The following is a 111,286-nucleotide window of genomic DNA, read 5'->3' as shown; positions in this document are numbered from 1 at the left end:
GCGAGCGACATGGAGCCGTCCACGCTGACGACCGCCGCCTGTCCGATGACGGGCTGGCCGATCTCGACCCGGCCGACGTCGATATGCGAGATGGTCACGCCGACCGGCAGCGTCGGCAGGCTGAAGCCGGTGCCCGCCTCGGGCGTCGGCGTGTCATCGCCTGCCGGCAGGCGCGGCAGCAGGATGGTCTCGGCCGAGAGCTCCGCGATCTCGACCCGCCGCGCGAACAGGGCCGAGCGGTTCCACTGGATCGCGCCGTTCTCGATCTCCAGCCAGACGCCCTCGTCGTCGGCGATGGTGAGGCGGGTGAAGGTCGCCCGGGAACTCAGCGCGCCGCGGAACCCCTCGATGCGGACCTCGCGCCCGGCACCGGAGAGGTTTTCCTGCAGCAGCCGGGTCAGGAAGCCGGGGTCGTCCGGCTCGGCGGCCGAGATCTCGGCGGCGGTGGCGCGCTCCTCCTGCGCCGCGGCGACGCCGGGGAGGAGAAGCGCGAGCGCAAGCCAGAGCGCGGCGAGCAGGCGGCCCATCAGAAGGCCTGCCCGATGCCGAGATAGACCTGCACGCCGTCGCCGGTATCCGGCTCGCCGCCAACGGGTCCCGCCACATCGAGGCGGATCGGCCCGATCGGCGTCAGATAGCGCACGCCCAGGCCCGCGCCCGCATGCCAGCCGCTGCCGCCGCCGAAGCCGCCCTCTTCCCAGACCTTCCCGTAATCGGCGAAGCCCACCACGCCGATCTTCTCGCGCACCTGGAAGCGCGCCTCGGCGTTGACGACGGCGAGCGACATGCCCCCGGTGCGGATCGGGCCGTTCGGGCCGGGGATGACCTCGACGCCGAGCGATTCGAACGGCTGGCCGCGCACGGTGCCGCCGCCGCCCGAATAGAACAGGTAGTCGCGCGGCGTCTCGATGATCTCGGGACCGGTAACGGTGCCGAGGCGCGCGCGGCCCGCGAAGGTCAGCCGCTCCTCCGCGCCGAAGCTGCGATAGGCGCGCCCCTCGAGAACGCCGCGGACGCCGGAACCGGTGGTGGTGTCGAGGCCGGCGAAGGGGGCCAGTTCGGCCGACATCCAGAAGCCCTGCTTCGGGTCGGTCTCGGAATCGCGGCGGTCCCAGATTCCGGTGAGGGGCAGGGAAACGGTCTGGAACTCCGTCGTGCCGGTGTCGTCGGTGACTTCCTGGTAGCGGTATTCGACGCCGACGCCGCCGCTCAGCGTGTCGCTGCGGTAGTAATCGACCCCGGCGCGCACGAAGGCCACGTTGCTGTCGTAATCCTCCTCGCGCAGCCGCTCCACCCCGGCGGCGAGATAGGCGGTGAGGTCGCGGTGGAAGGTCGCCGGGCGGTCGAGGCGGAAGCTCAGCGACTGGTCGCTGTCGCTGGTGCCCGAGCCGATGTCGCTGACGCGCGCATCGATGCGGAACCGCTCGGCCCCGCCCCAGAGGTTGCGGTGCAGCCAGTAGCCCGAGAGGGCGACGCCGTCGGTGTTCGACGCCTCGATCCCGGCGCCGATCCGCCGCGGCCGGTTCTCGACCACCGTCAGCGCCACGTCCATGCTGTTGCCGGGGCCGAGCGCGTCGGCCTCCTCGAGCGTGACGGCCGAGAACACGCCCGAGCGCCGCAGCCGGTCGCGCACCGCCTCGAGGAAGTCTGGGTCGAACTGATGCCTCTCGGGGAAGCCCGCGATCTCGCGCAGCCGCTTTTCGCGCAGCCGATCGAGGCCGGTGACGTGCATCCTGCCGAAGGTCACGACCGGGCCGGGGGCCATCGCAATGCGCGAATCGACGCTGTAGCGCAGGTGGTCCGCGACGATGTCGGTGTCCCCGGTCTCGGCCTTCGCGTGGCCCTGCTGCCGCCAGCCGGTCACGGCCGAGCGCGCCGCGTCGCGGATCACGCCCGTGCCCGCGATCTCGCCCGCGCGGTAGCCCTCGGGCAGGTCGGTGCCGGGCGCCACCGGCGCGATCCCGGCGCGTGAGAAGGTGAAGCGGGTGCCGGGCCGGACCGAGACGATCACCTGCGAGATCGTGTCCGGGGCGTCGAGCGGGGCCACCTGCGCCGCCTCGCCCCCATCCAGCGTGATGTCGATGACGGCGTCGTAATAGCCCTCGTCATAGAGGTTGCCGAGAAGGCGGGCGTAATCGGCGCGGGCGGCGGCGAGCAGGTCCTGCCCGGTGAACCGCCGGTCCCGCAGTGCCGCGGTCAGCAGCGAGGCATTGCGGAGCCGGGTCTCCAGCTCGCCGTCGTCACCATGGATGCGGAAATCGAGGCGCACCGGCGTGCCCTCGGCCGGATCGCTGTTGCCGAAAAGGCCCGAAAGCCCGGCGAAGGGCGATGTCGATTGCGCGATACCCAGCGATGCGGAGCCCAAGGCCAGCACTGCGGCCAGCCCCGCATTCGTCCACCTGCCCATCCCCGCCCCGTTTGCTTGTTGTCTTGGCGTGTCCCGTTCTTGTCGCAAAGATCCGGCGCGAGATAAAGGTTCCCGGCTTTCGGGACCGAGAGATGCGTGGCCATTGCGCCATGGTTTGCTGGCCACCCCGCATCGCCACGCCTGCCGGGATCACCGCGAGCGGAATTTCCTCGCGCGGTCCTCGGCGCGGCCCGCAGTGATGCGCCGCTGCACGCCTGCGCGCCATGCGCCCGCAAGCCCGTCATTAACGCTTGACATTTCCGCAATCAGGAACCCGCCACGCCTCGCTGACGTTTCGCCTTCATGAATCAGCCGGGCAGAAGACCCGGCCCCGCCAGGAACAACACGAGGCACAGCCATGACCGCCGCCCGTCCCGCCGCCTTCGCCGCGCTTGCCGCGCTGGCATTCGTCGCCCTTCCGACCGAGCAGGCCGAATCCTCCATCAGCGTCGCCGACAGCCCGACGCCCGTTGTGCGCGGCTGGTCCGCCCTCGAAGGCACCGATACCGCCACGCTGATCGCGAATGTGGACCGCTTCGGCACCGGCATCGAGGCCGCGGTGGACGCGCCCTATTGCGACGCCCATTCGAACATCACAGCGTCGCTGATCCATGATTTCGGCGAGTCCTTCGTGGATCACGCCCGTATCGGCGGCAATGTCACGCAACTCTGGGGCTCGGACGTGATGGGCACCTGGACGCTCGTCACGGCGCGCGCGGACGCGCAGACCAGCTGCGTCGTCGCCTCGGGCATCGGTTTCAAAAGCGGCGCGAACCCGGACGTGTTCTACGTCAAGGCCGGCCTCGCCAGCTGAGATTGAGGCCCCGCGCCCGGCCTGCTATGCGCCCTCGTGACACTCACGGGGGCGCCGTCCAATGACCGATCATATCATCCGCGACATCTCTCTGGCCGAATACGGGCGCAAGGAGCTCGACATCGCCGAGACTGAGATGCCGGGGCTGATCGCGCTGCGCGAGGAATATGCGGCCAGCCAGCCGCTCAAGGGCGCGCGGATCGCGGGCAGCCTGCACATGACGATCCAGACCGGCGTGCTGATCGAGACGCTGACCGCGCTGGGGGCCGAGGTCCGCTGGGCGTCCTGCAACATCTACTCGACCCAGGACCACGCCGCCGCGGCCATCGCCGCATCGGGCGTCCCGGTCTTCGCGATCAAGGGCGAGACGCTGGAGGATTACTGGGCCTATACCGACCGCATCTTCCAGTTCGCCGACGGGCCGGCGAACATGATCCTCGACGATGGCGGTGATGCGACCATGTATGTCCTGCTCGGCGCGCGCGTCGAGGAGGGCGACACCGCGCTGATCGAGACCCCGGGTTCGGACGAGGAGGAGGCGCTCTTCGCGCAAATCCGCCGCCGCCTCGCGGACAGCCCCGGCTGGTTCGCCCGGCAGCGCGACGCCATCCGCGGCGTCTCGGAGGAGACCACCACCGGCGTCCACCGCCTCTACGAACTGCACAAGCAGGGCCGCCTGCCGTTCCCGGCGATCAACGTCAACGACAGCGTCACGAAGTCGAAATTCGACAACAAGTACGGCTGCAAGGAGAGCCTCGTGGACGGCATCCGCCGCGCCACCGACGTGATGATGGCCGGCAAGGTCGCGGTCGTCTGCGGCTATGGCGATGTGGGCAAGGGCTGCGCCGCCTCGTTGCAGGGGGCGGGGGCGCGGGTGAAGGTGACCGAGGTCGATCCGATCTGCGCGCTGCAGGCGGCGATGGACGGGTTCGAGGTCGTGCGGCTGGAGGACGTGGCCGCCAGTGCCGACATCTTCATCACCGCCACCGGCAACAAGGACGTGATCCGGCTCGAGCACATGCGCGCCATGAAGGACATGGCGATCGTCGGCAACATCGGCCATTTCGACAACGAGATCCAGGTCGCTGCGCTGCGCAACAGCCGCTGGACCAACATCAAGGACCAGGTGGACATGATCGCGATGCCCTCGGGCAACCGCATCATCCTGCTCTCGCAGGGGCGCCTGCTGAACCTCGGCAACGCCACCGGCCACCCCAGCTTCGTGATGAGCGCCTCCTTCACCAACCAGGTGCTGGCGCAGATCGAGCTCTGGACCAAGGCCGAGGCCTATCCACCGGGCGTCTACATCCTGCCCAAGCACCTCGACGAGAAGGTGGCGCGGCTGCATCTCGAGAAGATCGGCGTGCGCCTGACCGAACTCGCCCCCGATCAGGCCGCCTATATCGGCGTGCCGCCGGACGGCCCGTTCAAGTCGGACCACTACCGCTACTGACTTCGCCTTGATCCAAATATCCCGGGGGTGCGGGGGCAGCGCCCCCGCGCTCAGCAGAGCGCCTTGATCCCCGCGACATGCTCGGGGCTGGCCGCGAGCGCGCCCTCGGCCAGCCTCTCCGCTTCCGCCATCAGCACCTCGGGCGCCACGATCCGGTCCAACAGCCCCCAGTCGAGGGCCTGATCCGCCGGCACCTTCTGCCCCGCCATGAGGATTATCTTCGCCCGCGACGGCCCGATCAGCGCCGTCAGGCGGCGCGGGTCGGAGGGTTGCGGCAGGAAGCCGAGCCTCATCACCGGGTAGAAGAACGACGCCTGCGGCACCGCGATCCGCAGGTCGCAGGCCAGCACCATGCCGAAGGCCCCGCCCGCGAGCGTTCCGTTCAGCGCCGCGATCGTGAGGCACGGCATCGCCGCCATCCGGGCCGAGAGCCGCTCCCACAGCGGCGAGACAGCCAGCCCCGCCCGCGCCTCGTCGAGATCGGCCCCGGCGGAGAACACCTTTCCCGCGCCGGTCAGGATCACCGCCCGATCGCTCCCCGCCGCCACCTCGTCCAGATGCGCCGTCAGCGCCTCCAGCATCCCGGCCGTCAGCGCGTTTGCCTTGTCGGAACGCTCGAGGGTGAGGATCGTTAGTCCTTTCTGCGATATCCGTCCGATCACGGTTCCGCTGTACTCCTGTTCATGGCAGAACCCGGACCAAGTCCGGTCCCACCGCTGCCCCGCAAAGGTATTTCCCATGCTCGTGCGACTCTCAACCTCCTCCCTGGCGCTCGCCGTCGCGATGGCCGCCCCCGGCCTCGCCCTCACCCCCGAAGAACTGTGGAGCAGCTGGACCACCAGCTACGAGGCGATGGGCTACACCGTCACCGAGGGGTCTCGCGAGCTCGCCGGCGACACGCTGACGCTCGGTGATGTGAGCTTCAGGGTGGAGGAGGCTGGCACCGCGGAAGGCCTGACGGTCAGCCTGTCGCAGATCGTCATGCAGGGCGCGGCCGATGGCAGCGTGCGCACCACCTTCCCCGAAACGATGCCGCTCAAAATCGACACCGTCGATGAGGAGGGGCGGCCGGTGGTGATCGAGATGACCCTCGCCGCGCCGAATCTCGACCTGCAGTCCACCGGCGACGCCGCGCAGCACACCGACACCTATTCCGGTCCCAGCATCACCGTCACCGTGGACCGCGTCGATCTGGCCGAGGAGCCCGACCTGGCGGATGTGGCGACCATCACCGTGAACGAGGTCTCGGGCCAGTCGGTCACGAGTGACGGCGGTCGAAGCATCAGCCAGACCAACCGCAGCGGCAGGATCGACTACCGCATCGGGGTCGAGACGGCGGATGGCAGCCTTGCTGCCAACGGCTCGATCGAGGGCAGCGAGAGCAGCGGGGAGGTCGCCGGCGCGCCCGAAGGCTCGCCGGGGTTGCAGGAGGCGCTCGACGAGGCGCTCAAGGCCGGGGCGGTGATCGCCGGCCGCTTCAGCCTCGGCGCGGGCACCCATCAGGTGGAGTTCGCAGGCACCGACAGCGAGGGCGAGCCGTCGAGCGGCAACCTCGCGCTCAAGATCGGCCCGGCCGAGATGACCATCCGCCTGGCCGAGGAGGGCATTGCCTACCAGGGCGCAGCCACCGGCATCGACACCCGAATCGAGGGCGGCGACATGCCGTTCCCGGTCGCCTACCAGCTCGGCGAAGTCACCTTCGACGTGCAGTTCCCGGTCACGGCCTCGGAGGCGCCGCAGCCCTTCAAGATCGCCTATTCGCTGGCCGGTCTCGCCGTGGACGAGGCGATCTGGGCGACGTTCGATCCCGGCGAGCAGCTTCCCCGCGACCCGGCAAGCCTCGACATCGACGTCACCGGGCAGGTGCGGGTGACACAGGATCTGTTCGACCCGGCGCTGGCTCAGGCCGCCGGCGATGCGGCGGGCGAAGCCGCGGGCGGGATGGACGAGACCGATGCGACCGGTACCGAGCCCTCGGAGGGCACCGCCGATGCCGCCGATGATACCGCGGACATGCCGTCCCCGGTGGAGCCGGTGGAGCTGACCATCAACCAGCTTGCCCTCGCGGCGCTCGGCGCCCGGATTGCGGCCGAGGGGCAGCTTGCCGTGCCGGAGAGCGGCGATCTCAGCCAGCCGGTCGGGACCATCTCGGCACAGATGGACGGGGCCAACGGGCTGATCGAGCGGCTCACGGCGATGGGCCTGCTGCCGCCGGAGCAGGTGCAGGTGGTGCGCATGATGCTGGCGATGTTCACCCGTCCGGGCGTGGGCCCCGATAATCTCGTGTCCGAGTTCGAGTTCCGTGAGGGCGGCCAGATCTTCGCCAACGGCCAGCAGATCCGCTGACCGCCAGGCCCTGCGCCGGGGCCGGGGGCTTCCCTCCGGCCCCTTTGCGTGCCACCAATCCCGGATGATCGACACCGCCCCCCTGCGCGCGCTGACCGAGGCGCTGCTTGCCGCCGCCGCCCGCGCGGGCGCGAAGGAGGCCGACGCGATCGCCGTCCGCGCCGCCGCGACCACGATCGAAGTCCGCAATGGCGCGCTCGAGCATGCCGAGCGGGCGGACGGCGTGGAGATCGGGCTGCGGGTGCTGATCGACGGGCGGCAGGCCTGCGTGTCCGCCTCCGAGACCGGCTCGCGCATCATCGAGGAAATGGCCGAGCGCGCCGTGGCGATGGCCCGAGAGGCGCCGGTGGACGACAGCCTCGGCCTCGCCCCGCGCGAGGCGCTTGCCACCGGCGAGGGCGTCGAGGCGCTCGAACTCGAGGAGCGCAGCGGCCGGGATCCCGCGCCGGCGCGGCTTCAGGAACTCGCCTTGCAGGCCGAGGCGGCGGCGCTTGCCGTGCCGGGCGTCACCATGGCCGAGGCCGCGAACGCCTCCTTCATCCGCCGCGCCTCCTGGATCATGGGCTCGAACGGCTTTTCCGGCGGCTACCGGCGCACCGCGCATGCGATCTCGGCCGTGGCGATTGCGGGCGAAGGCGCCGGGATGGAGCGCGACTGGGCCGCCGAACAGCGCGTCTGGGACAGTGACATGCCGAGCGCCGAGGAAATCGGCCGCCGCGCGGGCGAGCGCGCCGCCGAGCGGATGGGCGCCCGCAAGCCGCCGACCGGCGCCGTGCCGATCCTCTACGACCAGCGGGTCGCGGCATCGCTGATCGGGCATCTGCTCTCCGCCATCAACGGTAGCGCCATCGTCCGCGGCGCGAGCTGGCTCAGGGACGCGATGGGCGAGGCGGTGCTGCCGCCGGGCCTGACCCTCACCGACGACCCGCACCGCCCCCGCTTCGCCGCCTCGCGGCCCTTCGACGCCGAGGGCCTGCCGACCGCGCCGCGGCATCTGGTCGAGGACGGCGTCCTGCGCTCGTGGCTGCTCGACCTCTCCACCGCCCGCAAGCTCGGCCTGCAAAGCACGGCGAGCGCGGCGCGCGGCACCTCATCGCCGCCCTCGCCCGCCAGCTCCAACGTGACCCTGACCCCCGGAGCCGACAGCCCCGAGGCGCTGATCGAGCGCATGGGGCGCGGGTTCGTCGTGACCTCGATGCTCGGCGCCTCGGTCAACCCGACCACCGGCGACTATTCCCGCGGCGCGGCGGGGTTCTGGGTCGAGAACGGGCGCATCGCCTTTCCGGTCAATGAATGCACCATCGCCGGCAACCTGCGCGAGATGCTGATGCGCCTCACCCCGGCCAGCGACGTGCCGGAATGGCGCAGCCAGTCGGTGCCGAGCCTGCTGGTCGAAGGCATGACGGTGGCGGGCGCGTGACGCCGCTGCCCGCACCGGCGGAGGACCTCGCGTTGCTGGCCGGGGCCGCGCGCGAGGCCGGGAAGATCGCCACGCGCTTCTGGCGCAAGCAGCCGAAGGCCTGGGACAAGGACGCGGGCGCCGGGCCGGTAACGGAGGCCGACATCGCCGTGGATGCGCATCTGCGCGAGCGGCTGCTGGCGGCGCGCCCCGCCTATGGCTGGCTCAGCGAGGAGAGCGAGGACGAGCCCTCGCGCCTCGACGCTCGCCGGACCTTCATCCTCGACCCGATCGACGGCACCCGCGCCTTCATCGAGGGACATCAGGGATTCTCGCATGCGATCGCCGTGGCCGAGGGTGACCGGATCATTGCCGGCGTGGTCTACCTGCCGGTCCCGGACCTGCTCTACGCCGCCGCCGCCGATGGCCCGGCCACGCTGAACGGCGGGCCGCTGGTCCCCTCCGTTCCCGCGCTCGACGGGGCGCGGGTGCTGACGGCGAAGTCGAACCTCGATCCCGGCTTCTGGCGCGGCCGCACGGTGCCCCCGATCAAGCGCGAGTTTCGCCCCTCGCTGGCCTGGCGGCTTTGCCTCGTGGCCGAGGGGCGCTTCGACGCGGTGCTGTCGCTGCGCAGCGCCTGGGAGTGGGACATCGCCGCCGGCGCGCTGATCGCCGAGCGCGCGGGCTGCACCGTGACAGACATGCACGGGCGCAGGATGCGGTTCAACCGGCCGCTGCCTGCGGTGGACGGCCTCCTGATCGCCCCGCCCGCGCTGCACGAAGCGTTGAGCGCGCGTCTGGCGCCACCCGCCGCGGCGTGAGAGCCTTGCACCTGGAGGGCGCGCCATGACCGACAGCGAGGAAAGCCGCCACCGGCTGGCCGAGGCGATCAGCTTCCACCCCGCGACCGAGGAAGGCCGCCGCTTCCGCGAGGCCCTCGGCCGCTTCGCCACCGGCGTCACGGTGGTGACGGTGGCAGGGCCGGGCGGCCCGGTCGGCATGACCGTCAACAGCTTCACCAGCGTCTCGCTGGAGCCGCCCTTGCTCCTCTGGTGCCCCGCCCGCGCCTCCTCGCGCCACGCCGCATTCCTCGCGGCCTCGCACTGGGCGGTCCACGTCCTCGGCTCCGACCAGATCGACCTCTGCCTCCGCTTCACCAAGGGCGGCGCGGGATTCGAGGGCCTGCCTCCGCTCGTCAACGACGACGGCGTCCCGATCCTCCCCGCCGCCGCCGCTCGGTTCGACTGCCGCCTGCACGCGATGCACGCGGGCGGCGACCACTCGATCCTCGTGGGCGAGGTCCGCAACGTGACCATCGCAGGGCCCGCCGATCTGCCGCTGGTCTTCGCCGCCGGGCGGTTCGGCGAGCTGGCGCCGGGCTAGCGGCCCGTCCGGCCGCGCCAGATCAGCCCCCGATTGAAGCTTTGCGCGGCGGGCATGGTGCAGGCGACCGACAAGGCGAAGAAGACAGCCGCAGGGCCGGGGCGGATTCTGGCGAGAAGCTGCACGAGCGCCCGGCGCCGGTCTGACTCGCCCGTCATCCGCATGGCGCGAGGAGCGAGATTGTAGAGGCGCGCCCGCGCCCTTGTGCGCGCCCGACCGGCTGCTAGCATCGTCCGATGGAACGGGTTGTCATCATCGTGGGCGCCGGGACCGCCGGCTGCGTGCTGGCCGCGCGGCTGTCCGAGGACCCCTCGACCCGCGTCACGCTGCTCGAAGCTGGCGGCCGCGACAACTACCCGTGGATCCACGTCCCCATCGGCTATCTCTACTGCATCGACAACCCGCGCACCGACTGGCGCTATCGCACCGAACCCGAGGCGGGCCTCGGCGGGCGCAGCCTCCTTTATCCTCGGGGGCGGGTGCTGGGCGGCTGCTCCTCGATCAACGGGATGCTCTACCTGCGCGGGCAGGCGGCCGATTATGACGGCTGGCGGCAGATGGGCTGCACGGGCTGGGGCTGGGACGACGTGCTGCCGCTGTTCAAGGCATCCGAGGACCATGTCGACGGCGGGTCCGAGTTCCACGGCGCCGGTGGCGAATGGCGCGTGGACCGCCAGCGGCTTCGCTGGGAGGTGCTGGACGACTGGGCCAAGGCCGCGCAGGCGGTCGGCATCCCGGCCTCCGACGACTTCAACACCGGCGACAACGAGGGCGTCGGCTACTTCAAGGTGAACCAGAAGAACGGCTGGCGGCAGTCGGCCGCGCGGGCGTTCCTGAAGCCCGCCATGGGCCGGCCGAACCTCGAGGTCCGCACCGACGTGCAGGTCCGCCGCCTGCGCTTCGACGGCCGTCGCGCGACCGGCGTGGAGGTCGTCTCCGACGGTCGCCCCGAGGTGCTCGCGGCGCGCGAGATCGTCCTCGCCGCCGGCGCCATCGGCAGCCCGAAGATCTTGCAGCTTTCGGGCATCGGCCCCGGCGCGCTGCTGCAGGAGATGGGCATCGAGGTGCTGCGCGACGCGCCCGTGGGTGAGAACCTGCAGGACCACCTGCAGATCCGCTGCGCCTACCGCGTGACCGGCGCGCAGACGCTGAACCGGCTGGCGCGATGGCCCTGGGGCCGGGCGCTGATCGGCGCCGAATATGCCTGGCGCCGCACCGGCCCGATGAGCATGGCGCCGAGCCAGCTCGGCGCCTTCGCCCGCAGCTCGCCCGACGTGGCGACGCCCGACCTCGAATACCACGTCCAGCCGCTGTCTCTCGGCGCCTTCGGCGAGCCGCTGCACCGCTTCCCGGCGATCACCGCCAGCGTCTGCCAACTGCGCCCCGAGAGCCGCGGCACCGTGCGGATCGCCTCGCCCGAGCCGATGGCGGCCCCGAAGATCGCGCCGAACTACCTCTCGGCGCCCTCCGACCGCGCCGTGGCCGCCCGCGCCATCCGCCTGACGCGCCGCATCATGGCCGCCGAGCCGCTGGCCCGCTATCGCCCAGAGGAGTTCGCCCCCGGTCCCGGCCCGGATGACGACGCGGCCCTCGCCGAAGCCGCCGGCCGCATCGGCTCGACAATCTTTCATCCCGTGGGCACCGCCCGCATGGGGGCCGACGAGGGCTCCGTGGTTGACCCACGCCTGCGCGTGCGCGGCGTCGAGGGGCTGCGCGTCATCGACGCCTCGATCATGCCGACCATCACGTCCGGCAACACCAACGCGCCGACGGTGATGATCGCCGAGAAGGGCGCCCGGATGCTGGCCGAGGACATGCGCGGCATTTGAGGCGTTAACTGGTATGACGGCAGCGGCACGGGCAGGGTCGCGGGACCTCAGCCCGGACCGCCAATGCCGAAGCCCAAGACGACCACCCCGATCATCCGCCGCGTGACCGTGGCCGCCGCCGGCCATCATGGCGGCGCCTGGAAGGTCGCCTATGCCGATTTCGTCACGGCGATGATGGCGTTCTTCCTCCTGATGTGGCTGCTCAACGCCACGACCGAGAAGCAGCGCGCGGGCCTCGCCGACTATTTCAACCCGACCGTGGTGCAGGAGCGATCGGGCGGCGCGGCCGCCTTCGACGGGGTCGAGACGCCGGGCACGCCGACGCCCGCCGACACCTCTCGCGGGTTCGACGAGCTCGCCCGCGACATCACCACGAAGCTCTCGGGCGAGGGCGCCGAATCGATGCAGCAGCGCAACCTGCTCCGCCACGTCGTGACCCGCCTGACCGACGAGGGCCTGGTGATCGAACTCGGCGATCTCGCAGACGCGCCGCTGTTCGCGGAGGAAACCGCCACCCCCACGCCCGCGCTGCGCGAGCTTTCGGTGATCGTGGCGCGCGTGCTGGCGCATGTCCGCAACGAGATCGCCTTCACCGGCCACGTCCGCGCCTACCCCGAGGCGCTGATCCGCTCGCCCGCCTGGGAGTTGTCGGATGCCCGTGCCCATGCGGTGCGCCGGCTGGTGGAGGAGGGGGGTCTTGGCCACCGCCGCACCCAGCGCGTCACCGCCTTCGGCGACCGCAAGGCGCGCGCGGGCAATCCGATGGACCCGGTGAACAACCGCATCGAGCTGATCGTGCTGCGTTAGGCGGCGCCGTTAGCCGGATCTTAAGCCCTGCCGGTGCAGGATCGTCACCGACCCGCGACTCGCAGCAAGGAACCCGGCCCCATGTCGATCTCCTCGTCCCTCAACGCCGGCGTGGCGGCCCTCGCCGCCAACGCCACCCGGCTCGCCTCGATCTCGGACAACATCGCGAACTCCGGCACCCACGGCTACAAGCGCGTGGCGACCGACTTCGACAGCATGGTCATCAGCCAGTCTCGCGGCGCCGGGGTCTATTCGGCCGGCGGGGTGCGCGCCAGCACCAGCCGCGTCATCGACCAGCGGGGGACGTTGCTCTCGACCAGCCAGGCCCTCGACATCGCGGTCGCGGGGCGGGGCATGCTGCCGGTGACGTCCTCGGTCTCGGTCGACGCCCGCAGCGGCGACCTGCCGCTGATGATGACCACCACCGGTGCCTTCCGCCCGGACGCCGAGGGGGTGCTCAGGACCGCCTCCGGCCTCGTGCTGCTCGGCTGGCCAGCGAATGCCGACGGCTCGATCTCGCCCATGCCGCGCGACACGATGGGCGGTCTTCAGCCTGTCGTTATCAACGCCAACCAGACCTCCGCCGACCCCACGACCCAGATGACCCTGGGGGTGAAGCTGCCGGCGACCGACACGCAACTGGGCAGCGACGGCGAGCCTTGGCCGCTCGAGGTCGAGTATTTCGGCAACCTCGGGACCTCCGAGGCGCTGTCGGTGTCCTTCATCCCGACGGTGGCCACCGCAGAGGGTCCGGGAACCAACATCTGGACGGTTGAGATCCGCGATTCCGCGACGCCCGGCGCCCTGATCGGCAGCTACAGGGTCGAATTCAACGACGAGCAGCCCAATGCCGGCACGATCCGGGAGATCACCCCGATCGGGACCTCCCCGGAATACATCGAAGCCACCGGAAGTGTCCGGCTTCCGGTGGAGCAGGGTCGGGGCGAAATCAATCTCACGCTCGGGAAGCGGTTCGATCTGAACGGCCTGACGCAGCTCTCGAACAAGTTCGCGCCGACCAACATCACCAAGGACGGCTCGCCAGTCGGCAACCTGACCGCCGTGGAGGTCGACGAGAATGGCTATATCCGCGCCACCTACGACACCGGCTTCATCCGCACCATCTACCAGATCCCGCTGGTCGACGTGCCGAACATCAACGGCCTCACCGCGCTCAACAGCCAGACCTACCAGGTCTCGCCCGATTCGGGCTCGTTCTTCCTCTGGGATGCCGGTGACGGGCCGACCGGGGCGGTGCGCGGCTACGCCCGCGAGGGCTCGACCACCGATGTCGCGGCCGAGCTCACCGACCTCATCCAGACGCAGCGCGCCTATTCGTCGAATGCGAAGGTCATTCAGACGGTAGACGAGATGCTGCAGGAAACCACCAACATCAAGCGCTGAGGACCTGACGAATGAGCCTCGCCGCCGCCCTTTCCAACGCCGCCTCCGGCCTTGCGGCGGTCAGCCGCTCGACCGACATCGTGTCGGCCAACGTGGCCAACGCGACCACCCCCGGATACGGGCGCCGGGTGGCGGTGCAGGCCGCAACGCCCGATGGCGGCGTCCGCATCGCCTCGGTCGAAAGGATCGTGTCGGCCTCGATCCTCGCCGATCACCGCAACGCCGCGGCCGCCGTCGGCGCGGCCGGCACGATCGCCGCCTTTCACACCGGCATGGAGAAGGCTCTCGGCCTCGATATCGAGGGCGGTGCCCTGACCGACCGGGTCGCCACCCTCGAAGCGGCGCTGACCGCGGCCACGTCCCGGCCCGACAACCCGCTGCGGCTCGAAGCCGCTGTCCGGGCAGCGGGCGACCTGGTGGCGGGCATCACCACCGCCGCCGCCTCGGTCGCCGAGGCCCGCACCGAGGCCGACCGGGCCATCGCCGGTGACGTCCGTGCCCTGACCCAGGCGCTCGGGGATGTGGCGCGCCTGAACCGCTCGATCATCATCGAAGAGGCGAACGGCCGCAGCGCCGCCGCCTTGCTGGACGAACGTCAGCGGGTGATCGACGGCGTGGCCTCCATCGTCCCGATCCGCGAGGTGCCGCGACCGAACGGCCGCATCGCCCTCTTCACCGAAGGCGGCGCCATGCTGCTCGACGGCGACAGCCCGGTCGATCTCGGCTTCCAGCCGGCCGGTCAGGTCACGCCGCAGATGGCCGGCGCGCCGCCGCTTTCCCGCCTCAGCGTCGGCGGCGAGCAGATCGGCGGCCGCCTGATGGCGCTGTTCTCCGGCGGCAGCCTGGAGGCGCATTTCCGCGTCCGCGACGAGCTCGGCCCCGCGGCCCAGGCGGGCCTCGACGCGCTCGCGCTCGATCTCTCGCAGCGTTTCGCGGACCCGGCTCTGGACCCGACACTGGTGCCGGGCGAGCCTGGCCTTTTCACCGATGGGGGCGCCCTTGCCTCGCCCGCCGCCGCCCTTGGCCTGGCGGGCCGCCTGGCCCTCGCGCCCTCCTTGGAGGTTCCGGGCAGTGCATGGCGGCTGCGCGACGGCATTGGCGCCGCGGTCCCCGGTCCGGAGGGCGCCTCGGCGCTCGTCTCGCGCCTGGCAGAGCGCCTTGGCGAAGCAAGAACCTCCGCCTCCACCGCGATGCCGCCCGGTCAGCGCAGCGTGGCCGGCTTCGTCGCCGAACTCTCGGCGAAGGTATCGACCGAGCGCGTGGCGGCACAGGTGGCAGCGGCCGCGACCGGTGTCCGGGCCGATTCACTTCAGTCGGCGCTGCTGGCGGCCGGGGTCGATACCGACCATGAGATGCAGCGCCTGTTGGAGCTGCAGCAGGCGTATTCGGCAAATGCGAAGGTCATCATGGCGGTCGATGCCATGCTCTCGCGGATACTGGAGATCTGAGATGCCCATCGTCACCGGCGACCTCGCCCGCAGCTTTTCGATGAACCAGGCCTACGGCAAGACAAAGCAGCGGCTGGAGATCCTGACGCGGGAGGTCGCGTCCCGGCAGCACGCCGACGTCGCCCGCACCCTGAACGGCGACACGCGCGGCCTCTCTGCCCTGCGCCATCGGATGACGCTGCTCGACACTTTCCGCACCAACCTGGCCGAGACCGGCGCCCGCTTCAACGTGATGCAGGCGGCGCTCGCGAACATGCACGATGCCGTGGCCAAGGCAGCGCCGGCGCTGCTCGCCCCCCCGGGGCAGGGGGCGCTGGCTGCCGACGCAGTCCTCGCCGATGCCGAGGGCAACCTGCAGCGTATCATGACCGCGCTGAACGCTAGCCAAGCGGGAGAATATGTGTTCTCGGGCGCGTCCCCGGCAACGCCCGCGGTCCGCCCGGCCAGCGCCGTCATCGATGCGATAGCCCCTCGGCTGCAAGGCCTCTCGACGGCGGAGGCGGTGGCTCAGGCCGTCGATCAGTTCTTCTCGGCAAGCGGGGGCGGCGGCTATCTCGACAGCGGCCTCAGCGGCGCCCTGCAACCCGCGGGGCCGGTGCATGTTTCGCCCGGTGAGACGGTGGCCTCACCCGTGACCGCAGCGAGCGGCCCCTTGCGGGAGGCAGTAAAGGGCGCCCTCCTCGCCGTGCTGGCCGGCCGCCGCATTCCCCCGCTGCCTCCGGATGAAAAATCCCGTCTGGTGACCGCCGCCGGAACCAGGTTGCTTTCTGCCGGCGACGGCCTGACGCAACTTCGCGCCGGCCAGGGGGTGCTTGAAGCGCAGGTGGAACGCGCGCGCCTCCGCAACGATTACGAGCGATCGGCGGTGGAGATGGCCTATGCAAATATCGTGACGCCCGACCCCTACCGCGCCGCAGCGGCGCTGAGCGAGGCCCAGTCGGGCCTCGAGACCCTTTACGCCATCACGGCGAGGTTGTCGCGGATGTCACTGGCGGAGCGGCTCTGATGCTCCGGCTGGTCTTCGCTGCGATGTTCCTGCTGGCAGCCACGCTCTCCCGCGCTTCGGCAGAGGATGTGCGGATCAAGGACCTTGCCAGTTTCGACGGCATGCGCGGCAACGACCTGGTCGGCTACGGCATCGTGGTCGGCCTGAACGGGACCGGCGACAGCCTGCGCAATGCCCCCTATACCGAGGACATGCTGGTCGGCCTGCTCGAGCGTCTGGGCGCCAATGTCGCGGACGAGCAGATCCGTCCGAAGAACGTTGCCGCCGTTTTCGTCACCGCGGCGCTGCCGCCCTTCGCGCGCTCGGGATCGCAGATCGACGTCACCGTGTCGGCCATCGGCGATGCCAAGAGCCTGCTTGGAGGCACGCTGGTCATGACCCCGCTGAACGCCGCCGATGGCCAGATCTACGCGGTCGCCCAGGGCTCGGTGATCGCGGGCGGCGTCGTTGCGGGCGATCAGGCCGGCAATGTCGTCCAGGGCGTTCCCACCGCCGGATCAATCCCGTCCGGCGCCCGCGTCGAACGCGAGGTGGCCTTCGACTTCTCGCAGATGGAGGAGTTCCGCATCGCCCTTCGGACACCCGATTTCACCACCGCAGCCCGGGTCGAGGCGGTGATCAACAACGAGCTGGGCGCGGCTGTGGCACGGATGCGGGATGCCGGTACGATCGACATCTCGGCCGCGGCTGTCGGCAATCCCAGCGCGGCGCATCTGGTCAGCCGCATCGAAAACCTTCGCGTGCGCGCGGAGACCCGCGCGCGGGTCGTCATCGATCACAAGTCGGGAACCGTGGTGATGGGTGAGGACGTCCGGATCTCACGGGTGGCGGTTTCTCAGGGCAGCCTCACCCTCCGCGTACGCGACGACTCTGTCGTCGTGCAGCCGAGTCCCTTTGGAAACGGCGAGACGGTGGTCGTGCCTCGGACCACGGCCGCGATCGAGGAGATGCCCGGGATCGGCCTGGCCGAGGTCAGGGGCTCGTCGCTCTCGGATGTCGTGACGGGACTGAATGCCCTTGGCGTCCGTCCGCGCGACCTGATCGAGATCCTGAGAAGCATTCACGCCGCCGGCGCGTTGCATGCGGATATCGTGGTCAACTGAATGATGGGCTGCAATCCCGGGAGGCGCGGATGTTTGTGGATGCGGGTCATTGCGCTGCGCCTCCCGATGGTCCTCGCGATCCTCCGGTCGCTGTCAGTCCTGTGGCCAGGGGCCCCCTGCTCACCCGCCGCGGGGGAACAAGTCCTTCGACGGGGTCAGCGAGGGGCTTCCCGGAGCAGTTCCTTCAACGAGAGCGCCGGATCGGGGCCGGGGCCCCCGCCGGGTCGCCTGAGCGACCATTTCGGGCAAGGCGACGTCGAGGCGGCTCAGGCCGCCAGGCCGCCAGCCGAGGGAATGCAGGGCCCTGCATTCGAGGACGTTCAGTCCTGTCGGATCGGCCGCATCCGGCAGCGCCAGATCGGGACGGCCAGCGATCTTGGCCACCCGCGCCAGCAGGTCGCGGCGGTCGAGGATCAGGTCCGAGACATGCGCCACGCCGGGCATGCGCGACGCCCCGAGAAGCCGCAGGACGGCATCCGCGAGGTCGGCGCCATGCACTTCGGACGCCACTCTCGGCGTCACCGGGCGGCCGGCGAGAAAATCGCGGAACAGGTCGGTCCACTTGTGCGCCTGCCCCGCCCGCGCGGGACCGTAGACGCCCGTGGCCCGGAGGGCGCATCCGCCTTCGGGCAGCGCCGCCTCGGCTTCGGCCTTCACCTCGCCATAGAGAGAGGCGGGGCGCACCGCCAGGTCCTCGGTCAGGCGCGTTCCCGGCGGCCAGCCGTCGAAGACGGCACGGGACGACAGAAGCACCACGCGGCTGACGGCGTCCCGCTGCGCGGCCTCGAAGAGGCGCAGGGTGCCCTCGATATTGGCACGGCGAAAGCCGTCGGGATCCTCGCCCTCACCGCCTCGGAAACGGCCCGGCGCGTGCAGGAAGGCGCAATGGACGAGCGCGTCATGCCCGGTGAGATCGGGCGAGTCGCCCAGCCGCCACCCGGTGCCGGGGGAGAGCGGCGTCATTTCATGTCCCGCCGCCCCGGCCGCATCGGCGATGAAGCGGCCGACGAAGCCCGAGGCTCCCGTGAGGGCGATTCTCATGCGGGGTTCGGCAGCGTGGCCGGGTCGGGCACCGGGCCGCCGCCTGCGACGGCCCGCCAGAGGTCGATTGGGACCCGCAGGCGGTCGGCCTTGGCATGGTCCTGCCACGGCTTCTCGTACTGGAAATGCAGGATGCGGATGGAGGGCCAGTGCCAGAGTTGAGGCAGATTGAACCAGACATATTGCAGCATGTTGTCGAAGACCGGCAGGCCGTGCCAGTCGGGGAAGAACGCCTGCAGGAAGGTCTGGTCCGTGCGGGGCCAGAAGGCGCCGGGCGTGTCGAGGCGCGCGAGCATTGCCGCGAAGGTCGCGGGCGAGGGGCGGGCCGTGAAGATGCCGGAGTTCAGGCGACGAAAGTCCCCGAGGCTCTCGTAGACGTTCGGGGCGGCCGAGAATTCCGGGTAGTCGAAGAGGCGGTCCACGTTCTGCAGGACGATCGCGTCGGCGTCGATGAAGACCACGCGGGCGTAGTCGAGTTGCCACAGGCGCAGCTTGGCAAAGTTGTCCAGCGGCGTGTGGAAGGGCGGCTTCGCGCCCTTGGTGAACGGCGCCGCACCGTGGAGGCGAGCCTTCGCATGGGCCTCATTGAAGGCGTCCGAAGTCGGCAGCAGTTCGACCCGGACCAGCCGCGCGCCCTGTGCGGCCAGCGGCGCAAGGTCGGCCGACGCCACATCGGTGTGCATCACCACCACATCCGCGCCGGTCCCACTCAGCCGCAGCGAGCGCAGAAGCGCCTTGGCCCCGAGCGCATAATCCGCGTTCGTGACCAGCGTCACATAGGCGCGCTCGCTGGCGGCAGGACGGTCGGCCGCCAGGCCCTCCGGCAGGCTCATGAGACCGACTTCAGCCGCTTGCCCTCGGGGTCGTGGTCCACGCGGCGGGCGATGTCCCTGGTCCAGGCGCTGACCGCGGGCACGCGTTTGCGGTCGATGCGATGGGCGAATTTCTTCGCGACGTCCACCACTTCGGAGAGCAGGCCCTCCTGCAGCCGGATCGGGTCGAGGCCGAGGGCGAGGAACTGGTCGTTCTTCACCAGCAGGTCGTTCTCGTCGGCCTCCTTGCGCGGATTCGGCAGATACGCGACCGTGGCGCCGGTGATCTTCGCGACCAGCTCGGCGAGGTCGCGGACGCGGTGGGTCTCGGTCATCTGGTTGAAGATCTTCACCCGCTCGCCCGCCTCGGGGGCGTCGGAGAGCGCGAGTTCGATGCAGCGCACGCTGTCCTGGACGTGGATGAAGGCGCGGGTCTGGCCGCCGGTGCCGTGGACCGTCAGCGGATAGCCGATGGCCGCCTGGATCAGGAAGCGGTTCAGCACCGTGCCGTAGTCGCCGTCATAGTCGAAGCGGTTGATGAGCTGCGGATGGCGGCGGGTCTGGTCGGTGTGGGTGCCCCAGACGATGCCCTGGTGCAGGTCGGTGATGCGGAGGCCGTCGTTCTGGGCGTAGAACTGGAACAGGATCTGATCGAGGCTCTTGGTCATGTGATAGATCGAGCCGGGCTTCGTCGGGTAGAGGATCTGCTGGCCGCGCGGGCCTGCGGGCGTGGCGATCTCGACATCAAGATAGCCCTCGGGGATCGGCGCGCCGACCGAGGAATAGCCGTAGACGCCCATCGTGCCCAAATGGACCAGATGCGCGTCGATGCCGGTCTCGACGAGGGCCGCGAGCAGGTTGTGGGTCGCGTTGACGTTGTTGCCGACGGTGTAGACCTTGTGGCGATCGGTCTTCATCGAATAGGGCGCGGCGCGCTGCTCGGCGAAGTGGATGACGACGTCAGGCCGCTCCTCGGCCAGCCACTGCTTCACGCGCTCGTATTCCTTGGCGAGGTCGAGCAGGTGGAAGCGGATCTCGCGCCCGGTCTCCTGGCGCCAGATGCGGCAGCGCTCCTGGATCGAGTCCATCGGCGTCAGCGACTGCACGCCAAGCTCGGTGTCGATCCAGCGGCGGCTGAGGTTGTCGACGATATGGACCTCGTGACCGAGGTTCGAGAGGTGCAGCGAGGTGGGCCAGCCGACGAAGCCGTCGCCGCCGAGAACCGCGATCTTCATGGGGTGATCCTTCCAAAAACCCGCGTTCCTGATGGTTTAGGCGGGGCGGGCGTGACAGTCGAATGAAGATTTGATGGCAGGCAGGGAGGCGCCGGGCGTCCGGCGCGCGCTGTTGCGCCTCGCCGATGGGACCCTGGCCCATTGGCGTGCACCGTCAGCCACGAGCCGACCGATCCGCCCCGCGGATCGGTCAGCGTCCGCCTTGCCTGCGGCGGATGCCTCGCGTGCACCAGGGCGGACGCCGACCTCCGTTGCCACGCGCGCGCCTCGCGGCCGGTGTCCTCACCCCACTCGTCGCCCGTCCGTGTCGAACCGATGCTCGTCCGCCGGGTCGTGCCCCAGCACCAGCCGCTCGCCCGCGCGCGGGCGCAACTGCCCCGGCAGCAGCGCCGTGAGCCGCTCACCCGTGACCGTGGTGCCGTGGACCAGCGTCTCGGCCCCGAGGTTCTCGGCCGCCTCGACCCGGACCGTCAGCCCGCGTTCCACCAGCCGCAGGTGCTGCGGCCGCACACCCAGCGTCACCGCGCCGCCCGGTCCTGGCACCGGCAGGGTCAAAAAGTTCATCGAGGGCGCCCCGATGAAGCCGGCGACGAAGCGATTGGCGGGGCGGTTGAAGAGGTCGAGCGGCGCGTCCACCTGCTCGACCCGGCCGTCACGCAGGACCACGATGCGGTCGGCCAGCGTCATCGCCTCGATCTGGTCATGGGTGACATGGATCATCGTCCGCCCAAGGCGGCGATGCAGGGCCGCGATTTCGGCCCGCATGGCGCCGCGCAATTCCGCGTCGAGGTTCGAGAGCGGCTCGTCCAGCAGGAAGGCCACCGGCTCGCGCACGATGGCCCGGCCGATCGCCACCCGCTGCCGCTGCCCGCCCGAGAGCTGGCCGGGGCGGCGCTCGAGCAGCCCGTCGATCTCCAACATCCGCGCCGCCTCGTCGATGCGCCGGGCGATCTCGGCCCGCGCCATGCGGCTGTTCTCCAGCCCGAAGGCGAGGTTCTGGCGCACTGTCATGTGCGGGTAGAGGGCGTAGCTCTGGAACACCATCGCCAGCCCGCGGTCGGCGGCCGGGCGCGCGGTCACGTCTGCGCCGTCGATCAGCACCCGGCCCCGCGTCGGCCGGTCGAGCCCGGCGATCAGGCGCAGCAGCGTGGACTTGCCGCTGCCGGACGGGCCGACGACGACGCAGAGCTCGCCCTCGGGGATCTCCAGCGTCACGTCGCGGATCACCTCGACCGGGCCGAAGCTCTTGGAAATTGCTTCCAGCGTGATCGCGCCCATCAGACCCTCACTTCAGCCCGGCACTGGCGATGCCGCTGGTGATGAAGCGCTGCAGGAACACGAAGACCAGCACCACGGGCACGATCGCCGCCACCGTCATCGCGAGGATGTAGTGCCACTGCACGTTCAGCTCGCCCGCGTAAGAGTTCAGCCCGATCTGCAGCGTGTAGTTCCGCGTCGAGGTCAGCACCACGAGCGGCCAGAGGAAGTCGTTCCAGCGCCAGACGACGCTGAAGATCGCCAGCACCGCGAGCGCCGGGGCGGCGAGGGGCAGGACGATCCGCCAGTAGATCTGCCACTCGGAGGCGTGATCCATCCGCGCGGCCTCCAGCAGCTCGTCGGGGATCGTCAGCATGTATTGCCTGAGCAGGAAGACCCCGGTGGGCGTGGCGATGGTGGGCAGGATCACGCCCCAGAGGGTGTCGAGGAGGCCTACCGCCGAGACGACCGAGTAGAGCGGCACGAGGATCACCGACAGCGGCACCATCAGCGTGGCGATGATGAGCAGCATCACGGCATTCCGCCCCCGGAAGTCGTATTTCGACAGCGCGAAGGCCGCCATCGAGTTCGTCAGCAGCGTCAGGGCGGTGGCCACGACGGTCACGAAGACCGAATTGCGGAAGAAGCGCCAGAAGTCGAAGCGCAGGAACGGCTCTGTGTAGTTGGAGGTGGCGAAGGCGATCTCGCGCAGGGGCTCGCGTTCGGCGATGTTGACGCGGAGCGGCTCGGCCTCGGGCGCGGCGGGGTCCACCATCTGCGCGACGATGCCGACGCGGCGCAGTTCGGCCATCGTCTGCGTGGTCCCGTCCGGCGTGGTGACAGTGAAGAGGGGGCGCTCGCGGCCGTCGATCTCCATTGTCTGCTGGGCGTAGGGCAGGATCGTCGGCGGGAACTCGGCCAGCGCCGCGGGGGTCTTGAACGACGACAGCACCAGCCAGACCGCGGGTCCGAACATCAGGACCGTCCCGCCGACCAGCCAGACCCAGGTGGCGATGTCGGTCCAGTGCCAGCCGCGGCCGCTGCCGGCGACGCCGCGCCGGCGGGTCAGGAACCTGGCGCCCCTCACCGCTGCGCCGCCCTTCGCTGCCGGCTGAGTCGAAGAAGCGTCAGCACCACCAGCACCCCCGCCATCAGGATCGACGCGGCCGCCGCGAGGCCGGGATTGCGGACCGGCGAGGCGAAGCCGGTCTCGTAGATGTATTGGGTCAGGAACATGGTCGCCGTGCCGGGTCCGCCGCCGGTCAGGACATAGGCCTCGTCGAAGATCTGCACCGCCCGGATCAGCGCCAGCACCACGACGACGGCAAGGTTCGGCGTCAGCAGCGGCAGGGTGATGCGGCGGAACACGCGCCACGGCCGCGTGCCGTCCATCTCGGCCGCCTCGTAGAGGTCCTTCGGGATCGCCTGAAGCCCGGCCAGCAGGATCAGCGCGTAGAAGCCCAGATGCGCCCAGACGCTGACGCCCACTGCGGCGGCGAAGGCCCAGAAGCGGTCGACCAGCCAGTTGACCGGCTCCAGCCCCCCCTCGACCATGACGAGGTTCGCCAGCCCCTGCCGCTGCAAAATCCAGCGCCAGATGAGGCCCACAACCACCGGAGAGAGCAGGACCGGGAAGAAGAACACTGCCCGCCAGAAGCCCTTGGCGGGCAGGCTGCGGTTGAGGATCAGCGCGGTGACCAGCGCCGCGCCGGTCATCAGCCCGACCTGCAGGACGACGAAGCGCGCCGTGTTCCAGACCGCGGTCCAGAAGGTGTCGTCGCGGCAGGTCCGGGGGCGCAGGTGGTTCTCGCATTCCAGCAGCCGCGCATATTGCTCGCCGCCGACGAAGGGCCGGTCGGCGAGGAACACCTGCGCGCCGCCGGTCATCGAGTAGGCGACGTTCAGCCCGATCGGAACAAGCACGAAGATCGTGAAGATCGCCAGGTTGGGCAGCAGGAACAGCCCGATCATGCCGCCGCGCCCGGCCAGCCGCTGCCAGCCGCGCATCGCCGGGTCGAGCGCCGCGGCGAGGGCGCGCAAGGGGGCGGTCGCCGCCGCCCCGACGCGCGCCCCGAGGCTCATTGCGCGGCCGCAGTCATCGCTTCGGCGATGTCGCTGTCGATCCGCGCCAGCGCGTCCTCGGTCGAGAGCTCGCCCGCCATGGCCTCGCCGAGGCGCTTGGCCAGCGCCGCATAGACGTCCGAGGCCGGGGTCCAGGCAGGGATGCGCTGCGCCTCCTCGGTCAGTTGCCCGGTCGCCGCGACGAAGGCGTTGAGCGCGGCGCGCGCGTTCTCGTCGTCGGTCTGGAAGTCGAGGCCGCCCTTTTCAACCACCGCCTTGTGGGCCGGCAGGAACAGGGTCCGCTCGGAGAACTCGCGCACGATGTCCTCCTGCGCGAACCACTCCATGACGGTCGCGACCTCCTCCGGGTTCGGGGTCGACCTGATCGCCACCAGCGCCGCGCCGCCGGGGATGCCCGTGCAGCCCGCGACGCCGCAGGGCGAACCGGTCGCCACCCAGTCGAAGGCGTCGCCGACCGTGGCGCTGAGGTTCGCCACCTGCCAGCTTCCGGCGTAGTAGTAGGGAACCGTCGCGTTGATGAACTCGTCGGCCGCCGGGCGGTAGGTCGCGCCCGCCGCGCTGACCCAGACGTCGCGCAGATTCCGGCCGTCCTCGGTCCAGCCGATCAGCTTCGTCAGGAACCCCCTGGCGGCATCGTCCAGCGGCGCCGGCATCCCGTCCTCGCCGATCAGCTTCGCGCCCTCGGAGATCATCGGCCCGGTGATCCGGTGCCCCGAGCGGTCGATGGCGATCGCCGCCTCAAGCTGCTGGCTCTCGGCCACCCGCGCCGCCGCCTCCACCCACTCGTCCCAGGTCGCCTCCGGCCCGGGCAGCGGCACCCCGGCCTGCTCGAACAGCGTGGCGTTGGCGAAGCCGCCGGTCAGCGTCAGCTGGGTCATGAAGCCGGGGATGATGTCGGTGCGGTCCGGCCGCATCCAGTCGAGCTGCGCGCCGAAGTTCTCGCGCCAGTAGTCCGGATCTCTGAGGTAGGGCGTCAGGTCCAGGAAATGCGGCGCCTCCTTCTTGAGGTCGGTGATCCGGGCGATGTCCGGCCCCTCGCCGGCGGCGAGCTGGATCGGCAGTTGTTCCTTGATGACCTGGTAGGCGACGTTCTCCAGCGTCAGGTTGATCTCCGGGTGATCGGCCCGGAAGCGCGCGACGAGGTCTTCCATGACCTCGCCCTCGTTGCCGTCCGAATACCACATGATCCGCACATCGCCCGCGAGCGCGGCAGAGCCCAGCGCGGTGCCCATCGTCACCGCCGCGATCGCCGTCCAGATCCTCGTCAAGTCAGGTCCTCCCCTTCGTTCTGTCGCCGGGCGCGGTTTGGCTGCGCCGCCTGGTGAATGTCCAGTGCGCGCCCCTCGCGAGCGCAACCCGGCCTCCGCCCCGAGGCTACCGATTCACGCTTCCCGGCGCAAAGCGTCCTTCTCCCGCCTCACCCTGACGCACGCGCTCCGACAATAGGCCAACCCCGCGCCCCGCTTTGCCTTGTCCAAATATCCCGGGGGTGCGGGGGCAGCGCCCCCGCGGGCCCAGGCGGCCGATAGCACCTTGTGGAACCTTCCGCCGAAACCCCCAACATCTTGCGTCTTTCGTTGACAGTGGTAGCGCGGGCGCGGAGACTCGCCACATGCAGTTCGACCGCCTCCGCCTCACCGGCTTCAAGAGCTTCGTGGACCCGACCGACCTGGTGATCCGAGAGGGTCTGACCGGCATCGTCGGGCCGAATGGCTGTGGCAAGTCGAACCTGCTCGAGGCGCTGCGCTGGGTCATGGGCGAGAACCGCCCGACAGCCATGCGCGGCGCCGGGATGGAGGACGTGATCTTCGCCGGCACCGCGCGTCGCCCGGCCCGCGCCCATGCCGAGGTGAGCCTGCATGTCGACAACCGCGCCCGCCTCGCGCCTGCGGGCCTGAACGAGGCCGACGCGCTCGAGATCAGCCGCCGCATCACCCGCGACGCGGGGTCGGTTTATCGCCTGAACGGGCGCGAGGTGCGCGCCCGCGACGTGCAGATGCTGTTTGCCGACGCCTCGACCGGAGCGCATTCGCCGGCGTTGGTCCGGCAGGGGCAGATCAGCGAACTCATCAACGCGCGGCCGCAGGCCCGGCGGAGGATTCTGGAGGAGGCGGCGGGGATTTCGGGCCTCTACCAGCGGCGGCACGAGGCGACGCTGAAGCTCGACGCGGGCGAGGCGAACCTCGCACGGGTGGCCGAGACGCTGGAGGGGCTGGCGCAGCAGGCGGCGGCGCTGGCCCGGCAGGCGCGGGCGGCGGCGCGATATCGCGAGATCGGCGCGGCGCTCAGGCTGGCCGAGGGGCAGCTTCTCTGGCGCCGCTGGGCCGAGGCGGAGGGCGCGCGCGCGGCGGCGGAAGCGGCGCTGGCCGAGGCGCTCCGCGCCGCCGTGCTGGCCGAGGCGGGCGCGCGCCGCGCCACGGCCGCGCGGGAGGGGCCCGAAGCCGCGCTGCCGGGCTTGCGCGAGGAGGTGCAGGTCGCGGGCGCGATCCTGTCGCGCGCCGTGGTCGAACGCGAGGCGCTGGACGAGGCCGAGGCGCGGGCGGGCGAGGCCATCGCCCAGCTCGGCGCGCGGATCGCGCAGCTCGACCGCGACCTGGCGCGCGAGGAGGGGCTGAACCGCGATGCGGGCGAGGTCTTGGCGCGGCTTGCGCGCGAGAAGGCGGAGCTCGACGCCGCGGGCGAGGGCGCCGAAGCGCGGATCGCCGCCGCGGACGAGGCCGCCGCGGAAACCTTGGCCTCGCTGCGGCAGGTCGAGGCGCGGCTGTCGGAGTTGCAGGACGAATCCGCCCGCCTCGCCGCGCAACACCAGTCGGCGGAGCGGCTTGTAATGGATCTGCGCGGGATGCGAAATCGGGCCGAGAGCGCGGCTGCGGGGGCGGAGACCGCGCGGGAGCGGGCCGAGCTGGCGGGCCGCGAGGCTGCGCAAGCCGTTGTCGGCGCGGCCGCAACGCAGGGGCAGGCGGCCACGGCGCTCGAGGCGGCCGAGGCGGCGCTCGCGGCGGCCGAGGGCAGACGCGGGACGGCCGAGGCGTCGGAAACCGAAGCCCGCGCCGCCCGTGCCGGGGCCGAGGGCGAGGCACGGGCGCTCGCCGCCGAGGTCGGGGCCTTGGAAAAGCTGGTCGCGCGAGGGCAGGCGGGCGGCGGATCGCTGCTCGACCTGGTGCGGGTGACAAAGGGCTTCGAGGCGGCCTTCGGCGCGGCCTTCGGCGACGACCTGCGGCTGGGGCTGGCGAAGGGTGACGGCGCCGGATGGCGGGATCTGCCCGGCTACGACGCCGCCGCCCCGCTCCCCGACGGGGCCGAGCCGCTGGCCCCCCATGTGCGGGGGCCGGAGGCGCTCGGGCGGCGCCTGTCGCAGGTCGGCGTGGTGGCCGACGCGGAAACGGCGAGGGGGATGCAGGCGGCGCTGCGGCCGGGGCAGCGGCTGGTGACGCGGGCCGGCGACCTCTGGCGCTGGGACGGGCTGGCGCAGCCGGCCGGGGGCGCGGCCTCCGCCGCGGCGCTGCACCTCCAGACGGTGAACCGGCTGGCCGAGACGCGGATGCAGGCGACCGAAGCCGCCGCCCGGTCGGCGGCCGCCGTCAGCGCCCATGACGCCGCGCGCGCAACCCTCGCCGACGCCACCAAGGCCGAGACCGCGGCCCGCGAGGAGCGGCGGCGGGCCGAGCGGGCGCTTTCGGACGCCGCCCGCGCCGCGGCCTCAGCCGAATCGGCGCAGTCGCTCGCCGCCAGCCGGGCCGAGGCGGCGCGGGCGGAACTCGCCCGTCACCGCGCCGACGCGAGTGATGCGGCCGCCCGGCTGGCCGGGGCCGACCGCGCCCTTGCCGCGCTCCCCGACCGGACCGCCGCCGCGCAGGCGGTCGAACAGGCCAGGACCGGCGTCGAGGCGGCGCGCATCGCCACCATGAGCCGCCGCGCCGCCGCCGAGGAGCTGAAGCGCGAGGCCACCGCGCGCGGCAAGCGGCTGGGCGAGATCGCGGCCGAGGATGGCCGCTGGCGCGGGCGGCTCGATCAGGCGGGCGGCCGCGCCGCCGAACTCTCGGGCCGCCGCGCGGCCGCCGCCGCGGAACTGGCCGAAGCCGAGACGCAGCCCGCCATTCTGGCCGAGCGGCGCGGCACGCTGGCCGGGGCCGAAGCCAGCGGCAAGCTCCGTCTCGACCGCGCTCAAACGGCCCTGCACACCGCCGAGACCGCCCTGCGCGCCGCCGCCGCCGCCGAACGCGAGGCCGAGCGCGCCGCCTCCGAGTCGCGCGAGGCCCGCGCCGCCCGTGAGGCCCGCGCCGAGGCCGCGCGCGAGGCCGAGGCGGTTGCCAGCGCCCGCATCCGCGACGAGACCGGCGGCGCCCCGGACGCACTCGCCGCCGCCCTCGACCTCGATCCCGACCGCCTGCCCGACGCCGCCAGCCTCGAGGCCGCCATCGCCCGCCTTCGCGTCAGCCGCGACGCGCTTGGCGCCGTCAACCTGCGCGCCGACGAGGACAAGCGCGCCCTCGAGGAGGAGCGGGCCACCCTCGCCGCCGAGCGCGACGACCTCGAGGCTGCGATCCGCAAGCTGCGGGGCGGAATCGGCGCGCTCAACCGCGAAGGGCGCGAGCGGCTGCTCGCCGCCTTCGACACCGTCAACGGCAACTTCCGCACCCTCTTCACCCACCTCTTCGGCGGCGGCGAGGCCCGCCTCGTGATGGTCGAATCCGACGACCCGCTGGAAGCCGGGCTGGAGATCATGTGCCAGCCGCCGGGCAAGAAGCTGGCGACCCTCAGCCTGCTCTCGGGCGGCGAGCAGACCCTGACCGCGCTCGCCCTCATCTTCGCCGTGTTCCTCGCCAACCCGGCCCCGATCTGCGTGCTGGACGAGGTGGACGCGCCGCTCGACGACGCCAACGTGACGCGCTTCTGCGACCTCTTGGACGAGATGACCCGCCGGACCGAGACGCGTTTCCTCATCATCACCCATCACGCGGTGACGATGGCGCGGATGGACCGCCTCTTCGGCGTGACGATGGTCGAGCAGGGGGTGAGCCAGCTCGTTTCCGTCGATCTGACCCGCGCCGAGGCTCTGGTCGCCTGACCCCGGCCGCGCTACCCTCCGCCGCGAAAGCACCGACGGGGGAAGCATGAGCATCGACAAGCGCCTGACCGAACTGGGAATCACCCTGCCGGAGGCGGCGGCGCCGGCGGGCTCCTATGTGGCCTGCGTGCAGGCGGGGAACCTGCTCTTCGTCTCGGGGCAGCTGCCGCCCGACATGACGAAGGGGCGCCTCGGCGATGGCGTCACGGTCGAGGCCGGGGCGGCGGCGGCGCGGGGCTGCGCGATGGTGCTGCTGGCGCAGGCGCGGGCGGCGCTCGGCTCGCTCGACCGGGTGGCGCGGGTGGTGAAGCTGACCGGCTTTGTCGCCTCGACGCCGGACTTCACCCAGCAGCCCGAGGTGGTGAACGGCGCCTCCGACCTGATGGTCGAGGTCTTCGGCGATGCCGGCCGCCACGCCCGCGCCGCGGTCTCCGCCGCCGCCCTGCCGCGCGGCGTGGCGGTCGAGGTCGAGGCCGTGTTCGAGGTGCGATGATGCCCGCGCCGCCGCTGCCCCGCGCCTTCCTCGACCGGCCGATTGCGCATCGCGGGTTGCACGGGCCGGGCGTGCCGGAAAACAGCCTTGCCGCCATCCGCGCCGCCGCCGATGCGGGATACGGGATCGAGATCGACATCCAGCAGGCCGCTGGCGGCGAGCCGGTGGTGTTTCACGACTACGACCTGCAGCGCATGGTCGGCTCCGAGGGGTATGTCGCGGATACCACGCTGGAAGAGCTGGCGAAGATGAAGCTCGGCACCACGGCCGAGACGATCCCCTCGCTGGCCGAGGTGCTGCGCGACATGAAGGGCCGCGCGCCGCTGCTGATCGAGATCAAGGACCAGGACGGGCGGCTGGGTGCGAATACGGGCGACCTGCAGGACCGCGTGGCGGCGATGCTGGTCGCGTATGACGGCCCGGTCGCGGTGATGTCGTTCAACCCCCATGCCGTGACCGCCTTCCACGCCGCCGCGCCGGGGATCCCGGCGGGCCTGGTGACCTGCGGCTTCGAGGAGGACGACTGGCCGATGCTGGACGAGGCGGGCCGGGCGAAGCTGTCGCGGATCGAGGATTTCGAGCGCAGCGAGGCGTCCTTCGTCAGCCACGATCACCGCAATCTGGCCAACCCCGCCGTCGCCGCGCTGAAGGCGCGGGGGGTGCCGGTGCTGGCCTGGACGCTCCGCTCGGAGGAGGCGGCGAGGGCCGCGCGCGCAGCCGGGGCCGACAACGTGACCTTCGAGGGCTACGAGGCCCGGCGGTGACCCGGCGGCTCCTGGTGACGGGCGGCTCGCGCGGGATCGGCCGCGCGGTGGCGCTGGGCGCGGCGGCGCGCGGCTGGGACGTGGCGCTGAGCTATGTCTCCGACGCCGCCGCAGCCGGGGCGGTCGCCGATCAGGCGCGGGCGGCAGGCGTCCGGGCGCAGGCGATCCGCGCCGATGCCACGGAGGAGGCCGACACGCTCGCGCTCTTCGACGCGGCGGAGGCGGGTTTCGGCGGCATCGACGTGGTCGTGGTGAATGCCGGGATCATCGCCACGGCGATGCCGCTGGCCGAGATGGACCTCGCCCGCATCGAGCGCATGATCCGCATCAACCTGACCGGCGCGCTGCTGACGGCGCGCGAGGCGGCGCGGCGGCTGCCCGAGGGCGGCGCGATCGTGTTCCTGTCCTCCGCCGCCGCCCGCAACGGCTCTCCGGGCGAGTTCGTGGACTACGCCGCCAGCAAGGGCGGCGTCGACTCGCTGACCATCGGGCTGGGTAAGGAGCTCGCGCCGCGCGGCATCCGCGTGGCCGGCGTGCGGCCGGGGCTGATCGAGACCGACATCCACGCGAGCAGCGGCGACCCGGCGCGGGTCGCGAACCGCATGGGCGGGGTGCCGATGGGCCGCGCCGGGACCGCGGAGGAGGTCGCCGAAGCGGTGCTGTGGCTCGCATCGGCGCAGGCGAGCTATGTCACCGGCGCGATCCTCGACGTGGCCGGGGGGCGGTGAGGAAGCCGGGGGCTGCCGCCCCCGGACCCCGGCGGATATTTGAGGACAGAAGAAGGGGTGCTTGCGGGCCGTATTCGGGAGCTTAAGTCAGCAGCCATGACCGAGCTTGCCGTTTCCGTCCTGCCATCCCTCGAAGGGGTTGCCGCCGCCGACTGGGACGGATGCGGCGCGGGGGTCAATCCGTTCACGACCCACCGCTTCCTCTCGGCGCTCGAACGCTCGGGATCGGTCGGCGGGCGGACGGGCTGGACCCCGGCGCATCTGGTGGCGCGGGTGGGCGGCGCGGTTGCGGGCGTGGCGCCGCTCTACGTCAAGAGCCACTCTCAGGGGGAATACATCTTCGACCACGCCTGGGCCCATGCCTGGGAGCGGGCGGGGGGCAGCTACTATCCGAAGCTGCAGGGCGCGGTGCCCTTCACGCCCGTCACCGGGCCGCGGCTGATCGCGCCCGATCCGGCGGTGCAGCGGGCGCTCCTGGAGGCGATGACGAAGGTGGCGGGGCAGGCGGGGCTCTCGGGGGTGCATGTCACCTTCTGCACCGGGGCCGAGGCGGAGCTTGGCGAGGCCGCGGGGTTCCTGCGCCGCACCACGCAGCAGTTCCACTGGTTCAATGACGGCTATGCCAGCTACGACGACTTCCTCGCCGCGCTCAGTTCGCGCAAGCGCAAGGCGATCCGCAAGGAGCGTGAGCGGGCGCAGGATTTCGGCGGCACCATCCGCAGCCTGCGCGGGGACCAGATCGAGGACCGCCACTGGGACGCCTTCTGGACCTTCTACCAGGACACCGGAGGGCGCAAATGGGGCCGCCCCTACCTGACCCGCGCCTTCTTCGACGAGCTTCACGCCACCATGCGCGACGACTGCCTGCTGATCGTCGCGGAGCGCGGCGGGCGGCCGGTCGCGGGGGCGCTGAACCTGATCGGGCCGGATGCGCTCTACGGCCGCTATTGGGGCTGCATCGAGGACCACCCCTTCCTGCATTTCGAGCTCTGCTACCATCAGGCGATCGACTGGGCGATCGCCCACCGCCTCGCCCGCGTCGAGGCCGGTGCGCAGGGCGAGCACAAGCTGGCGCGCGGCTACCTGCCGGTCGAGACGCATTCGCTGCACTGGCTGGCCGATCCGGGCTTCAGCCGCGCGGTGGCCCAGTATCTCGAGCAGGAGCGCGCAGCGGTGGATGACGAGATCGAGGTGCTGACCGATTACGGCCCCTTCCGCCGCGGCCCGCTGCAGCAGGAGCAGGACTGACGCCTCCCGTCTCGATCAGTTGAGCGCCCGCGGCCTTGCGCGCGGGCGGCGCCCCGGTCACCCTCCCCGCGCCGCATCCGACGAGGACCCCCATGCGCCCGCTTCTCGCCGCCCTGCTCCTGACGCCTGCCGCCGCACTGGCCGAGATGCCGCCCGGCGTCAGCCATTTCACCCTGCCGAACGGCCTCGAGGCGGTGGTGATCGAGGATCACCGCGCGCCCGTGGTGGTGCAGATGCTGTGGTACCGCATCGGCTCGGCCGACGAGGCGCCCGGCGAGTCCGGGATCGCGCATTACCTCGAGCACCTGATGTTCAAGGGCACCGAGAAGCTGGCGGCGGGCGAGCTGTCGCGCACCGTCGCCGCCAATGGCGGCATCGACAATGCCTTCACCTCCTACGACTACACGACCTATTTCCAGCGCATCGCCTCGGACCGCCTCGACCTCGTGATGGGGATGGAGGCCGACCGCATGGCGAACCTGCGGATCAGCCAGGACGACTGGCTGACCGAGCGCGACGTGGTGATCGAGGAGCGCGCGCAGCGCACCGACAGCGATCCGGCGGCGCTTTTCAGCGAGGAGCGGACGGCGGCGCAGTTCCTCAATCACCCCTACGGCCGCCCGGTGATCGGCTGGAAGCACGAGGCCGAGGCGCTGACGCGCGAGGATGCGCTCGCCTGGTATGACGCGCATTACGGGCCGGACGACGCGATCCTCGTGGTGGCGGGCGACGTGACCGCCGAGGAGGTGCGGCAGCTGGCCGAGGCGCATTACGGGCCGATCCCGCCCAAGGACCGCGATGGCCGCCCCGAGCGCCCGCAGGAGCCGCCGCAGCGCGCGCCGCGCCGGTTGCAGATGGAGGACCCGCGCGTGGCGCAGCCGGTCATGGTCCGCACCATCCTCGCGCCCGAGCGCAACGCGGGCGACCAGCGCGAGGCGGCGGCGCTGACGGTTCTGGCGGCGCTGCTCGGCGGCTCGCAGCAGACCTCGGTGCTGGGCCGGGGCCTGGTGCTGGAGGGGACGGCGCTGCATGCGGGCGCGGGCTATGACGGGACGTCGCTCGATCCCACGACCTTCCGCTTCTCGCTGGTCCCGGTGCCGGGCGTGGCGCCGGAGGAGGCCGAGGCGAAGCTCGACGCGGTCTTGGCGGAGTTCGTGGCGGAGGGGCCGGACCCGGAGCAGATGGAGCGGGTGCGGGTCCAGGTGCGGGCGCAGGAGGTCTATGACCAGGACAGCGCGCATGGGCGGGCCTATGACTACGGCATGGGCCTCGCCACCGGGTTGACGGTCGAGGACGTGAACGCCTGGCCGGACCTGCTGGCCGAGGTGACGCCGGACGAGGTGCAGGAGGCGGCGCGGGCGTTGATCGCCAGCCCCGCGAGCGTGACCGGCTGGCTGCTGCCCGGTCCCGCCGATGTGCCCGCCTCGGGGGCCGATCCGCTGCCGGAACCGGCGCCGGTCGTCGTCGCCGGTGCGGTGACCGGTCCGTTGCCGCCGCAGGACACCTCCGGCCGGACGGTCCCGCCGACGGCCCCACCGCCCGATGCTCTGATCCCGGACGATGCGGCGGCCCAGCCCGAAGCCGAGGAGGTGCAGAAATGATCCGTGCCGTATTCACCGCCGCCGTGATCGCCCTCGCCACCGCGCTCCCGGCGCGGGCCATCGACATCCAGGTCACCACCTCGCCGGGCGGCATCGAGAGCTGGCTGGTCGAGGATCATTCGATTCCCTTCACCGCGCTGACGATCATGTTCCGCGGCGGCGCCTCGGTCGATCCGCCGGGGGGCCGCGGCGCAATCAACCTGATGACCGGGCTTCTGGAGGAAGGCGCCGCCGACATGGACGCGACCGCCTTCGCGGAAGCGGTGGAGGCGACGGGGGCGGTCTTCCGTTTCGATGCCAGCGACGAGGCGGTCGCGGTCACGGCGCGGCTGCTGACCGAGACCCGCGACGAGGCCGCGGGCCTGCTCGCCGCCGCGCTGACCGAGCCGCGCTTCGACGACGACGCCGTCGGGCGCGTGAAGGGGCAGGTCGAGGCGATCATCCGGCAGGAGGACACCGATCCCGGCACAATCGCCCAGAAGGCCCTCGCCCGCGCGGCCTGGGGCCAGCATCCGCTGGGCAGTTCGATCAACGGCACGCTGGAATCCGTGGCTGCCATCGGCCCCGAGGAGCTGCGCGCCGCGAAGGCTCGCGTCATGGCGCGCGACCGCGTGGTGGTCGCGGCGGCGGGCGATATCGACGCGAAGGCGCTCGGCGCTCTGGTGGACCGCGTGCTGGGCGGGTTGCCGCCCGAGGCGACCGTGCCGCTGCCGCCGAAAGTCGCGCCCGCGCTCGGCGGCGGGGCCGAGGTCATCGACTGGCGCAGTCCGCAGACGGTGGTGGCCTTCGCGCAGCCGGGGCTTGCCCTGGACGATCCCGACTTCTTTCCGGCGCTGGTCGCCAACTACGTCCTCGGCGGCGGCGGCTTCAGCTCGCGCCTCACCGACGAGATCCGCGAGAAGCGGGGGCTGACCTATGGCGTCGGCACTGGGCTTTCGAACGGGCTTTTCGGAGACATCTGGGCGGGGGGCATGTCGTCGGGGAACGAAAGCGTGGCCGAGGCGGTGGAGCTTGTCCGGGCCGAGTGGCGGCGGATAGCCGAGGGTGGCGTGACGCCGGAGGAACTCGAGACCGCCAAGACCTACCTGACCGGCGAATACCCGCTGCGCTTTGACGGCAACGGCAAGATCGCGGGCATCCTCGGGGGCATGCAACTGATGGGCATGCCGCCGGACTATGTGAACACCCGCAATCCGCGGATCGAGGCGGTGACGCTCGAGGACGTGGCCCGCGTGGCGCGGACCCGGATCGACCCCGAGGCGCTGACCTTCGTGCTGGTCGGCCAGCCCGAGGGGCTGTGAGCGCGCCGCGCGGTGAGGCCGCGCGGCGCCATGGCTCAGCGGACCTGAACCGCGCCGGTCGCGCCTGCGAGTCCACCGGCCGCCGCGCCCACGGGTCCCGCGACCACCGCCCCGGTCGTGGCGCCGGTGACGGCGCGGGTGGCGGCGTTGGGGCCGCAGGCGGCGAGGGCGAGGACGCTGCCGCAGAACATGAGGGTGGCGAGGGTTTTCATCTGACTGATCCTTCCCGGAGGTTTGCGCGGAGTTGCGGGAAACAACCTCGACAATGGGCGGATGAGTTCCGCGAGACACCGGAATCATTTGGCCGTCCCGGCGGGACCTGCTAGATATGGGGGCATGAACACCCGCCCCCTCAACATACGCCCGGTCATCCGCCAACTGGACGAGGGCGCCGCGAACCGCATCGCCGCGGGCGAAGTGGTCGAGCGGCCGGCCTCGGCGGTGAAGGAGCTGGTCGAGAACGCGCTCGACGCCGGCGCGCGGCGGATCGAGGTCGCGATCGCGCGCGGCGGCAAGGCGCTGATCCGGGTCCGCGACGACGGCTGCGGGATGTCGGCGGAGGATCTGCCGCTCGCCATCGCGCGGCATGCGACCTCGAAGATCGACGGCAGCGACCTGCTGGACATCCGCAGCTTCGGCTTCCGGGGCGAGGCGCTGCCCTCGCTCGGCGCGGTCGGGCGGCTGACGATCACCGCGCGCGCGGCGGGCGAGGCCGGGGCGGCGATCACGGTCGAAGGCGGGCGCCTCGGCCCGGTGCGGCCGGCGGCGGCCAACCAGGGCACCGTGGTCGAGCTGCGCGACCTGTTCTTCGCCACGCCCGCGCGGCTGAAGTTCCTGCGCTCGGACCGGGCCGAGACCCAGGCCATCGCGGAAGTCCTGCGCCGCCTCGCGATGGCCGAGCCGGGCGTCGGCTTCGTGCTGACCGAGGAGGAGGGCGCGCGAGTCCTGTTCCGCGCCGACCCGGAGCCGCTCGAGGCGCGGCTCGGCCGGGTGATGGGGCGCGATTTCATCGACAGCGCGCTGCCGGTGGAGGCCGAGCGCGACGGGCTGCGGCTGACGGGCTGGGCGGCGCTGCCGACCTATTCGCGCGGCGCTGCGGTGGCGCAGCATCTCTACGTCAACGGCCGCCCGGTGCGCGACAAGCTGCTGACCGGGGCGCTGCGGGCGGGTTATTTCGACGTTCTGGGGGCCGGGCGGCACCCGGCGGCGGTCCTCTATCTGGCCTGCGCGCCGCAGGGCGTGGACGTGAACGTGCATCCGGCCAAGGCCGAGGTCCGCTTCCGCGATCCCGACGCGGCGCGCGGGCTGGTCGTCTCGACCCTGCGGCATCTGCTCGCCGGGACCGGGCAGCGCCGCGCCTCCGCCCCATTGGCCACCGCGACCGCCGCCGCCTTCCGCCCGTGGACGCCCGCGCCTGCGGCCGTCGCCGCGTCCTACGCCGCGCAGGCCCCGCTCGCGCCCGGCTTCGCCGAGGCGCAGGCGCGGATCGAGTCGCCGGAGGCGGAGGCCCCGGACGCGCCGCTCGGCGCGGCGCGGGCGCAGCTGCATGGCAACTGGATCGTGGCCCAGACCGCCGACGGCATGGTGATCGTGGACCAGCACGCGGCGCATGAGCGGCTGGTCTATGAGCGGCTGAAGGCGCAGGCCGAGGGCATCGTGCCGCGGCAGGCGCTGCTGATCCCGCAGATCGTGGAACTGTCCGAGGCCGACATCGCACGCCTCCTGCAAGTGGACGACGACCTCGCCCGCCTCGGCCTCGCCGTCGAGCCCTTCGGCGGCACCGCCGTCGCCGTGCGCGAGGTGCCGGCCGCGCTGCCCGACCTCAACGCCGCGGCGCTGATCCGCGACATCTGCGACGATCTGGCCGAGCAGGGCGCGTCGGACCGCCTCAAGGCTCGCACCGATGCGGTGCTGTCCTCGATGGCCTGCCACGGCTCGGTCCGCAGCGGCCGCAGGCTTACGGGCGAGGAGATGAACGCGCTGCTGCGCGAGATGGAGCGCACTCCCCGCGCCGGGCAGTGCAACCACGGGCGGCCGACCTGGGTGGAGCTGAAGCTCGCCGACATCGAGCGGCTCTTCGGGCGCTGACCTGCGACCGCCTGTTCGGTTGACCGCCGCCGCGCCGAGACGGAGAATGGGGCGGAAAGGAACTGCCATGCTCGACATCACGCCCCAGAAGATCGCCCGCGTCATCCTGAAGGCCCGCGAGGTCGAGAGCGCCGGCGGCCGCCGCTCGGGCACCTGGCATCACCTGCGCGACTTCATCGCCGGGCTGAACGAGGACGAGCAGGCGAGCCTGACCGCCGTCATGTGGATCGGCCGCGACAGCTTCGCGCCCGACGAACTGGGCGAGGCGATTGCGACTGCGCGGGCGGAAAAGACGGTGCCGACCGAGGACTACCTGCTGGGCGATCCCTCGCTGGCCGACTATCTCGAGGGCGGCATGGAGGCCCTCGGCCTCTCGCCCGAGGAGGCCGAGGACGAGGTGATGGGGCGGGGCTGAGCCGCCGTCCCGCCGCGAAGGGGCGTCACTCGCCCCGGCTCACCCGGATCATGCTGCCGTTGTCGGCGTCGATCAGCAGCATCAGCGCCCCGTCCGGCGCCACGGCCACGTCGCGCACCCGGCCGATGCCCTGCAAGTGCCGCGCCTCGCCCGCCACGCGGTCGTCCTGCATGTCCAGTCGCACCACCGCCTGCGCCTGCAGCCCGCCGATCAGGAAGTCGCCCTGCCATTCGGGGAACATCTCGCCCTCATAGACCACCATGCCCGAGGGCGCGATCACCGGGTCCCAGTAGTAGACCGGCTGCTCCAGCCCTTCCTGCGCGGTGATCCCTTCGCCGATGGGCTCGCCGGAATATTCCTCGCCATAGGTGATGATCGGCCAGCCGTAGTTCAGCCCCTCCTGAGCGAGGTTCAGCTCGTCCCCGCCCTGCGGCCCCATGTCCACGACCCAGAGCCGGCCCTGATCGTCCAGGGTCGCGGCCTGGATGTTGCGGTGGCCCTTGCTGTGGACCTCGGGCATCCAGCCCTCGATGCCCGCCCCGGCCGGCTCGCCGGTGGGGCTGATGCGGATGATCTTGCCGAGGTGGTTGTCGTCCTCCTGCGCCGTCATGCGCGGCTCCATGTCCGAGCGTTCGCCCAGCGTGATGAGGAGCCGCCCCCCGTCGTCCAGAACAAGGCGCGAGCCGAAATGCTTGCCGGTCGCCCAGGCCGGTTGCTGGCGGAAGATCTCCTGCACGTTCTCGAGCGCGGTGCCGTCTTCCGACAGCGTCGCCGTGATGACCACGGTTTGCTCGGGACCCTGATCGGTCCTCTCGTCGGCACCGAGCGTCGTTGCCTCGGGCGCGGCGTAGCTGAGGAACAGGCGGCGCGACTCGGCGAAATCCGGGGCGGCGAGCACGTCGAGCAAGCCGCCCTGCTCTTTGACATACATGGGAGGCAGGCCGGTGATCGGCTCGGACAGGGTGCCGTCCTCGGCAACGAGGCGCAGGTTGCCCGCGCGTTCGGTCACGATCCACTCGCCCGAGGGCAACAGGTCCATGCCCCAGGGATGGTCCAGCCCTTCGACCACCGCCGTGGTTTCCAGCGGGATGTCGTCGGCCATGACCGGTGCGCGGGTCTGGCCCTCGAATGCGGGCTCGTTCTCCGGGACGTTCGGAGGGGCGGCGTTGAAATCCTGACCAAGCGCGGGACCGGCTAGCGCGGCTGCCGCCGCGGACGCGAGAAGCGTGCGGAACATCGGGTTCTCCTTTCATCCGTAAGGAAGGGGAACCCATGCGCGCGGCCGTTGTTCCGTCAGCCTCCCGGCGTGGCGTTCACATCGGCATCCGCGCGATGGTCCACCCGCGCCATGTGCTGGGCGATGCGGCCGATCTCGACCAGCCACTCGCCGACCAGCACCGGGTCATGCGTCGCCGCATGGACGCCGAACGGGACCGCGCCATCCGCGACCGCCTCCACCGCCATCGCCACCGGGACCGACACCAGCTGCGCCATGGCGCTGCCGTCCTCGGTCCCGTGGGCGTCCAGCACCCATTCCTTGTGGAACACCGTCTCGTCCCCGCGGCGCGCGCGCAGGCCGACGCAGAGGACCACGCGGTCCGGCTCTCCCGCTTCGTAGGAGTTGTCGCGCCAGAACTGCCCGGCCATCTCGGCCAGCCGCGCCTCGCCCTCCTCGCCATGCAGGCGCTCGACCTCGTCGAACACCTCGGACCAGGCTTCCTGCCAGCCCTTGAGGCGGATGGTGCCGCGCACGAAGTCGCTGATCTCCCAGGCCGGGTCGAAGGCGTATTGCTCGATGAAGGGCAGCGAGTCGCGGTTGGGATAGACCTCGAAGCGCTCCGGCACGGGCAGCGGCGCGTCATAGGCGGTGATCGCGTGCCAGGGCCGCTCGACCGGGTGCCGCTCGCCGCCCTTGAGCGACAGCGAGGGCGAGCGGAGCGCGCGCAGCACGCCCAGCGGGGACCAGCTGAACTTGTAGCGGAACGGGTTCGGGAACTTCGGCACGCCGCCGCAGTAGGAGGTGAAATCGACGGTGTCGCCGTCCTGCGCCACGGGGCGGTAGTCGGCCACCAGGTCATGCGCCATCAGGTGGTCGATGCCGGGGTCAAGGCCGACCTCGTTCATCAGCACCACGCCCGCCTCCTTCGCGGCGTCGTCGAGCTCGCGCATGCCCGGCGAGACATAGGAGGACGAGACGAAATGCGCGCGCTTCTCGATGCACAGGGCGGCGATGGCGACGTGCCGGTCCGCTGGCAGCATGGAGATGACGATGTCGCCCGCGGTGACGGAGTCGCGCAGCGCCTCGGGGATGAAGGGGCGGATGTCAGCCTCGCGGCCCCCGACCGCCTCGCGGGCCTTCTCAACGGTGCGGTTCCAGACGACGACCTTCCGGCCCGCGTCCAGCAGGCGCCGCAGGCCGGGGGCGGAGGAGAGGCCGGTGCCGACCCAGTGGATGGTGGGCTCAGACATGTCAGGCTTCCTTCACGTGGTTGTCGAAGAGCGCGCGCGCGCGGCCCCAGGGGCCGTCCTCGATCCGGTCGATGGTCTCGAGCACCGGAAGAAGCTGCCGCGCGAAATCCTCGCTGCTCTCGGCGGGCAGCAGCGAGGGCAGGTTGTCGATCGCCATGACGTCGAGGGCTGGGTCCGTGGCCACGCGCAGCGCCGGCGCGTTCCAGTCGGTCGCCCGGTCATAGACCTTGATCGGCGAGAAGTCCGAAGTCGGATCGCAGGCGATGTCGCCGATCACGCGCAGGCGGCGGCCGGGGGCGGTCGCGTCGGCGGGGACGAAGACCGGGGTGCCGGGCCGGGCGAGGATGCAGTTGAGGAACACCTCGTGCTGCAGGATCTCGGGGAAGGGGCCGCCATGCGCGGTCTCCTCCATGTCCCAGCGGGTGACGGGCATCCCCATCGCGGTGCAGAAATCCGCGGCGCCGGTGCCGACCCGGCCCTTGGCGCCGATCACGATGGCATGGGGCCGCATGCCGCCGGTGCCGTCGAGTTCCGCGCGCACCTCCTCCAGCATCGCCTCCTGGCTGGGATAGGCTCTGACCGGCGGACAGATCTCGCCCCGGTGTTGCGCGGTCAGGCATTTGAGCGACACCGCCGCGCCCGCGAAACCGGCCCAGTAGCCGAAGGCGGCGAGGCGGCGGCCGGTTTCGTCGGTGAGATATTCGAGGTCGTAGAGCGCCCCGCCGCCCTCGCGGAAGCGGCTCAGCAGGATGCGCCCGGCGGGCTGGCCCTTGTAGGCATGGCCGAACATGACGTGCCGGTGCGAGAGCGGCGTGCCGTCCCCCGGCAGCTCCTTGAGGCCGAGGATGATCGCGTCCGGGGGGGCGGAGAGCCAGCTTCCCTCGGGCGCGATCTCGGCCCCTTCGCGCGCATAGGCCGCGGTCGGGATGACGCGCCGAGCGCTCTCCTCCACGGTGATGCGGTGGCCCTGCTGGCGCAGGCGGCGGACCCCCTCGGGGGTGATCCCGGTGCGGTCCTCGTTCGGCCGGCTCTCGGCCCTCACCCACAGATGCGCCATGTCCGCCCTCCATCAGATGCCCGGCTGTTATCGCCGCCACGCGCCTGCGGCAAGGCTCAGCGCCCGGCTCCGATCCGCGGCTCGGTGCCCGCGCGCAGGCGGGCGATGTTGGGCCGGTGGCGGAGGAAGATCAGCGCCGCCATGAGCGTCGCGGCGAGGGCGACGCCGGGGAGGCCGAGGGCGAGTGCGACAAGTGGCGCGAGGGCGGCGGCGACGAGGGCGGAGAGCGAGCTGATACGGCTGACAATGGCGGTCAGGAGCCACGCCGCGCAGGCGGCGAGCCCCACCGGCCAGGCGAGCGCGATCAGCGTGCCGAGGAAGGTTGCGACCCCCTTGCCGCCACGGAACCCGAGCCAGACCGGGAACAGATGCCCCGCAAACGCCGCTGCCCCCGCGATGACCGCCGCCGGCTCTCCGCCCCATGCCCGCGCGAGCAGCACCGCAAGCGCGCCCTTGCCGCCGTCGAGCAGCAGCGTCGCAAGCGCCGCGCCCTTGTTGCCGGTCCTCAGCACATTGGTCGCGCCGATATTGCCCGACCCGATCGCGCGCAGGTCGCCGAGGCCGAGCGCGCGCGTCAGCAGCACGCCGAACGGGATCGACCCGAGGAGGTAGCCGCCGAGCGCCGCAAGGATCATCTCACCCATCCCCGAACACCCGTGTTCCGCCGACCCATGTGCCCAGCACCCGCCCCTCCATCCGCGCCCCGTCGAAGGGCGTGTTCTTCGATTTCGACCGCAGCGTGAAGCGGTCCAGCACGAAGGGCGCGTCGGGGTCGAACAGCACCAGATCCGCCGGCGCGCCGGGGCTGAGGCTGCCGCCCTCCAGCCCCAGCCGCCGCGCCGGGTTCAGCGACATCGCCCGCCAGAGTTGCGGCAGGCTCAACCCGCCCTGATGATAGAGGCGCATCGCCGCCGGCAGCAGCGTCTCCAGCCCCACCGCGCCGGGGGCGGCGGTGGCGAAGGGCAGGCGCTTGCTTTCCTCGTCCTGCGGCGTGTGGAAGCTGCCGATGACGTCGATCAGGCCCGAGGCGACGGCCTCGACCACGGCCATGCGGTCATCCTCGGACCGCAGCGGCGGGGTGAAGCGGAAGAAGGTGCGGTAGTCGCCGACGTCGAACTCGTTCAGCGTCAGGTGGTGGATCGAGGTGCCGGCGGTCACGTCCAGCCCCGCCGCCTTGGCGCGCTGCAAGGCGGACAGGGCGCAGGCGGCGGTGATCTGGTCGGCATGCCAGCGGCAGCCGGTCGCCTCGACGAGGGCAAGGTCGCGCTCCAGCCCCATGCGCTCGGCGATGGGGGCGACGGCGGGCAGGCCGTAGAGGGCGGCGAACTTGCCGGAGGTCGCCACCGCGCCGCGGCTGAGGCCGGGGTCCTGCGGATGGCCGACGATCAGCGCATCAAGGCCGCGCGCGTAGGTCATGGCGCGCGAGAGCAGCCGCGTGTCGGCGACGACGCGCACCCCGTCAGTGAAGGCAACCGCGCCCGCGTCCTTGAGGAACGCCATCTCGACCATTTCCGCGCCGTCGCGGCCGCGGGTCAGGGCGGACTGGTGGCGGATGCGGACCGGGGCCTCGGCGGCGCGGCGGCGGGCGAACTCCACCGCCTCGGGATTGTCGAGCGGCGGCAGCGTGTCGGGTCGGGCGACGATGGTCGTGACGCCCCCCGCCGCGGCGGCAAGCGCGGCCGAGCGCAGCGATTCCTTGTGCCGCTCGCCCGGCTCGCCGATCTTCACGCCCCAGTCCACGAGGCCCGGCGCGAGGCACTTGCCACGGCAGTCGATGACGGTCCCGCCTTCCGGCTCGGGGCCGGGGGCGATGCGCTCGTCCACGACGACCAACTCGCCGAGGCGGTCGGTCTGCGCCTCCGGGTTGATCAGCCGGGCATTCCTGAAATGCAGCGTCACGCGCGTGCCTCCGATTTCTCTGCGAGAAATCGCAACCATCCTTCGCAGAAGGATCGCATCTGCCGCTCAGACACGAATGCCCTCCTCCGTTGCCCGCGCCCCGCGCTCGGCCCGCAGGTTCCGCGCCAGAAGGTCCAGCGCCGCCATCCGCACCGCCACCCCCATCTCCACCTGGTCCTGGATCACGCTGCGGCGGATGTCGTCGGCGATGGTGCCGTCGATCTCCACGCCGCGGTTCATCGGCCCCGGATGCATGACGATCGCGTCGGGCTTGGCGCGCGCCAGCTTCTCGGCATCCAGCCCCCAGCGGTGGAAATACTCGCGCGCCGAGGGGATGAAGCCGCCGTCCATGCGCTCCTTCTGCAGCCGCAGCATCATCACCACGTCGGCCCCTTCCAGCCCCGCCGCCATGTCCTCGAACACCTCGCAGCCGAAGCCGTCCGCGGGCATCAGCGTCGCCGGGCCGACGAGGCGGATGCGGTTCTCCATCTTGCCGAGCAGGATCAGGTTCGACCGGGCCACCCGGCTGTGGGCGATGTCGCCGCAGATGGCGATGGTCAGGCGCTGCAGCCGCCCCTTGGCGCGGCGGATGGTCAGCGCGTCGAGCAGCGCCTGCGTCGGATGCTCGTGCCGCCCGTCGCCCGCGTTCACCACCGCGCAATCGACCTTGGAGGCGAGCAGGCTCACCGCCCCGCTCTCGGGGTGGCGCACCACCAGCAGGTCGGGACGCATGGCGTTCAGCGTCAGCGCGGTGTCGATCAGCGTCTCGCCCTTGGTGACGGAGGACTGCGCCACGGCCATGTTCATCACATCGGCGCCGAGGCGCTTGCCCGCCAGCTCGAAGCTCGCCTGCGTGCGGGTCGAGGGCTCGAAGAACATGTTGACCTGCGTCAGCCCCTCGAGGGCGTCGGCCCGCTTCACCGTGCGGCGGTTCAACTCGACATAGCGTTCGGCGAGGTCGAGAAGCGTGACGATCTCCGCCGGCGCGAGCGGCTCGATCCCGAGCAGGTGTCGCTGGCGGAACGTCATCGGCGGCCCCTCCGGTGGTCGCGCCCGCTATCGCAGATGCGGCGCGGGCCGGCAACCGCTGGCCGGGGCGCCCGCGCGCGGCTAGTTTCCCGCCATGACCATGGCCCCCCGATTCCGCGGCATCGAGATCGACGGCGCGACCGCGCTCGCGCTGCTCGACTGGCAGCGCGAGATGGGGGTGGACGAGGCGATCCTCGACGCGCCGGTGGACCGGCTGGAGGCGCCGCCGCCTCCGCCCGTGCCGGCTGCGCCTGAGCCTGCGCCGGCACTGCCGCTCGGGGATGACGTTGTGGCCGCGGCCGAGCGCCTTGCGGCGCAGGCCACCGACCTCGCTTCGCTGGCCGAGTTGCAGCGCGGATTCGACGGGATCGAGCTGAAACGCGGCGCGCGCAGCTTCGTCTTTGCAGACGGCAATCCGGCGGCGCGGCTGATGGTGATCGGCGAGGCGCCGGGCGAGGAGGAGGACGCGCAGGGCCGTCCCTTCGTGGGGCGCGCGGGGCAATTGCTCGACCAGATGCTCGCCGCGATCGGCCTGTCGCGCGCGGCGCCTGACCCGGACCGCGCGGTCTACATCGCCAATGTCCTCACATGGCGCCCCCCCGCCAACCGTCGCCCCGAGCCGCAGGAGATCGCCGCCTCGATGCCGTTCCTCGCGCGGCATGTCGAGCTCGCAGACCCTGAGGTGATCGTGCTGATGGGCAACACGCCTTGCCAGGCCGTGCTCGGCCGGCAGGGCATCCTGCGGCTCCGGGGCCAGTGGACCGAGGCTTTCGGGCGGCCCGCGCTGCCGATGGTCCACCCGGCCTACTTGCTCCGCAACCCGGCCGCCAAGCGCGAGGCCTGGGCCGACCTGCTCGATCTGTCGGCGCGGCTGGGCCTCTGACCTAGTCCTGCGCCGGATCGTAGTTCTTCGGCGGCTGCGCGGTGTCCTTCAGCGCCGAGACATCCGCCCCGGCCCCGGCGAGCGCCGCCTCCGCTGCCTCCCGCTCCGCCGCATCGAGTTCGGGCGTGCGCGACAGAATCCAGGCATAACCCCCTTCGGGCGAATGGACCGCGGCCCAGGGATAGGCGCCCCCGGCCGGCTCGCCCACGGCGACGATGACGTAGTTCACGCCCTGGTCGTCTGGCGATTGCGGGAACTGGACGTTGAAGGTGTTGAGGTTTCCGCCGACGACCTCGGCGGTGCCCTCGACCTCGGCACTGCCTTCGGCCGTGTCGCAGCGGTTCAGAACCCGAAGCGTCTCATCGTCCACCAGCTCGTAGAGCGCGGTCGTGCCGCCGGTGCACATCGCCTGGAACGGCATCGGCGTGCTGGCCACCTCGTGCCAGAGGCCGACATAGGCCTGTGGGTCAATCTGCTGGCCGGTGGCGGTGCCGGCCTCCTGCGCCATCGCGGGCGCGGCGAGGAGGACGAGGGCGGCGAGGCCGAGGGACAGCTTCATGGCGGGAACCTTTCGCATGGGACGGGCCTCAACCGCTCCCGCACCCGGCGGTTCCGCCTTCTTCTGTCTGAAAATATCCCGCGGGGGCCCGGGGGCGCGAAGCCCCCGGTGGTTCAGCCGGGCGCACAGCCCGCGTATTCGACCGCGCCGCCGTTGCCGATCAGCGTGAGGCGCAGTGTCGCGGGGTCGAAGGCGTAGTCGTCCGCCTCGGGCACCGCGTCGGCGCGGGCGACGAGGGTGCCGTCTTCGACCGAGAGTTCGGCCTGCGAGACCCAGACCGGGGCGGGACCCTCGCCGGTCGCCAGCTCGATCGCGGCGGCTTCGGCGGCGGCCTCGGGCAGTCGGGCGGCGAGCCGGAAGCCGTCAGCCGTGGGCGTCGTCTCGCAGGCGGGCAGGGGCGTCCCCTCGGCGGGGCCGCGGGACAGCGCCGCCTCGATCGCCGGATCGGGGCTCTCCCCGGGGGGCGGCGCGGCGAGGGACAGATGCGCCGGGATGCAGATGTCGCGGCAGAGGCCGAGATCCATCGTCAGTGCCAGCGCCACCGGCTCGCCGGGGCGCAAGGGGGCGATCTCGACCGGCAGCAGCAGGCGCTCCTCGAAGCCGAGGGCCAGCATGCCGCCGCTGTCGATCACCTCCGGCGCGGGCCAGTGATAGGTGACGCGGCCGGCGTTTTCGGAGGCGCTCCAGTCGAACAAGGGTTCGATCCCCGCCTCGCCGGGGCTGCGCCAGTAGGTCTTCCAGCCCGGTTCGAGGGTCAGTTCGACCGCGGCCATGCGGTTGCCCTCGGCCGTCACCCAGCCGGGATGCAGCACCGCGCCGAGGAGGCCGGGCGGCGGCGCGGCCATCCCGGCCCCGGGCAGGAGGGCGAGCGCGAGGGCAAGGCGGATCATGGAGACCGGATAGACCCGCGCGCCGCTGCCGGGAAGTCACAACCGCGCGTCCGCCGCCTGCCACGGGGCTTGTGAACCGCGGCCCCGGACCCGATGTTTGAGGTTGAGACACGGAGGCGCCGATGGACGACCACGCCACCCTGACCGGCAAGATGCTGATCGCCATGCCCGGCATGCGCGACCCGCGGTTCGAGCGCTCGGTCATCCTGATCTGCGCCCATTCCGAGGACGGGGCGATGGGCCTGGTGGTCAACCGGCCGCTGCCGGACCTGAAATTCGGCGAGCTTCTGGTCCAGCTCGGCATCGACCGCGGCGCGGAGCCGCGCAAGGTGCCGGTGCATTTCGGCGGCCCGGTCGAGCCGGGGCGCGGCTTCGTGCTGCACGCGCTGCCCGGCGAGGGCAAGAGCGACCACGAGGGGCAGGCGCGGATCGCGCCGGGCCTCGGCATGACCACGACGCGCGACATCCTCGAGGATCTGGCCCGCGGGCGGGGGCCGGAGCAGGCGGTGCTCGCGCTCGGCTATGCCGGCTGGGGGCCGGGGCAGCTCGAGGGCGAGATGCTGGCCAATGGCTGGCTGACCGCCGACCGCAACGACGAGCTGCTGTTCGGTGGCGACGATGCGGGGAAATGGGCGAAGGCGATCCGCGGGCTGGGGATCGACCCGTCGCTGCTGTCCGGCGCGGCGGGACACGCCTGAGGCGACGGCGACTTGTGACAGACAAGGCCCCGGCGGGCCTTGTTGCGACGGAGGTCGGCGTCTGCCCTCGTGGACACGAAGCGTCCGCGGTGGAGGGTCTACCGCGGCGCCGCCGCCCGCCGCAGCCGGTCGTTGATGGCGGCACCGAGGCCCGCCTGCGGCACCCGCGCCACGGCAATCGGTTGTCCGCGCGCATCGGCACGGCGCAGCACGTCGAAGAGGCGCGCGGCGGCCTCGACGGTGTCGCCACTGGCGGAAAGGGTGAGGGGACCGTCCTCGCCGAAGCCGATCCATGTCTCGCCCGGACGCGCGGCGTCGGCGTCCATCCGCAGCGGCACGCGGGGCGCGTAGTGGCTGGAGAGCTGGCCCGGCGCGGTCGGCTGGTCCGCGGAAGGCTCCGGCGCCGCGAGCGGCTGGCCGAGCAGCGCCTCGACCGCCTCCGCCGCCAGACCGCCCGGCCGCAGCAGCTGCCAGCCCGGGGCGCTGCGCCCGAGGATCGTCGATTCGACCCCCACCGGGCAGGGCCCGCCATCCAGCACCGCGGCGATGCGGCCGCCGAGTCCGGTCTCGGGATCGAGCACATGCCCGGCCGTGGTCGGGCTGACCCGTCCCGAGGGATTGGCCGATGGCGCGGCGAGCGGCCCGCCAAACGCCGCCAGCAGCGTCCGCGCCACCGGATGCGCGGGCACCCGCACCGCCACCGTCTCCAGCCCCGCCGTGACCAGCGAGGCGATCCCCGCGTCCTCGCGCAAGGGCAGCACCATCGTCAGCGGCCCCGGCCAGAAGGCTGCCGCGAGCGCCCGCGCCGCATCGTCGAACACCGCCACCGCCTCCGCCGCCCCGGCATCCGCCACATGCACGATCAGCGGGTTGAAGGCCGGCCGCCACTTGGCGGCATAGACCCGCGCCACGGCCCTTCCGTCGCGCGCATCGCCGGCGAGGCCGTAGACCGTCTCGGTCGGGATCGCCACGACCTCTCCCGCCGCCAGCAGGGCGGCGGCGCGGGCGATGCCATCGGGATCGGCGCGGAGGTGTTCGGTCATGACGCGGCGTAGAAGTGGAGGGTGGGCTTGCGGTTGCGGGGCCGGGCGCGGCAAGGTCGGGCGATACGCCGCCCCGCCGCGCTTGTGAAGCGGGGCCACCGCGAAGGAGCTTTCCGCATGGCCTATGTCGCGCCGGTCGAGGACACGCTGTTCATCCTGCGCCATGTGGTGCCCCTGTCGGAGGTCGCCGCCACCGAGCGCTTCGCGGAAGCCACCGGGGAGACCGCCCACGCGGTGCTGACCGAGGCCGGGCGCATGGCGACCGACGTGCTGGCGCCGCTGAACCGCGAGGGCGACCTCGCGCCGGCGCGGCTCGAGAACGGGCGCGTCCGCTCCTCGCCCGGCTTCGAGCGCGGCTATGCGGCGATTGCCGAAGGTGGCTGGATCGGGCTTTCCTCCACCCCCGACCACGGCGGCGCCGGGCTGCCGCAGGTGTTGAACCAGGCGGTCGGCGAATACATGGCCGGCGCCTGCCTCGCGTTGCAGCTGAACCCGCTGCTGACCCAGGGGCAGATCGAGGCGCTTGAGCATCACGCCGACGAGGCGATGCAGGCGACCTACCTGCCGAAGCTGATCTCGGGCGAGTGGAACGGGACCATGAACCTGACCGAACCGGCAGCCGGGTCGGACGTGGGCGCGCTCAGGACGCGGGCCGAGCCGAATGGCGACGGCAGCTACGCGATCACGGGCCAGAAGATCTTCATCACCTGGGGCGACAGCGACGTGACGGAGAACACCTGCCATGCGGTCCTCGCCCGGCTGCCGGACGGGGTGCCGGGGGTGAAGGGGATCAGCCTTTTCATGGTCCCGAAGCTCATCCCCGACGAGAACGGCAAGCCCGGCGTCGCCAACAACCTCAAGGTCGTCAGCCTCGAGCACAAGATCGGCATCCACGGCAGCCCGACCTGCGTGATGAGCTTCGAGGGCGCGCAGGGCTGGCTCATCGGCGAGCCGCACAAGGGCATGGCGGCGATGTTCACGATGATGAACGCGGCTCGGCTGGCCGTGGGCGTGCAGGGCGTCGGCGTGGGCGAGGCGGCGCTGCAGAAGGCCGCCGCCTACGCCGCCGAGCGTGAGCAGTTCGGGCCGATCATCCGCCACGCCGATGTGCGCCGGATGCTGGCCACCGCGCGGGCCGAGGTCTTTGCCGCCCGCGCCATCTGCCTCGCCTGCGCGCAGGCGATCGACCTTGCGCGCGCCACGGGCGACCCCGACTGCGCCGCCCGCGCCGCGTTCCTGACGCCGATCGCCAAGGCTTGGGGCACCGATGTCGGCTGCCGCGTGGCCGATACCGGCGTCCAGGTCCACGGCGGCATGGGCTATATCGAGGAGACCGGCGCCGGGCAGTTCTGGCGCGACGTGCGGATCACCCCGATCTACGAGGGCACCAACGGCATCCAGGCGATGGACCTCGTCGGCCGCAAGCTGGCCGATGGCGGGGCGGCGGGCTTCGCGCTGATCGACGAGATGCAGGCCGGGGCCAAGGCCGCGCAGGAGACGCTGCCCGACCTCGCCGAGGCGGTCTGGCAGGCGGCCGAATCGCTGCGCGAGGCGACCGCGGCGATGGCCGAGGCCTCGGGGCCCGACCGCAACGCAGGCGCGGTGCCGTTCCTCGCCGCCTTCGCGCGGGTGCTGGGCGCGCACTACCACCTGCGCGCCGCACAGGCCGGCGACGAGAGCCGCCGCATCCTCGCCCGCATCTATGTCGAGCGGGTGCTGCCGCGGATCCTCGGCGACCTGTCCGAGGCCCGCGCCGGGGCCGCCGACCTCGACGCGCTGCCCGACGCGGCCTTCGCTGGCGCCGCGGGCGCGTGAGCGGGGCCAGCCGCCTCGGCTTTCCCTTTGCAGAGCCGCCCGCTCCCGGCGCGGTGATCGAGGTCGCCCCCGGCATCCTCTGGGCGCGGCTGGCGCTGCCGATGAAGCTCGACCACGTCAACGTCTATGCCCTCGCGGACGAGGACGGCTGGACGGTGGTCGATACCGGCTTCGACACAAGCCCGACGCGGGAGGCCTGGCAGGCGCTGCTGGACGGGCCACTGGCCGGGCGGCCGGTGGCGCGGGTGCTGGCGACGCATTCGCATTCCGACCACATCGGCCTCGCGGGCTGGTTCCAGGCGCAGGGGGCGGCGCTTCTGGTCTCGCGCACGGCATGGCTGACGGCGCGGATGCTGTGGCTCGACGTGCAGGAGCGGCCGGTGCCCGAGCAACTGGCCTTCTGGCGCATGGCGGGGATGGACGAGGCGCTCATGGCCACGCGGCAGGCCGAGCGGCCGTGGAACGCGGTGGATGTCTGCCACAGCCTGCCGTTGGGCTACACCCGGCTGCGCGAGGGCGCGACGCTGCGCCTCGCCGGGCGCGACTGGACCGTGCGAATGGGCGAGGGGCATGCGGCGGCGCATGCGACGCTCTGGACCGACGCGGTGGTGCTGGGCGGCGACCAGCTGCTGCCGTCGATCTCGCCCAACCTCGGCGTCTATCCGACCGAGCCGGAGGCCGATCCGGTCGGCGACTGGCTGGAAAGCTGCGCCCGCCTCGGCAGCCATGCCACCGAGACGCAACTGGTCCTGCCGGGCCACGGGCTGCCCTTCACGGGCCTGCCCATGCGGCTCGCGCAGCTGATCGAGAACCACACCGCCGCCCTCGACCGCCTCGCCGCCGCGCTCGCCGAGGAGCCGCGCACGGCGGCGGGCTGCTTCGGCATCCTCTACCGGCGGCGGATCGGCGCGGGGGAATACGGCCTCGCGCTCGTCGAGGCGGTGGCGCATGTGAACCGGCTGCGGCGCGAGGGGCGCGCGCGCGAGGTCGGGCGCACGGAGAGCGGCGCAATCCTCTGGGGGGCGTGACAGGCCGGACCAGTTCGGCTAATCCCTGAGGCCGACCGCGACGCGACGATTGCCTGAGGCGAGGGACGAGATGGCGACCACGACCACCACGACGACGACCACCACCCGCCGCGATGCGCCCGCAGGCGGGCATGTCCACGGCACGATGGACGCCACCCGGCAGGACAAGACCTTCCACGGCTTCATCAAGGTCCTGACCTGGAGCGCGGTGATCTCCATTCTCACGCTGATCTTCCTGGCGCTGGTCAACGCCTGACGCCGGCCGCCGCCGCAGAGGACCGCCAATGCAACGCCGCACCTTCCTGACGCTGGGCGCCGCCACCGCCGCGCTTGCCGCCTGCGGCGAGTCCGTCTGGGCCCCCGACGAGGCCGTCCGCGCCGCGCGCTTCGTCTCGGACGCCCCGCCCTCGGTCACGCTGCTGACCGTCATCGGCATCCCGCGCGGCGAGGGGGCGCATTCGGGGCTGATGATCAACGGCAGCCAGCGGGTGATCTACGACCCGGCCGGAAGCTGGCAGCACCCGCATATCCCCGAGCGCAACGACGTGCTCTACGGCATCACCGACAACTTCAAGGCGTTCTACCTCGACTACCACGCCCGCGAGACCTACTGGGTGGCCGAGGACAGCATCCCGGTCACGCGCGAGATCGCCGACGCGATGATCCGCTCGGCGGAGGCGCAAGGCGCGGGCTCACAAGGTTTCTGCGCCCGGGACACCGCGACGGTGCTGCGCCGGGTGCCGGGCTTCGAGGGCGCGCCCTCGACGCTGGCGCCGCTGAAGCTGCGCAACTGGTTCCTGAGCCTGCCCGGCGTGACCTCGCGCCGCCACATGGACGGCGACCCGGCCAACAACCACGACGTCCTGCTGCGCCAGCACGGGCAGCTGACGCGGGCGGGGAACGTGGCCGTCAACTGAACACGGGGGAAGGGGCATGCGGACCCTGATCCTCCATGCCGGGCTGCCGAAATGCGGCTCGAGTTCGATCCAGCGCAGCCTCTACGCCGCCCGTGATCGGCTGGCCGCGCGCGGGCTGGTCTACTGGGACATCGGACCGAACCACAGCGAGCCGCTGAAGGCGCTCTCGCGGCCGTATTGCGAGAAGCGCATGCCCGGCCACCTCCGGGCGCGCTATGGCTCGGACAACGCGATCGAGGCCAGCCTGCGCGCCTGCCTCGCCCGGCCCGCCGCCTTCACCGTGCTTTCGGCCGAGGGGATGGGGCGCGTGAAGGGCCCTGGCAAGGCGCGCGCCCCGCGCCCCGAGGACGGGCGCGGCCGCCTGCGGGCCGCGGTGCTGGCGGCGGGCTTCGACCGGCTCAGGATCGTGATCTACGTCCGCCCGCCGCTCGACTGGTGGAACAGCCTCGTGCAGCAGCGCACCAAGACCCAGCCCAGGGCCGAGGCGGAGACGGGGAATACCTCCTACCGCGCGCTGATGGAGCCGGTGCTGACGCTCTTTCCCGAGGCCGAGGCGGAGCTGCGTCTGTTCGATCCGGCGGGGTTCGCGGGCGGCTCGCTGCTGGCGGATTTCCTTGATGCGGCGGGCATCCCGGCGGAGCTGGCGGCGGATGTGGAGGAGGTGCGGGCGAACCCCTCGCTGAGCGCCGAGGCGACGGATTTCCTCGACCGGATGCAGCGGCAGGCGCGGGGAAGCGACCCCATCGGCCGCTGGTTCGTCGAGCGCTACCTGCGCCCGTATCTTAGCGGCGGCGGCCGCTTCGGCCTGCCGCGCGAGACGCTGGCGGCGATGATCGAGGCGAACCGCGACGACATCGCCTGGCTCTCCGAGCGGATGGGCCGCGACATGACGCCGGTGCTGCCGGAGGAGCGCGCGGCTGCGGAGGATGACGGGGATGAAGCCGAGGACCGCCGCGCGGCGATGGTCCTGCAACTGGTCCGCGACCTCGGTCGCCTGCGCTCGGCCGAGTCGCTGCGCGAGGCGGCGGCGGCGCTCGACGCCGGGCGCAGCGATGCGGCACGGCGCAGCCTCTCGCGCGCGCTGAACGAATGGCCGAGGAATGCCGAGGCGCAGGCGCTGCTGGGGCGGCTCGACGGCTGACACGCGGCCCGCTTGGCCTTCGCCCGCGCAGCCGCTAGACCGTCCGCGACCCCGCGAGGACCAGACGATGAGCATGGACAAGACCTTCGACGCCGCCGCCGCCGAGGAGCGCATCGCGCGCGCATGGGAGGCCGCGGGCGCCTTCCGCGCCGGTGCCGGCGCCAGGCCGAACGCCCCCGCCTTCTCGGTCGTGATCCCGCCGCCGAACGTCACCGGCAGCCTGCATATCGGCCACGCCTTCAACAGCACGCTGCAAGACATCCTCGTCCGCTGGCACCGGATGCGCGGCCATGACGTGCTGTGGCAGCCGGGCCAGGATCACGCCGGCATCGCCACGCAGATGGTGGTCGAGCGGCGGATGGCCGAGGCCGGTCAGCCGGGCCGCCGCGAGATCGGCCGCGAGGCCTTTATCGAGAAGGTCTGGGAGTGGAAGGAGCAGTCGGGCGACGCGATCATGCACCAGCTGAAGCGCCTCGGCGCCTCCTGCGACTGGTCGCGCAACCGCTTCACGATGGATGCGGGCTTCCACGACGCGGTGCTGCGGGTCTTCATCGCGATGCACGATCAGGGCCTGATCTATCGCGGCAAGCGGCTGGTGAACTGGGACCCGCATTTCGAGACCGCCATCAGCGACCTCGAGGTCGAGAACATCGAGACCGACGGCCAGATGTGGCACTTCAAGTATCCGCTGGCCGGCGGCGAAACCTATGAATACGTCGAGCGTGACGCGGACGGGAACGTCACGCTGCGCGAGACCCGCGACTACATCTCCATCGCCACGACCCGGCCCGAGACGATGCTTGGCGACGGCGCCGTGGCGGTCCACCCCTCGGACGCGCGCTATGCGCCGATCGTGGGCAGGCTCTGCGAGATCCCCGTGGGGCCGAAGGAGAGCCGCCGCCTGATCCCGATCATCACCGACGACTACCCGGACCCGACCTTCGGCTCGGGCGCGGTCAAGATCACGGGCGCGCATGACTTCAACGACTACGCCGTGGCAAGGCGGAACGGCATCCCGCTCTATGTGCTGATGGATGGCCGCGCGCGGATGCGGACCGATGGCCTGAGCTACGCCGAGTCCGCCGAGATCGCCACCCGCGCGGCACGGGGCGAGGACGTGGGCGACGTGTCCGCCGTTAACCTCGTGCCCGAGGCCCTGCGCGGCCTCGACCGCCTCGACGCCCGCCGCGCCGTGGTGGAGGAAATCACCGCCGAGGGCCTGGCCGTCACCGATGCCGAGGGCAACCCGTGGGTTGAGCGGCGCAAGATCATGCAGCCCTTCGGCGACCGCTCGAAGGTGGTGATCGAGCCGATGCTGACCGACCAGTGGTTCGTGGACACCGCGCGGATCGTGCAGCCCGCCATCGACGCGGTCCGCGACGGCCGCACCGAGATCGTCCCCGAGAGCCACGCCAAGGTCTATTTCCACTGGCTCGAGAACATCGAGCCCTGGTGCATCAGCCGGCAACTCTGGTGGGGCCACCAGATCCCGGTCTGGTATGGCCTCGACCTCGAGGCCGGGGGCTACCGGGACGATGAGGGCGACGGCCAGATCGACCCGTCCGAGATGTTCCGCCTGCTGAACGAGGACCGGCTGGTCCGCCCCGGCCAGATCCACCGCGCCGCGCTCAGCTTCGACGAGGTCCGCGACCGCTTCATCGACGAACTCGCCCCGCAGCCCGCGCCGATCAGCGCGGCCCAGGTGGTCGAGGTCGCCGACCGCGCCGAGGCGATCCACCGCTTCGCCGCGAGCCTCGCCGAATACGAGACGAGCCAGGACCCGACGCATCTGGTCTATCCCGTCTGGCGCGACCCCGACGTGCTCGACACCTGGTTCTCCTCCGGCCTCTGGCCGATCGGAACGCTGGGCTGGCCCGAGGATACCGAGGAACTGCGCCGCTACTTCCCGACCGACGTGCTGGTGACGGGCTTCGATATCCTGTTCTTCTGGGTCGCCCGGATGATGATGATGCAGCTCGCCATCGTGGACGAGGTGCCCTTCCGCCAGGTCTATGTCCACGGCCTCGTCCGGGACGAGAAAGGCGCGAAGATGTCGAAGTCCAAGGGCAACGTCATCGACCCGCTGACGTTGGTGGACGCCTATGGTGCCGACGCGCTGCGCTTCACGCTGACCTCGATGGCGGCGATGGGGCGCGACCCGAAGCTGGGGCCGAAGCACGTCGAGGGCAGCCGGAACTTCGTCACGAAGCTGTGGAACGCGACCCGCTTCGCGCAGATGAACGGCGTCACGGGCGGCGCGGCGCGGCCGCAGCCGTCGCATACGGTCAACCGCTGGATTCTGGGCGAGCTGTCACGCGTCACCCGGCAGGTGGACGAGGCGCTCGGGGCGTTCCGCTTCAACGAGGCGGCCGGGGCGCTCTACGCCTTCACCTGGGGCAAGCTCTGCGACTGGTATGTCGAGGCGGCGAAGCCCCTCTTCGACGGCGAGGCGGCGGCGGAGACGCGGGCGACGATGGGTTTCGTCCTCGACCGGACCTTCGCGCTGCTGCATCCGGTCATGCCCTTCGTGACCGAGGAACTCTGGGCGCTGACCGCCGGGCGCGAGCGGATGCTGGCGCTCGGACCTTGGCCCGAGGCGGAGGCGATCGACGAGGCCGCCGACCGCGAGATGAACTGGGTCATCGCGCTGATCGACGCCATCCGCTCGGCCCGCGCGCAGCTTGGCGTTCCGGCGGCGGCGAAGCTCGACCTGATCGTGACCGAGGCGGATGCCGCGGCCCGCGCGGCGCTTGCCGCCAACGCGCCGCTGATCGAGCGGCTGGCGCGGGTGAACCCGGCCCGTGACGGCGCCGCCGAGCGCGGGACCATCGCGGTGAGCGCCCCCGGCGCCAGCTTTGCGCTGCCGGTGGGCGACGTGATCGACGCCGCGGCCGAGACCGCGCGGCTGGAGAAGCAGTTGGCGCGGACGGTCAAGGACGCCGAGGGCCTGCGGAAGCGGCTCGACAATCCCCGCTTCGTGGAAAGCGCCGATCCCGAGGTGATCGAGGAGACGCGCGAGAAACTGGCCGCCTTGGACGAGGAGATCGCCCGCACCCGCGCGGCCCTGGCGCAGTTGGCGGCGCTCTAGGTTTCCGCGAGAGCCTCCGGCAGCGCCGCCTCGAAGAGCGCCAGCTCCGCCTCAGGCCCGCAGCTGACGCGGATGCAGCGGTCGAGGGGCCCTGTGCCCGGCATCCGCACGAACACCCCGCGCGCGGCGAGGGCGGCAACCAGGCGGCGCGAGAACCCGCCGTCGCGGCCGGTGTCGAGCGCGACGAAGTTGGTGGCCGAGGGGAGCGCCGTCAGCCCGTTCGCCGCCCCGATCCCCGTGATCCGCTCGCGTGCGGCGGCGACCTTGTCGCGGGTCGCGTCGAGCCAGTCCGCGTTGGAAAGCGCCGCAAGCGCGCCTGCCTGCGCGATCCGGTTGATGCCGAAATGGTTGCGGATGCGGTCGAAGCCCGCGATGGCCGCCGCCGGACCGATGGCGTAGCCGACCCGCGCGCCGGCCATGCCGTAGGCCTTGGAGAAGGTGCGGAAGCGCAGCACGCGGGGGTCTTCGGGGTCGATCTGCGGCAGGGCCTCGGGCGGCAGGAAGTCGGCATAGGCCTCGTCCAGCAGCAGGAGCGTCCCCGCGGGCAGTGCCTCCAGCATCGCCTCGATTCGTCCGCACGGCTGCCATGAGCCCATCGGGTTGTCGGGATTGGCGAGGTAGATCAGCCGCGCGCCGGTCGCGGCCGCGCGGGCGGTCAGCGCCTCGGGGTCCTCGGCATCGTGGCGATAGGGCACCTTCGACAGCGCCCCGCCGAAGCCGGCGACGTGGTAGTTGAAGGTCGGATAGGCGCCGTCCGAGGTCACGACCGTCTCGCCCGGCGCCATGAACAGCCGCACCGCGAGGCCGAGCAGCCCGTCGATCCCCTCGCCCGGCATCACGTTCGCCGCCGCCGCGCCCAGCCGGGCCGCAAGCGCCTCGCGGAGGTCATGGTTGTCGGGATCGCCGTATTTCCACACCTCCCCCGCCGCCGCCTGCATCGCGGCCACGGCCTTGGGCGAGGGACCGAAGCCGTTCTCGTTCGCGCCGAGGCGGGCGCGGAACGGGTGGCCCTGTTGCCGCTCGAGCGTCTCGGGGCCGGTGAAGGGCACCGTGGCCGGCAGGGTGGCGGGGATCGGGGCGAAGCGGAGGCGGTCCATGCCGCGGAGGGAAGCGGAAAGGCGGGGGCGGTGCAAGGGCGGCGAAGCCGGGGGTTTTCCACCCCCGGACCCCCGGAGGGATATTTCGGGACAGAAGAAGGGAGACACGGGAGCGGGATGGTGTAGAACAAAGGTTGAACAAACCGAATCGTGACATGGCTGCCACCTTGTCCGCCCCGGTCCCATTCGCCGCCCTTCAGGGGGTCGGGCGATGACGGCCTATGCGGAGCTCTTCACCACCTCCAACTTCACCTTCCTCACCGGGGCCTCGCACCCGGAGGAGCTGGTCACGCGCGCGGCGGAACTCGGCCTCGACGCCATCGCCATCACCGACCGCAACAGCCTCGCCGGCGTGGTCCGCGCCCATGCGGCGCTGCGGGAGCTGGCGCGGATGCGCGACGAGGCGGGGCCTGGGCCGCGCATCTCGGGGCAGCGGACGCTGGACAACAGCGCCCGCACGGTGGTCGAGGGGGCGACGCTTGCGACCGCCGCCCCGGTGGCGCTGCCGCGGCTGATCGTCGGCGCGCGGCTGGTCGCGTTGGACAGTCCGGTGGAATGGCTGGCGCTGCCGATGGACCGGGCGGGCTATGCCCGGCTGACGCAGCTTCTCAGCCTCGGCAAGCGCCGGGCGCCGAAGGGCGAGTGTCACCTGCGGCTCGCCGAGATCGTCTCCGGGACCGAGGGCATGCAGCTGATCGCCCTGCCCCCCGATCCGCTGGCGCCTGCGGGCGAGGCCCCGAAATCCTTCGTACGAAGGATTGCCGCAGGGCCTTCGGACGAAGACCCTGACGAGCCGGCGCCGAAGAAGCGCACCCGCAGCCTCGCGGAGCGCCGCGCCGAGGCCGCAGAGCGCCGGCCCGCGCCCGAGGCCGGGGCGGTCCACGACGCGCTCGCCCGCATGGCCGCGCGGCACCGCTCCCGCCTCTCGCTCGGCGCGGTGCCCCGCTGGGACGGGCAGGACCGGGCGCGGCTGCGGCGGCTGGCGGACCTCGCGCGCGAGACCGGGTTGCCGATGGTGGCGGCGGGCGACGTGCTGATGCACCGCGCCGCGCGGCGGGCGCTGGCCGATGTGCTCTCCTGCATGCGCCTCGGCTGCACGGTGGACAGCCTCGGCCTCCACGCGCTGCCGAATGCCGAGCGGCGCCTCAAGCGAGGGGCCGAGATGCTGCGCGTCTTCGCCGAATACCCCGAGGCGGTGGCGCGGACGATGGCGATTGCGCGCCTCTGCCGCTTCTCGCTTGACGAACTCTCCTACCAGTACCCGGACGAGGTCTCGGCCGGCGAACCGGCACAAATCCGGCTGGAGCGGCTTATCGCCGAGGCCGTGCGCGATCCCGGCCGCTTCCCGCGCGGCATCGCGCCCGATCTGCAGGCCAAGCTCGACCGCGAAGTCGCCCTCATCCGCGACCTGAACTACGCGCCCTATTTCCTCACCGTCCACGACATCATGGGTTTCGCCCGCTCGGAAGGCATCCTCTGCCAGGGACGCGGCTCGGCCGCGAACTCGCTCGTCTGCTACGCGCTCGGCATCACCGAGGTGCCGCCCGGCACCACGCAGATGGTGTTCGAGCGCTTCATCTCGAAGGAGCGCGGCGAGCCGCCCGACATCGACGTGGATTTCGAGCATGAGCGGCGCGAGGAGGTGATCCAGCACATCTATCGCACCTACGGCCGCCACCGCGCCGGGCTGACCGCGACCGTGATCCATTTCCGCACCCGCGCCGCCGTGCGCGAGGTCGGCAAGGTCATGGGCCTGTCGGACGACACGGTCGCCGCCATCGCCGGCCTCGGCTGGGGCTGGGGCTCGGCCCCGCCGGAGCCTGAGCGCATCCGCAGCCTCGGCCTCGACCCGGAGGAGCCGCGCCTCGCGCTCACGCTGCGGCTGATCGGCGAGATCATCGGCTTCCCGCGCCATCTCAGCCAGCATGTCGGCGGCTTCGTCATCACCCAGGACCGGTTGGACGAGATCTGCCCGATCGAGAACGCGGCGATGGAGGACCGCACGATCATCGAATGGGACAAGAACGACATCGACGCGCTCGGCATCCTCAAGGTGGACATCCTCGGCCTCGGGATGCTCTCGGCGCTGCGCAAGGGGTTCGACCTGATTGCCAGCCACGGCGGCCCGCGCTACGGCATCGCCACGGTCCCGCGCGAGGATCCTTCCGTCTACGAGATGCTCTGCCGCGCCGACGCCATCGGCGTCTTCCAGGTCGAGAGCCGGGCGCAGCTGAACTTCCTGCCGCGGATGCAGCCGCGCGAGTTCTACGACCTCGTGATCGAGGTCGCCATCGTCCGCCCCGGCCCGATCCAGGGCGACATGGTCCATCCCTATCTCGCCCGCCGCCAGAGCCGCGAGGCGGTGGTGATCCCCTCGCCCGAACTCAACGAGGTGCTGTGGCGGACCAAGGGCATCCCGCTCTTTCAGGAGCAGGCGATGCAGATCGCCGTGGTCGGCGCGGGCTTCGATCCGGGCGAGGCCGACCGGTTGCGCCGCAGCCTCGCCACCTTCCGCAAGATGGGCACCATCGGCGGCTTCCGCGACCGCTTCATGGAGGGGATGCTGGAACGCGGCTACGATCCCGCCTTCGCCACCCGCTGCTTCGACCAGATCGAGGGCTTCGGCGAATACGGCTTCCCCGAGAGCCATGCCGCCAGCTTCGCGATCCTCGTCTACGCCTCCGCCTGGATGAAGCGCCACCACCCGGCGGCCTTCACCTGCGCGCTGCTGAACAGCCAGCCGATGGGGTTCTATGCTCCGGCGCAGCTGGTCCGGGACGCGCGCGAGCATGGGGTGGAGGTGCGCCCCGTCAGCATCGAGGCGAGTCACTGGGACTGCACGCTGGAGCCGCGGCCGGATGGCGCGCTTGCGCTCCGCTTGGGCTTCCGGCTGGTGAAGGGGCTGGGGCAGGAGGACGCCGACTGGATCGTCGCGGCGCGGGCGAACGGCTATCCGGACGTCGCCTCGGTCTGGCGCCGGGCCGGGGTGCGTCCCTCGGTGCTGGAGCGCCTGGCCGAGGCGGATGCCTTCGCCGCCCTCGGCCTCGCCCGGCGCGACGCGCTCTGGCAGGTGCGGGCCCTCGGGCCGAAGCCGCTGCCGCTGTTTGCCGACCCGATCGACGGCGAGGCGATCCCCGAGCCGGAGGTCAGCCTGCCCGCCATGTCCACCGGCGAGCAGGTGCTGGAGGACTACCTTTCCACCCGCCTCAGCCTGCGCGCCCATCCGATGGCGATCCTGCGCCGGCCGCTGACGGCCGAGATCGGGCCGATGAGCCCCTGCGCGGAACTGGCCCGCGCGCCGCTGCGCCGCCACACCATCACCGGCCTCGTCATCACCCGGCAGCGGCCCGGCACCGCCTCGGGGGTGATCTTCCTGACGCTCGAGGACGAGACCGGCCACGCCAACGTGATCGTCTGGGCGCGGGTCTATCAGCGGTTCCGGGCCGCGGTGATCGGGGGACGGCTGCTGCGGGTGACGGGGCTGCTGCAGCGCGAGGGGATCGTCACGCATCTGATCGCCGAGACGGTCGAGGACCTATCGCCGCAGCTCGGCCGGTTGCGCGAGGGGATCGACGCGCGGGCGGACGAGGGCGGGGTTCGCAAGCCCCCGCGTGGGACGCGGCATCCACGCGAGCAGGCGAAGGCGCTGTTCCCGAGCCGGGACTTCCATTGAGGCGGAACGAAAGAAAGGCGCCCCGCAAGCGGGGCGCCTTTGGGTCCGGGCGGGCCGGACCCCTGAACTCGTGAACGGATTACTCGGGAAAACGAATGCGGCGGGTCTCAGATCCGGCCGGTCCGGTCGCGGAAGAAATCGGTCAGCTGGCGGTCGGCCTCATCCTTGGTCCAGCCGTATTTCTCCTGCATCTTGCCCATCATGCGGTCGCGGTTGCCGCCCATCTGCGTCAGCTCGTCATCCGTGAGATCGCCCCATTTCTCCTTCACGGAGCCCTTGAGCTGGTCCCATTTGCCTTCGACGATATCCCAGTTCATCGCTGTCTCCTGTCATGCCTGTCTTGACGGGAGAACGACGCGGCAGCGGATGCGGTTCCGCGGCGATGACGCAGTGTTCAGTTCACCAGATCGTCAGGCCTCCGGCCTGCGGCGAAGGCGGTGACGTTATCGAGCGCGCGCAACGCCATGTCGGTGCGGACCTCCTCGGCGGCGGTGCCGAGATGCGGCAGCAGCGTGGCGTTCGGCGCGTCGAGCAGCCCCTGCGGCACATGCGGCTCGTGCTCGTACACGTCGAGGCCGGCGCCCGCGATCTGCCCCTCGTGCAGCGCCTGGATCAGCGCCGATTCGTCCACCACGTCGCCGCGGGCGATGTTGACGAGGAAGCCCTGCGGCCCAAGGGCGGCGAGCTCCGCCGGGCCGATCAGGTGCCGCGTCCCGGTCCCGCCCGGCACCGCGATCACGGCAATGTCGCAGGCGGCGAGCATCTCGCGCAGGTCCGGCATCTGCCGCGCGGGCAGGTCGAGGGCGCTGACATGCGAGCGGTTGAAGAACACCACGTCCATGCCGAAGCCGCCGTGGCAGCGCCGCGCGATGGCCTTGCCGATGCGGCCCATGCCGACGATGCCCACCGTCATGCCGCCGAGGTGGCGGCCCAGAAGCTGCGTCGGATGCCAGCCGGTCCATTCGCCCGCGCGCAGCCGCCGCTCGCCCTCGGAGGCGCGGCGGCAGGTCATCAGCATCAGCATCAGCGCGATGTCGGCGGTGGCGTCGGTGACGACATCGGGGGTGTTGGTGACCGCGATCCCGGCGGCGCGGGCGGCGGCGAGGTCGATGTGGTTGGTCCCGGCGCCGAAATTGGCGAGCAGCCTCGCGCGCAGGCCCTCGCCCGCGAAGGCGGCCGCGCCGAAGCCATCGCCGAGCGTCGGAATCACCGCGTCGTAGTCACGCAGGGCGGCAGCGGCCTCGACTGCGGTCAGCGGCGTGGTGCTGTCGCGGAAGGTGGCGTCGAAACGATGGCGGATGGTGGCCTCGGCGCGCGGCGTCATGCGGCGGGTGACGAAGAGTTTCATCAGAAGAGCCGCCCCCCCAGCGGAACCTCGTGGCCGGGACCGACCAGCACCACCTCGCCGTCGGCATCCGGTACGCCGAGGACCAGCACCTCCGAGCGGACCTTGCCGATCTGCCGGGGCGGAAAGTTGACCACCGCCAGCACCTGACGGCCGACCAGCTCCTCAGGCGCGTAGTGGCGGGTGATCTGGGCGGAGCTGCGCTTCTCGCCCAGGGCGCCGCCGAAATCCACCCACAGCTTCAGTGCGGGCTTCCTCGCCTCCGGGAACGGTTCCGCGCGGCTGATGCGGCCGACGCGGATGTCGAGCTTCAGGAAATCGTCGAAGGTGATCTCGGGGGCCGGCGAATCGGTCATCCGGCAAGCTCCCGCCCGCGTGCGGCGGCAGCGGCGACGGTCGCGCGCATCAGCGGGCGCAGGCCGCGCGCCTCGTCCATCAGCACCGCAAGCCCCGCGGCCGTGGTGCCGTTCGGCGAGGTCACGTCCTCACGCAGCTTCGACGGCGCCGCGTCCGAGGCCATCGCAAGCGCGCCCGCGCCCGCCACCGTCGTCCGCGCGAGTTCCAGCGCGAGATCGCGGGGCAGCCCGGCCGCCTCGCCCGCGTCGGTCATCGCCTCGATCATGTGAAAGACATAGGCCGGGCCGCTGCCGGAAAGACCGGTGACGGCGTCGATCTGGTGCTCGCCCTGCAGCCGCACGACGTGGCCCACGGCCTCCATCAGCGTCTGCGCGAGATCGAGGGCCTCGGCATCCGCCTTGCCGTTGCCGGTGATGGCGGTGATCCCCTGCCCGATCGCGGCGGGCGTGTTCGGCATGGCGCGGACGATCGGCGCATCGGGGAAGGCGCGGCCCAGCCGCGCGAGCGTCGTGCCCGCCGCGACCGAGACGATCAGCGTCCCGCCGTGGCCATAAGCGGCGAGGTCGGGCAGCACGCTGTCCATCACCTGCGGCTTCACCGCGAGGACCAGCACCGCCGGATCGGCCGGCGCCGGGCCGTTCACCGCGACTCCCCGGTCTCCAAGCGCCGGGTCGAGTGCCGGATCAACGACATGGACCGCGCCCGGCCGCAGCCCGCGGGCGAGCCAGCCGTCGAGCAGCGCGCCCCCCATCTTGCCGCAGCCAACGAGCAGAAGCCCGCGGTCGTTCAGATGTGACAGATCCATGCGCCGCGCCCCCATCGCAGGGAAGCCCGGCGGGGCGTCCCGTCAGGCCCGTCCGTAGGCTTGGCCCATGGCGATGTCCAGCGCCGCCTCGGGCGTCGCATCGCCCCAGCAGGCGAGCTGGAAGGCGGGGTAGAAGCGTTCGGCCTCCTCGACGGCGGCGCGGATCATGCGGTCGATCTGCCCCGGCTCGGCCATCGCCTCGCCCGCGAGCAGCAGGCCGTAGCGCCAGACCAGCAGCTTCTGCGGCGACCAGAAGGTGAAGCCGCCCTCCCAGACCTGATCGTTGGCGAGGTTCAGCGCCTCGTAGAGCGCGGGGAGCTTCTCCGTCGGCGGGTCGAAGTCGAAGGTGCAGATCAGCCGCAGCATCTCCTCGCGCGCCGACCAGGCGAGGGTCAGGGAATAGCTTCGCCACTGGCCCTCGACGACCATCGCGATCTGATCGTCGGCCAGCCGGTCGAACTCCCAAGCGTGATGCGTGGCGACAGTCTCGACGATGTCGATCGGGTGGATGTCGTCGCTGACGATGAATTGTTCGGAGAGCGCCATGGCCTGTCCCTGCCTTTCGCAGAACCGCGGGGCGAGTTGGCCCCAAGCGGTGGTGGACCTCACAAGGCCCGGCGTTCATACGCGCCGGTGCCTACAACATATCGTGGGAGCAAAGGGGGCAGGTAGCAAGCGATATTTCCGTGACAGCTCACTCCATCAGCTGCGGGTCGCCGTCACGGGCCTCGACCTCCAGCAGCCAGAGGTCGGGGTCGGTGGCGGTCTGCCGCCGGGCAGTCGCGTCGATCTCGGCCTCCGGCCCCTCGGCGATGCGGGTCCAGGGGCGGGTGTCGGTCTCGAAATCCCATTGCCGCGACCAGAGCGCCGCGCGTCCGTCGAGCGTCGCGGCCTTGACCAGCACCGCCCCCGCGGTCGCATCTCCCCGGCGCAGGACGTAGCCGGCGCGCCCCTCGAGATCCAGCCGGTGCAGCCAGGCCGAGACCCAGAGGCCGGTGGCGAGCCGCGCCTCCACGTGTCAGGCGTTGCCGTCGCGGAAGTCGAGGCCGATCTCGCCATAGCGTTCGGCCTCCTCCTGCCAGTTCTCGCGCACCTTGACCTGCAGGAACAGGTGCACGTCGCGGCCCATGAACTCCTTGAGCTCGGCGCGGGCCAGCTGGCCGACGGCCTTGATCGTCTCGCCGCCCTTGCCCAGCACGATGCCCTTGTGGCCGGGCCGGGCGACATAGATGATCTGGTCGATGCGGGCCGAGCCGTCGTCGCGTTCCTCCCAGGCCTCGGTCTCGACCGTGAGCTGGTAGGGAATTTCCTCGTGCAGGCGCAGGGTCAGCTTCTCGCGCGTGATCTCGGCCGCGATCATCCGCATCGGGAGGTCGGCGATCTGGTCCTCGGGGTAGAGCCACGGGCCTTCCGGCACCGCCTGCGCTAGCCAGCGGCGCAGGTCGTCGGTGCCGTGGCCGCGCTCGGCGGAGATCATGAAGGTCTGCTCGAAGGCGAAGGCGGCGTTCAGCCGTTCCGAGAGCGCCAGCAGGACCTCCGCCTTCACCCGGTCGATCTTGTTGATGACGAGCGCCACCGGGATGCCGCGCGCCCGGTCCTTCAGCGCCTCGAGGATTTCGGCCACGCCCTCCGTCAGCCCGCGATGCGCTTCGATGAGCAGCAGCACGATATCGGCATCCGCCACCCCGCCCCAGGCGGCCGCGACCATCGCCCGGTCAAGGCGGCGGCGCGGGCGGAAGAGGCCCGGCGTGTCTACGAACACAAGCTGCGCGGCGCCCTCGATGGCGATGCCGCGGATGCGGGCGCGGGTGGTCTGGACCTTGTGGGTCACGATCGCGACCTTGGCGCCCACCATGCGGTTCAGCAGCGTGGATTTCCCGGCATTCGGCTCGCCCAGAAGCGCGACGAAGCCCGCGCGGGTCGGTTCGTTCTCTGTCATGCCCCCACCTCATCCAGCAGCGCCCGTGCCGCCGCCTGTTCGATCCCGCGCTTGGTCCCGGCGCCCTCGGCCTCGGCGCTGCGCCCGTCCTCGAGCGTCACCCGGATGCGGAAACGCGGCGCGTGGTCCGGGCCGCTGCGGTCCATCTGCTCATATCGCGGCGGCGGCATGCCCTGCGCCTGCGCCCATTCCTGCAGGATCGTCTTGGCGTCGCGCGCATCGGCTTGAACCTGATCCAGCCGGTCGCCCCAGAGGCGCAGGACCACGGCCCGCGCCGCCTCCCATCCGGCGTCGAGATAGACCGCCGCCAGCACCGCCTCGAGCGCGTCGGCCAGCAGCGCCTCCTTGCGCCGCCCGCCGGAAAGCATCTCGGACCGGCCGAGCTTCAGCACCTCGCCCAGACCGACCTCGCGCGCGACCTCGGCGCAGGTCTCGCCGCGCACGAGGGCGTTGAGGCGGGGCGCGAGCTGCCCCTCCGACGCGCCGCGGTCGGCGGCGAGCAGCGCCTCGGCCATGGCGAGGCCGAGGACGCGGTCGCCCAGGAATTCCAGCCGCTGGTTGTCGGGCCGCGTCTCGGAGCCGATCGAGCCATGTGTCAGCGCCCGGACCAGCAGTTCCGGGCGCGCGAAATCATGGCCGAGGCGGCGGGCGAAGGCGGTGGTTTCGGCCGAGGGCGTCAATGCACCGCCTTGAAGAAGCGGTCGCTGCGCCAGGTCCAGAAGTAGAGCAGCGACCGGCCCGCCGACGAGAACATGATCCGGTCGGCGCGGCCGATCAGGTATTCGGCCGGCACGAAGCCGAGACCGCCGGTCGCCGGGTCGAAGCGGCTGTCCTCGGAGTTGTCGCGGTTGTCGCCCATGAAGAAATACGTCCCGGCGGGCACGGTGAAGACCGGCGTGTCGTCGGCGATCCAGCCCGGCACGATGTCGAGCACGTCATGCGTGCGCCCGCCGGGCAGGGTCTCGGTGAAGCGCGGCTTCTCGCAGACCGCGCCCTGCGGCACCGGCTCGTTGGCGCAGCGCGGCATCAGTTGCTGCGGGCCCTGCGGCAGTTTTGGTTCGGTGAAGACGCCGTTCGGCGTCTGCGGCACCTCCTGCCCGTTGAGCCAGAGGGTGCCGCTGCGCATCTGCACCGTGTCGCCGGGCAGGCCGACCACGCGCTTGATGAAATCGACGCCTCGAGTCGGATGGCGGAACACCACCACGTCGCCGCGCTCGGGGTCCGAGCCCAGGATGCGGCCCGAAATCGGGCAGAGCGAGAAGGGGCAGGAATGCTGCGAGTAGCCATAGGCCATCTTGTTGACGAACAGGAAGTCGCCGATCAGCAGCGTGTCCTTCATCGAGCCGGAGGGAATCCAGAACGGCTGGAAGAACAGCGTGCGGAAGATCCCGGCGATGACGAGGGCCCAGAACACCGTCTTCACGGTCTCCCAGATGCCGCCCTCGGTCTTCGTTGTCGTGTCGGCCATGCTGCGGCGGCCCCTTTCGCTGCGGTCGGCGCTGTTGACCGCTTCGCGTGGCGGGAGTCAAGTTGAGCCCCCGTGAGGAGGGGCGATGCCGTTCATCGATTCGCGCGCGGTCCGCCGGGTGGAGTGGGAGGCGGGCACGCTCTCGGTCTGGTTCGCGGATGGCGACCGCTACGACTATGCGGGGGTGCCGGAGCGGGTCTATGACGCTTTCCTCGCGGCGCCCTCGGCCGGTGCGTTCTTCGCGGAGCATGTCCGCGACAAGTATGCGTTCAGGAAGGTGCGTCGAAAGTAGAGCGCGGCCCGCATTCAGCGATCAGGGCTCGCGCACGGACGCCAGCCTGAGCTGGCGAGCCGCCCTGATGAGCCGCGTGTCGAAGGTCGCGAAAGCCTCCTGGGGGCTGGCACCCAGATGCAGCGCGTCGGCGAAGTCGAGGCCCGCCTCGGCCCGGTCGAGCGCCTCCGCCAGCCGTCCCGGAGCCTCGACACGAACCTGGGGCAACCCCGCAAAGGCGCGCAGCGCCGCATGGATGTGCTCGGGCGCGAAGCCGTAGGCGCTCCTCAGGACCCACTCGGTCTCCAGCATGACTGTGAGGGCCACGAACACGTCCTGGCTTGCGACGAGCGCGCGCGCCTGCCGCGACTGCTCGGCATGATCGTTCGTCAGGAAGCGGACGAGTACATTGGTGTCAATCGCGACCATGCCGCCGTGCCGCCTCCCCCAAGACGGCGGCGTCCATCTCCTCGATCGTCCGGGCCGGACCGGTCGCAGGCAGGATCCCGAAGACCTCGTCCGGCGCCGTCGGGGGAAAGGCCGGAGCCGGGCGCAGCAGCACCCCTTCAGGCGTTTCCTCCACGACCAGGCGGGTGCCCGCGCTCCAATGGCGGCTCTCGCGCACCCTCTTGGGCAGGATCACCTGTCCCTTGGTGGACAGGGTCGTGGTGAGCGGATTGTGTGCAGCCATGAGACGCGTCCGTGGTAAGATGATCGTAAGATAAGCGTCGGGCATCGCTGCCGCAAGTGGCGGATGGACGCCTTGCACGCGCGCGCCAGGCCGCCCGAGGGTGCTTCAGCCGTTGGCCGGCACCGCCTCGATCACCACAACCGCCTGCGCCCAGGGGCGGTCGTCGGTCAGGCTGACATGGATCACCGCCCGGTGGCCCTCGGGCGTCATCGCCGCGAGCCGCTCGGCCGCCCAGCCGGTCAGCGTCATATGCGGCTGGCCGCGGGGATCGTTGGCGACCGCCATGTCGCGCCAGGCGATGCCCATCCGCAGCCCGGTGCCGAGGGCCTTGCTGCACGCCTCCTTCGCCGCCCAGCGTTTTGCCAGCGTCGCCGCCTCATGCGGGCGGCGGGCGGCGCGGGTGAGTTCGGCCTCGGTGAAGACGCGGTCGCGGAAGCGGTCGCCGAAGCGGGCGAGGACGCCCTCGATGCGCTCGATGTTGCAGAGGTCGGTGCCGATGCCGAGGATCATTGGCCCACCCATCCGCGCGGGTCGAGGTCGGAGGGCGCGGCGGGGGCGGTGCCGTCCGCGGCGAGGGGGCCGACCGGCTCGGCGAAGGCCCAGTCGTAGGTGGCGCGGAACATGCCGATCGTGCGCTCGAAGAAGCCGCCGAGGCTCAGTTCGGGCAGCTCGTCATAGAAGCCCTGCGCGCCCTCCCAGGCGCTTCCGGGGCTGCTGGCGACGGCGTTCCAGATTTCCGTCCGGCTCGGGGCCTGCATGCCGCAGACGGCGGTGGCCTCGGGCGGCAGCGCGCGGTCGGGGTTCATTGCCACGTCAAGCTCGCGCATGTCCTTCATCATCTCGCAGGCGTCGTGCAGCTCCCAGGCCGTCGCCGCGGCGATGACGCCGATGCCGACCACCGGCAGGGCCTCGCCGAAGACCGAGCCGACGTTGCGCGCCGTAGCGGTCGCCGTCCGGCGGGCGAGGCGGTCGGAGGTGTCGGCCACCGCTTCCGCCGCCGTCGCCCTCGCGCCGCGATAGGTCACCTTCCGCGCGGCGCGGGCATCGGCGGCCTCGGCGCTTGCCGCGGCGGCGCGGCGTTCGGCCTGCACTGCGCGGGTTTCCAGCCGGGCCACGTTGTCGGCATTGCGGCTGGCGAGGCTGCGGACGCCCGAGACCGCCTGCACCGCGCCGCCCACCGCCGCCGCGATCACCGGCGAGACCGCCATCGCCACGTTGAGCGCCAGCGACGCCGCCATGATGAGCATCATCAGGACCGACCAGAGCCCGCCCAGCGTCGCCCAGATCAGCCGCAGAAGCGTCATTCGGACTGCCGCGCCGCGTCCATGCGCCGCCGCATCTCGACGATCGCCGGGCCGAGGCCGCGCAGGATCGCCTCGCCGATCAGGAAATGGCCGATGTTGAGTTCGCGCAGCTCGGGGATGGCGGCGATGGGGGCGACGTTCTCGTAGGTCAGCCCGTGGCCGGCATGGACCTCCAGGCCCAGCGAATGGGCCAGCCGCGCGCCCTCGCGCAGGCCCTCGAGTTCGCCCCGCTGTGCCGCGGACTTGCCCTCGAGCCCGAGGTCGCACCAGGCGCCGGTGTGCAACTCGACCACCGCCGCCCCGGTCCGCGCCGCGGCCTCGATCTGGCGCGGCGCGTGGCCGATGAAAAGCGACACGCGGCAACCGGCCTCGGCCAGCGGCGCGATGAAACCCGCAATCCGCGCCTCGTCGCCCGCCACGTCGAGCCCGCCCTCGGTGGTGCGCTCCTCGCGCTTTTCGGGGACGATGCAGACCGCATGCGGACGGTGGCGGAGCGCGATGGCCTGCATCTCCTCGGTCGCCGCCATCTCGAGGTTCAGCGGCCGCTCCAGCACCTCCATCAGCCGGGCGATGTCGTCATCGCTGATGTGGCGTCGGTCCTCGCGCAGATGGGCGGTGATGCCGTCGGCGCCCGCGGCCTCGGCCACCCGCGCGGCCTCGACCGGATCGGGCCAGGGCGTGCCGCGCGCGTTTCGGACGGTGGCGACGTGGTCGATGTTGACGCCGAGACGCAGCATTCCGGGCCTCCAGTTGTGTGCGGGCCGCAGCCTAGCCGCGGGCGGGGGCGGGGGCGAGTCCCGTCGCCGTGACCCACCAGCCGGGCTCCGTGGCGGCGATGCGGGCGGCGGCGGCCTCGGCGGCGCGGGGTGACGCGTAGAGGCCGAAGCAGGTCGCGCCGGAGCCGGACATGCGGGCAAGCGCGGAGCCGGTGCCGCGCAGGGCTTCCAGAACCGCGCCGATCTGCGGGGCGAGGGCGAGGGCCGGGGGTTCGAGGTCATTGCGGCACGTGTGGAGCCATGCGGCCAGCGTCGCCGCATCGGGAAAGGCGGGAATGGCCGGCAGGCCGGGGTTGTCCGTGCGCGCGAGGCCCGCGAACACGGCGGGGGTCGAGAGCGGGGTGCCCGGATTGGCCAGCACCATCGCCAGCGGAGGAAGGTCCGGGACGGGATCGAGGATCTCACCCGTTCCGCGCATCCGCGTTGCGCGGCCGGCGAGACACACCGGCACATCCGCGCCCAGCCGCTCGAGGCGGTCGGGCAGCGGATGTCCCATCCGCGCCAGCCCCCGCAGCACCGCAGCCGCATCGGCGGAGCCGCCGCCGATGCCCGACGCCACCGGCAGCCGCTTCTCCAGCGTGATCCGCGCCTCCGCCCCCGCAAGCCGCAGGGCGCGCAGACAGAGGTTGTCCTCGCCCGCGTCCAGTCCCGCAGCGAACGGCCCGGTGACAGTCAGCGAGGCGGCGCCCGGTTCGAGCGTCACCCGGTCCCCGACCTCCGCGAAGACCACGAGCGAATCGAGCAGGTGATAGCCGTCGCGCCGCCGCCCGGTCACATGCAGCGCGAGGTTGATCTTCGCAGGCGCGGCTTCGGTCGGCATCGCCGGCGGATCAGCCGCCGTTCCGCTCATCCGCGCTGTCCGGTGCCGCGGCAGCCTCCGCAGGCGCCTTGATCGGCCGCCCGGCCGCCTCGTCCTCCAGCACCGCGTCGAGGCCGCGCTCGAGCTTGGCGCGGATGCGGTCCACGTCCACCTCCTCGTCGGTCTCGTCGGGGTGGTCGTCGAGCACGAGGCTCAGCGCGCGCTGCCACTGGGTCTCGGCCTCGCGCTGCCGGCCGGCCATCCAGTAGACGTCGCCCAAGTGGTCGTTGACCAGCGGGTCGTTCGACATGGTCTGCACCGCGCGCTCCATCGGGCCGACCGCCTCGTCGAAGCGGCCGAGCCGGTAGAGGCCCCAGCCCAGGCTGTCGAGGATATAGCCATCGTCAGGGCGCAGCCGGGCGGCCTGTTCGACCATTTCCAGCCCCTCCTCGAGGTGCATGTTGCGGTCGATTAAGCTGTAGCCGAGATAGTTGAGGATCTGCGGATGCTCGGGCCGGATATCCAGTGCGGCGCGCATGTCGCGCTCGGCCCCATCGAAATCGCCCGACCGCTCGCGCGCCATGCCGCGGGCGTAGAGCGGGAACCAGCGGGCATCGCCGTCCTCGGCCGCGATCAGTTCCAGCGCGCGGCTGTAGGCGGGAATCGCGGCGGTGTATTTCTCGCGCTGGCGCAGGATGTCGCCCGAGGCGATCCAGGCGGAAGCCAGTTGCGGCCAGGCAGCGGTCAGCGCCGCCGCGGCCTTCTCGGCGTCGTCCAGCCGGTCGGCGCGGGCGAGGGCGTCGATGCGGGCGAGTTCCGCCAGCGGGCGCACTTCGCCCAGGTTCCTCAGCGCCTCGTATTCGGCCTCGGCCAGGTCGAACTGACCGTCCATCTGCAGAAGCTGCGCCGCGACCAGCCGCGCCTCGGAGAGCTGCGGGTTGAGCCATGCCGCGAGGCGCGCCTGCACGAGGGCGAGGGGGTCGGGGTCCTCGCTCGCGGCAAGGGCGGTCGCGAAGGTCAGGAAGGTCTGCGCCACGCCGTCCTTGGCATCCCGCAGCGCGGTGAAGGGCACCGGCTGGCCCGAGGCGAGGCGGGCCGAAAGGTCGATCAGCGCCGGTTCTTCCGCCGCGCCGGGGACGTCCTCGATCAGCGCGAGCGCCTCGTCGCGGCGGTCGAGCTGCACCAGGATCTCGGCATGGGCGATGGTGCCGGGCAGATGCAGGCCGGTGTCGGGCTGGGCCAGCAGTTCCTCGGCCCCCTCGTAGTCGCCGACCCCGGCGCGGACGAGGGCGAGGTTGTAGTCGATCATCGGCTTGGCGCCCGAGATCCGGGCCAATTGCTCCAGCCGCGCCATTGCGTCGGTCGCCTGCCCGGCGCCCAGCAGCGCCCAGGCCTCCAGCAGCCCGTCGAGCAGTCGCCCGCCCGGCGTCGTGCCGCGCTCGCGGGTCGCGGTCGAACGCTCGCGCAGTTCCTCCCAGTCGCCCTCCTGCGACGCGGCGGCGCGCAGGACCACGTCGGCGAGTTCCGTCTCGGTGCCGCTCTCGTCCAGCGTGCGGGCCAGGCTGACGGCCCGGTCCACGTTGCCCGCCGAAACGAGCGAGACGAGGGCGCTGTCGATCAGGAACGGCTCCTGCGAATCCTGCTGCAGCACGCGCAGGAAATAGTCGGCGGCGGCGGCGAAGTCGTTCTCGCCCGCGGCCTGCCGCGCGGCGAGGTAGGGGCCGGCGAGGCCGCGGGTGAGGGGGCCGTGGACCGGCTCGCGCGCCGGCCGCTCGATGGCGGCGGCGGGGGGCGCGAGGTCGTGCGGGGTTTCGGCGGGGGCGTCCTCGGGCGAGGCGGCGGGTTCGGCCCCCGGTTCGGCGGCGGGCGCTTCGCCCTCCGGCGCGGCCTGCGCGAGGCCCGGGCGCGGCACGGGCCGCTCGTCGGCACCCGCGGGCATCGCGAGGGCGAGCGCGGTGAGCGCCAGAAGCAGGCTGCGGGTCGGTCGGATGGGCACGGGCGGGCCTCCGCGGTCCGTATCGGGATGCGGCCCCGACCTTAGCGCCGCGCGAGGCGCGGCCGCAATGGCGGGCCGATCCATCCCGGCCCGGGGCCTCGGTCACATGTTCGGGTAGTTCGGTCCGTCACCGCCCTGCGGCGTCGTCCAGACGATGTTCTGCGACGGGTCCTTGATGTCGCAGGTCTTGCAGTGGACGCAGTTCTGGAAGTTGATGACGAAGCGCGCGCCCTCCGGCACCGTCGCGTCCTCCACCACCTCATAGACCGCGGCCGGGCAGTAGCGTTGCGCGGGTTCCGCGTATTCGGGCAGGTTGACCCGGATCGGAACGGTCGGGTCCTTCAGCTTCAGATGGCAGGGCTGGCTTTCCTCGTGGTTGGTGAACGAGAACGCCACATTCGTCAGCCGGTCGAAGCTCAGCTTGCCGTCCGGCCGGGGATACTCGATCGGCTTGAAGTTCTTCGCCTTCCCGGTCGCGGCGGCATCGGTCTTGCCGTGCTTCCAGGTGCCGATCAGGCTGCGCCGGAAGAGGCCGCCGGTCCACATGTCGAAGCCGCCGAGCGCGAGGCTGCCCCAGAGGCCGGTCTTCGACCAGGCGGGCTTCACATTCTGCACGCGCTTGAGGTCGCGCCCGATGGGGCCGGAGCGCAGCTCCTCCTCGTAGTCGGTCAGCTCGTCGCCCTCACGCCCTGCAGCGATCGCGGCGGCCGCCGCCTCGGCCGCATGGATGCCCGACAGGACCGCATTGTGGGTGCCCTTGATCCGCGGCACGTTCACGAGGCCGGCCGAGCAGCCCAGCAGCACGCCGCCGGGGAAGGTCACCTTCGGGATCGACTGGTAGCCGCCCTCGCTGATCGCCCGCGCGCCATAGGCGACGCGCTTGCCGCCCTCGAGCAGTTCAGCCACGGCCGGGTGATGCTTGAAGCGCTGAAACTCCATGTAGGGGTTCAGGTAGGGGTTGGCGTAGTTCAGGTGGACCACGAAGCCGATGAACAGCTGGTTGTTCTCGGCGTGGTAGATGAACGACCCGCCGCCGGCGTTCTTGCCGAGCGGCCAGCCCATCGTGTGGGTGACGGTGCCCTCGCGGTGCTTCTCGGGGTCGATCTCCCAGATTTCCTTGAGCCCGATGCCGAATTTCTGCGGCTCGTGCCCGGCCGAGAGGTCGAGACCCTCGATCAGCTGCCGCGCGAGGCTGCCGCGCACGCCCTCGGCGATGAAGACGTATTTGCCCCGCAGCTCCATGCCCGGCTCGTAGTTCGGGCCGGGGGTGCCGTCCGGCTGCTTGCCCATCTCGCCCGCCACCACGCCGGCGATGCGGTCGCCGTCGCGCACGAGGGCGGAACAGGCCATGCCGGGGAAGACCTCGACGCCGAGTTCCTCGGCCTTCGCGGCCAGCCAGCGGCAGACATTGCCGAGGCTGACGATGTAGTTGCCGTGGTTCGACATCAGCCGCGGCATCGGCCAGTTCGGCACCCGGATGGAGCCCGAGGGGCCGAGCACGAGAAAATCGTCGCGCTTGACCGCGACCTTGATCGGCACATCGGGGTCGTCGCGCCAGTCGGGCAGCAGCCGGTCGAGGCCCGACGGGTCGATCACCGCGCCCGAGAGGATATGCGCGCCGACCTCGGAGCCCTTCTCCAGCACCACGACGTTCAGATCGGGGTCGATCTGCTTGAGGCGGATCGCGGCCGAGAGGCCCGCCGGGCCGGCGCCCACGATCACCACGTCGTAATCCATCGACTCGCGCTCGATGGCTTCGGTCTGCGGCTGCATGGTTTCGTCGAGCATGGCGTTTCCTCTGCGGTCGTCCTGTTCCTAGCGGCTGAAGGTAGGAGGGGCAATCCGAGGAGTGTGAACTCGTGGTCGGAGGCGCGCTACTAGCGTCTGCTGGGTCCAGTTACTCGGAGAACTCGGCTTACGCGGTCCGGCGGGCGTCCTGCAGCGCTTTGATGCCCCGTTCCAACGCCCTGAGGAACCGCGGATCGTTTGGACGTCTCTTGAGCGCAGCACGAAGGTAGTCCAGCCCTTCGACGTCGCCCAGTTCGCAGAGTGTGTTTCCCAACATTTTGAGCACTGCAACATCCTTTGGAGTCAATTCCAATGCCGTACGTAGATAGGGCTCACGCATGGCAAGCGGCTGTTGCAGCGCTACTCCAAGCTGGTAGTGCGAACTGCCCGGAAGTTGCTCATCAATCAGGGTGCTCAACTCGTCGCGAGTCGGCTCACCGGCCAGGACGGTTCGAAGCACAGCAGAGAGGACGCCCGCCTGGGCAAGGGTCCTCGCAATCGTATGGCCGCCGCAACTCACCGGCACCAGTACTACGTCGCGGCCGTGGGTCGCGATCAACTCGACGTGCCGCACGTCTCGCGAGAAGAGCGGATCATAGAGCACGTAGTGGCGGGCGCGTTGTCCGATTTCTGCATCGTCCGATCGGAACTCAATTCGCTCTGATTCGGTGGCCCACCGGGTTTCCTCAGGCACCACGGTCCGCTGGATGGAAAACTGCGGGCCGTAGGTCAGGGTCTTGGTTGCCGGGAGCCGGTCAGAATAAGTGGTAGCGGCATAACCACCCATGCTGGCGCCGGTGATGGTAGCGCCGGGAGCGGTCACCGCCGCCACTGAGTCTAGGCAGAGGTCGAGGTCGTCGTACTGATACCAGTCGTTTCCGCCGGGAACGATGTGGACAACGTTGAAACCGTACTTCTGAGCGACTGTCGCCGCAAACAGCTCGCGGCGAGAATTTAGGGGTTCGAACGTGACAAGGTCTGCAAGATCGCTATCGGGTGCCCCCCGGGTCATGAAAGCACGCAGCGTACGTGACTCATAAATGCGCATGCAACCTCCTGTTTCCACTAGACGATGACAACGGCTGAATTGAGCTAACATGCCCGTAAACGACCTTGCGTCGAACGTCCACATGCGCATTTTTTTCTGACGAGCGCCCAAACCCCTGCTTGATTGGCACGGCCAAGCATCTCAAGGAAATCGGCCGCCTCGACGACGTCATGGCCGATCTCGCGCGGGTCCACGGCTAGGCGGACTCGTGCACGCATCGCGGCGCCGGGGCTTGCATTGCCGCGCCGGTTCCGCGCACCATGCACGCGGCTAGGAACGCCCCCGGACCGCAATCCGGGGGCGTTCCTACTGCCATGAGGCCCCTTCATGCCCGCGCCAGTGCCGCGGCCCGAGGATCGAGTGATGGAACGCATACCGATGACCCCGGCGGGCTTCGCCCAGCTCGAGGATGAACTGAAGCAGTTGAAGGGCGTCGAGCGCCCGGCGATCATCAAGGCCATCGCCGAGGCGCGCGAGCATGGCGACCTGAGCGAGAATGCCGAATACCACTCGGCCCGCGAGAAGCAGAGCTTCATCGAGGGCCGCATCAAGGAGCTGGAGGCGATCATCGCCCGCGCGCAGGTGATCGACGTGGCCAGCCTCTCGGGCGCGATCAAGTTCGGCGCGACCGTCGAGCTGATGGACGAGGACAGCGAGGTGAAGAAGACCTTCCAGATCGTCGGCGAGGCCGAGGCGGATCTGGAGCGCGGGCTGCTCAACATGAAGTCGCCGCTGGCCCGCGCCCTGATCGGCAAGGAGGAGGGCGATGCCGTCGAGGTGGTGACGCCGGGCGGCGAGCGCAGCTACGAGATTCTCTCGGTCCGTTACGAGTGACGATGGGGCGGCTCGGGGACAGGCTGAGCGACTGGCGGGCCCGCGCCGCCGAGGACCGCGCCGCGGCCGTCGGGCTGGCGGTCAGCGTCGCGTGGCTGGTGCTGGTGGTCATGTTCTGGGCGCTCGGGCCCGAGGGCTCACCCCAGGGAGGGGCCGCACAGCTCGCGACGGCCGTGGGCGTGCTGATGCCGCTGGCGCTGATCTGGCTGGCGGTCGGCACGGCCCGCGCGCTGGCCGGGCTGCGCGAGGAGGCGCATTCGCTGCGGGCCGAGCTGCTGGCGCTGCGGGGCGGGGCTTCGCGGAGCCATGAGGTGCAGGACGACCTGCCGCCGCCCCCCGTCCGCATGACGGAACCCGCGCCACGTTCGGCGACCCCGCGCCCGGCACCCGCCCGCGCCGCCGCGCCCCGGCGGGGCGAGGCGCCGCCGCAGCCGAGCCTCGATCTCGGCGGCCCCGCGGCGGTCGAGGTGCTGCCCGAGGACCTGATCGCCGGGCTGAACTTTCCCGACGGCCCCGACGACCGCGCCGCCATAGACGCCATGCGCCGGGCGCTGATGGACGGCGAGACCGCGCGGCTGATTCGCGCCTCGCAGGATGCGGTGACGCTGCTGGCGGCGCGGGGCCTCTACATGGACGACCTGCCCGCGCCCGACACACCCGCGGCCGCCTGGCGGCGCTTCGCCGAGGGGCAGCGGGGCGCCGCCCTCGGCCCGGCGCCGGAGCTGCTCGATGCCGACGAGGCGGTGACGCTGGCCGACCTGCTGCGCGGCGACGAGGTGTTCCGGGACGCGGCGCATCACTTCATGCGCCACTGGGACCGGATGCTGACCCGGACGCTGCCGCGGCTCGACGACGTGCAGCTGCGCAGGCTCGCGGGCACCCGCTCGGGGCGGGCCTTCGTGGTGCTGGCGCAGGCGACCGGCAGCTTCGGCTGAGGCTTGCCCCCCGCCGCCATGCGGGCCAAAGGGGGCTGAACCCCTTGCGCGCGAATCCTCATGGCCGCCCTCTTTCCCTCCGGCCCCCCGCTCGGCGATGACGCCGGTTCCGGCGCGGGCCGCGGCGTCCGCCGCGCGTTCCGGCAGGGGCTGCTCGCCTCGCTGCCGCTGGCGCCGGTGTTCCTGCCTTTCGGGCTGATCTTCGGCGTCGTCTCGATCCAGGCCGGGTTCGACCTCGCGCAGGTCTGGGGCTTTTCGGTCCTCGTGCTGGCGGGCGCGTCGCAGATCACGGCCGTTCAGCTGATCGCCGAGGGCGCGCCCGCGTGGCTGGTGCTGGTCTCGGCGCTGGCGGTGAACCTGCGGATGGCGATGTATTCGGCCTCGCTGGTGCCCTGGCTCGGGGCGGCGCCGCTCGGGGCGCGGGCGGGCGTGGCCTATGCGCTGGTGGACACCACCTATGCGCTGGCGGTCGTGCATTACGAGGCCGAGCCGGGCATGATGATGGCCGAGCGGCTGGCCTTCTTTGCCGGGCTTGCGGTGACGCTGGCGCTTCCCTGGCCTCTGGTCTGCGGCCTCGGCGCGGCGCTGGGGCAGGCGCTGCCGGGGGGACTCGGGCTCGACTACGCGGTGCCGATCACCTTCATCGCGATGACCGCGCCGATGCTGCGCAGCCGGGCGCAGATCGCGGCGGCCGTCGTGGCCTTCGGGCTGGCGCTGGTCCTTGCCGGGCTGCCCTCGGGCGTCGGGCTGCTGCCGGCGGCGATCCTGGGCATGGCGGTCGGCGCCGCGATCGAGGCGCGGGACGAGCGACGGAGGTTCGGCCGATGAGCGACGCAACCATCTGGGCGATCATCCTCATCCTCGGCATGGGGACGTTCCTGATCCGGTTCTCGTTTCTCGGCACCGTGGGGCGCGGCTCGCTGCCGCCCTGGGCGCTGCGGCTGCTGCGCTTCACGCCGGTGGCGGTCTTTCCCGCCCTGATCGCCCCGGCGACCGTCTGGCCCGAGGCGGCGGGCGGCGGTGTCGATCCGCTGCGCCTCAGCGCCGCCGCGCTGGCGCTGGTGGTGGGGCGGTGGCTGCGGAACACGATGGCGGCGATGGGTGCGGGGCTGGGGGCGCTCGCGCTGCTGTTGTGGCTGGGGGGGTGAGGACGCCGCGCGAAGGATTGGGCGCGCGGTCCCAGCCTCGCGGAGCGGCGAAGAAGCGGACCGCCCGTTTTTGACCGGCTGGCCGGGGCCGGCTACTCCGCCGCCGCCCGCGCGGCATCCGCCGCCTCGAAATGCGCGAGCTGCGCCGCATGCGCCTTGCGGAAGGCGGGGCGGGCGGTGGCGCGGGCGACATAGGCCTGCAGCGCCGGCTGGCTCAGCGCGCCCTGCGCCTCGACGAGCCGCAGCACGTCGGCCATCAGGATGTCGGCGGCGGTGAAACGCTCGCCCGCGATCCAGTCGCGGCCCGCCATTGCGGCCTCCAGCTGCCCGAGGCGCTGTTCCAGCAGCGGCAGGGCGCGCGCGGCGGCGGCCTCGTCCTTGTCGAACATCCTGGCCACCACCCACCGCAACACCCACGGCTCGACCGAGTTCAGCGCCGCGATCAGCCATTGCTGCACCGCTGCGCGCCCGGGCGGGTCGCGGGGCATCAGCGCCTCGGATTTCTCGGCCAGATGCAGGACGATCGCGCCGCTCTCGAAGATCGACAATTCGCCGTCGCGCAGCATCGGCACCTGATGGAAGGGCTGCCGCGCCAGATGCTCGGGCGTTCGGTCCTTCACCGGCACGGTGTCGATGCGGTAGGGCAGGCCCGCCTCCTCGCAGGCCCAGCGGACGCGGAGGTCGCGGACCCAGCCGCGCGGGAACTTGGGCACCCAGTCGTAAGTGGTGATCGTCAGCATGGCGGCCTCGCGTGATCGAGGGACGGGCGGCGCGGCGTCATGCGGCTCGGCTCTTCGGCCCGACGACAGCGAACATCGCCCCCTGCGGATCGGCGAACCAGGCGATGAAGGCGCCGCCGGGCACTTCCTGCGGGCCATGCACCAGCTGGCCCCCGGCGCCCTTCGCCCGCTCGATGGCCGCGTCGATGCCGTTCACGCCGAAATACGGAAACCACGCCGGCGGCGGCTCCCCGCCCGAGCGCATCATCCCGCCGATATCGGCGCCGTCGCGGGCGAAGAGCTGGTAGGTGCCGTGCTCGCCCATGGGCACGGCGGTGGAGCGGGTCCAGCCGAACTGCCCGGTGTAGAAGTCGAGCGCCGCCTCCTGGTCGGGGGTCATCAGCTCCAGCCAGTTGCCGTGACCCTCCTTCCTCTGGTCGAAGGCGTAGGCTTCCGGCTCCGTCTCCATGGGGGCGGGTTGCAGGATGCCGAAGACGACGCCCTGCGGATCGGAGAGAATCGCGAAGCGGCCGGTGTCGGGGATGTCGGCCGGTTCCTTCAGCACCCTCGCCCCTTTCGCCACGGCATCGCGGGCGGTGTCGTCGGCGCTGTCCACAGCGAAATAGATCACCCAGTTGGGCGGCGTGCCCGGCGGCTGATCGTCCAGCGACATCATGCCGGCGACCATCTGGCCGTTGGCCTTGGCGAGCCGGTAGTCGAAGCCCGGCATGCCGCTGTCGCCGAGTTCCCAGCCGAGCAGCTTGCCGTAGAAGGCGCCGGCGCCGTCGAGATCGCTGGTCCCCAGCTCGAACCAGCAGGGCATTCCGTGGTAGCTGCGCGTCATGGGGTGCTCCTGTCGGCGGTGTCGGCCACGCTGACCATCCAGTGCGTGCCGAAGCGGTCGCGGCACATGCCGTAGCCCTCGGCGAAGAAGGTCTTGCCGAAGGGCATCGAGACGGTGCCCCCCTCGGCCAGGCGCTCGAAGAGCGCCTGCGAGGTGGCGAAATCGGGCCGCGTGACCGAGACCGAGACGCCGGCCTGCGCCTCGCCCCCGAACTCCGGCGGCGCGTCGGAGGCCATCAGCATCCCGTCCGGCGTGGCGAGCGAGACATGCAGCGCCCAGTCGCGGATCTCGTTGCGCAGCCCCGGCGGACCCTCGCCCTCGGGCATGTCGGCGAAGCGCATGACAAAGGGCGTGCCGCCGAAGACCTCGGCATAGAAGGCGAAGGCCTCGGCGGCGTTGCCCTGAAAGGTCAGGTAGGGGATGAACGGCATCCTCGCCTCAAGCCTTTTCGCTGTCAAACAGCGGCTCGAACCCGGCCCAGATCATGCGTTTGCCGTCGAACGGCATGTCCGGCATCTCCTGCCCGGCTTCCATGCCCGCAGCCATTCCGCGCCAGGCTTCCTCGCAGGTGGTGCGGTCGGGCCAGGCCGACCAGGACATGACGATCACCTCGCCGTCCTTGGCATCGACGGCGCGATACATGTCGGTCTGCCGCCCGTGCGGCACGTCGTCGCCCCAGTTCTCGTAATTGCCGAGGCAGCCGCGGGGCTGGAACTCCTCCTCCCAGGCCGACTTCGCCATCTTCGCGAAGGCGTCCCTGTTGGCCTTCGGCACTGGCGTCAGGAAGCCGGTATAATAGCCGCCGCGGTCGGTCCCGTCGGCGACGAACTTCTGGAAACCGCCGAAGATCATGCGCTTGCCGTCGTACTGGACCTCGCCCATGGCCTGCGACATCTCCTCGCCGTTCTGCATGATGTCGGCCCAGGCGGCGTCGGAGGTCGCCTTGTCGGGCCATTCGACCCAGCCGAACACGACCGCCTCGTCATCCTTCGCCGCGACCGCGCGGAGGAAGTCGGTCTGCTTGCCGGGCTGGATGTCCTCGCCCCAAGCCTCGACCATGCGGACCGCGCCGCGCTTTTGCATGAGCGGCCAGGCGCGGTGGAGCTGGGCGATGTAGTCCTGCCGGATGCGCTTGGGCACCGGGGTCACGGAGCCGGTGAAATAAGTCATTGGATCGTCCTTTCGGGTGGCGGGAACGTCCTTGAACCCGGTCAGGCTGCGGGGAGTAGTTGCAAAAAGCAACTGAAAAGTTCTAGCCTGCCTGAAAGGAGGGGCGCCTTGGCAGAAACCCGCAAATCCTATGGTGAGGGCTGCATCGCGGCCCACGCCCTCGACCTCATCGGCGACCGCTGGACGCTGCTGATCGCGCGCGAACTGATGCTCGGGCCGAAGCGTTTCGGCGCCATCAAGGCGGGCCTGCCGGGGATCGCCACGAACATGCTGACGCAGCGGCTGGCCGACATGGAGGCGGGGGGCGTCGTGATTCGCCGGATGCTGCCCCAGCCGCCGCGCGTGCAGGCCTATGAGCTGACCGAGGCGGGGCAGGGGCTCTGGCCGGTGATTGCCGCCCTCTGCCGATGGGGCGCGGCGATGCCGGGGCACGACCCGCGGCTGCCGATCAGTCCCTCCGCGCTCGCGCTGTCCATGCGGGCGTCGTTCCAGTCCGCGCGCGCAAACGGCCCCATCGAGGCGGCCCTGCTGCTCGATGGCGAAGGCTTCGCCGCGCGCGTGGTGGAGGGGCGCTACAGCGTGGCCCGCGCCGATCCGCCCGAGGGCGAGGTGCTTCTGGCCGGGCGACCGAACGATGTCGCGGTCGCCGTCTATGGCCGCCGTCCGCTGGCCGAAGTCGCTGCCGAGGGCCGCGTCACCGTCGAAGGCGACATGGCCCGCGGGCAGGCCTTCGTCGACCTGTTCAAACTTCGTCCCTGAAAGGAGCCTCGCGATGACTGTCCGCCTGTTCCCGCATCTCTGGTACACCGAAAAGGCCGAGGAGGCGGCCCGGTTCTACGCCTCCGTGATCCCCGGCAGCAGCGTCGAGTCCGTCACCACGCTCGCGGCCGAGACCCCGTCCGGCCCGCCCGGCAGCGTCACCGTGGTCGAGTTCACTCTCGCCGGGCAGCGCATGCAGGCGATCGCCGCCGGGCCGCTCGACCCCTTCAACCACGCGATCTCGCTGGTCCTCGAGTGTGACACGCAGGAGGAAATCGACCGCCTGTGGGACGCGCTGCTCGACGGCGGCACGCCCGAGCAATGCGGCTGGTTGCGCGACCGCTACGGTCTCGCCTGGCAGATCGTGCCGAAGCGGCTGGGCGAGCTGATGGCGGGCGACCGCGCGAGGGCGCGGCGCGTGACCGAAGCGATGCTCAAGATGGTCAAGTTCGACATCGCCGGGCTGGAAGCCGCGGCAAACGCCGCCTGAGCCGCGACCGGAGGGCTGACCCTCCGGTTCGCGACGTATTCAGGCCGCCTCGCGCGCGGCCTCGCCGGCTTTCGCGGGACGCAGCGTCTTCAGGGCGCCGGCCCATTTGTGCAGTTCGTCCAGCATCAGCCGGGCGCCGTCTTGCACCTCCTTGGCGGGACCGAACACGCCATCTTCGTCCATGTGCTGCGGGAAGAAGGGCACCGGCACCGTCTGCGGCAGGGCATGCACGTTCACGTTGCCGAGAAGCTGGCGCAGCGTTTCGGTGGCGCGGAGGCCGCCGGAGACGCCGCCGTAGCTGACCACGCCCGCAGTCTTGTAGCCCCATTCCTTCGACAGAACCTGGATCGCGTTCACCAGGCTCGCCGGGGGGAAGTAGTCGTATTCCGGCGTCACGAAGACATAGGCGTCGGCGGAGGCGACGCTGGCGCTCCACTGTTTGGTGGGCTCGTTCTGGTACTCGGCGAGGCGCGGGTGGCTGGCTTCGTCGAGCAGCGGCAGATGGAAATCTGCGAGGTCGACGAGCGCGACGTCGAACTTGCCGTGGTGCTCCGCTGCCGCCTTCACCCATTGCCCGATCCGGGGGCCGACACGGCCCGGACGGGTGGACCCCACGATGATGTTCAGCTTCAGTGCCATGCTCTGCGTCTCCTCAACGAAACCGCCCCCGCCTTGTCGACGGGGGCAGTATATGTTCGATACCTAGACTTACTTAGATACTGTCGGCTGCGATGCAAGAAGGCCCGGACCGCCGCCGCCTAGATCGCGCGATCGAGCTTGGTCGAGAGATGGATCAGGCTCTCGGACGAGCGCACCCCGGCGAGGTCGCCGATCTGGTCCAGCACCGCGTCGAGCTGCGTCGTCGAGGCGGCCGAGAGTTGCAGCAGCAGGTCCACCCGGCCCGAGGTCGTGTGGATGCGTTCGACCTCCGGGACGGCCTTGAGGCGCGGCAGGATCGCCACCTGCGCCCGCGGCTCGACCGTCAGCAGCACGGTCGCGCGGATGCGCCCCTCGCGCGCGGCCTCGCCCAGCCGCAGCGTGTAACCCGCGATCACGCCCGAGTTCTCGAGCCGCTCGAGCCGCGCCTGCACGGTCGAGCGCGCGACCTTCAGCCGCCGCGCCAGCACCGCGACCGACACGCGGGCGTCCTGCGAAAGCTGGGCGAGGATCCGCCGGTCGAGGTCATCCATGCCACACCTGCCAAGTTGTAGTCTGCTTCCGGCGCTTTAACCGGTCATTCCGGCGGATGCATCCTTTCCGGCGGCGATATCGTTGCCCATATGGCGCATCCTTTGGCCAAGCGACCACGGAAAGGGCAGGACGCATGGAAGAGACCCGCACGGTCTGGAAATCCCCGGCCGAGATCATCCGGGCGCTCACGCCCGAAAACCCGGTCATGGTCTTCGCCCCGACCGAGCTTCACGCGGCCGCGCGCCGCTTTCTCGACGGATTCCCCGGCTTCGTCACCTATGCCGTCAAGTCGAACCCGTCCGGGGTGGTGATCCAGAACCTCGTGGCGGCGGGCATCCGCGGCTTCGACGTGGCCTCGCCCTTCGAGATCGACCTCATCACCCGCCTCGCGCCGGGCGCCGCGCGCCACTACCACAACCCGGTTCGCAGCCGGGCCGAGATCGCCCATGCCGTGAAGGCGGGCATCAAGGCGTGGTCGGTGGACAGCCGTTCCGAACTGGACAAGCTCTTCGACATGGTCCCGGCCGAGGGCTGCGAGATCTCGCCCCGCTTCAAGCTGCCGGTGGCGGGCGCGGCCTATGATTTCGGCGCCAAGTTCGGCGCCCCGCCCGACATGGCGGCCGAGCTGCTGCGCGCGGTGGCGGCGAAGGGCTACACGCCCTCGCTGACCTTCCATCCGGGCACGCAATGCGTCGATCCCGGCGCCTGGGAGAGCTATATCCGCGTCGCGGGCGAGATCGCAGAGGCCGCGGGCGTGCGTCCGGCGCGGCTGAACGTGGGCGGTGGCTTCCCCTCCTGGCGCGTGCACGGGATCGAGCCGGACCTCGAGGCCATCTTCGCCCGCATCGGCGAGACCACGGCCGAGGTCTTCGGCACGGATGCGCCGGAGCTGGTCTGCGAGCCCGGCCGCGGCCTCTGCGCCGACGCCTTCGCGCTGATCACCCGCATCAAGGCGATCCGCGACGGCGGCTCGGTGTTTCTGAATGACGGGGTCTATGGCGGGCTGACGGAGCTGCCGCTGATCGGCAATCTCGGGCGGCTCTGCGTCTACGCGCCGGACGGCTCTGTCCGCGGCGGCGGCGAGGCCCCGCGGCCGATCTTCGGCCCGACCTGCGATTCCGTTGACCGCCTGCCGGGCGAGATCGGGCTGCCGGAGGATACCGAGGAGGGCGATTTCATCGTCTGGCAGGGAGCGGGCGCTTACTCTGTCGTGACGAATACGCGGTTCAACGGCTTCGGGGACCTGCAGCACCTGACGGCGCTCGCGTTGGAGTGAGGACGGGGTGCGTTCAAAGAACGCACCCTACCGGTAGGGTGCGTGGTTTCCACGCACCATGAGCCCGCGCTACGACGACAAGCCCTTCAACTCATAGACCAGTTCCAGGGCCTCGCGCGGGCTGAGCGCATCGGGTTGCACCTCGCTCAGCCGCACCTCCACCGCCGACGCCCTCGCCACGGCCGCTGGCGCGGGCGGCGGTGCGGCGCGGAACAGCGGCAGATCGTCGATCAGCGCCGCCGGCCGCGCCGTGCCGCCTTCGCGGCCGCCCTTCTCCAGCGCCGCGAGGATCTCGCGCGCGCGGTCCACCACGGCGGCCGGGAGCCCGGCCAGGCGGGCGACCTGCACCCCATAGCTGCGGTCGGCGGCGCCCTGCCTGACCTCGTGGAGAAAGATCACCTCGCCCTCCCACTCGCGCACCGCCACCGTCGCGTTCTCGACCCCCTCCAGCCGGGCCGAAAGCTGCGTCATTTCGTGGTAATGCGTGGCGAAGAGGGCGCGGCAGCGGTTCGTCCCGTGCAGATGCTCCAGCACCGCCCAGGCAATGCTGAGCCCGTCCCAGGTCGCCGTCCCCCGGCCGATCTCGTCGAGGATCACGAGGGCTGATTCGTCCGCCTGGTTCAGGATCGCCGCCGTCTCGACCATCTCGACCATGAAGGTGGAGCGGCCGCGGGCGAGGTCGTCGGCCGCGCCCACGCGGCTGAAGAGCTGGCTCACGAGGCCGACATGGGCGCGGGCGGCGGGGACGAAGCCCCCGGCCTGCGCGAGGATCGCGATGAGGGCGTTCTGGCGCAGGAAGGTCGATTTCCCCGCCATGTTGGGGCCGGTCAGCAGCCATATCGCGGGGGTGTCGCCCGCCGTGAGCGCGCAGTCGTTGGCGACGAAGGCCTCGCCCTTGCGCTTCAGCGCGCGCTCCACGACCGGGTGGCGGCCGGCCTCGATCTCGAAGGCGCGGCTCGCGTCCACCTGCGGGCGGGTCCAGCCCTCGCCGGTGGCGAGGTCGGCAAAGGCCGCGGTCACGTCGATCTCGGCCAGCGCGCGGGCGGCCTGCCCGATGGGACCAGCCTCGGCGAGGACGGCGGCGGTCAGGTGGGCGAATATCCCGCGCTCAATCTCGAGGGCGCGGTCGCGGGCGTTGAGGATACGGGTTTCCAGTTCCGACAGCTCGACCGTGGTGAAGCGCACGGCGTTGGCGGTGGTCTGGCGGTGGATGAAGCGGGCGCTGAGCGGTGGTGCCAGCATCCGCGCGGCGTGGGTGGCGGTGGTCTCGATGAAATAACCGAGCACGTTGTTGTGCTTGATCTTCAGGCTCGGGACGCCGGCCTCCTCGGCATAGTCCGCCTGCATCCCGGCAATGACTCCGCGGCCCTCGTCGCGCAGCCGCCGGGTCTCGTCGAGATCGGGGTCGTGGCCGGCCGCCACGAAGCCGCCGTCGCGGGCGAGCAGCGGCGGCTCGGCCACGAGGGCGTCGTCCAGCAGGTCGATCAGCGCGTCGTGGCCGGTGAGGTCGCGGGCGGCATCGGCCAGCACCGCGGCCTCCACCCGCTCCAACCGCCCGGCAATCGCCCCCGCCGCCGTCAGCCCGGCGCGGATCGCGGCGAGGTCGCGCGGGCCGCCGCGGTCGAGGGCCAGACGCGAGAGCGCGCGGTCCATGTCGGGCACCCGCGCCAGATCGGCGCGCAGGTCGGCGGCGAGGCGCGGGTCGTCCATGAGCGCCGCCACGGCCGCCTGCCGGGCGTGGATCTCGGCCAGATCGCGCGACGGCGCGCTGATGCGCCGCTCCAGCAGCCGGGCGCCCGCCGCCGTCACCGTTCGGTCGATGGCCGCCAGCAGCGAGCCCTCGCGCCCGCCCGAGAGCGCCTGCGTCAGTTCGAGGTTGCGGCGCGTGGCGGCGTCGATCTGCATCGCGCCGCCCGCCGCCTCGCGCACGGGCGGGCGCATCAGGGGCAGACGGCCCTTCTGCGTCAGCGCGAGATAGTCGGCGATGGCCCCCATCGCCGACAGTTCCGCGCGGGAGAACTGGCCGAAGCCGTCCAGCGTCTCGACGCCGTAGAGCGCCGCGAGTCGGCGCGCGCCTGCCGCCGAATCGAAGCTGCCCGAGGGAAGCTCCGTCAGTGCCGCCCCGGTCTCCGAGGCGAGGTCGTGCAGACGCGTGCCCTCGCAGACCAGCAGTTCCCGCGGCGCGTGGCGGGCGAGTTCCGGCGCCAGCCGCGACAAGGGGCAGGGCATCACCCGCATGGCGCCGGTCGAGATGTCCACCCAGGCGAGCGCGGCCTCGTCGCGCACCTCGGCCCAGGCGGCGAGAAAGTTGTGCCGTCGCGCCTCCAGCAGCGACTCCTCGGTCAGGGTGCCAGGTGTCACCAGCCGCACCACGTCGCGGGCGACGACCGACTTCGCGCCGCGCTTGCGGGCCTCGGCCGGGTCCTCCATCTGCTCGGCGATGGCGACGCGGAAGCCCTTGCGGATCAGGGTCAGCAGGTAGCTCTCGGCGGCATGGACCGGGACGCCGCACATCGGGATCGGCGCGCCCGCATGGGTGCCGCGCTTGGTCAGCGCGATGTCGAGCGCGGCGGCGGCGGCCACGGCGTCGTCGAAGAACATCTCGTAGAAATCGCCCATCCGGTAGAACAGCAGCGCGCCCGGATTGGCGTCGCGGATGGCCAGATACTGGGCCATCATCGGGGTGGGCGTCTCGTCGCTCATGGAGGGGTGTCTAAGCCGGGCGGGGGCGCGGGGTCCATCGCCCGGAACCGCTTGGGGGCGACGAAGCGCCCCGAGCGGTGGCCTTAGAAATATCCGGCGGCGGCCACGTCGTGCCAGCCCTCGTAGATCATCTTCAGCGCGACGTAGAAGATGATGGCGAGGCCGACATAGGCGATCCAGCGGTGCTTGTTCAGCAGCCGGGCGATGAAGGTCGCGGCGAGGCCCATGAGCGCGATCGAGACCGCGAGGCCGATCACGAGGATCGTCGGGTGGTCCTTGGCCGCGCCCGCCACCGCCAGCACGTTGTCGAGCGACATCGACACGTCCGCGATGACGATCTGCCAGGCGGCCTGGGCAAAGGTCTTGCGCGGGGCTTTCGCGCTCACGCGGCCGCTCGCGTCGAGATCGGTGCCGGTCAGCGCTTCCTCGGCGGCAACCGCTTCGTCGTGGTGGCCGGCGCGGAGCTCGCGCCACATCTTCCAGCAGACCCAGAGCAGCAGGATGCCGCCCGCGATCAGAAGGCCGGTGATGCCCATCAGCACGGTCGTCATCAGCGCGAAGATGATCCGCAGGACCGTGGCCGCGAGGATGCCGATCAGGATCGCCTTGTTGCGCAGATCCTTCGGCAGGCCCGCGGCGGCGAGGCCGATCACGATCGCGTTGTCGCCGGCGAGGACGAGGTCGATCGCCAGCACCTGCAGCAGCACGATGAACCCGTCGTAGGTGAAGATTTCCATTGATCCGCCCGCTGTACCTGCTTCTCGCGGGATTGGACCCATTCGCCGCAGGGGTCAAGCAGAGCGCCGGAACAACGCGGGAACCCGGCGCATTTCTCGGCCCGCCGCCCGGCGCGGGGTGAACGATGATCGATCTTGCGAGTTGTCGCACGGGCGCAGCCGCGTCCGCAGCTGCAAGAGAGGAACCCCACGATGTTCATGCGTGTCGACCGGCTCCAGACGGAGCTGCCGCCCCCGAAGAAGGCCGACCCCAACGCCGCCGCCGCGCTGCAGGAACTGATGGGCGGCAAATATGGCGAGATGTCCACGCTCGGGAACTACCTGTTCCAGAGCTTCAACTTCCGCTCCAAGTCCAAGCTGAAGCCCTTCTACCACCTGGTCGCCGCGATCACCGCCGAGGAGCTGGGCCATGTCGAGCTCGTCGGTCACGGTGTGGCGATGCTCGCCAACGGCCCCGACAAGCGCGGCGCCGACGAGGGCAACGGCGGCGACATCTCGCGGGCCCCGTTCGAGGCGATGAAGGACATCCGCTCGGCCGCCTCGTTCTTCTCCTATGGCGGCGGCGCGGTGCCGGTGAACTCGAACTCGATGTCGTGGAACAACGACATGGTGACGACCACCGGGAACGTGATCTTCGACCTGCTGCACAACTTCCACCTGGAATGCGGGGCGCGGCTGCACAAGCTGCGGGTCTATGAGTCGCTCACCGATGACAACGCCACGGGGCGCGAGGTCTGCGGCTACCTGCTGGTGCGCGGCTCGGTCCATGCCCATGCCTATGCGCTGGCACTGAAGAAGCTGACCGGGATCGCGATCGAGCAGATGCTGCCGACGCCGAACATCCCGCTCGACAAGGTGCCGGAGTGCCAGAAATACCTGCAGGAAGGCTCGCACCGGCGGCTCTACACCTTCTCCACGGGCGATTTCCAGGCGATGCGCGGCATCTGGGAAGGCGAGACGGCGCTGCCCGACGACCCGCCGGGCGACCTGGTGGTGGTCGAGGGGATGCCGGACGGCGGCAAGATCCACGACCTGACCGGAGAGCCCTCGGCCTTCTCGCCCGACTACGCGCCCGAGGAGATGTTCGAGATCGCCGAGAAGCTCACCAAGGCGGCCATGCAGGGTGCCGGCTCGCTTTGAGTGGGCCCCGCGGGGCGCGGTTGCGGCCGCGTCCCGCTCACGCCGCGTCACGGGCATTTTCAACGGCTCACGCCGGTTTCGTCGTTTCGTGATGATCTGTTCCGCGAACCGCCGCGTTATGGTGCCGCCATGAACATCCTCCGCCACGCAATCGCGCCCGCCTTCGCCCTTCTCGCCGCCGCAGCCCCGGCCGCGGCCGAGAAGATCTCCCTCAACGAGATCTCGCGCTACCTGAACGGGTTGCAGACCGCGGTCGCGGACTTCACGCAGGTGAACGGCGACGGCTCGGTCTCCACCGGGACGGTCTACATCCACCGCCCGAACCGGGTGCGGTTCGAATATGCCGGCGGCAACGGCACGCTGGTCCTCGCCTCGGGCGGGCAGGTCGCGGTCTTCGACGGCAAGTCGAACACCGGGCATCAGGAATACCCGCTGTCGCGCACGCCGCTGTCGATCATCCTCGCGCCGAACGTGGACCTGAACCGCTCGGGCATAGTGACGGGCCATTCCGAGCAGGGGAACTCGACCGTGGTGACGGCGCAGGACCCCTCGGCGCCGCAGAACGGCAACATCCAGATGGTGTTCACCGCCAACCCGACGCAGCTGCGCCAGTGGGTCGTGACCGACGACACCGGCTCGAAGACGACCGTGGTGCTGGGCGACATGCAGACCGGCGTGTCGATCCCGCCCTCGCGCTTCGCCATCCCCAACGAGGTCGCGCGGCGGCAGTAATTCCGCGTGGACCTCGGCCGCGCGAGCGGGCAGGTTCGGCCCCGGCGGATCGCATCCGCCGGGGCCATGACCTTCGGAGGGACCGCCATGAGGACGCTCACAACTGCCGCAGCCTTTCTTGCGCTGATGACCGGGGCCGCAGCGGCACAGGACGACGCCGCGGCCTGCGGGACGATCCGCATGTCGGACCCAGGCTGGACCGACATCAACGCCACCAACGCTGTGGCCGAGACGGTCCTCGAGGCGCTGGGCTACGACGTGGATATTCGCACGCTCTCGGTTCCCATCGGCTACGAGGCGCTGAAATCCGGGCAGACCGACGTTTTCCTGGGCAACTGGATGCCCGCGCAAAAGGCCTTCCGCGACGATCTCGATCAGTCGGACGCGGTCGAGGAGCTGGTCCAGAACCTCGAGGGCGCCAAGTTCACGCTGGGCGTGAACCCGGCGGGCGCGGCGCTCGGCGTTGCCGACTTCGCCGATCTCGACCAGCACCGCGACGCCTTCGAGGGCAAGATCTACGGCATCGAGCCGGGCGCGCCCGCGAACCAGTCCATCGCCGGGATGATCGCCGTGGACAAGTTCGGCCTCGGCGACTGGGAGCTGGTCGAATCGGGCGAGCAGGCGATGCTGGCGCAGGTGCAGAGGAACGACGCCGCGGGGACGCCGACGGTGTTCCTCGCCTGGGCGCCGCATCCCATGAACGTGGCCATCGACATCACCTATCTCTCCGGCGGCGACGAGGAGTTCGGCCCCGATTTCGGCGGCGCGCAGGTCTACACGCTCGCGCGCACCGGCTGGCCGGCGCAGTGCCCGAACGCGGCGCAGCTTCTGCGGCAGCTCGTCTTCACCGTCGATATGGAGAACGAGATCATGGGCGCCATCCTCGACGACGCCGAGGCCCCCGCCGACGCGGCCAAAGCCTGGGTGAAGGCCCATCCCGACGTCCTCGGGCCGTGGCTGGACGGCGTGACGACGCTCGACGGCCAGCCGGGCCTTCCGGCGGTGGAGGCGGCGCTGGGATGACGTCCACTGCCCGCGCGGGCGCGGGGCCGAACATCCTGATCCTGATGGTCGATCAGGCCAATGGCCTGTTCTTCCCCGACGGACCGGCGGAGTTCCTGCATGCCCCGAACCTGAGGCGTCTGGCGGAGCGGTCCACCCGTTTCGCCAACACCTACACCGCTTCGCCCCTCTGCGCCCCGGCGCGGGCCTCGTTCATGTCGGGGCTGCTGCCCTCGCGCACGCGGGTTTATGACAACGCGGCCGAGTTCGCCTCCGACATCCCCACTTGGGCGCATTTCCTGCGCCGGGCCGGATGGCAGACCTGCCTTTCGGGCAAGATGCATTTCGTCGGCCCCGACCAGCTGCACGGCTTCGAGGAGCGGCTGACGACCGATATCTATCCGGCCGATTTTGGCTGGACGCCCGACTGGCGCCGTCCCGGCGAGCGGATCGACTGGTGGTATCACAACCTCGGCAGCGTCACTGGCGCGGGCGTGGCCGAGATCACCAACCAGCTGGAATACGACGACGAGGTCGCCTTCCACGCCTGCCGCAAGCTCCACGACCTCGCCCGCGGCGGCGACGCGCGGCCCTGGTGCCTCGCCGTCAGCTTTACCCATCCGCACGACCCCTATGTCGCTCGGCGGCGTCACTGGGAACTCTATGAGGGCGCCGCCGAGCTGGAGCCGCCCGAGGCGATCCCCTACGAGGCGCAGGACCCGCATTCACAGCGGCTGATGGACGCCTGCGACTGGCGCAACTTCGACATCACGCCCGAGCATGTCCGCCGCGCCCGGCAGGGGTATTTCGCGAGTATCAGCTACATCGACGAGAAGATCGGCGAGATCCTCGACGTGCTGGAGCGGACCCGGCAGGAGGCGATCGTGGTCTTCGTCTCCGACCACGGCGACATGCTGGGCGACCGGGGCCTGTGGTTCAAGATGAGCTTCTTCGAGGGCTCGGCGCGGGTGCCGATGATGATCGCGGCACCGGGACTTGCGCCGGGGCGGGTGGACACGCCGGTCTCCACCCTCGATCTTGCGCCGACCCTCTGCGCGCTCGCGGGCATCTCGATGGAAGAGGTGAGCCCCTGGGTGGACGGGGTCGACCTGACGCCGGTCGTCGCGGGCGAGCCCCGTGGTCCGGTGCCGATGGAATACGCGGCAGAGGGGAGTATCGCGCCGATGGTGGCGCTGCGGGAGGGCGGTTGGAAATACACGGCCTGCCCGGCGGACCCCGAGCAACTGTTCGACCTCGGCGCCGATCCGGGCGAGCGGACCAACCTTGCAGCGGACCCCGGCCATGCAGGACGTCTGGACCGCTTCCGGCAGCTGGCCGCGGATCGCTGGGACCTCGCCGCTCATGACGCGGCAGTGCGCGAGAGCCAGGCACGCCGCTGGGTCGTCTATCCGGCGCTGCGAAACGGGGCCTATTTCCCCTGGGACCACCAGCCCCTCATGCGGGCCAGCGAACGCTACATGCGCAACCACATGGACCTGAATGTCCTCGAGGAAAGCAAGCGCTTTCCTCGAGGAGAATAGGGCCGGTCAAGCCATGTTGCAGACCATGGTGGGCGGCGGGCTGTCGCTGCCGCGCGCGGCCTGGGCTTCGTTCTGCCAGGTCAGCGAGGTGCCGTTGAAGTTCGACATGCGGATGACCTGTCCGTCCTGCAGGTGGAGGCGGTAGAAATCACTGCCACGGTCGATCGAGACGATGCGCGTCGTGGCGCCGCCGCCGGTGGTGTAGGTTCCCGGGGTGACGGTGAAGCTGGTCATGTCGCAATTCCACGTGCCGAGCATCGGCAGCGGCGCCGGGCCGCCCGCCGGAACCGGCTCGGGGGTGACGACCGCGACATCGGTGCCGTCGGTCACGACGACGGAGTCCTGCGCGGCGGGCATGTCGCAGGCAGCGAGCGCCAGGGTGGCGGCCGCGGTGATGAGAATCGTGCGCATATCGCTTCTTCCTTTCGTTGGGGCACCCGGCAGCCGGGCCGAAATGGCGCAGAACCGTCTGCGCGGCGTGACGCCCCAACGCGCTGAAAAGCAAAACGATCCCTCGGTTGCATGGACCGGGTGCGAAACTGCGGGTAGCGTGCCGCCATGACGGATCGAGTCGATGTCGTGATCGCCGGGGGCGGGCTGAACGGACCGGCGCTCGGGCTTGCGCTTGCGGGCGCGGGGCTGACCGTGGCCGTGGTCGATGCCCGCCCCGCGCGCGAGCGGGCGGGCGAGGCTTTCGACGGCCGCGCCTATGCGCTCGCGCTCGCCTCGCAACGGCTGCTGGCCGCGCTCGGGGTCTGGCCCGCGCTCGCGGCCGAGGCGCAGCCGATCCTGCGGGTCGAGGCGGTGCAGGCGCGTCCGGGCGAGGCGCCCGGGTGGCTCGGCCTCGGCTTCGACGCGGCCGAACTTGAGGAGGGGCCGCTCGGCTTCATGGTCGAGGATCGGCACCTCTACCGGGCGCTGCTGGAGGCGATGGAGGCGGCGCCGGGGCTGACGCATCTGCCGGGCACGAGTGTGCGCGGCGTCGAGGCGGGGCCGGCGGGCGTCACCGTCACGCTGGACGGCGGCCGGATCGGGGCGCGGCTGCTGGTCGGCGCCGATGGCCGCGGCTCCTTCGTGGCGCGCGATGCCGGCATCCGCCGCACCGGCTGGGACTACGGCCAGACGGCGCTCGTCACTGCGCTGTCGCATGAGCTGCCGCATGGCGGCACTGCGCGGCAGGTATTCCTGCCTGGCGGGCCGCTCGCGATCCTGCCGCTCACCGGCAACCGCTCCTCGATCGTCTGGTCGCTGCCCCGCCGCGAGGCCGAGGCGCTGCGGGCGCAGCCCGACGCGGCCTTCCTCGACGCGCTGCGCCCGGCCTTTGGGCCGCAGCTAGGCGCGATCGCACTGGCCGGGCCGCGCTTCGACTATCCTCTCAGCCTCAGCCTCGCCGAGCGCTACATCGCCCCGCGCCGGGCGCTGATCGGCGACGCCGCCCACGGCGTGCATCCGATTGCGGGGCAGGGCCTGAACCTCGGGCTGCGCGACGTGGCGGCTCTGGCCGAATGCGTGGTCGAGGCGCGGCGGCGGGGCGAGGATTTCGGCTCGGACCTCGTGCTCGAACGCTATCAGGGCTGGCGGCGCTTCGACGCGACGCTGCTGGCGGCCGGGATGGACGGAGTGAACCGCCTGTTCTCGAACGGCAACCCGCTGCTGCGGCTGGCGCGCGGCCTCGGCATGGGCGCGGTGCAGGCGGTGCCCGCGCTGCGGCGGGGCTTCATGCGGCAGGCGGCGGGCTTGAGCCTCGATCCGATGCCCCGGCTGCTGGCCGGGCAGCCGCTCTGAGGCGTCAGTCGGCCTTCACCTGCCGGGCCTCGCCAACCAGCATGACCGGGATGCCTTCGCGGATCGGGAAGGCGAGGCCGATGGTCTCGGACACCAGTTCCTGCCGCGCGGCGTCGTAGCGCAGCGGCCCGTGCGTCACCGGGCAGACGAGCGCCTCGAGCATGTGGCGGTCGAAGGCGGTGGCTTGGGTCTCGGTCATTGCAGGATGTCCTCGCCGCCGCCGCTGCCGCCGTGCAGCGCGTATTCCATGAAGCCGTCCAGCAGCCGGCGCCGCTCGGCCAAGGTCGGCGCCTCCAGCAGCGCCTGTTTCTCCTCGACCTCCAGCGGCAGCAGCATGGCGAGCGCGTTGACCAGCATCTCGTCGTCCGCCTCGCCCGTCGCCTGCCAGTCGGTCGAGAGGTCGCGTGCGGCCATGTAGCGGCGCAGCTTCCGCAGGAACGGCTCGCGGTCGAATTCCGGGTCCTCCTCGGCCACGCCGCGGCGGTCGGCCTCGAAGCCCGCCCAGTCCACGCGGCCGTGGAGATAGGGCTGGAATCCCTCCTCGGCCTCGCGCAGATGGAAGCGCGAGATGGCGCGCAGCGAGATCATCAGCCGCCCGTCCTCGGTCTCCTGGAAGCCCGCGATCCTGCCCGCGCTGCCGACCTGCGCCAGCCCTTCGCCGATCGGCTGGATCATCCCGATCAGCCGGTTGCCCGAGCGCAGGGCATCGTCCACCATCTGCAGGTAGCGCGGCTCGAAGATGTGCAGCGGCAAACGGGCGCGGGGCATCAGCACCGCACCCGGCAGCGGAAAGAGCGGGATCGCGTCGGGAAGGTCCGGCCCCTGCGCCATTACGCGAAGACGAGGCTCGACAGCCGCCGCCGTCCCTTCAGCGCCACCGGATCGTTGGGCTTCAGCGAATCGAAGATCGTCACCAGCTGCGCCTTGGCCGCCCCGTCGTTCCATTCGCGGTCGCGGCGAAACAGCTCCAGCAGCTGGTCCACCGCCTCCTCGACCTGCCCCCCGGCATGGAGCGCGGTGGCATAGTCGAAGCGCGCCTGATGGTCGGCCGGATCGGCCGTCACCTTCGCCTCCAGATCGGCGAGCGGTCCAGCCTTCGCCGCCTGCTCCGCAAGTTGCAGCTGTGCCCGCGCCGCCTCGACCGGTCCCGCGGTGGCAATCGTCGCGGGCACCTTGGCGAGCGCCGTCGCCGCCGCCTCCTCGTTGCCGCCAGCGATCAGCGCCCGGACCAGCCCGCCCCAGGCCTGCGCGTTCTCGGCCTCCTCGCCGATGATGGCCCGGAAGGTCTCGGCCGCATCCTCATGCGCGCCCTCTGCCAGCATCTGCTCGGCCGCCTCGAGCGCCTCGCCGAGACCCCCGTCATCGCCGCCGAGCGCGATCAGCTTCTCGACGAACTTCTTGATCTCCGACGCCGGGATCGCGCCCTGGAAGGCGTCCACCGGCTGGCCCTGGAAGAAGGCGTAGACGGTCGGGACCGACTGGATGCGAAGCTGCTGCGCGATCATCTGGTTCTGGTCGACATCGACCTTGGCCATCTTCACGCGGCCCTTGTGGCGCGCCACCTCGGCCTCGAGCGCGGGGCCGAGCGTCTTGCATGGCCCGCACCACGGCGCCCAGAAATCGACGATCACCGGCACCTGCATCGAGGCGTCGATGACCTCGGCCATGAACGTCGCCTCGGTCACGTCCTTGATGTAGTCGCCCGTGGCCGGCTGTTCGGCTGCGCCCTGAAGCATCATCGCGATCGTCCCCGCAAAAACTCGTGTCGGGCGCAATATGGGCGCAGTCGCGGGGAACCGGAAGGGCGGCGCAGGTTTTCCGCGCGCTCTGCCCGTGGGCGGCCTCAAGCGGCCAGATCGAAGCTCGCCAGCACCGGGACGTGGTCGGAGGGCTGCTCCCAGCCGCGGCAGTCGCGCAGGATGCGGCTCGCGTGCCCGGCATTGGCGATGTCGGGCGTGGCCCAGATGTGGTCAAGCCGCCGCCCGCGATCCGCCGCCGCCCAGTCCCGCGCCCGGTAGGACCACCAGGAAAAGAGGCGCCCCTCCGGGATGTCCTGCCGCGTCACGTCCACCCACCCGCCGGCATCCTGCGCCTGGCCGAAATGCTCGACCTCGACCGGCGTGTGGCTGACGACCTTCAGCATCTGCCTGTGGTTCCAGACGTCATCCTCGCGCGGGGCGACGTTGAGGTCGCCGACGAGGATCGACCGCGCGGGCCGCTCGGCATGGAAGCTGTCGCGCAGGTCCGTGAAGTAGTCGAGCTTCTGGCCGAACTTCTCGTTGACCTCGCGGTCGGGCACGTCGCCGCCCGCGGGGACATAGACGTTGTGGATAGTGATGCCGTTCTCCATCCGCGCCGCCACATGCCGCGCGTGGCCCAGCCCGGCATGGTCCTGATCGCCCGCATCCTCGATCGGCAAGCGCGAGAGGATGGCGACGCCGTTATAGCCCTTCTGGCCGCGGGCGACGGCCCAGTTGTAACCAAGCGCCCGGAAGGCCTCGAGCGGCAGCTTCTCGACCGGCGACTTGCATTCCTGCAGGCAGAGGATGTCGGGCGCCTCCTCCTGCAGGAAACGGGCGACGAGGCCGGCGCGCAGGCGGACCGAGTTGATGTTCCATGTGGCGATGGTGAACATGGGGGCCGGGTCTAGCCCGAAGGGCAGGGAAGGGAAAGCCGATGGGTCAGCTGGTTGACGGCGAGTGGCGGCGCGGCGCGGTCGGCGCCACGAAGGAGGAGGGCGACTTCCGCCGCCAGGACGCGGGCTTCCGCAACTGGATCACGCCGGACGGCGCGCCCGGCCCCTCGGGCGAGGGCGGCTTCGCGGCCGAGGCGGGGCGCTATCACCTCTACGTCTCCTATGCCTGCCCCTGGGCGCACCGGACGCTGATCTTCCGGCAGCTGAAGGGGCTGGCGCCGCTGATCGGCGTGTCGGTGGTGCATCCGGTGATGGGCGAGGAGGGCTGGACTTTCGAGACCGACTTCCCCGGCGCGACCGGCGACCCGCTGCACGGCGCCACGCATCTGCGCGACATCTACGTGAGGGCCGACCCGCACATGACTGGCAAGGTCACGGTGCCGGTCCTCTGGGACAAGGCGCGCGGCACCATCGTCAGCAACGAATCCTCCGAGATCATCCGCATGTTCGACAGCGCATTCGACGCGATCACCGGCAATGACGTGCGTTACTGGCCCGAGGACCTGCGCCCGCGCTGCGACGAACTGAACGAGCGCATCTACGACACGGTGAACAACGGCGTCTACAAGGCCGGGTTCGCGGCGACGCAGGCCGCCTATGATGCCGCCATCGGGCCGCTGCTCGAGTCGCTGGACTGGCTGGAGGGGCTGCTGGCTGGGAACCGCTACCTGGCCGGCGACCGGGTGACCGAGGCGGACTGGCGGTTGTTCACCACGGCGGTCCGCTACGACACGGTCTACCACACGCATTTCAAGTGTAACCGCACCTGGCTGCGCGACTATCCGAACCTCTGGGGCTGGACGCGGGAGCTCTACCAGATGCCGGGGATCGCCGGGACGGTGCGGCAGGATCACATCGTGACGCATTACTACCGCAGTCACCCGGACCTGAATCCCTACGGGATCATCCCGGTCAACCCGGTGATCGACTGGGACGCGCCGCACGGGCGGGGGTGATTGGCGGAAGGTGCGTGGAAACCACGCACCCTCCGGCAGGGTGCGTGCCAGGCACGCACCGCGCCACCTCACGCCACTAGCCGATAGCCCCCGCTCTCCGTCACCAGCAGCCGCGCGTTCGACGGGTCCGGCTCGATCTTCTGCCGCAGCCGGTAGATATGCGTCTCCAGCGTGTGCGTCGTCACGCCTGCATTATAACCCCAGACCTCGTGCAGCAGCACATCGCGCGCCACCACCCCGTCCTGCGCGCGATACAGGAACTTCAGGATGTTGGTCTCCTTCTCGGTCAGGCGGATCTTCCGGTCCTTGCCGTCGATCAGCATCTTCATCGACGGCCGGAAGGTGTAGGGGCCGAGCTGGAAGATCGCGTCCTCGGACTGCTCATGCGTCCGAAGTTGAGCCCGGAGGCGCGCAAGCAGCACCGGGAACTTGAACGGCTTGGTGATGTAGTCGTTCGCCCCCGAATCGAGGCCGAGGATCGTGTCGGCGTCGGTGTCGTGGCCGGTCAGCATCACAACGGGGCATTTCACGCCCTGCTTTCGGAGCCGCTTGCAGAGCTCGCGCCCGTCGGTGTCGGGCAGGCCCACGTCGAGGACCACGAGGTCGAACAGGTTCGCCTTGGTCTTTTCGACCGCCTCGGCGCCGGTGGCGGCCTCGAAGACGTCGAAATCCTCGGTGGCGACCAGCTGCTCGGCCAAGGCCTCGCGCAGGTCGTCCTCGTCATCCACCAGCAGGATCTTCTTCAAACCGGCCATTCTGGTTGCCTCCTTCGCTCGATTGGCCGAAAGCTGCGGGCGTTCGGCCCCGGCGGCAAGCGACCCGCAACCTTTCTCACGGTCAGTTGTCGCCAGGGCGCGCGATGTTTCAGTTTGTTTCAGCCCGGCCCCGCCAGTGACCCGCTCAACGCTCTCCCCGACGCCTTCCGAGACCGTCTCCCGCGCCCGCGCCGACCTGCGGATCGGGCTGCCGGTGGCAATCGGCGGCAGCCTCGTGGCGGCGGCCGAGACGGTCTCGGCCGCGCGGCTGGCGGGGTTCCGGGCGGCGGGGGCGCCGGTCCTCGCGCTGATGGCACGGCGGGCGGCGACGCTGAAGCTCGCGGCCTATGACGGCGATCTGGTCCGGGTGAAGGTCCCCGATCACGCCGACCGCGAGTGGCTGCTGGCCATGGCCGACCCGGCGCGCGACCTCGCGATGCCGCTGAAGGGACCATTCACCGCGCTCCGCGACGGCGACGCCGCCCCGGCCCGGGCGGCGCTTGCCCTCGCCAAATCGGCGGAGCTGCTGCCCGCGATGCTGCTGGTCGAAGCGCCCCTGCCGGAGGGCGTGACGCGCCTCGACGCCGCCGACCTCGCGCTCGAACTCGGGCGCGAGGCGCTGCTCTCGCCCGTCGCCGCAGCCGGCCTGCCGCTCACCGCCGCGGCCGAGGCGCGTCTGCACGTCCTGCGCCCCGACGACGGCGGCGCCGAGCATTACGCGGTCGAGATCGGCGCCCCCGACCGCCACGGCGCGGTGCTGGTGCGGCTGCACTCGGCCTGCTTCACCGGCGACGTGCTGGGCAGCCTGAAATGCGACTGCGGCCCGCAGCTGAACGGGGCGCTGACGGCGATGGGGCGCGAGGGGGCGGGGGTGCTGCTCTACCTCAACCAGGAGGGCCGGGGGATCGGCCTCGCCAACAAGATGCGCGCCTATGCCCTGCAGGCGCAGGGTTTCGATACCGTCGAGGCGAATCACCGGCTTGGATTCGAGGACGACGAGCGCGACTTCCGCCTCGGCGCGGCGATGCTGCGGGAGTTGGGGATCACGCGCGTGCGGCTGATGACGAACAACCCGAAGAAGGTCGAGATGCTGGCCAGCCACGGGATCGAGGTGGTCGAGCGCGTGCCCCTCATCACCGCGCGGAACCGCCACAACGAGGGCTACCTCGACACCAAGGCCGAGAAATCCGGCCATCTGCTGTGAGCGATCTGCGCCTCACCCCGCGCGGGCTCGCCTTCGCCGGTCGGGTGATGCCCTGCGCGGTGGGGCGGGGCGGAATCGTGCCGGGGGCCGCGAAGCGCGAGGGGGACGGGGCGACTCCCACGGGCGCGCACCGGATCGAGGCGGTGCTGTATCGGCCCGACCGGATCGCTTCGCCCTGCGGCTGGGCGTGGCCCCTGCGCGCCGGCGATCTCTGGTGTGACGAGAGCGGGCATCCGGCCTACAACCGCCTCGTCCCCGCGCCCCTTGCCGCCAGCCATGAGCGGCTGTGGCGGGCCGATCCGCTCTATGACCTGATCCTCGTGCTGGACTGGAACCGCGCCCCGGTGCGCCCCGGCGCGGGGTCCGCGATCTTCGTGCATCAGTGGCGGCGGCCGGGCTATCCGACGGCCGGTTGCATCGCGCTGGCCCGCGCGGACCTGCACTGGATCGCGGCCCGCCTCTCCCCCGGTGCGCGGCTGCTGGTGCCGGTGGGCAGCCCGCGCCAGCAACGGGCGCGGCGGCTGGAGGGCGCGGTCTAATCCTTCGCCGGGCGGTCGCCGAAGATGGCCGAGCCGACGCGGACATGCGTGGCGCCCTCGGCGATCGCGGCCTCGAAATCGGCGCTCATGCCCACCGAGAGCATGTCGAGGCCGCAGTCCCGCGCCAGCCGCCCCAGCAGGCGGAAATGCGGCACCGGGTCGTCGCCCTCGGGCGGGATGCACATCAGCCCTGCGGGGGCGAGGTCGAGGGTGCGGCAGCGGGCGACGAAGGCCTCCGCCTCATCGGGCAGGACCCCCGCCTTCTGCGGCTCGGCCCCGGTGTTGACCTGCACGAAAAGCTGCGGGGCGCGGCCCTCGGCCTGGACGACGCGGGCCAGCCGCTCGGCCAGCGCAACGCGGTCGAGGCTGTGGATCGCGTCGAAAAGCTGCACGGCGGCCTTCGCCTTGTTGCCCTGCAACGGGCCGACGAGGTGCAACTCCACCCCCGGCCATTCCCCGCGCCACCCGGGCCATTTCCGCTGCGCCTCCTGCACGTAGTTCTCGCCGAAGACGCGCTGCCCCTCGGCCAGCACGGCGGTCACGCGTTCGGGCGGCTGCAGCTTGCTGACGGCGATCAGGGTGACGGCATCGGGCGCGCGGCCGGCGGCGCGGCAGGCGGCGGTGATGCGGGCGGTGATGTCGGACAGCGGCATGGGCGGCCTCCCCTCGGGCAAACTCATGCCCCAAACGGAAAGGAGCGGGCAAGATGCCCGCTCCCTCCAAGGTCTTGCGACGATCCGGCTGGATCAGAAGTTCAGAGCCACACCGAAGTCGGCAACAGTCTTGTCGATGTCCTGACCGAAGGCGATGCTGTCGCCGTCGAGATGGGCGATGCCACCCTTCAGGATCGCGCCGCCGCCGAGGTCGTACTGGGCGCCGAGGCCCCAGATGTCGACTTCGTTGTCGAGCGTCGCGCCGCCGACAACGAGGCTGTCGCCGTCGATCCGACGCCAGAAGCCCTTCAGGCCGACACCATTGGCCATGGTGTACTCGGCGCCGACGCCCAACTGGTTGACGTCGTAGTCACCAAGCGACCACGAGCCCGCGTCAGCCGAACCATCCACATCGGTCGCCAGGTAGATCGCCTTGAAGGTGATCCCGGCGAACGAGGTGCCGCCCGAGACGCCCCAGGTGGTGGCGTCGTTGGTGTAGAAGTTGCCGGCGGTGCTCTGGTTGGCAAAGGCGTAGCCGACCGGGTCGATGAAGGAGGAAGAGTCCTCGTAGCCGATGCCGAAGCTGTAGTTGCCCAGCGTGTAGCCGGCGCCGAGCGACCAGGTGTCACCCCGCTCACGGGCGAAGGCGTCACCCGGGAGGCGGAAGTACTGATCCTGGAACGAGGCGTAGAGCGTCGCGTCGCCCAACGCGTAGCTGTAGAGCAGCCCCGCATCCTGGAAGAGCTCGTCGAAATCCGAGCTCGAGTACTGGAACTCGTTGTAGAAGTTCAGGCCCGAGAGGCCCACTTCCGGCAGGTCGCCGACGGCGCTTTCGAGCGCGGAGTCGACTTCACCGGCGGTCAGGCGGCCGAAGGCGCCCGAGATGAAGACCTCGCCCGCATAGAGCGAGTTGCTGCCGCCACGGGACGAACGGCTGTCGGCCTGGTCGGCGCGGAGAATGGCGCCGAACGACAGGCCGCTGTCGGTCTCGCCGGTCATGGTGAACCGCACGCGGGCACGGCTGATCACGTTCCAGGTGTCACGCGTGACGAGCACGCCGGCTTCGTTGAGAACGAGCTCGTCGCTGTCAAAGCGCAGACCGATGCGACCGTCGCCGGTCACGGAAACTTCGGCAGCGGCGGCGCCGGCAAGGCCGACGAGCGCGCTGGAAGCAAGCAGAAGCTTTTTCATCGCAATCCCTCTTGTCTCTGGCATGCCCAACCGGGGATGCCGCTTGGGTATGCCCCGTTATTTCGACCTTTCGCCCATCGGATGCAACAATCCGGGCGGCAACCGGGGGGTGAAACCACAGGCATGATGCAGAAGGGTCACACAGGGCGAAGCGGCCGGGCAGCGGGCCTCCGGCGTCGCCGCGGGCGAGGCGCTTGTCGCAGCCCGGTCTTTGCGGCTAAGGCTTGGCGCGAGCTTTGAGCCGGGCCGGGAGAGAGTGACAGGATGACCGCCGCGACCACCTATCGCCGCCGGGCCGGGCTCGGCCTCTCCGTCCTCGCGGTCGTGGCGGCCCTGGGGGCGTGCTCGCGCAGCGACGGGCGCAGCGTCTTCGACACCGACCGCGCCGACCCGCGCCGCCCGGTCGCGCAGCAGCAGCGCCAGTCCACGGTCTGGGACCTGTTCTCGAATCGGCAGGACCCGAACGTCACCACGGCGGTGAACAAGTATCTGTGGAACGCCTCGCTCGAGGTGCTGAACTTCCTGCCGATCCAGTCGGTGGACCCGTTCACCGGCGTGATCGTCACCGGCTACGGCACGCCGCCCGGCGGCGGGCGGGCCTATCGCGCGACGATCAAGATCGCCGACCCCGCGCTCGACGCGCGCTCGCTGCAGCTGGCGCTGGAAGGGCCGGGGGGCGCTGCGGTCGCGCCTGGCACGGTGCAGGCGGTCGAGGACGCGATCTTCACCCGCGCCCGGCAGCTCCGCATCCGCGACGGGCAGCTCTGAGCGGGCCGCTGGACCGGGCCGGGGCGGTCGTCTAAAGCCTGCGGCCCTGATGACGCCGCCCGGAGCCCGATCCATGCCCTACGATCCCGCGACAAGCGAACCCCGCTGGCAGGCCGCCTGGGACGAGGCCGGCAGCTTCCGCGCCGTCCGCGACGAGCGGCCGAAATACTACGTGCTGGAGATGTTCCCCTATCCTTCCGGGCGCATCCACATGGGCCATGTGCGCAACTACACGATGGGCGACGTGGTGGCGCGGTTCAAGCGCGCGCAGGGGTTCAGCGTGCTGCACCCGATGGGCTGGGACGCCTTCGGCATGCCGGCCGAGAACGCGGCCATGGAGAGCGGCGGCCACCCGCGCGACTGGACCTATGCCAACATCGCCACGATGAAGGAGCAGCTGAAGCCGCTGGGCCTCTCGCTTGACTGGAGCCGCGAGTTCGCCACCTGCGACGACGACTACGTGGCGCAGCAGCAGGCGCTGTTTCTCGACATGCTCGAGGCCGGGCTGGTGACGCGAAAGCAGGCCACCGTGAACTGGGACCCGGTGGACATGACCGTGCTCGCCAACGAGCAGGTGATCGACGGCAAGGGCTGGCGCTCGAACGCGCCGGTGGAGCGGCGGGAACTCACGCAGTGGTTCTTCCGCATCAGCGACTATTCCGACGAGCTGCTGGAGGCGCTCGACGGGCTCGAGGGCTGGCCCGAGAAGGTGCGGCTGATGCAGGCGAACTGGATCGGCCGCTCGCGTGGGCTGCAGTTCCGCTTCGATACGGTGGGGGCGCCCGAAGGGTTCGAGACGATCGAGGTCTACACCACGCGTCCCGACACGTTGCTGGGGGCGAATTTCGTGGCGATCTCGCCCGACCATCCGCTGGCGAAGAAGCTGGCCGAGGGCGATCCGCGGCTGATCGCCTTCGCCGAGGAGGCACGCAAGACCGGCACCTCGGAGGAGGCGATCGAGACGGGCGAGAAGCTGGGCCTCGACACCGGGCTGAAGGTCCGCCACCCGCTCGACCCCTCGTGGGAGTTGCCGGTCTGGGTCGCGAACTTCGTGCTGATGGACTACGGCACCGGCGCGCTCTTCGGCTCGCCGGGACATGACCAGCGGGACCATGATTTCTCGCGCAAGTATGGCCTGCCGATCCGCGCCACCTTCGGCGAACTCGGCATGGACACGGCGGCCGCCGACGCGCTGGTCGCGGACGGCCCCTTCGTGCCGCCGAAGACCGACCGCGTGACCTATGTGCGCGGCTTCGCCGGCCCGACCGAGATGACCGGCGGCGACGCGGTGGACCACGCCATCGCGTTTGCCGAGAAGCAGGGTTGGGGCGAGGGCGTCACGAAATACCGCCTGCGCGACTGGGGCATCTCGCGGCAGCGCTACTGGGGCTGCCCGATCCCGGTCGTCCATTGCCACGCCTGCGGCACCGTTCCCGAGGCCCGCGAGCGGCTGCCGGTGCTGCTGCCGCTCGACGTCAGCTTCGACCGCGCTGGTAACCCGCTCGACCGCCACCCGACCTGGGCCGCGACGACCTGCCCGCGCTGCGGGGCGGATGCGCGGCGCGAGACCGACACGATGGACACCTTCGTCGATTCGTCCTGGTACTACGCCCGCTTCACCGCGCCGCATGCAGCCACGCCCACCGACCCGGCCGAGGCCGACTACTGGATGAACGTGGACCAGTATATCGGCGGCATCGAGCACGCGATCCTGCACCTGCTCTATTCCCGCTTCTTCGCGCGGGCGATGGTGAAAACGGGCCACCTGCCGGAGAGCGCGAGCGAGCCGTTCGACGCACTGTTCACGCAGGGGATGGTGACGCACGAAATATATCTCACGCGGGACGAGCGCGGGCGGCCGGTCTATCATCTGCCCGAGAGCGTGACGGATGGGCGGCTCGCCGACGGGACGGCGGTGGAGGTCATTCCCTCTGCGAAAATGTCCAAGTCCAAGAAGAACGTCGTCGATCCGGTGGATATCGTCACCCGCCTCGGCGCCGATACCGCCCGCTGGTTCATGCTCTCCGACAGCCCGCCCGAGCGCGACGTGGAATGGACGGCCGCCGGGGCCGAGGCCGCGAACCGCTTCCTCGCGCGGGTCTGGCGACTCGCGGACGAGGCGAAGGAGGGCGGCGACGATCCCGAGCTGATCCGCGCCGCCCATCGCGCCATTGCCGAGGTGACGAAGACGATCGAAGGCTTCGCCTTCAACCGCGCCGTGGCGAAGATCTACGAACTCGCGAACACCGTCTCGCGCTCGAACGCGGGCGGTGAGGCGCGGCGCGAAGTCTTGCGGATCATGGCCCGGCTGATGGCGCCGATGGTGCCGCATCTGGCCGAGGAGGTCTGGGCCAAGGCCGGCGGCGAGGGGCTGGTGGTGGATGCGCCGTGGCCCGAGGCCGACCCGGCGCTGCTCGCCGACGACGACGTGACCCTGCCGGTGCAGGTCAACGGCAAGCGCCGGGGCGAGGTGCGGGTGCCGAAGACCATGAGCCCGGCCGAGATCGAGGCGATGGTGCTGGCCGATGATTCGGTCGGCCGCTTCCTCGACGGCCGGACGCCGAAGAAGGTCGTCGTGGTGCCGGGGCGGATCGTGAATGTCGTCGTCTGACGCCCTCCCGCGCCGCGCGGTCCTCGCCGGGCTGGCGCTGCTGGCCGGCTGTGGCTTCACCCCCGCCTACGCCCCCGGCGGCGCGGGCACCGCGCTGCGCGGCCGCGTCCGGCCGCAGGCCCCGACCGATGCCGACCAGTTCGCCTTCAACGCCCGCCTGACCGAGCGCCTCGGCCCGCCCTCGGCCGCGGCCTACGGGCTCAGCTACAGCCTCAGCCTGGCCGTCACCCCCCAGCATCGCGGCTTCGACGATGTGGTGACGCGGCAGGCTCTGAACGGCAGCGCGGACTACACCCTGACCGACCTCGCCTCCGGCGCCGTAGTGGCGAGCGGACAGGTCAGCAGCTTCGCCGCCTACGAGGCGGGCGGCACCACCGTCGCGGCCCTCGCCGCCGAGGCCGACGCCCGCGCGCGACTGGCCACCATGCTGGCCGATGAGGTCGTGACCCGCCTGCTGGCCGCGACCGCCGCCCGATGAACCTCAAGGGCGCCGAGATCGCCCGCTACCTCGCCCGGCCCGACCCGACCCGGCCGGGGCTGCTGATCTGGGGCCAGGAAGCCATGCGGGTAGCGCTGAAGCGGCAGGAGGCGATGGCGGCGCTGGTCGGGCCGGGGGCCGAGGAGGAGATGCGGCTGGCGCGGATCGCCGGGGCCGAGCTGCGCCGCGACCCGGCGCAGCTTCTCGATGCGGTGAAGGCGGTCGGGTTCTTCCCCGGCCAACGGGCGGTGCTGGTCGAGGACGCGACCGACGGGCTGGCCGAGATCGTCGGCACGGCGCTGGAGGAATGGGAGCCCGGCGATGCGGTGATCGTCGTTCAGGCGGGCGCGCTGACCAAGGCCTCGGCCCTGCGAAAGCTGTTCGAGGGCCACCGCGCCGCGATGGCCGCCCCGATCTACGACGAACCGCCCGGCGAGGCCGAGATCGAACGCTGGCTCTCCGATGCCGGCCTGCGCGAGGTGCCCCGCGACGCCATGCGCGAGCTGACGCTGCTCTCCCGCGCGCTCGACCCCGGCGACTTCCGCCAGACGGTCGAGAAGATCGGCCTCTACAAGCACGGCGACCCCGCGCCGCTGACCCCGGCCGAGATCGCCGCCCTCGCGCCGATGACCGTCGAGGGCGAGGTGGACGCGCTGATCGACGTGGTGGCCGAGGGCCGCACGCGCGAGTTCGGCGTCCTGATGCGCCGCATCGAGGCGCAGGGGACGGCGCCGGTCACGCTCTGCATCGCCGCCCTGCGCCATTTCCGCGCGCTGCACGCCGCCGCTGCCGATCCCGGCGGCGCGCAGGCGGGCCTCGCGCGGCTGCGCCCGCCGGTCTTCGGTCCGCGCCGCGACCGCATGGCCCGGCAGGCGCAGGACTGGGGCATGCGCGCGCTCGAGGACGCGATCCATGCGCTGCTGGAGACCGACCTGACGTTGCGCTCCTCCTCGCGCGCGCCGGCGATGGCGGTGATGGAACGCGCGCTGATCCGGCTGGCGATGCAGCCGCGGGGCGGGCGGTGACGCCCGAGAGGGTCCCGGCGCTGGTCATCGGCGCCGGTCCCGCCGGGCTGATGGCGGCCGAGGCGCTCGCCGCGGCGGGGTTTCCCGCGGTCGTCTGCGAGGCGATGCCGACCCCGGCGCGAAAACTCCTGATGGCGGGGAAGTCGGGGCTGAACCTGACCAAGGACCAGCCGGTAGAGGGGTTTGCGGCCCGGATCACCCTCGGCAGCGGGGGCGCTGCCCCCGCGCCCCCGGGATATTTTTCGACAGAAGAATGGGAGGGGATCGTTCGGGGTTTCGGGCCGGACGAGGTCGCCGGATGGGCGCGGGGGCTGGGGATCGCGCTGTTCACCGGCTCCACCGGGCGGGTGTTTCCAGTCGGGATGAAGGCGTCGCCCTTGCTGCGGGCGTGGCTCGGGCGCTTGCGGGGGCAGGGAGTCGAGCTGCGGACGCGGTGGCGGTGGTGCGGCTTTGCCGGTGGTTTCGCCTTCGACACGCCGGAGGGGCGGCGGCTCATCGCGCCGCAGGTGGCGGTCCTCGCGCTCGGCGGGGCGAGCTGGCCGCGGCTCGGCTCGGACGCGGCCTGGGTGCCGTGGCTCCGCGGGGCCGGGGTGCAGGTGGCGCCGTTCCGACCGGCCAACATGGGGTTCCGGGTGGAGTGGTCCGAGGCCATGCAGCGGCATTTCGGCGGCGCGGTGAAGGGCACCCGTCTCGCCGCCGCGACTGCCGAGAGCCGCGGCGAGTGGGTCCTCACCCCGCAGGGCATCGAGGGCGGCGGGGTCTACGAGGTTGCCGCCGCCCTGCGCGACGGGGCGCAGGGGAGCATCGATCTGGCGCCCGATCTTCCCGCCGATGCCCTTGCCGACCGGCTTGCGAAAGCGCCGGCGCGCGCCTCGCTCGGCAACCGGCTGCGGCGGATGCTGGGCGATCCGCTCAAGGTCGCGCTGCTGCTCGAATGGGGCCGCCCCTGGTCCGAGGACGCCGCCGGCTGGGCCGCGCGGGCCAAGGCGCTGCCGCTGCGCCATGTCGGGCCGATGGGTCTCGAGCGGGCCATATCGTCGGCGGGCGGCATCGCCGCCGCTGCCCTGAGCCCCGACCTCGAACTCCGCCCCATCCCCGGCGTCTTCGCCGCGGGCGAGATGCTCGACTGGGAGGCGCCGACCGGCGGCTACCTGATGACCGGCTGCCTCGCCTCTGGCCGCCATGCCGGGCGCGCCGCCGCGGCGCGGTTGTCAGCCGGGCGCCCCGCGCCTATCACGCCCCCCGGCCGCGAACCGGAGGAGCCATGTCCAATTTCCTGCTGAAGGACCCCGACTGCGTCTTCATCCACATTCCCAAGACCGGCGGCACCTCGATCCGCAAGGGTGCCTGGAGCAGGCGGGTGCAGGGGCCGCGCTTCGGGCATATCCCGCCGGAATGGGACGGCCTCTTCCGCTTCGCGTTCACGCGCGAGCCGCTGGACCGGTTCCTGTCGGTCTGGCGGATGTTCACCATCGGTCCGGAGGGCGACCCCGACTGGAGCCTGCCGCCCGACGCGCGGCCGCTGAGCCTGGACGAGTTCTTCGACATCGTCCGCGACGACAGCATCATCTTCGACGAGCGCCGCCGGACGTTCGAGGAAAAGATCCGCCACCACGCCATTCCGCAGACGCATCCCTTCAACTGCCTCCGGCAGGCCGATTTCATCGGCCGCTTCGAGACCATCGCCGAGGACTACCGGCTGATCGCCGAGCGTGTCGGCCAGACCGCCCGGCTGCCGCGTCTGCATGTCACCGCCCGCGGGCCGGCTGATGCCGAGGCCACGCTCTCCCCGAAGCTCGCCGCCGCAGTGCGGGACTACTACAGCGACGATTACCGCTTCCTTGAAACCGAGGTCGAACACTACCGCGCCCTCGCCTGAGCCTTGTCCTCGGCGCAGGGCTGGCAGTCCTTGACGCGGTGCGGCGTCTCGCCACACTGTCCCGAACCCCTCCCCGGAGCCCGCCCATGCGCGACACCCGCCTCCTCTCGCCGGTCCTGGTCGGCGGCTCCATCATCCTGATGCTGAGCTTCGCCATCCGGGCGAGCTTCGGCGTCTTCCAGATTCCCGTCGCCGAGGAGTTCGGCTGGCCGCGGGCCGAGTTCAGCCTCGCCATCGCCGTCCAGAACCTCGCCTGGGGCATCGGCCAGCCGATCTTCGGCGCGCTCGCGGAACGATGGGGCGACCGCTGGGCGGTCGTCGTCGGCGCGTTCCTCTACGCCCTGGGCCTCGTTCTCAGCGCCTTTGCGAGCACGCCCGAGGCCATGCAGCTCTGGGAGGTGCTGGTCGGCTTCGGCATCGCGGGCACCGGCTTCGGCGTCGTGCTGGCCGTCGTCGGCCGCGCCGCCTCGGACAGGAATCGCAGCCTCGCCCTCGGCATCGCGACCGGCGCCGGCTCGGCGGGGCAGGTCTTCGGCGCGCCGGTGGCCGAGGCGCTGCTGACGCAGTTTCCGTGGCAGACGGTGTTCCTGATCTTCGCCGTGGTCGCGCTCTCGACGCTGGCCTTCCTGCCGATGCTGAACGCCCGCCCGCGCGCATCGAAGGCCGAGTTGCAGGAGAGCATGGGTGCGGTGCTGGGCCGCGCCTTCCGCGATCCGTCCTACATGATGATCTTCGCGGGCTTCTTCTCCTGCGGCTATCAGCTCGCCTTCATCACCGCGCATTTTCCCGCGATGGTGACGGAGATGTGCGGGCCGATCGCGGCGGGAGGAATCCTTGCGGGCCTCGGGATCACGACGACATCGGCGCTTGGCGCGGTGGCGATCTCGCTGATCGGGCTGGCGAATATCGGCGGCTCGATCCTCGCCGGGTGGCTGGGGCAGCGCTACACCAAGAAATACCTGCTGGCCGGGATCTACACGCTGCGGACCATCGCCGCGGCGGCCTTCATCCTCAGCCCGATCACGCCCGGTTCGGTGATCGTCTTCTCGCTGATCATGGGAGCGCTGTGGCTGGCGACGGTGCCGCTGACCTCGGGCCTGGTCGCGCATCTCTGGGGGCTGCGCTACATGGGCACGCTCTACGGCTTCGTGTTCCTCAGCCACCAGCTCGGCTCGTTCCTCGGCGTCTGGCTGGGCGGCTGGCTCTACGACGTCTACGGCGACTACACGCTGGTCTGGTGGGTCGGCGTGGGCGTGGGGGCGTTCTCGGCGATCATCCACCTGCCGATCCGCGAGAACCGTGACGAGGGCCCGGCGCTGCCCGCCCCGGCCTGAGGCGTCAGGCGGCGAAGGGGTCGAGGACCGGGCAGCCGGTGGGGGCGAAGTCGGCGGTGTTGCGGGTGACGACCGTGGCGCCCTGCGCGAGAGCGGTGGCGGCGATCTTGAGGTCGTCCGTCGTGTTTCCGATCTGCGCTGCCAGGCGGCCCCAGATCAGCGCGGCCTCGGTGTCGAACGTCAGGATGCGGTCCCGGTAGGCGGCAAGAGTCGGGCGCAGCCAGCCAGCCGCGCGCCGCCGATCAAGCCGCGTCCAGGATCCACCGCGCCGTCATCAGGTCCAGATGTGCGCCGCCGCCGTTCTTGGCGAGGGTGATCTCGTCCTCCGACCTCCGCGCGTAGGCCCCCGAGGCGATGTCGTAGAAATCGGCCACTATGTCATTGGGCGTGATCACGCCGCGGTCCACCGGGTCCTGGATCTCGCCAATATGACCCAGCGTGGTCGCGCGGCTGTCGACGAAGACCCGGGCCCGGCGCAGCGCCTCGTCGTCGGCCTCGCGCATGTCGGGGCGGTAGGCGCCGATCAGGTCCACATGGGTGCCGGGCGAGAGCCATGCGCCGCGCAGGAGCGGCTCGCGGCTCATGGTGGTCGTGGCGATCACCTCGGCGGCGCGGACGGCCGCCCCCAACTCGTCCGCCACGGTCGCCCCGACCCGCGCCGCGAGCGCCTCGGCAGCGCTGCGGGTGCGGTTCCAGATCGTGACCTCGGCCTCGGGGATCAGCGTCCGGTAGGCCGCGACCATCGAGGCGGCGACATTGCCGGCGCCGATCACCAGCACCCGGCGGG

At 71.3% G+C, this 111,286-nt stretch carries 109 protein-coding genes and 1 pseudogene (2 of these 110 cut by a window edge); 53 read left to right on the top strand and 57 right to left on the bottom strand.

Annotation, left to right across the window (positions count from 1 at the left end; genetic code table 11):
- Together GI374_RS04995 and GI374_RS04990 are read right to left on the bottom strand one after the other, a co-directional pair.
- Positions 1–527, bottom strand: partial view of a translocation/assembly module TamB domain-containing protein gene (locus GI374_RS04995; RefSeq protein WP_154335910.1) — the 5' end (the start) only. Its footprint begins 4,879 nt before the window's first position; 527 of the gene's 5,406 nt are visible here — the first part of the coding sequence; it begins with the start codon at positions 525–527; its stop codon lies beyond the left edge, outside the window.
- Complete coding sequence (locus GI374_RS04990) at positions 527–2,407, bottom strand: autotransporter assembly complex family protein (protein ID WP_154335909.1); 1,881 nt, start codon at positions 2,405–2,407, stop codon at positions 527–529. Before GI374_RS04990 ends, GI374_RS04995 begins: the two co-directional genes overlap by 1 nt.
- 358 nt (positions 2,408–2,765) lie before the next feature.
- On the opposite strand from GI374_RS04990, the gene GI374_RS04985 reads away from it, so the two are divergent.
- Complete coding sequence (locus GI374_RS04985) at positions 2,766–3,221, top strand: hypothetical protein (protein WP_154335908.1); 456 nt, start codon at positions 2,766–2,768, stop codon at positions 3,219–3,221.
- A gap of 61 nt (positions 3,222–3,282) precedes the next feature.
- On the top strand, positions 3,283–4,674 hold the full coding sequence (ahcY, locus tag GI374_RS04980) for an adenosylhomocysteinase (protein ID WP_154335907.1): 1,392 nt from the start codon (positions 3,283–3,285) through the stop codon (positions 4,672–4,674).
- A 50-nt stretch (positions 4,675–4,724) separates the two neighbouring features.
- Here ahcY and GI374_RS04975 read toward each other — a convergent pair whose 3' ends face one another.
- Positions 4,725–5,336, bottom strand: coding sequence for an enoyl-CoA hydratase/isomerase family protein (locus GI374_RS04975; protein ID WP_370515150.1), 612 nt, complete (start codon positions 5,334–5,336; stop codon positions 4,725–4,727).
- A 76-nt stretch (positions 5,337–5,412) separates the two neighbouring features.
- Between GI374_RS04975 and GI374_RS04970 the strand changes: the two genes are divergently transcribed.
- The 10 genes from GI374_RS04970 (at position 5,413) to GI374_RS04925 (ending at position 17,399) form a co-directional block, all read left to right on the top strand.
- The gene (locus GI374_RS04970) at positions 5,413–7,020 is read left to right on the top strand and encodes a DUF2125 domain-containing protein (protein ID WP_154335905.1); all 1,608 of its coding nucleotides are present in this window, start codon (positions 5,413–5,415) and stop codon (positions 7,018–7,020) included.
- Positions 7,021–7,084: 64 nt separating this feature from the next.
- A complete protein-coding gene (locus tag GI374_RS04965) occupies positions 7,085–8,440 on the top strand; it encodes a TldD/PmbA family protein (protein WP_154335904.1) in 1,356 nt (451 codons plus the stop codon).
- Positions 8,437–9,240: a 3'(2'),5'-bisphosphate nucleotidase CysQ gene (locus GI374_RS04960; protein WP_370515149.1), complete on the top strand. Its 804-nt coding sequence runs from the start codon at positions 8,437–8,439 to the stop codon at positions 9,238–9,240. The genes GI374_RS04965 and GI374_RS04960 overlap by 4 nt, the downstream gene beginning before the upstream one ends.
- Before the next feature lie 25 nt (positions 9,241–9,265).
- Complete coding sequence (locus GI374_RS04955) at positions 9,266–9,802, top strand: flavin reductase family protein (RefSeq protein ID WP_154335902.1); 537 nt, start codon at positions 9,266–9,268, stop codon at positions 9,800–9,802.
- 236 nt (positions 9,803–10,038) lie between these two features.
- Positions 10,039–11,631, top strand: coding sequence for a GMC family oxidoreductase (locus GI374_RS04950; protein WP_154335901.1), 1,593 nt, complete (start codon positions 10,039–10,041; stop codon positions 11,629–11,631).
- A 63-nt stretch (positions 11,632–11,694) separates the two neighbouring features.
- The gene (locus tag GI374_RS04945) at positions 11,695–12,438 is read left to right on the top strand and encodes a flagellar motor protein MotB (protein WP_154335900.1); all 744 of its coding nucleotides are present in this window, start codon (positions 11,695–11,697) and stop codon (positions 12,436–12,438) included.
- An 81-nt stretch (positions 12,439–12,519) separates the two neighbouring features.
- A complete protein-coding gene (locus tag GI374_RS04940; protein ID WP_154335899.1) occupies positions 12,520–13,842 on the top strand; it encodes a flagellar hook protein FlgE in 1,323 nt (440 codons plus the stop codon).
- An 11-nt stretch (positions 13,843–13,853) separates the two neighbouring features.
- Entirely contained in the window at positions 13,854–15,290 is a 1,437-nt protein-coding gene (flgK, locus tag GI374_RS04935; protein WP_154335898.1) for a flagellar hook-associated protein FlgK, read from the top strand.
- 1 nt (position 15,291) lies between these two features.
- On the top strand, positions 15,292–16,296 hold the full coding sequence (locus GI374_RS04930) for a hypothetical protein (RefSeq protein WP_154335897.1): 1,005 nt from the start codon (positions 15,292–15,294) through the stop codon (positions 16,294–16,296).
- 23 nt (positions 16,297–16,319) lie between these two features.
- Positions 16,320–17,399: a flagellar basal body P-ring protein FlgI gene (locus tag GI374_RS04925; RefSeq protein ID WP_229582671.1), complete on the top strand. Its 1,080-nt coding sequence runs from the start codon at positions 16,320–16,322 to the stop codon at positions 17,397–17,399.
- A 120-nt stretch (positions 17,400–17,519) separates the two neighbouring features.
- On the opposite strand, the gene GI374_RS04920 is transcribed toward GI374_RS04925, so the two are convergent.
- From GI374_RS04920 to GI374_RS04895, 7 genes are all read right to left on the bottom strand, one after another.
- Positions 17,520–18,440, bottom strand: coding sequence for an NAD(P)-dependent oxidoreductase (locus GI374_RS04920; protein WP_154335895.1), 921 nt, complete (start codon positions 18,438–18,440; stop codon positions 17,520–17,522).
- Complete coding sequence (locus tag GI374_RS04915; protein WP_154335894.1) at positions 18,437–19,273, bottom strand: glycosyltransferase; 837 nt, start codon at positions 19,271–19,273, stop codon at positions 18,437–18,439. The genes GI374_RS04920 and GI374_RS04915 overlap by 4 nt, the downstream gene beginning before the upstream one ends.
- Positions 19,270–20,487 (bottom strand): NAD-dependent epimerase/dehydratase family protein, encoded by a 1,218-nt coding sequence (locus tag GI374_RS04910; RefSeq protein WP_154335893.1) that lies wholly within the window; start codon positions 20,485–20,487, stop codon positions 19,270–19,272. Before GI374_RS04910 ends, GI374_RS04915 begins: the two co-directional genes overlap by 4 nt.
- A gap of 282 nt (positions 20,488–20,769) precedes the next feature.
- A complete protein-coding gene (locus GI374_RS04905; protein WP_154335892.1) occupies positions 20,770–21,765 on the bottom strand; it encodes an ABC transporter ATP-binding protein in 996 nt (331 codons plus the stop codon).
- Between the two features lie 7 nt (positions 21,766–21,772).
- A complete protein-coding gene (locus GI374_RS19025; protein WP_370515148.1) occupies positions 21,773–22,831 on the bottom strand; it encodes a carbohydrate ABC transporter permease in 1,059 nt (352 codons plus the stop codon).
- The gene (locus GI374_RS19020) at positions 22,828–23,826 is read right to left on the bottom strand and encodes a carbohydrate ABC transporter permease (protein WP_229582606.1); all 999 of its coding nucleotides are present in this window, start codon (positions 23,824–23,826) and stop codon (positions 22,828–22,830) included. Before GI374_RS19020 ends, GI374_RS19025 begins: the two co-directional genes overlap by 4 nt.
- Positions 23,823–25,094, bottom strand: a complete 1,272-nt coding sequence (locus GI374_RS04895) for an ABC transporter substrate-binding protein (RefSeq protein WP_229582603.1) — start codon at positions 25,092–25,094, stop codon at positions 23,823–23,825. The genes GI374_RS19020 and GI374_RS04895 overlap by 4 nt, the downstream gene beginning before the upstream one ends.
- 344 nt (positions 25,095–25,438) lie before the next feature.
- Here GI374_RS04895 and GI374_RS04890 point away from each other — a divergent pair, with 344 nt between their 5' ends.
- The 7 genes from GI374_RS04890 to GI374_RS04860 all read left to right on the top strand — a co-directional run bounded on the left by GI374_RS04890 (position 25,439) and on the right by GI374_RS04860 (position 35,029).
- Positions 25,439–28,894, top strand: a complete 3,456-nt coding sequence (locus GI374_RS04890) for a chromosome segregation SMC family protein (protein WP_154335890.1) — start codon at positions 25,439–25,441, stop codon at positions 28,892–28,894.
- A gap of 46 nt (positions 28,895–28,940) precedes the next feature.
- Positions 28,941–29,387, top strand: coding sequence for a RidA family protein (locus GI374_RS04885; RefSeq protein ID WP_154335889.1), 447 nt, complete (start codon positions 28,941–28,943; stop codon positions 29,385–29,387).
- The gene (locus tag GI374_RS04880) at positions 29,387–30,151 is read left to right on the top strand and encodes a glycerophosphodiester phosphodiesterase family protein (RefSeq protein ID WP_154335888.1); all 765 of its coding nucleotides are present in this window, start codon (positions 29,387–29,389) and stop codon (positions 30,149–30,151) included. The genes GI374_RS04885 and GI374_RS04880 overlap by 1 nt, the downstream gene beginning before the upstream one ends.
- Positions 30,148–30,879 carry an SDR family oxidoreductase gene (locus GI374_RS04875; RefSeq protein ID WP_370515147.1) on the top strand — a complete coding sequence of 244 codons (732 nt, stop codon included), beginning with the start codon at positions 30,148–30,150 and terminating at the stop codon, positions 30,877–30,879. The genes GI374_RS04880 and GI374_RS04875 overlap by 4 nt, the downstream gene beginning before the upstream one ends.
- Before the next feature lie 96 nt (positions 30,880–30,975).
- On the top strand, positions 30,976–32,127 hold the full coding sequence (locus tag GI374_RS04870) for a GNAT family N-acetyltransferase (RefSeq protein WP_154335886.1): 1,152 nt from the start codon (positions 30,976–30,978) through the stop codon (positions 32,125–32,127).
- A gap of 92 nt (positions 32,128–32,219) precedes the next feature.
- Positions 32,220–33,728, top strand: a complete 1,509-nt coding sequence (locus GI374_RS04865; RefSeq protein WP_154335885.1) for a pitrilysin family protein — start codon at positions 32,220–32,222, stop codon at positions 33,726–33,728.
- Positions 33,725–35,029: a pitrilysin family protein gene (locus GI374_RS04860; RefSeq protein ID WP_154335884.1), complete on the top strand. Its 1,305-nt coding sequence runs from the start codon at positions 33,725–33,727 to the stop codon at positions 35,027–35,029. The genes GI374_RS04865 and GI374_RS04860 overlap by 4 nt, the downstream gene beginning before the upstream one ends.
- A 35-nt stretch (positions 35,030–35,064) precedes the next feature.
- Here GI374_RS04860 and GI374_RS18815 read toward each other — a convergent pair whose 3' ends face one another.
- A complete protein-coding gene (locus tag GI374_RS18815; protein ID WP_195759833.1) occupies positions 35,065–35,241 on the bottom strand; it encodes a hypothetical protein in 177 nt (58 codons plus the stop codon).
- A 124-nt stretch (positions 35,242–35,365) separates the two neighbouring features.
- Between GI374_RS18815 and mutL the strand changes: the two genes are divergently transcribed.
- Both mutL and GI374_RS04850 read left to right on the top strand, forming a co-directional pair.
- Positions 35,366–37,117, top strand: coding sequence for a DNA mismatch repair endonuclease MutL (mutL, locus tag GI374_RS04855; RefSeq protein WP_154335883.1), 1,752 nt, complete (start codon positions 35,366–35,368; stop codon positions 37,115–37,117).
- A 67-nt stretch (positions 37,118–37,184) separates the two neighbouring features.
- Positions 37,185–37,532, top strand: coding sequence for a DUF3775 domain-containing protein (locus GI374_RS04850; protein ID WP_154335882.1), 348 nt, complete (start codon positions 37,185–37,187; stop codon positions 37,530–37,532).
- A gap of 25 nt (positions 37,533–37,557) precedes the next feature.
- Here GI374_RS04850 and GI374_RS04845 read toward each other — a convergent pair whose 3' ends face one another.
- From GI374_RS04845 to GI374_RS04820, 6 genes are all read right to left on the bottom strand, one after another.
- Entirely contained in the window at positions 37,558–38,769 is a 1,212-nt protein-coding gene (locus GI374_RS04845) for a PQQ-dependent sugar dehydrogenase (protein WP_154335881.1), read from the bottom strand.
- Positions 38,770–38,825: 56 nt separating this feature from the next.
- A complete protein-coding gene (locus tag GI374_RS04840) occupies positions 38,826–40,001 on the bottom strand; it encodes a saccharopine dehydrogenase family protein (RefSeq protein WP_154335880.1) in 1,176 nt (391 codons plus the stop codon).
- 1 nt (position 40,002) lies between these two features.
- Entirely contained in the window at positions 40,003–41,058 is a 1,056-nt protein-coding gene (locus GI374_RS04835) for a saccharopine dehydrogenase (RefSeq protein WP_154335879.1), read from the bottom strand.
- Between the two features lie 56 nt (positions 41,059–41,114).
- The gene (plsY, locus tag GI374_RS04830; RefSeq protein ID WP_154335878.1) at positions 41,115–41,702 is read right to left on the bottom strand and encodes a glycerol-3-phosphate 1-O-acyltransferase PlsY; all 588 of its coding nucleotides are present in this window, start codon (positions 41,700–41,702) and stop codon (positions 41,115–41,117) included.
- A complete protein-coding gene (pyrC, locus tag GI374_RS04825) occupies positions 41,695–42,957 on the bottom strand; it encodes a dihydroorotase (protein WP_370515146.1) in 1,263 nt (420 codons plus the stop codon). The genes plsY and pyrC overlap by 8 nt, the downstream gene beginning before the upstream one ends.
- 66 nt (positions 42,958–43,023) lie before the next feature.
- On the bottom strand, positions 43,024–43,986 hold the full coding sequence (locus GI374_RS04820) for an aspartate carbamoyltransferase catalytic subunit (RefSeq protein WP_154335876.1): 963 nt from the start codon (positions 43,984–43,986) through the stop codon (positions 43,024–43,026).
- A 94-nt stretch (positions 43,987–44,080) separates the two neighbouring features.
- Here GI374_RS04820 and GI374_RS04815 point away from each other — a divergent pair, with 94 nt between their 5' ends.
- Complete coding sequence (locus GI374_RS04815) at positions 44,081–44,869, top strand: uracil-DNA glycosylase (protein WP_154335875.1); 789 nt, start codon at positions 44,081–44,083, stop codon at positions 44,867–44,869.
- A gap of 1 nt (position 44,870) precedes the next feature.
- Here GI374_RS04815 and GI374_RS04810 read toward each other — a convergent pair whose 3' ends face one another.
- Both GI374_RS04810 and GI374_RS04805 read right to left on the bottom strand, forming a co-directional pair.
- A complete protein-coding gene (locus GI374_RS04810; protein ID WP_229582601.1) occupies positions 44,871–45,428 on the bottom strand; it encodes a lipocalin family protein in 558 nt (185 codons plus the stop codon).
- A gap of 113 nt (positions 45,429–45,541) precedes the next feature.
- Complete coding sequence (locus tag GI374_RS04805) at positions 45,542–46,318, bottom strand: protein-disulfide reductase DsbD domain-containing protein (RefSeq protein ID WP_154335873.1); 777 nt, start codon at positions 46,316–46,318, stop codon at positions 45,542–45,544.
- A 122-nt stretch (positions 46,319–46,440) separates the two neighbouring features.
- Here GI374_RS04805 and GI374_RS04800 point away from each other — a divergent pair, with 122 nt between their 5' ends.
- On the top strand, positions 46,441–47,016 hold the full coding sequence (locus tag GI374_RS04800; RefSeq protein ID WP_154335872.1) for a YqgE/AlgH family protein: 576 nt from the start codon (positions 46,441–46,443) through the stop codon (positions 47,014–47,016).
- A gap of 98 nt (positions 47,017–47,114) precedes the next feature.
- Here GI374_RS04800 and GI374_RS04795 read toward each other — a convergent pair whose 3' ends face one another.
- The gene (locus GI374_RS04795; protein ID WP_154335871.1) at positions 47,115–48,059 is read right to left on the bottom strand and encodes an L-threonylcarbamoyladenylate synthase; all 945 of its coding nucleotides are present in this window, start codon (positions 48,057–48,059) and stop codon (positions 47,115–47,117) included.
- Between the two features lie 117 nt (positions 48,060–48,176).
- On the opposite strand from GI374_RS04795, the gene GI374_RS04790 reads away from it, so the two are divergent.
- The 6 genes from GI374_RS04790 (at position 48,177) to GI374_RS04765 (ending at position 56,048) form a co-directional block, all read left to right on the top strand.
- Positions 48,177–49,874 carry an acyl-CoA dehydrogenase gene (locus GI374_RS04790; protein WP_154335870.1) on the top strand — a complete coding sequence of 566 codons (1,698 nt, stop codon included), beginning with the start codon at positions 48,177–48,179 and terminating at the stop codon, positions 49,872–49,874.
- A complete protein-coding gene (locus tag GI374_RS04785; RefSeq protein WP_370515144.1) occupies positions 49,871–50,902 on the top strand; it encodes an MBL fold metallo-hydrolase in 1,032 nt (343 codons plus the stop codon). The genes GI374_RS04790 and GI374_RS04785 overlap by 4 nt, the downstream gene beginning before the upstream one ends.
- 70 nt (positions 50,903–50,972) lie before the next feature.
- Positions 50,973–51,158 (top strand): aa3-type cytochrome c oxidase subunit IV, encoded by a 186-nt coding sequence (locus GI374_RS19625; protein WP_154335869.1) that lies wholly within the window; start codon positions 50,973–50,975, stop codon positions 51,156–51,158.
- A gap of 28 nt (positions 51,159–51,186) precedes the next feature.
- Positions 51,187–51,819: a hypothetical protein gene (locus GI374_RS04775; protein WP_154335868.1), complete on the top strand. Its 633-nt coding sequence runs from the start codon at positions 51,187–51,189 to the stop codon at positions 51,817–51,819.
- Positions 51,820–51,835: 16 nt separating this feature from the next.
- Positions 51,836–52,960 (top strand): hypothetical protein, encoded by a 1,125-nt coding sequence (locus tag GI374_RS04770; protein ID WP_154335867.1) that lies wholly within the window; start codon positions 51,836–51,838, stop codon positions 52,958–52,960.
- Between the two features lie 67 nt (positions 52,961–53,027).
- Complete coding sequence (locus GI374_RS04765; RefSeq protein WP_154335866.1) at positions 53,028–56,048, top strand: valine--tRNA ligase; 3,021 nt, start codon at positions 53,028–53,030, stop codon at positions 56,046–56,048.
- On the opposite strand, the gene GI374_RS04760 is transcribed toward GI374_RS04765, so the two are convergent.
- Entirely contained in the window at positions 56,045–57,145 is a 1,101-nt protein-coding gene (locus GI374_RS04760; protein ID WP_154335865.1) for a pyridoxal phosphate-dependent aminotransferase, read from the bottom strand. The two genes, GI374_RS04765 and GI374_RS04760, sit on opposite strands and share 4 nt — an antisense overlap.
- A 211-nt stretch (positions 57,146–57,356) precedes the next feature.
- Here GI374_RS04760 and GI374_RS04755 point away from each other — a divergent pair, with 211 nt between their 5' ends.
- Positions 57,357–60,818 carry an error-prone DNA polymerase gene (locus GI374_RS04755; RefSeq protein ID WP_154335864.1) on the top strand — a complete coding sequence of 1,154 codons (3,462 nt, stop codon included), beginning with the start codon at positions 57,357–57,359 and terminating at the stop codon, positions 60,816–60,818.
- A 107-nt stretch (positions 60,819–60,925) separates the two neighbouring features.
- Here GI374_RS04755 and GI374_RS04750 read toward each other — a convergent pair whose 3' ends face one another.
- The 9 genes from GI374_RS04750 to lepB all read right to left on the bottom strand — a co-directional run bounded on the left by GI374_RS04750 (position 60,926) and on the right by lepB (position 66,732).
- Entirely contained in the window at positions 60,926–61,135 is a 210-nt protein-coding gene (locus GI374_RS04750) for a CsbD family protein (protein ID WP_154335863.1), read from the bottom strand.
- 77 nt (positions 61,136–61,212) lie between these two features.
- On the bottom strand, positions 61,213–62,166 hold the full coding sequence (locus GI374_RS04745) for a D-glycerate dehydrogenase (protein WP_154335862.1): 954 nt from the start codon (positions 62,164–62,166) through the stop codon (positions 61,213–61,215).
- Positions 62,166–62,519, bottom strand: coding sequence for a tRNA-binding protein (locus GI374_RS04740; protein WP_154335861.1), 354 nt, complete (start codon positions 62,517–62,519; stop codon positions 62,166–62,168). Before GI374_RS04740 ends, GI374_RS04745 begins: the two co-directional genes overlap by 1 nt.
- Positions 62,516–63,325 carry a pyrroline-5-carboxylate reductase gene (gene proC / locus GI374_RS04735; protein ID WP_154335860.1) on the bottom strand — a complete coding sequence of 270 codons (810 nt, stop codon included), beginning with the start codon at positions 63,323–63,325 and terminating at the stop codon, positions 62,516–62,518. The genes GI374_RS04740 and proC overlap by 4 nt, the downstream gene beginning before the upstream one ends.
- A gap of 42 nt (positions 63,326–63,367) precedes the next feature.
- On the bottom strand, positions 63,368–63,871 hold the full coding sequence (locus GI374_RS04730) for a YbjN domain-containing protein (protein WP_154335859.1): 504 nt from the start codon (positions 63,869–63,871) through the stop codon (positions 63,368–63,370).
- A gap of 148 nt (positions 63,872–64,019) precedes the next feature.
- Positions 64,020–64,340: a DUF1491 family protein gene (locus GI374_RS04725; RefSeq protein WP_370515143.1), complete on the bottom strand. Its 321-nt coding sequence runs from the start codon at positions 64,338–64,340 to the stop codon at positions 64,020–64,022.
- A 3-nt stretch (positions 64,341–64,343) separates the two neighbouring features.
- Complete coding sequence (gene era / locus GI374_RS04720) at positions 64,344–65,264, bottom strand: GTPase Era (protein ID WP_154335858.1); 921 nt, start codon at positions 65,262–65,264, stop codon at positions 64,344–64,346.
- Positions 65,261–65,944, bottom strand: coding sequence for a ribonuclease III (gene rnc / locus GI374_RS04715; RefSeq protein WP_154335857.1), 684 nt, complete (start codon positions 65,942–65,944; stop codon positions 65,261–65,263). The genes era and rnc overlap by 4 nt, the downstream gene beginning before the upstream one ends.
- Positions 65,941–66,732, bottom strand: a complete 792-nt coding sequence (gene lepB, locus GI374_RS04710; RefSeq protein ID WP_154335856.1) for a signal peptidase I — start codon at positions 66,730–66,732, stop codon at positions 65,941–65,943. Before lepB ends, rnc begins: the two co-directional genes overlap by 4 nt.
- An 85-nt stretch (positions 66,733–66,817) precedes the next feature.
- On the opposite strand from lepB, the gene GI374_RS04705 reads away from it, so the two are divergent.
- Entirely contained in the window at positions 66,818–67,024 is a 207-nt protein-coding gene (locus GI374_RS04705) for a KTSC domain-containing protein (RefSeq protein ID WP_154335855.1), read from the top strand.
- A gap of 21 nt (positions 67,025–67,045) precedes the next feature.
- On the opposite strand, the gene GI374_RS04700 is transcribed toward GI374_RS04705, so the two are convergent.
- From GI374_RS04700 to GI374_RS04660, 9 genes are all read right to left on the bottom strand, one after another.
- Positions 67,046–67,432, bottom strand: a complete 387-nt coding sequence (locus tag GI374_RS04700) for a type II toxin-antitoxin system VapC family toxin (RefSeq protein ID WP_154335854.1) — start codon at positions 67,430–67,432, stop codon at positions 67,046–67,048.
- Positions 67,419–67,694, bottom strand: a complete 276-nt coding sequence (locus GI374_RS04695; protein WP_154335853.1) for an AbrB/MazE/SpoVT family DNA-binding domain-containing protein — start codon at positions 67,692–67,694, stop codon at positions 67,419–67,421. Before GI374_RS04695 ends, GI374_RS04700 begins: the two co-directional genes overlap by 14 nt.
- 105 nt (positions 67,695–67,799) lie before the next feature.
- A complete protein-coding gene (gene acpS / locus GI374_RS04690; protein ID WP_154335852.1) occupies positions 67,800–68,204 on the bottom strand; it encodes a holo-ACP synthase in 405 nt (134 codons plus the stop codon).
- Positions 68,201–68,998 carry a hypothetical protein gene (locus GI374_RS04685; RefSeq protein WP_154335851.1) on the bottom strand — a complete coding sequence of 266 codons (798 nt, stop codon included), beginning with the start codon at positions 68,996–68,998 and terminating at the stop codon, positions 68,201–68,203. Before GI374_RS04685 ends, acpS begins: the two co-directional genes overlap by 4 nt.
- A complete protein-coding gene (locus GI374_RS04680) occupies positions 68,995–69,735 on the bottom strand; it encodes a pyridoxine 5'-phosphate synthase (protein ID WP_154335850.1) in 741 nt (246 codons plus the stop codon). The genes GI374_RS04685 and GI374_RS04680 overlap by 4 nt, the downstream gene beginning before the upstream one ends.
- 31 nt (positions 69,736–69,766) lie before the next feature.
- Positions 69,767–70,594 (bottom strand): 4-(cytidine 5'-diphospho)-2-C-methyl-D-erythritol kinase, encoded by an 828-nt coding sequence (locus GI374_RS04675; RefSeq protein WP_154335849.1) that lies wholly within the window; start codon positions 70,592–70,594, stop codon positions 69,767–69,769.
- 10 nt (positions 70,595–70,604) lie between these two features.
- The gene (locus GI374_RS04670; RefSeq protein WP_154335848.1) at positions 70,605–72,569 is read right to left on the bottom strand and encodes a tetratricopeptide repeat protein; all 1,965 of its coding nucleotides are present in this window, start codon (positions 72,567–72,569) and stop codon (positions 70,605–70,607) included.
- Positions 72,570–72,671: 102 nt separating this feature from the next.
- Positions 72,672–74,357, bottom strand: a complete 1,686-nt coding sequence (locus GI374_RS04665; RefSeq protein WP_229582599.1) for an electron transfer flavoprotein-ubiquinone oxidoreductase — start codon at positions 74,355–74,357, stop codon at positions 72,672–72,674.
- Between the two features lie 127 nt (positions 74,358–74,484).
- Positions 74,485–75,405, bottom strand: coding sequence for a hypothetical protein (locus tag GI374_RS04660; protein ID WP_154335847.1), 921 nt, complete (start codon positions 75,403–75,405; stop codon positions 74,485–74,487).
- A gap of 363 nt (positions 75,406–75,768) precedes the next feature.
- Between GI374_RS04660 and greA the strand changes: the two genes are divergently transcribed.
- The 4 genes from greA to GI374_RS04640 are packed head-to-tail and all read left to right on the top strand — an operon-like array spanning position 75,769 to position 78,322.
- Positions 75,769–76,239 carry a transcription elongation factor GreA gene (greA, locus tag GI374_RS04655; protein WP_154335846.1) on the top strand — a complete coding sequence of 157 codons (471 nt, stop codon included), beginning with the start codon at positions 75,769–75,771 and terminating at the stop codon, positions 76,237–76,239.
- A 2-nt stretch (positions 76,240–76,241) separates the two neighbouring features.
- Entirely contained in the window at positions 76,242–77,174 is a 933-nt protein-coding gene (locus GI374_RS04650; RefSeq protein WP_154335845.1) for a hypothetical protein, read from the top strand.
- Positions 77,175–77,234: 60 nt separating this feature from the next.
- Positions 77,235–78,002 carry an AzlC family ABC transporter permease gene (locus tag GI374_RS04645; protein ID WP_154335844.1) on the top strand — a complete coding sequence of 256 codons (768 nt, stop codon included), beginning with the start codon at positions 77,235–77,237 and terminating at the stop codon, positions 78,000–78,002.
- On the top strand, positions 77,999–78,322 hold the full coding sequence (locus GI374_RS04640) for an AzlD domain-containing protein (RefSeq protein ID WP_154335843.1): 324 nt from the start codon (positions 77,999–78,001) through the stop codon (positions 78,320–78,322). Before GI374_RS04645 ends, GI374_RS04640 begins: the two co-directional genes overlap by 4 nt.
- A 92-nt stretch (positions 78,323–78,414) precedes the next feature.
- On the opposite strand, the gene GI374_RS04635 is transcribed toward GI374_RS04640, so the two are convergent.
- Genes GI374_RS04635 through GI374_RS04620 form a run of 4 tightly spaced genes read right to left on the bottom strand, consistent with a single transcriptional unit; the run spans position 78,415 to position 81,055 of the window.
- The gene (locus GI374_RS04635; RefSeq protein WP_154335842.1) at positions 78,415–79,062 is read right to left on the bottom strand and encodes a glutathione S-transferase family protein; all 648 of its coding nucleotides are present in this window, start codon (positions 79,060–79,062) and stop codon (positions 78,415–78,417) included.
- A 37-nt stretch (positions 79,063–79,099) separates the two neighbouring features.
- Positions 79,100–79,885 (bottom strand): VOC family protein, encoded by a 786-nt coding sequence (locus GI374_RS04630; RefSeq protein ID WP_154335841.1) that lies wholly within the window; start codon positions 79,883–79,885, stop codon positions 79,100–79,102.
- Entirely contained in the window at positions 79,882–80,316 is a 435-nt protein-coding gene (locus tag GI374_RS04625) for a VOC family protein (RefSeq protein ID WP_154335840.1), read from the bottom strand. Before GI374_RS04625 ends, GI374_RS04630 begins: the two co-directional genes overlap by 4 nt.
- 7 nt (positions 80,317–80,323) lie before the next feature.
- On the bottom strand, positions 80,324–81,055 hold the full coding sequence (locus GI374_RS04620; RefSeq protein ID WP_154335839.1) for a DUF1428 domain-containing protein: 732 nt from the start codon (positions 81,053–81,055) through the stop codon (positions 80,324–80,326).
- A gap of 108 nt (positions 81,056–81,163) precedes the next feature.
- Here GI374_RS04620 and GI374_RS04615 point away from each other — a divergent pair, with 108 nt between their 5' ends.
- Both GI374_RS04615 and GI374_RS04610 read left to right on the top strand, forming a co-directional pair.
- Entirely contained in the window at positions 81,164–81,814 is a 651-nt protein-coding gene (locus GI374_RS04615; RefSeq protein ID WP_154335838.1) for a winged helix-turn-helix transcriptional regulator, read from the top strand.
- A gap of 13 nt (positions 81,815–81,827) precedes the next feature.
- Complete coding sequence (locus tag GI374_RS04610; RefSeq protein WP_154335837.1) at positions 81,828–82,304, top strand: VOC family protein; 477 nt, start codon at positions 81,828–81,830, stop codon at positions 82,302–82,304.
- A 39-nt stretch (positions 82,305–82,343) separates the two neighbouring features.
- On the opposite strand, the gene GI374_RS04605 is transcribed toward GI374_RS04610, so the two are convergent.
- A complete protein-coding gene (locus GI374_RS04605; RefSeq protein ID WP_154335836.1) occupies positions 82,344–82,943 on the bottom strand; it encodes an NADPH-dependent FMN reductase in 600 nt (199 codons plus the stop codon).
- Positions 82,944–83,062: 119 nt separating this feature from the next.
- Entirely contained in the window at positions 83,063–83,494 is a 432-nt protein-coding gene (locus tag GI374_RS04600) for an Lrp/AsnC family transcriptional regulator (protein WP_154335835.1), read from the bottom strand.
- Positions 83,495–83,628: 134 nt separating this feature from the next.
- Here GI374_RS04600 and GI374_RS04595 point away from each other — a divergent pair, with 134 nt between their 5' ends.
- Positions 83,629–84,771 carry a type III PLP-dependent enzyme gene (locus GI374_RS04595; protein ID WP_154335834.1) on the top strand — a complete coding sequence of 381 codons (1,143 nt, stop codon included), beginning with the start codon at positions 83,629–83,631 and terminating at the stop codon, positions 84,769–84,771.
- Between the two features lie 69 nt (positions 84,772–84,840).
- On the opposite strand, the gene mutS is transcribed toward GI374_RS04595, so the two are convergent.
- Together mutS and GI374_RS04585 are read right to left on the bottom strand one after the other, a co-directional pair.
- On the bottom strand, positions 84,841–87,474 hold the full coding sequence (gene mutS / locus GI374_RS04590) for a DNA mismatch repair protein MutS (protein ID WP_154335833.1): 2,634 nt from the start codon (positions 87,472–87,474) through the stop codon (positions 84,841–84,843).
- 83 nt (positions 87,475–87,557) lie between these two features.
- Positions 87,558–88,211 (bottom strand): TerC family protein, encoded by a 654-nt coding sequence (locus GI374_RS04585; protein ID WP_154335832.1) that lies wholly within the window; start codon positions 88,209–88,211, stop codon positions 87,558–87,560.
- Between the two features lie 192 nt (positions 88,212–88,403).
- Here GI374_RS04585 and GI374_RS04580 point away from each other — a divergent pair, with 192 nt between their 5' ends.
- The 4 genes from GI374_RS04580 to betC all read left to right on the top strand — a co-directional run bounded on the left by GI374_RS04580 (position 88,404) and on the right by betC (position 92,626).
- A complete protein-coding gene (locus GI374_RS04580) occupies positions 88,404–89,351 on the top strand; it encodes a manganese catalase family protein (RefSeq protein WP_154335831.1) in 948 nt (315 codons plus the stop codon).
- A 129-nt stretch (positions 89,352–89,480) separates the two neighbouring features.
- Positions 89,481–90,083: an outer membrane lipoprotein carrier protein LolA gene (locus tag GI374_RS04575; protein WP_154335830.1), complete on the top strand. Its 603-nt coding sequence runs from the start codon at positions 89,481–89,483 to the stop codon at positions 90,081–90,083.
- Positions 90,084–90,209: 126 nt separating this feature from the next.
- Positions 90,210–91,106 (top strand): choline ABC transporter substrate-binding protein, encoded by an 897-nt coding sequence (choX, locus tag GI374_RS04570; protein ID WP_229582598.1) that lies wholly within the window; start codon positions 90,210–90,212, stop codon positions 91,104–91,106.
- A complete protein-coding gene (betC, locus tag GI374_RS04565; protein ID WP_154335828.1) occupies positions 91,103–92,626 on the top strand; it encodes a choline-sulfatase in 1,524 nt (507 codons plus the stop codon). Before choX ends, betC begins: the two co-directional genes overlap by 4 nt.
- A gap of 6 nt (positions 92,627–92,632) precedes the next feature.
- On the opposite strand, the gene GI374_RS04560 is transcribed toward betC, so the two are convergent.
- On the bottom strand, positions 92,633–93,037 hold the full coding sequence (locus tag GI374_RS04560) for a hypothetical protein (protein ID WP_154335827.1): 405 nt from the start codon (positions 93,035–93,037) through the stop codon (positions 92,633–92,635).
- Positions 93,038–93,184: 147 nt separating this feature from the next.
- Here GI374_RS04560 and GI374_RS04555 point away from each other — a divergent pair, with 147 nt between their 5' ends.
- Complete coding sequence (locus tag GI374_RS04555; RefSeq protein ID WP_154335826.1) at positions 93,185–94,411, top strand: UbiH/UbiF/VisC/COQ6 family ubiquinone biosynthesis hydroxylase; 1,227 nt, start codon at positions 93,185–93,187, stop codon at positions 94,409–94,411.
- A gap of 4 nt (positions 94,412–94,415) precedes the next feature.
- Here the strand turns inward: GI374_RS04555 and GI374_RS04550 are convergent, their stop codons facing one another.
- The 4 genes from GI374_RS04550 to GI374_RS04535 form a co-directional block, all read right to left on the bottom strand.
- Positions 94,416–94,610, bottom strand: coding sequence for a Trm112 family protein (locus tag GI374_RS04550; protein WP_154335825.1), 195 nt, complete (start codon positions 94,608–94,610; stop codon positions 94,416–94,418).
- A complete protein-coding gene (locus GI374_RS04545) occupies positions 94,607–95,242 on the bottom strand; it encodes an LON peptidase substrate-binding domain-containing protein (protein WP_154335824.1) in 636 nt (211 codons plus the stop codon). Before GI374_RS04545 ends, GI374_RS04550 begins: the two co-directional genes overlap by 4 nt.
- On the bottom strand, positions 95,242–96,150 hold the full coding sequence (locus GI374_RS04540; protein WP_154335823.1) for a co-chaperone YbbN: 909 nt from the start codon (positions 96,148–96,150) through the stop codon (positions 95,242–95,244). The genes GI374_RS04545 and GI374_RS04540 overlap by 1 nt, the downstream gene beginning before the upstream one ends.
- 104 nt (positions 96,151–96,254) lie before the next feature.
- Positions 96,255–97,046: an exodeoxyribonuclease III gene (locus GI374_RS04535; RefSeq protein WP_154335822.1), complete on the bottom strand. Its 792-nt coding sequence runs from the start codon at positions 97,044–97,046 to the stop codon at positions 96,255–96,257.
- 41 nt (positions 97,047–97,087) lie between these two features.
- On the opposite strand from GI374_RS04535, the gene GI374_RS04530 reads away from it, so the two are divergent.
- Complete coding sequence (locus GI374_RS04530) at positions 97,088–98,062, top strand: glutathione S-transferase family protein (protein ID WP_154335821.1); 975 nt, start codon at positions 97,088–97,090, stop codon at positions 98,060–98,062.
- 68 nt (positions 98,063–98,130) lie between these two features.
- Here the strand turns inward: GI374_RS04530 and GI374_RS04525 are convergent, their stop codons facing one another.
- Positions 98,131–98,817, bottom strand: a complete 687-nt coding sequence (locus GI374_RS04525; protein ID WP_154335820.1) for a response regulator transcription factor — start codon at positions 98,815–98,817, stop codon at positions 98,131–98,133.
- A 136-nt stretch (positions 98,818–98,953) separates the two neighbouring features.
- Between GI374_RS04525 and ribA the strand changes: the two genes are divergently transcribed.
- Both ribA and GI374_RS04515 read left to right on the top strand, forming a co-directional pair.
- Positions 98,954–100,021 (top strand): GTP cyclohydrolase II, encoded by a 1,068-nt coding sequence (gene ribA / locus GI374_RS04520; protein ID WP_370515141.1) that lies wholly within the window; start codon positions 98,954–98,956, stop codon positions 100,019–100,021.
- 47 nt (positions 100,022–100,068) lie between these two features.
- A complete protein-coding gene (locus GI374_RS04515) occupies positions 100,069–100,560 on the top strand; it encodes a L,D-transpeptidase (protein WP_154336011.1) in 492 nt (163 codons plus the stop codon).
- Here GI374_RS04515 and GI374_RS04510 read toward each other — a convergent pair.
- Positions 100,557–101,213, bottom strand: coding sequence for a YggS family pyridoxal phosphate-dependent enzyme (locus GI374_RS04510; RefSeq protein ID WP_154335818.1), 657 nt, complete (start codon positions 101,211–101,213; stop codon positions 100,557–100,559). The two genes, GI374_RS04515 and GI374_RS04510, sit on opposite strands and share 4 nt — an antisense overlap.
- 93 nt (positions 101,214–101,306) lie before the next feature.
- Positions 101,307–102,404, bottom strand: a complete 1,098-nt coding sequence (locus tag GI374_RS04505; protein WP_195759832.1) for a porin — start codon at positions 102,402–102,404, stop codon at positions 101,307–101,309.
- A 264-nt stretch (positions 102,405–102,668) separates the two neighbouring features.
- Between GI374_RS04505 and GI374_RS04500 the strand changes: the two genes are divergently transcribed.
- The 7 genes from GI374_RS04500 (at position 102,669) to GI374_RS04470 (ending at position 110,499) form a co-directional block, all read left to right on the top strand.
- Positions 102,669–103,172: a DUF3576 domain-containing protein gene (locus tag GI374_RS04500; RefSeq protein ID WP_154335816.1), complete on the top strand. Its 504-nt coding sequence runs from the start codon at positions 102,669–102,671 to the stop codon at positions 103,170–103,172.
- Positions 103,173–103,245: 73 nt separating this feature from the next.
- Positions 103,246–105,783 (top strand): leucine--tRNA ligase, encoded by a 2,538-nt coding sequence (leuS, locus tag GI374_RS04495; protein ID WP_154335815.1) that lies wholly within the window; start codon positions 103,246–103,248, stop codon positions 105,781–105,783.
- The gene (locus GI374_RS04490) at positions 105,770–106,261 is read left to right on the top strand and encodes a hypothetical protein (RefSeq protein ID WP_154335814.1); all 492 of its coding nucleotides are present in this window, start codon (positions 105,770–105,772) and stop codon (positions 106,259–106,261) included. Before leuS ends, GI374_RS04490 begins: the two co-directional genes overlap by 14 nt.
- Positions 106,258–107,286 (top strand): DNA polymerase III subunit delta, encoded by a 1,029-nt coding sequence (gene holA / locus GI374_RS04485; protein ID WP_154335813.1) that lies wholly within the window; start codon positions 106,258–106,260, stop codon positions 107,284–107,286. Before GI374_RS04490 ends, holA begins: the two co-directional genes overlap by 4 nt.
- On the top strand, positions 107,283–108,569 hold the full coding sequence (locus GI374_RS04480; protein ID WP_370515140.1) for a TIGR03862 family flavoprotein: 1,287 nt from the start codon (positions 107,283–107,285) through the stop codon (positions 108,567–108,569). The genes holA and GI374_RS04480 overlap by 4 nt, the downstream gene beginning before the upstream one ends.
- Positions 108,551–109,165, top strand: coding sequence for a sulfotransferase family 2 domain-containing protein (locus tag GI374_RS04475; protein WP_154335812.1), 615 nt, complete (start codon positions 108,551–108,553; stop codon positions 109,163–109,165). Before GI374_RS04480 ends, GI374_RS04475 begins: the two co-directional genes overlap by 19 nt.
- Before the next feature lie 86 nt (positions 109,166–109,251).
- Positions 109,252–110,499 carry an MFS transporter gene (locus GI374_RS04470; RefSeq protein WP_154335811.1) on the top strand — a complete coding sequence of 416 codons (1,248 nt, stop codon included), beginning with the start codon at positions 109,252–109,254 and terminating at the stop codon, positions 110,497–110,499.
- A 4-nt stretch (positions 110,500–110,503) separates the two neighbouring features.
- On the opposite strand, the pseudogene GI374_RS19750 reads toward GI374_RS04470, so the two are convergent.
- Together GI374_RS19750 and GI374_RS04460 are read right to left on the bottom strand one after the other, a co-directional pair.
- Positions 110,504–110,725 (bottom strand): annotated as a pseudogene (locus GI374_RS19750) (PIN domain-containing protein); the annotation flags it as partial.
- A 16-nt stretch (positions 110,726–110,741) separates the two neighbouring features.
- On the bottom strand, positions 110,742–111,286 hold the 3' portion of the coding sequence (locus GI374_RS04460; RefSeq protein WP_370515138.1) for an ornithine cyclodeaminase family protein. 364 nt of this gene lie beyond the right edge of the window; 545 of the gene's 909 nt are visible here — the last part of the coding sequence; its start codon lies off the right edge, out of view; its stop codon occupies positions 110,742–110,744.

This window comes from Paracoccus sp. S-4012 (assembly GCF_009674885.1).
Taxonomy (GTDB): domain Bacteria; phylum Pseudomonadota; class Alphaproteobacteria; order Rhodobacterales; family Rhodobacteraceae; genus Paracoccus.
The sequence above is the reverse complement of the archived record's forward strand: the minus strand, read 5'-3'. Positions and strand labels throughout refer to the sequence as shown.

Coding starts and splice junctions, on each gene's coding strand:
- plsY (WP_154335878.1), bottom strand. CDS start 41,702: ATGGGTGAGATGATCCTTGCGGCGCTCGGCGGCTACCTCCTCGGGTCG.
- GI374_RS04815 (WP_154335875.1), top strand. CDS start 44,081: ATGACCATGGCCCCCCGATTCCGCGGCATCGAGATCGACGGCGCGACC.
- GI374_RS04505 (WP_195759832.1), bottom strand. CDS start 102,404: ATGAAAAAGCTTCTGCTTGCTTCCAGCGCGCTCGTCGGCCTTGCCGGC.
- GI374_RS04940 (WP_154335899.1), top strand. CDS start 12,520: ATGTCGATCTCCTCGTCCCTCAACGCCGGCGTGGCGGCCCTCGCCGCC.
- ahcY (WP_154335907.1), top strand. CDS start 3,283: ATGACCGATCATATCATCCGCGACATCTCTCTGGCCGAATACGGGCGC.
- GI374_RS04820 (WP_154335876.1), bottom strand. CDS start 43,986: ATGACGTTCCGCCAGCGACACCTGCTCGGGATCGAGCCGCTCGCGCCG.
- GI374_RS04840 (WP_154335880.1), bottom strand. CDS start 40,001: ATGTCTGAGCCCACCATCCACTGGGTCGGCACCGGCCTCTCCTCCGCC.
- GI374_RS04470 (WP_154335811.1), top strand. CDS start 109,252: ATGCGCGACACCCGCCTCCTCTCGCCGGTCCTGGTCGGCGGCTCCATC.
- GI374_RS04740 (WP_154335861.1), bottom strand. CDS start 62,519: ATGACCGATTCGCCGGCCCCCGAGATCACCTTCGACGATTTCCTGAAG.
- GI374_RS04660 (WP_154335847.1), bottom strand. CDS start 75,405: ATGCGCATTTATGAGTCACGTACGCTGCGTGCTTTCATGACCCGGGGG.
- GI374_RS04600 (WP_154335835.1), bottom strand. CDS start 83,494: ATGGATGACCTCGACCGGCGGATCCTCGCCCAGCTTTCGCAGGACGCC.
- choX (WP_229582598.1), top strand. CDS start 90,210: ATGACCGGGGCCGCAGCGGCACAGGACGACGCCGCGGCCTGCGGGACG.
- greA (WP_154335846.1), top strand. CDS start 75,769: ATGGAACGCATACCGATGACCCCGGCGGGCTTCGCCCAGCTCGAGGAT.
- GI374_RS04765 (WP_154335866.1), top strand. CDS start 53,028: ATGAGCATGGACAAGACCTTCGACGCCGCCGCCGCCGAGGAGCGCATC.
- GI374_RS04775 (WP_154335868.1), top strand. CDS start 51,187: ATGCAACGCCGCACCTTCCTGACGCTGGGCGCCGCCACCGCCGCGCTT.
- GI374_RS04915 (WP_154335894.1), bottom strand. CDS start 19,273: ATGAGCCTGCCGGAGGGCCTGGCGGCCGACCGTCCTGCCGCCAGCGAG.
- GI374_RS04925 (WP_229582671.1), top strand. CDS start 16,320: ATGTTCCTGCTGGCAGCCACGCTCTCCCGCGCTTCGGCAGAGGATGTG.
- GI374_RS04730 (WP_154335859.1), bottom strand. CDS start 63,871: ATGGCGCTCTCCGAACAATTCATCGTCAGCGACGACATCCACCCGATC.
- GI374_RS04930 (WP_154335897.1), top strand. CDS start 15,292: ATGCCCATCGTCACCGGCGACCTCGCCCGCAGCTTTTCGATGAACCAG.
- GI374_RS04805 (WP_154335873.1), bottom strand. CDS start 46,318: ATGATCCGCCTTGCCCTCGCGCTCGCCCTCCTGCCCGGGGCCGGGATG.
- GI374_RS04835 (WP_154335879.1), bottom strand. CDS start 41,058: ATGGCGCATCTGTGGGTGAGGGCCGAGAGCCGGCCGAACGAGGACCGC.
- GI374_RS04665 (WP_229582599.1), bottom strand. CDS start 74,357: ATGCTCGACGAAACCATGCAGCCGCAGACCGAAGCCATCGAGCGCGAG.
- GI374_RS04970 (WP_154335905.1), top strand. CDS start 5,413: ATGCTCGTGCGACTCTCAACCTCCTCCCTGGCGCTCGCCGTCGCGATG.
- GI374_RS04635 (WP_154335842.1), bottom strand. CDS start 79,062: ATGCTGACGATCACCACTTACGACTGGGTGCCCAAGTTCCCGCGCGGC.
- GI374_RS04795 (WP_154335871.1), bottom strand. CDS start 48,059: ATGACCGAACACCTCCGCGCCGATCCCGATGGCATCGCCCGCGCCGCC.
- GI374_RS04575 (WP_154335830.1), top strand. CDS start 89,481: ATGAACATCCTCCGCCACGCAATCGCGCCCGCCTTCGCCCTTCTCGCC.
- mutL (WP_154335883.1), top strand. CDS start 35,366: ATGAACACCCGCCCCCTCAACATACGCCCGGTCATCCGCCAACTGGAC.
- GI374_RS04800 (WP_154335872.1), top strand. CDS start 46,441: ATGGACGACCACGCCACCCTGACCGGCAAGATGCTGATCGCCATGCCC.
- GI374_RS04540 (WP_154335823.1), bottom strand. CDS start 96,150: ATGATGCTTCAGGGCGCAGCCGAACAGCCGGCCACGGGCGACTACATC.
- GI374_RS04890 (WP_154335890.1), top strand. CDS start 25,439: ATGCAGTTCGACCGCCTCCGCCTCACCGGCTTCAAGAGCTTCGTGGAC.
- GI374_RS04605 (WP_154335836.1), bottom strand. CDS start 82,943: ATGGCACTGAAGCTGAACATCATCGTGGGGTCCACCCGTCCGGGCCGT.
- GI374_RS04515 (WP_154336011.1), top strand. CDS start 100,069: ATGCCCTGCGCGGTGGGGCGGGGCGGAATCGTGCCGGGGGCCGCGAAG.
- GI374_RS04985 (WP_154335908.1), top strand. CDS start 2,766: ATGACCGCCGCCCGTCCCGCCGCCTTCGCCGCGCTTGCCGCGCTGGCA.
- GI374_RS04630 (WP_154335841.1), bottom strand. CDS start 79,885: ATGACGCGCAGCTACCACGGAATGCCCTGCTGGTTCGAGCTGGGGACC.
- GI374_RS04585 (WP_154335832.1), bottom strand. CDS start 88,211: ATGGAAATCTTCACCTACGACGGGTTCATCGTGCTGCTGCAGGTGCTG.
- GI374_RS04905 (WP_154335892.1), bottom strand. CDS start 21,765: ATGGGCGCGATCACGCTGGAAGCAATTTCCAAGAGCTTCGGCCCGGTC.
- GI374_RS04595 (WP_154335834.1), top strand. CDS start 83,629: ATGGAAGAGACCCGCACGGTCTGGAAATCCCCGGCCGAGATCATCCGG.
- GI374_RS04545 (WP_154335824.1), bottom strand. CDS start 95,242: ATGGCGCAGGGGCCGGACCTTCCCGACGCGATCCCGCTCTTTCCGCTG.
- GI374_RS04560 (WP_154335827.1), bottom strand. CDS start 93,037: ATGCGCACGATTCTCATCACCGCGGCCGCCACCCTGGCGCTCGCTGCC.
- GI374_RS04525 (WP_154335820.1), bottom strand. CDS start 98,817: ATGGCCGGTTTGAAGAAGATCCTGCTGGTGGATGACGAGGACGACCTG.
- GI374_RS04580 (WP_154335831.1), top strand. CDS start 88,404: ATGTTCATGCGTGTCGACCGGCTCCAGACGGAGCTGCCGCCCCCGAAG.
- era (WP_154335858.1), bottom strand. CDS start 65,264: ATGACAGAGAACGAACCGACCCGCGCGGGCTTCGTCGCGCTTCTGGGC.
- GI374_RS04865 (WP_154335885.1), top strand. CDS start 32,220: ATGCGCCCGCTTCTCGCCGCCCTGCTCCTGACGCCTGCCGCCGCACTG.
- GI374_RS04625 (WP_154335840.1), bottom strand. CDS start 80,316: ATGCCGTTCATCCCCTACCTGACCTTTCAGGGCAACGCCGCCGAGGCC.
- GI374_RS04945 (WP_154335900.1), top strand. CDS start 11,695: ATGCCGAAGCCCAAGACGACCACCCCGATCATCCGCCGCGTGACCGTG.
- GI374_RS04810 (WP_229582601.1), bottom strand. CDS start 45,428: ATGAAGCTGTCCCTCGGCCTCGCCGCCCTCGTCCTCCTCGCCGCGCCC.
- GI374_RS19020 (WP_229582606.1), bottom strand. CDS start 23,826: ATGAGCCTCGGGGCGCGCGTCGGGGCGGCGGCGACCGCCCCCTTGCGC.
- GI374_RS04870 (WP_154335886.1), top strand. CDS start 30,976: ATGACCGAGCTTGCCGTTTCCGTCCTGCCATCCCTCGAAGGGGTTGCC.
- GI374_RS04620 (WP_154335839.1), bottom strand. CDS start 81,055: ATGACTTATTTCACCGGCTCCGTGACCCCGGTGCCCAAGCGCATCCGG.
- GI374_RS04530 (WP_154335821.1), top strand. CDS start 97,088: ATGGGTCAGCTGGTTGACGGCGAGTGGCGGCGCGGCGCGGTCGGCGCC.
- GI374_RS04950 (WP_154335901.1), top strand. CDS start 10,039: ATGGAACGGGTTGTCATCATCGTGGGCGCCGGGACCGCCGGCTGCGTG.
- GI374_RS04490 (WP_154335814.1), top strand. CDS start 105,770: ATGTCGTCGTCTGACGCCCTCCCGCGCCGCGCGGTCCTCGCCGGGCTG.
- GI374_RS04650 (WP_154335845.1), top strand. CDS start 76,242: ATGGGGCGGCTCGGGGACAGGCTGAGCGACTGGCGGGCCCGCGCCGCC.
- lepB (WP_154335856.1), bottom strand. CDS start 66,732: ATGGCCGACACGACAACGAAGACCGAGGGCGGCATCTGGGAGACCGTG.
- holA (WP_154335813.1), top strand. CDS start 106,258: ATGAACCTCAAGGGCGCCGAGATCGCCCGCTACCTCGCCCGGCCCGAC.
- GI374_RS04555 (WP_154335826.1), top strand. CDS start 93,185: ATGACGGATCGAGTCGATGTCGTGATCGCCGGGGGCGGGCTGAACGGA.
- GI374_RS04475 (WP_154335812.1), top strand. CDS start 108,551: ATGTCCAATTTCCTGCTGAAGGACCCCGACTGCGTCTTCATCCACATT.
- GI374_RS04860 (WP_154335884.1), top strand. CDS start 33,725: ATGATCCGTGCCGTATTCACCGCCGCCGTGATCGCCCTCGCCACCGCG.
- GI374_RS04965 (WP_154335904.1), top strand. CDS start 7,085: ATGATCGACACCGCCCCCCTGCGCGCGCTGACCGAGGCGCTGCTTGCC.
- mutS (WP_154335833.1), bottom strand. CDS start 87,474: ATGAGCGACGAGACGCCCACCCCGATGATGGCCCAGTATCTGGCCATC.
- GI374_RS04550 (WP_154335825.1), bottom strand. CDS start 94,610: ATGACCGAGACCCAAGCCACCGCCTTCGACCGCCACATGCTCGAGGCG.
- GI374_RS04990 (WP_154335909.1), bottom strand. CDS start 2,407: ATGGGCAGGTGGACGAATGCGGGGCTGGCCGCAGTGCTGGCCTTGGGC.
- leuS (WP_154335815.1), top strand. CDS start 103,246: ATGCCCTACGATCCCGCGACAAGCGAACCCCGCTGGCAGGCCGCCTGG.
- GI374_RS04850 (WP_154335882.1), top strand. CDS start 37,185: ATGCTCGACATCACGCCCCAGAAGATCGCCCGCGTCATCCTGAAGGCC.
- GI374_RS18815 (WP_195759833.1), bottom strand. CDS start 35,241: ATGAAAACCCTCGCCACCCTCATGTTCTGCGGCAGCGTCCTCGCCCTC.
- GI374_RS04955 (WP_154335902.1), top strand. CDS start 9,266: ATGACCGACAGCGAGGAAAGCCGCCACCGGCTGGCCGAGGCGATCAGC.
- GI374_RS04910 (WP_154335893.1), bottom strand. CDS start 20,487: ATGAAGATCGCGGTTCTCGGCGGCGACGGCTTCGTCGGCTGGCCCACC.
- flgK (WP_154335898.1), top strand. CDS start 13,854: ATGAGCCTCGCCGCCGCCCTTTCCAACGCCGCCTCCGGCCTTGCGGCG.
- GI374_RS04745 (WP_154335862.1), bottom strand. CDS start 62,166: ATGAAACTCTTCGTCACCCGCCGCATGACGCCGCGCGCCGAGGCCACC.
- GI374_RS04695 (WP_154335853.1), bottom strand. CDS start 67,694: ATGGCTGCACACAATCCGCTCACCACGACCCTGTCCACCAAGGGACAG.
- GI374_RS04685 (WP_154335851.1), bottom strand. CDS start 68,998: ATGACGCTTCTGCGGCTGATCTGGGCGACGCTGGGCGGGCTCTGGTCG.
- GI374_RS04500 (WP_154335816.1), top strand. CDS start 102,669: ATGACCGCCGCGACCACCTATCGCCGCCGGGCCGGGCTCGGCCTCTCC.
- GI374_RS04770 (WP_154335867.1), top strand. CDS start 51,836: ATGCGGACCCTGATCCTCCATGCCGGGCTGCCGAAATGCGGCTCGAGT.
- GI374_RS04705 (WP_154335855.1), top strand. CDS start 66,818: ATGCCGTTCATCGATTCGCGCGCGGTCCGCCGGGTGGAGTGGGAGGCG.
- GI374_RS04885 (WP_154335889.1), top strand. CDS start 28,941: ATGAGCATCGACAAGCGCCTGACCGAACTGGGAATCACCCTGCCGGAG.
- GI374_RS04790 (WP_154335870.1), top strand. CDS start 48,177: ATGGCCTATGTCGCGCCGGTCGAGGACACGCTGTTCATCCTGCGCCAT.
- GI374_RS04680 (WP_154335850.1), bottom strand. CDS start 69,735: ATGCTGCGTCTCGGCGTCAACATCGACCACGTCGCCACCGTCCGAAAC.
- GI374_RS04700 (WP_154335854.1), bottom strand. CDS start 67,432: ATGGTCGCGATTGACACCAATGTACTCGTCCGCTTCCTGACGAACGAT.
- GI374_RS04920 (WP_154335895.1), bottom strand. CDS start 18,440: ATGAGAATCGCCCTCACGGGAGCCTCGGGCTTCGTCGGCCGCTTCATC.
- acpS (WP_154335852.1), bottom strand. CDS start 68,204: ATGATCCTCGGCATCGGCACCGACCTCTGCAACATCGAGCGCATCGAG.
- GI374_RS04510 (WP_154335818.1), bottom strand. CDS start 101,213: ATGCCGCTGTCCGACATCACCGCCCGCATCACCGCCGCCTGCCGCGCC.
- betC (WP_154335828.1), top strand. CDS start 91,103: ATGACGTCCACTGCCCGCGCGGGCGCGGGGCCGAACATCCTGATCCTG.
- GI374_RS04880 (WP_154335888.1), top strand. CDS start 29,387: ATGCCCGCGCCGCCGCTGCCCCGCGCCTTCCTCGACCGGCCGATTGCG.
- GI374_RS04645 (WP_154335844.1), top strand. CDS start 77,235: ATGGCCGCCCTCTTTCCCTCCGGCCCCCCGCTCGGCGATGACGCCGGT.
- GI374_RS19625 (WP_154335869.1), top strand. CDS start 50,973: ATGGCGACCACGACCACCACGACGACGACCACCACCCGCCGCGATGCG.
- GI374_RS04535 (WP_154335822.1), bottom strand. CDS start 97,046: ATGTTCACCATCGCCACATGGAACATCAACTCGGTCCGCCTGCGCGCC.
- GI374_RS04750 (WP_154335863.1), bottom strand. CDS start 61,135: ATGAACTGGGATATCGTCGAAGGCAAATGGGACCAGCTCAAGGGCTCC.
- GI374_RS04640 (WP_154335843.1), top strand. CDS start 77,999: ATGAGCGACGCAACCATCTGGGCGATCATCCTCATCCTCGGCATGGGG.
- GI374_RS04760 (WP_154335865.1), bottom strand. CDS start 57,145: ATGGACCGCCTCCGCTTCGCCCCGATCCCCGCCACCCTGCCGGCCACG.
- GI374_RS04755 (WP_154335864.1), top strand. CDS start 57,357: ATGACGGCCTATGCGGAGCTCTTCACCACCTCCAACTTCACCTTCCTC.
- GI374_RS04675 (WP_154335849.1), bottom strand. CDS start 70,594: ATGCCGACCGAAGCCGCGCCTGCGAAGATCAACCTCGCGCTGCATGTG.
- GI374_RS04845 (WP_154335881.1), bottom strand. CDS start 38,769: ATGTTCCGCACGCTTCTCGCGTCCGCGGCGGCAGCCGCGCTAGCCGGT.
- GI374_RS04610 (WP_154335837.1), top strand. CDS start 81,828: ATGACTGTCCGCCTGTTCCCGCATCTCTGGTACACCGAAAAGGCCGAG.
- proC (WP_154335860.1), bottom strand. CDS start 63,325: ATGGATCTGTCACATCTGAACGACCGCGGGCTTCTGCTCGTTGGCTGC.